The 107,193-nt window shown below is 68.8% G+C and carries 110 protein-coding genes (1 of these 110 cut by a window edge); 46 read left to right on the plus strand and 64 right to left on the minus strand.

Annotation, left to right across the window (positions count from 1 at the left end):
- Positions 1-726, minus strand: partial view of an acetolactate synthase large subunit gene (locus ORI60_RS34810; protein ID WP_266042250.1) — the 5' portion only. The gene continues 1,107 nt to the left of window position 1, outside the view; the window shows 726 of its 1,833 coding nt (coding positions 1-726); the start codon lies at positions 724-726; the stop codon falls past the left edge of the window.
- A 232-nt stretch (positions 727-958) separates the two neighbouring features.
- On the opposite strand from ORI60_RS34810, the gene ORI60_RS34815 reads away from it, so the two are divergent.
- From ORI60_RS34815 to ilvD, 3 genes are all read left to right on the plus strand, one after another.
- Positions 959-1,396 (plus strand): PH domain-containing protein, encoded by a 438-nt coding sequence (locus ORI60_RS34815; RefSeq protein WP_266042251.1) that lies wholly within the window; start codon positions 959-961, stop codon positions 1,394-1,396.
- Positions 1,393-1,818 carry a vitamin K epoxide reductase family protein gene (locus tag ORI60_RS34820; protein ID WP_266042252.1) on the plus strand — a complete coding sequence of 142 codons (426 nt, stop codon included), beginning with the start codon at positions 1,393-1,395 and terminating at the stop codon, positions 1,816-1,818. Before ORI60_RS34815 ends, ORI60_RS34820 begins: the two co-directional genes overlap by 4 nt.
- 77 nt (positions 1,819-1,895) lie before the next feature.
- Positions 1,896-3,740, plus strand: coding sequence for a dihydroxy-acid dehydratase (gene ilvD, locus ORI60_RS34825; protein ID WP_266042253.1), 1,845 nt, complete (start codon positions 1,896-1,898; stop codon positions 3,738-3,740).
- On the opposite strand, the gene ORI60_RS34830 is transcribed toward ilvD, so the two are convergent.
- The 3 genes from ORI60_RS34830 to ORI60_RS34840 form a co-directional block, all read right to left on the minus strand.
- Complete coding sequence (locus ORI60_RS34830; protein WP_266042254.1) at positions 3,737-3,979, minus strand: hypothetical protein; 243 nt, start codon at positions 3,977-3,979, stop codon at positions 3,737-3,739. The genes ilvD and ORI60_RS34830 overlap by 4 nt on opposite strands.
- Before the next feature lie 10 nt (positions 3,980-3,989).
- Entirely contained in the window at positions 3,990-4,718 is a 729-nt protein-coding gene (locus ORI60_RS34835; RefSeq protein ID WP_266042255.1) for a DoxX family protein, read from the minus strand.
- A gap of 69 nt (positions 4,719-4,787) precedes the next feature.
- Positions 4,788-5,732 carry a 2-hydroxyacid dehydrogenase gene (locus ORI60_RS34840; protein ID WP_266042256.1) on the minus strand — a complete coding sequence of 315 codons (945 nt, stop codon included), beginning with the start codon at positions 5,730-5,732 and terminating at the stop codon, positions 4,788-4,790.
- Between ORI60_RS34840 and ORI60_RS34845 the strand changes: the two genes are divergently transcribed.
- Positions 5,731-6,633: an alpha/beta fold hydrolase gene (locus tag ORI60_RS34845; RefSeq protein ID WP_266042257.1), complete on the plus strand. Its 903-nt coding sequence runs from the start codon at positions 5,731-5,733 to the stop codon at positions 6,631-6,633. The genes ORI60_RS34840 and ORI60_RS34845 overlap by 2 nt on opposite strands.
- A 9-nt stretch (positions 6,634-6,642) precedes the next feature.
- Positions 6,643-7,803, plus strand: a complete 1,161-nt coding sequence (locus ORI60_RS34850; protein WP_266042258.1) for a PQQ-dependent sugar dehydrogenase — start codon at positions 6,643-6,645, stop codon at positions 7,801-7,803.
- Positions 7,804-7,807: 4 nt separating this feature from the next.
- On the opposite strand, the gene ORI60_RS34855 is transcribed toward ORI60_RS34850, so the two are convergent.
- Both ORI60_RS34855 and ORI60_RS34860 read right to left on the minus strand, forming a co-directional pair.
- Positions 7,808-7,972 (minus strand): hypothetical protein, encoded by a 165-nt coding sequence (locus tag ORI60_RS34855; RefSeq protein WP_266042259.1) that lies wholly within the window; start codon positions 7,970-7,972, stop codon positions 7,808-7,810.
- 66 nt (positions 7,973-8,038) lie between these two features.
- On the minus strand, positions 8,039-8,755 hold the full coding sequence (locus ORI60_RS34860; RefSeq protein WP_266042260.1) for a LysR family transcriptional regulator: 717 nt from the start codon (positions 8,753-8,755) through the stop codon (positions 8,039-8,041).
- Positions 8,756-8,901: 146 nt separating this feature from the next.
- On the opposite strand from ORI60_RS34860, the gene ORI60_RS34865 reads away from it, so the two are divergent.
- From ORI60_RS34865 to ORI60_RS34875, 3 genes are read left to right on the plus strand one after another with little or no spacing between them, the layout of a single operon-like run.
- Positions 8,902-9,426, plus strand: a complete 525-nt coding sequence (locus tag ORI60_RS34865) for a hypothetical protein (protein WP_266042261.1) — start codon at positions 8,902-8,904, stop codon at positions 9,424-9,426.
- Positions 9,423-9,791, plus strand: coding sequence for an SgcJ/EcaC family oxidoreductase (locus ORI60_RS34870; RefSeq protein ID WP_266042262.1), 369 nt, complete (start codon positions 9,423-9,425; stop codon positions 9,789-9,791). The genes ORI60_RS34865 and ORI60_RS34870 overlap by 4 nt, the downstream gene beginning before the upstream one ends.
- On the plus strand, positions 9,788-10,159 hold the full coding sequence (locus ORI60_RS34875; RefSeq protein WP_266042263.1) for a VOC family protein: 372 nt from the start codon (positions 9,788-9,790) through the stop codon (positions 10,157-10,159). Before ORI60_RS34870 ends, ORI60_RS34875 begins: the two co-directional genes overlap by 4 nt.
- 80 nt (positions 10,160-10,239) lie before the next feature.
- Here ORI60_RS34875 and ORI60_RS34880 read toward each other — a convergent pair whose 3' ends face one another.
- From ORI60_RS34880 to gatC, 7 genes are all read right to left on the minus strand, one after another.
- Positions 10,240-12,723: a M14 family zinc carboxypeptidase gene (locus tag ORI60_RS34880; protein WP_266042264.1), complete on the minus strand. Its 2,484-nt coding sequence runs from the start codon at positions 12,721-12,723 to the stop codon at positions 10,240-10,242.
- A 178-nt stretch (positions 12,724-12,901) separates the two neighbouring features.
- Entirely contained in the window at positions 12,902-15,361 is a 2,460-nt protein-coding gene (locus ORI60_RS34885; RefSeq protein WP_266042265.1) for a CHAT domain-containing protein, read from the minus strand.
- Positions 15,362-15,550: 189 nt separating this feature from the next.
- The gene (locus ORI60_RS34890; RefSeq protein WP_266042266.1) at positions 15,551-15,793 is read right to left on the minus strand and encodes a hypothetical protein; all 243 of its coding nucleotides are present in this window, start codon (positions 15,791-15,793) and stop codon (positions 15,551-15,553) included.
- Between the two features lie 185 nt (positions 15,794-15,978).
- Positions 15,979-17,481 carry an Asp-tRNA(Asn)/Glu-tRNA(Gln) amidotransferase subunit GatB gene (gene gatB, locus ORI60_RS34895; RefSeq protein WP_266042267.1) on the minus strand — a complete coding sequence of 501 codons (1,503 nt, stop codon included), beginning with the start codon at positions 17,479-17,481 and terminating at the stop codon, positions 15,979-15,981.
- The gene (locus tag ORI60_RS34900; protein WP_266042268.1) at positions 17,478-17,675 is read right to left on the minus strand and encodes a hypothetical protein; all 198 of its coding nucleotides are present in this window, start codon (positions 17,673-17,675) and stop codon (positions 17,478-17,480) included. Before ORI60_RS34900 ends, gatB begins: the two co-directional genes overlap by 4 nt.
- Positions 17,672-19,156, minus strand: a complete 1,485-nt coding sequence (gene gatA, locus ORI60_RS34905; RefSeq protein WP_266042269.1) for an Asp-tRNA(Asn)/Glu-tRNA(Gln) amidotransferase subunit GatA — start codon at positions 19,154-19,156, stop codon at positions 17,672-17,674. The genes ORI60_RS34900 and gatA overlap by 4 nt, the downstream gene beginning before the upstream one ends.
- Complete coding sequence (gene gatC / locus ORI60_RS34910) at positions 19,153-19,452, minus strand: Asp-tRNA(Asn)/Glu-tRNA(Gln) amidotransferase subunit GatC (RefSeq protein ID WP_030467875.1); 300 nt, start codon at positions 19,450-19,452, stop codon at positions 19,153-19,155. Before gatC ends, gatA begins: the two co-directional genes overlap by 4 nt.
- 230 nt (positions 19,453-19,682) lie before the next feature.
- Between gatC and ORI60_RS34915 the strand changes: the two genes are divergently transcribed.
- Entirely contained in the window at positions 19,683-20,336 is a 654-nt protein-coding gene (locus ORI60_RS34915) for an ACT domain-containing protein (RefSeq protein WP_030479787.1), read from the plus strand.
- Positions 20,337-20,349: 13 nt separating this feature from the next.
- Here the strand turns inward: ORI60_RS34915 and ORI60_RS34920 are convergent, their stop codons facing one another.
- Complete coding sequence (locus ORI60_RS34920; RefSeq protein WP_266042270.1) at positions 20,350-21,033, minus strand: 3-keto-5-aminohexanoate cleavage protein; 684 nt, start codon at positions 21,031-21,033, stop codon at positions 20,350-20,352.
- A gap of 60 nt (positions 21,034-21,093) precedes the next feature.
- Between ORI60_RS34920 and ORI60_RS34925 the strand changes: the two genes are divergently transcribed.
- Positions 21,094-21,219 (plus strand): hypothetical protein, encoded by a 126-nt coding sequence (locus ORI60_RS34925; RefSeq protein WP_266042271.1) that lies wholly within the window; start codon positions 21,094-21,096, stop codon positions 21,217-21,219.
- On the opposite strand, the gene ORI60_RS34930 is transcribed toward ORI60_RS34925, so the two are convergent.
- Complete coding sequence (locus ORI60_RS34930; RefSeq protein ID WP_266042272.1) at positions 21,220-22,875, minus strand: DUF262 domain-containing protein; 1,656 nt, start codon at positions 22,873-22,875, stop codon at positions 21,220-21,222. It lies immediately after the preceding gene.
- Positions 22,876-22,981: 106 nt separating this feature from the next.
- Here ORI60_RS34930 and ORI60_RS34935 point away from each other — a divergent pair, with 106 nt between their 5' ends.
- Entirely contained in the window at positions 22,982-23,206 is a 225-nt protein-coding gene (locus ORI60_RS34935; RefSeq protein ID WP_266042273.1) for a hypothetical protein, read from the plus strand.
- Here the strand turns inward: ORI60_RS34935 and ORI60_RS34940 are convergent.
- Complete coding sequence (locus tag ORI60_RS34940) at positions 23,203-23,637, minus strand: GNAT family N-acetyltransferase (RefSeq protein ID WP_266042274.1); 435 nt, start codon at positions 23,635-23,637, stop codon at positions 23,203-23,205. The genes ORI60_RS34935 and ORI60_RS34940 overlap by 4 nt on opposite strands.
- 38 nt (positions 23,638-23,675) lie before the next feature.
- Between ORI60_RS34940 and ORI60_RS34945 the strand changes: the two genes are divergently transcribed.
- Entirely contained in the window at positions 23,676-24,092 is a 417-nt protein-coding gene (locus ORI60_RS34945; protein ID WP_266042275.1) for an SWIM zinc finger family protein, read from the plus strand.
- Here ORI60_RS34945 and ORI60_RS34950 read toward each other — a convergent pair.
- From ORI60_RS34950 to ORI60_RS34975, 6 genes are read right to left on the minus strand one after another with little or no spacing between them, the layout of a single operon-like run.
- Positions 24,081-24,605, minus strand: coding sequence for a hypothetical protein (locus ORI60_RS34950; RefSeq protein WP_266042276.1), 525 nt, complete (start codon positions 24,603-24,605; stop codon positions 24,081-24,083). The two genes, ORI60_RS34945 and ORI60_RS34950, sit on opposite strands and share 12 nt — an antisense overlap.
- A 58-nt stretch (positions 24,606-24,663) precedes the next feature.
- A complete protein-coding gene (locus tag ORI60_RS34955) occupies positions 24,664-25,164 on the minus strand; it encodes a GNAT family N-acetyltransferase (RefSeq protein WP_266042277.1) in 501 nt (166 codons plus the stop codon).
- Positions 25,157-27,280, minus strand: a complete 2,124-nt coding sequence (gene ligA / locus ORI60_RS34960; protein ID WP_266042278.1) for an NAD-dependent DNA ligase LigA — start codon at positions 27,278-27,280, stop codon at positions 25,157-25,159. The genes ORI60_RS34955 and ligA overlap by 8 nt, the downstream gene beginning before the upstream one ends.
- A gap of 33 nt (positions 27,281-27,313) precedes the next feature.
- Positions 27,314-27,967 (minus strand): hypothetical protein, encoded by a 654-nt coding sequence (locus ORI60_RS34965; protein ID WP_266042279.1) that lies wholly within the window; start codon positions 27,965-27,967, stop codon positions 27,314-27,316.
- 5 nt (positions 27,968-27,972) lie between these two features.
- Positions 27,973-28,530 carry a YdeI/OmpD-associated family protein gene (locus ORI60_RS34970; RefSeq protein WP_266042280.1) on the minus strand — a complete coding sequence of 186 codons (558 nt, stop codon included), beginning with the start codon at positions 28,528-28,530 and terminating at the stop codon, positions 27,973-27,975.
- Entirely contained in the window at positions 28,527-29,048 is a 522-nt protein-coding gene (locus ORI60_RS34975) for a hypothetical protein (RefSeq protein ID WP_266042281.1), read from the minus strand. Before ORI60_RS34975 ends, ORI60_RS34970 begins: the two co-directional genes overlap by 4 nt.
- 64 nt (positions 29,049-29,112) lie before the next feature.
- On the opposite strand from ORI60_RS34975, the gene ORI60_RS34980 reads away from it, so the two are divergent.
- Positions 29,113-29,592 (plus strand): GNAT family N-acetyltransferase, encoded by a 480-nt coding sequence (locus tag ORI60_RS34980; RefSeq protein ID WP_266042356.1) that lies wholly within the window; start codon positions 29,113-29,115, stop codon positions 29,590-29,592.
- Here ORI60_RS34980 and ORI60_RS34985 read toward each other — a convergent pair.
- From ORI60_RS34985 to ORI60_RS34995, 3 genes are all read right to left on the minus strand, one after another.
- On the minus strand, positions 29,579-30,586 hold the full coding sequence (locus tag ORI60_RS34985) for a hypothetical protein (RefSeq protein ID WP_266042282.1): 1,008 nt from the start codon (positions 30,584-30,586) through the stop codon (positions 29,579-29,581). The two genes, ORI60_RS34980 and ORI60_RS34985, sit on opposite strands and share 14 nt — an antisense overlap.
- Positions 30,587-30,827: 241 nt before the next feature.
- Entirely contained in the window at positions 30,828-32,681 is a 1,854-nt protein-coding gene (locus ORI60_RS34990) for a glycoside hydrolase family 9 protein (RefSeq protein WP_266042283.1), read from the minus strand.
- Positions 32,682-32,773: 92 nt separating this feature from the next.
- Entirely contained in the window at positions 32,774-33,823 is a 1,050-nt protein-coding gene (locus tag ORI60_RS34995) for a methionine synthase (RefSeq protein ID WP_266042284.1), read from the minus strand.
- A gap of 140 nt (positions 33,824-33,963) precedes the next feature.
- Between ORI60_RS34995 and ORI60_RS35000 the strand changes: the two genes are divergently transcribed.
- Positions 33,964-35,292 carry a cellulose binding domain-containing protein gene (locus tag ORI60_RS35000; protein ID WP_266042285.1) on the plus strand — a complete coding sequence of 443 codons (1,329 nt, stop codon included), beginning with the start codon at positions 33,964-33,966 and terminating at the stop codon, positions 35,290-35,292.
- A 39-nt stretch (positions 35,293-35,331) separates the two neighbouring features.
- On the opposite strand, the gene ORI60_RS35005 is transcribed toward ORI60_RS35000, so the two are convergent.
- The 8 genes from ORI60_RS35005 to ORI60_RS35040 all read right to left on the minus strand — a co-directional run bounded on the left by ORI60_RS35005 (position 35,332) and on the right by ORI60_RS35040 (position 41,739).
- Positions 35,332-36,633: a tyrosine-type recombinase/integrase gene (locus ORI60_RS35005; protein WP_266042286.1), complete on the minus strand. Its 1,302-nt coding sequence runs from the start codon at positions 36,631-36,633 to the stop codon at positions 35,332-35,334.
- A 23-nt stretch (positions 36,634-36,656) separates the two neighbouring features.
- Complete coding sequence (locus ORI60_RS35010) at positions 36,657-36,854, minus strand: helix-turn-helix transcriptional regulator (RefSeq protein WP_266042287.1); 198 nt, start codon at positions 36,852-36,854, stop codon at positions 36,657-36,659.
- A 23-nt stretch (positions 36,855-36,877) separates the two neighbouring features.
- Positions 36,878-38,506 (minus strand): replication initiator, encoded by a 1,629-nt coding sequence (locus ORI60_RS35015; protein WP_266042288.1) that lies wholly within the window; start codon positions 38,504-38,506, stop codon positions 36,878-36,880.
- An 86-nt stretch (positions 38,507-38,592) separates the two neighbouring features.
- Positions 38,593-40,074, minus strand: coding sequence for an FtsK/SpoIIIE domain-containing protein (locus tag ORI60_RS35020; protein WP_266042289.1), 1,482 nt, complete (start codon positions 40,072-40,074; stop codon positions 38,593-38,595).
- Between the two features lie 410 nt (positions 40,075-40,484).
- Positions 40,485-40,748, minus strand: a complete 264-nt coding sequence (locus tag ORI60_RS35025) for a hypothetical protein (protein WP_266042290.1) — start codon at positions 40,746-40,748, stop codon at positions 40,485-40,487.
- Complete coding sequence (locus tag ORI60_RS35030) at positions 40,745-41,011, minus strand: AMED_5909 family protein (protein ID WP_266042291.1); 267 nt, start codon at positions 41,009-41,011, stop codon at positions 40,745-40,747. Before ORI60_RS35030 ends, ORI60_RS35025 begins: the two co-directional genes overlap by 4 nt.
- Positions 41,008-41,313 carry a hypothetical protein gene (locus ORI60_RS35035; protein WP_266042292.1) on the minus strand — a complete coding sequence of 102 codons (306 nt, stop codon included), beginning with the start codon at positions 41,311-41,313 and terminating at the stop codon, positions 41,008-41,010. Before ORI60_RS35035 ends, ORI60_RS35030 begins: the two co-directional genes overlap by 4 nt.
- A gap of 3 nt (positions 41,314-41,316) precedes the next feature.
- Positions 41,317-41,739 carry a hypothetical protein gene (locus tag ORI60_RS35040; RefSeq protein ID WP_266042293.1) on the minus strand — a complete coding sequence of 141 codons (423 nt, stop codon included), beginning with the start codon at positions 41,737-41,739 and terminating at the stop codon, positions 41,317-41,319.
- Positions 41,740-41,933: 194 nt separating this feature from the next.
- Between ORI60_RS35040 and ORI60_RS35045 the strand changes: the two genes are divergently transcribed.
- A complete protein-coding gene (locus ORI60_RS35045; protein ID WP_266042294.1) occupies positions 41,934-42,818 on the plus strand; it encodes a DUF5919 domain-containing protein in 885 nt (294 codons plus the stop codon).
- A complete protein-coding gene (locus ORI60_RS35050; protein ID WP_266042295.1) occupies positions 42,818-43,612 on the plus strand; it encodes an inositol monophosphatase family protein in 795 nt (264 codons plus the stop codon). The genes ORI60_RS35045 and ORI60_RS35050 overlap by 1 nt, the downstream gene beginning before the upstream one ends.
- Before the next feature lie 175 nt (positions 43,613-43,787).
- On the opposite strand, the gene ORI60_RS35055 is transcribed toward ORI60_RS35050, so the two are convergent.
- Together ORI60_RS35055 and ORI60_RS35060 are read right to left on the minus strand one after the other, a co-directional pair.
- Positions 43,788-44,276: a hypothetical protein gene (locus tag ORI60_RS35055; RefSeq protein WP_266042296.1), complete on the minus strand. Its 489-nt coding sequence runs from the start codon at positions 44,274-44,276 to the stop codon at positions 43,788-43,790.
- Positions 44,263-44,985: a hypothetical protein gene (locus ORI60_RS35060; RefSeq protein ID WP_266042297.1), complete on the minus strand. Its 723-nt coding sequence runs from the start codon at positions 44,983-44,985 to the stop codon at positions 44,263-44,265. Before ORI60_RS35060 ends, ORI60_RS35055 begins: the two co-directional genes overlap by 14 nt.
- A gap of 1,285 nt (positions 44,986-46,270) precedes the next feature.
- Between ORI60_RS35060 and paaI the strand changes: the two genes are divergently transcribed.
- Complete coding sequence (gene paaI, locus ORI60_RS35065; RefSeq protein WP_266042298.1) at positions 46,271-46,657, plus strand: hydroxyphenylacetyl-CoA thioesterase PaaI; 387 nt, start codon at positions 46,271-46,273, stop codon at positions 46,655-46,657.
- On the opposite strand, the gene ORI60_RS35070 is transcribed toward paaI, so the two are convergent.
- Both ORI60_RS35070 and ORI60_RS35075 read right to left on the minus strand, forming a co-directional pair.
- Positions 46,596-47,036, minus strand: a complete 441-nt coding sequence (locus ORI60_RS35070) for a hypothetical protein (RefSeq protein WP_266042299.1) — start codon at positions 47,034-47,036, stop codon at positions 46,596-46,598. The two genes, paaI and ORI60_RS35070, sit on opposite strands and share 62 nt — an antisense overlap.
- On the minus strand, positions 47,033-48,175 hold the full coding sequence (locus tag ORI60_RS35075) for a hypothetical protein (RefSeq protein WP_266042300.1): 1,143 nt from the start codon (positions 48,173-48,175) through the stop codon (positions 47,033-47,035). The genes ORI60_RS35070 and ORI60_RS35075 overlap by 4 nt, the downstream gene beginning before the upstream one ends.
- Positions 48,176-48,211: 36 nt before the next feature.
- On the opposite strand from ORI60_RS35075, the gene ORI60_RS35080 reads away from it, so the two are divergent.
- On the plus strand, positions 48,212-48,715 hold the full coding sequence (locus tag ORI60_RS35080) for a DUF6584 family protein (RefSeq protein ID WP_266042301.1): 504 nt from the start codon (positions 48,212-48,214) through the stop codon (positions 48,713-48,715).
- The gene (locus ORI60_RS35085; protein WP_266042302.1) at positions 48,712-49,563 is read left to right on the plus strand and encodes a serine/threonine dehydratase; all 852 of its coding nucleotides are present in this window, start codon (positions 48,712-48,714) and stop codon (positions 49,561-49,563) included. The genes ORI60_RS35080 and ORI60_RS35085 overlap by 4 nt, the downstream gene beginning before the upstream one ends.
- Before the next feature lie 212 nt (positions 49,564-49,775).
- Here ORI60_RS35085 and mnmA read toward each other — a convergent pair whose 3' ends face one another.
- The 9 genes from mnmA to ORI60_RS35130 all read right to left on the minus strand — a co-directional run bounded on the left by mnmA (position 49,776) and on the right by ORI60_RS35130 (position 57,855).
- Positions 49,776-50,858: a tRNA 2-thiouridine(34) synthase MnmA gene (mnmA, locus tag ORI60_RS35090; protein WP_266042303.1), complete on the minus strand. Its 1,083-nt coding sequence runs from the start codon at positions 50,856-50,858 to the stop codon at positions 49,776-49,778.
- Positions 50,855-52,030, minus strand: coding sequence for a cysteine desulfurase family protein (locus ORI60_RS35095; protein WP_266042304.1), 1,176 nt, complete (start codon positions 52,028-52,030; stop codon positions 50,855-50,857). The genes mnmA and ORI60_RS35095 overlap by 4 nt, the downstream gene beginning before the upstream one ends.
- Positions 52,030-53,373, minus strand: coding sequence for an MFS transporter (locus tag ORI60_RS35100; protein ID WP_266042305.1), 1,344 nt, complete (start codon positions 53,371-53,373; stop codon positions 52,030-52,032). Before ORI60_RS35100 ends, ORI60_RS35095 begins: the two co-directional genes overlap by 1 nt.
- On the minus strand, positions 53,330-54,202 hold the full coding sequence (locus ORI60_RS35105; RefSeq protein WP_266042306.1) for a lysophospholipid acyltransferase family protein: 873 nt from the start codon (positions 54,200-54,202) through the stop codon (positions 53,330-53,332). The genes ORI60_RS35100 and ORI60_RS35105 overlap by 44 nt, the downstream gene beginning before the upstream one ends.
- Entirely contained in the window at positions 54,199-54,972 is a 774-nt protein-coding gene (locus ORI60_RS35110) for a GNAT family N-acetyltransferase (RefSeq protein ID WP_266042307.1), read from the minus strand. Before ORI60_RS35110 ends, ORI60_RS35105 begins: the two co-directional genes overlap by 4 nt.
- Positions 54,973-55,101: 129 nt before the next feature.
- On the minus strand, positions 55,102-55,431 hold the full coding sequence (locus ORI60_RS35115; RefSeq protein ID WP_236216306.1) for a hypothetical protein: 330 nt from the start codon (positions 55,429-55,431) through the stop codon (positions 55,102-55,104).
- A gap of 111 nt (positions 55,432-55,542) precedes the next feature.
- Positions 55,543-55,959, minus strand: coding sequence for an Imm10 family immunity protein (locus ORI60_RS35120; protein WP_266042308.1), 417 nt, complete (start codon positions 55,957-55,959; stop codon positions 55,543-55,545).
- 147 nt (positions 55,960-56,106) lie between these two features.
- Entirely contained in the window at positions 56,107-57,060 is a 954-nt protein-coding gene (locus ORI60_RS35125) for an electron transfer flavoprotein subunit alpha/FixB family protein (protein ID WP_266042309.1), read from the minus strand.
- A 12-nt stretch (positions 57,061-57,072) separates the two neighbouring features.
- The gene (locus ORI60_RS35130; protein WP_266042310.1) at positions 57,073-57,855 is read right to left on the minus strand and encodes an electron transfer flavoprotein subunit beta/FixA family protein; all 783 of its coding nucleotides are present in this window, start codon (positions 57,853-57,855) and stop codon (positions 57,073-57,075) included.
- A gap of 215 nt (positions 57,856-58,070) precedes the next feature.
- Between ORI60_RS35130 and ORI60_RS35135 the strand changes: the two genes are divergently transcribed.
- Both ORI60_RS35135 and ORI60_RS35140 read left to right on the plus strand, forming a co-directional pair.
- Positions 58,071-58,913: a DegV family protein gene (locus tag ORI60_RS35135; protein ID WP_266042311.1), complete on the plus strand. Its 843-nt coding sequence runs from the start codon at positions 58,071-58,073 to the stop codon at positions 58,911-58,913.
- A gap of 64 nt (positions 58,914-58,977) precedes the next feature.
- The gene (locus ORI60_RS35140; protein ID WP_177230128.1) at positions 58,978-59,127 is read left to right on the plus strand and encodes a hypothetical protein; all 150 of its coding nucleotides are present in this window, start codon (positions 58,978-58,980) and stop codon (positions 59,125-59,127) included.
- Here ORI60_RS35140 and ORI60_RS35145 read toward each other — a convergent pair.
- From ORI60_RS35145 to ORI60_RS35160, 4 genes are all read right to left on the minus strand, one after another.
- Positions 59,124-59,930: an isocitrate lyase/PEP mutase family protein gene (locus ORI60_RS35145; RefSeq protein ID WP_266042312.1), complete on the minus strand. Its 807-nt coding sequence runs from the start codon at positions 59,928-59,930 to the stop codon at positions 59,124-59,126. The genes ORI60_RS35140 and ORI60_RS35145 overlap by 4 nt on opposite strands.
- Positions 59,931-60,033: 103 nt before the next feature.
- Entirely contained in the window at positions 60,034-61,155 is a 1,122-nt protein-coding gene (locus ORI60_RS35150; RefSeq protein ID WP_266042313.1) for a hypothetical protein, read from the minus strand.
- An 11-nt stretch (positions 61,156-61,166) separates the two neighbouring features.
- Complete coding sequence (locus ORI60_RS35155; protein ID WP_266042314.1) at positions 61,167-61,721, minus strand: hypothetical protein; 555 nt, start codon at positions 61,719-61,721, stop codon at positions 61,167-61,169.
- Positions 61,718-62,668, minus strand: coding sequence for a hypothetical protein (locus tag ORI60_RS35160; protein ID WP_266042315.1), 951 nt, complete (start codon positions 62,666-62,668; stop codon positions 61,718-61,720). Before ORI60_RS35160 ends, ORI60_RS35155 begins: the two co-directional genes overlap by 4 nt.
- Before the next feature lie 315 nt (positions 62,669-62,983).
- Between ORI60_RS35160 and ORI60_RS35165 the strand changes: the two genes are divergently transcribed.
- The gene (locus ORI60_RS35165) at positions 62,984-63,826 is read left to right on the plus strand and encodes a DegV family protein (protein ID WP_266042316.1); all 843 of its coding nucleotides are present in this window, start codon (positions 62,984-62,986) and stop codon (positions 63,824-63,826) included.
- Here ORI60_RS35165 and ORI60_RS35170 read toward each other — a convergent pair whose 3' ends face one another.
- Positions 63,827-64,477 (minus strand): TetR/AcrR family transcriptional regulator, encoded by a 651-nt coding sequence (locus tag ORI60_RS35170; protein WP_266042317.1) that lies wholly within the window; start codon positions 64,475-64,477, stop codon positions 63,827-63,829.
- Positions 64,478-64,597: 120 nt separating this feature from the next.
- On the opposite strand from ORI60_RS35170, the gene ORI60_RS35175 reads away from it, so the two are divergent.
- Genes ORI60_RS35175 through ORI60_RS35195 form a run of 5 tightly spaced genes read left to right on the plus strand, consistent with a single transcriptional unit; the run spans position 64,598 to position 69,221 of the window.
- Complete coding sequence (locus ORI60_RS35175; RefSeq protein ID WP_266042318.1) at positions 64,598-64,945, plus strand: hypothetical protein; 348 nt, start codon at positions 64,598-64,600, stop codon at positions 64,943-64,945.
- Positions 64,946-64,955: 10 nt separating this feature from the next.
- Positions 64,956-65,684: a class I SAM-dependent methyltransferase gene (locus tag ORI60_RS35180; RefSeq protein WP_266042319.1), complete on the plus strand. Its 729-nt coding sequence runs from the start codon at positions 64,956-64,958 to the stop codon at positions 65,682-65,684.
- Positions 65,681-67,144, plus strand: a complete 1,464-nt coding sequence (locus ORI60_RS35185) for a glycoside hydrolase family 57 protein (protein ID WP_266042320.1) — start codon at positions 65,681-65,683, stop codon at positions 67,142-67,144. Before ORI60_RS35180 ends, ORI60_RS35185 begins: the two co-directional genes overlap by 4 nt.
- Positions 67,145-67,148: 4 nt before the next feature.
- Positions 67,149-68,396 carry a glycosyltransferase family 4 protein gene (locus ORI60_RS35190; RefSeq protein WP_266042321.1) on the plus strand — a complete coding sequence of 416 codons (1,248 nt, stop codon included), beginning with the start codon at positions 67,149-67,151 and terminating at the stop codon, positions 68,394-68,396.
- A 48-nt stretch (positions 68,397-68,444) separates the two neighbouring features.
- A complete protein-coding gene (locus ORI60_RS35195) occupies positions 68,445-69,221 on the plus strand; it encodes an SGNH/GDSL hydrolase family protein (RefSeq protein WP_266042322.1) in 777 nt (258 codons plus the stop codon).
- Positions 69,222-69,224: 3 nt separating this feature from the next.
- Here the strand turns inward: ORI60_RS35195 and ORI60_RS35200 are convergent, their stop codons facing one another.
- Positions 69,225-69,977, minus strand: coding sequence for an acyltransferase (locus ORI60_RS35200; protein ID WP_266042323.1), 753 nt, complete (start codon positions 69,975-69,977; stop codon positions 69,225-69,227).
- A gap of 78 nt (positions 69,978-70,055) precedes the next feature.
- On the opposite strand from ORI60_RS35200, the gene ORI60_RS35205 reads away from it, so the two are divergent.
- The 5 genes from ORI60_RS35205 (at position 70,056) to ORI60_RS35225 (ending at position 77,206) form a co-directional block, all read left to right on the plus strand.
- Positions 70,056-70,325: a hypothetical protein gene (locus ORI60_RS35205; RefSeq protein ID WP_266042324.1), complete on the plus strand. Its 270-nt coding sequence runs from the start codon at positions 70,056-70,058 to the stop codon at positions 70,323-70,325.
- A 69-nt stretch (positions 70,326-70,394) separates the two neighbouring features.
- Positions 70,395-71,249 (plus strand): nucleoside hydrolase, encoded by an 855-nt coding sequence (locus ORI60_RS35210; RefSeq protein ID WP_266042325.1) that lies wholly within the window; start codon positions 70,395-70,397, stop codon positions 71,247-71,249.
- Positions 71,250-71,307: 58 nt separating this feature from the next.
- Positions 71,308-74,565 carry a GH92 family glycosyl hydrolase gene (locus tag ORI60_RS35215; protein ID WP_266042326.1) on the plus strand — a complete coding sequence of 1,086 codons (3,258 nt, stop codon included), beginning with the start codon at positions 71,308-71,310 and terminating at the stop codon, positions 74,563-74,565.
- Positions 74,566-74,629: 64 nt separating this feature from the next.
- Entirely contained in the window at positions 74,630-76,474 is a 1,845-nt protein-coding gene (locus tag ORI60_RS35220) for a hypothetical protein (RefSeq protein WP_266042327.1), read from the plus strand.
- A gap of 24 nt (positions 76,475-76,498) precedes the next feature.
- Positions 76,499-77,206 (plus strand): nucleotidyltransferase domain-containing protein, encoded by a 708-nt coding sequence (locus tag ORI60_RS35225; protein WP_266042328.1) that lies wholly within the window; start codon positions 76,499-76,501, stop codon positions 77,204-77,206.
- Here the strand turns inward: ORI60_RS35225 and ORI60_RS35230 are convergent.
- Positions 77,160-77,549 (minus strand): DUF4267 domain-containing protein, encoded by a 390-nt coding sequence (locus tag ORI60_RS35230; protein WP_266042329.1) that lies wholly within the window; start codon positions 77,547-77,549, stop codon positions 77,160-77,162. The two genes, ORI60_RS35225 and ORI60_RS35230, sit on opposite strands and share 47 nt — an antisense overlap.
- A gap of 92 nt (positions 77,550-77,641) precedes the next feature.
- Here ORI60_RS35230 and ORI60_RS35235 point away from each other — a divergent pair, with 92 nt between their 5' ends.
- Positions 77,642-78,229 carry a TetR/AcrR family transcriptional regulator gene (locus ORI60_RS35235; RefSeq protein ID WP_266042330.1) on the plus strand — a complete coding sequence of 196 codons (588 nt, stop codon included), beginning with the start codon at positions 77,642-77,644 and terminating at the stop codon, positions 78,227-78,229.
- Here ORI60_RS35235 and ORI60_RS35240 read toward each other — a convergent pair.
- The 4 genes from ORI60_RS35240 to ORI60_RS35255 all read right to left on the minus strand — a co-directional run bounded on the left by ORI60_RS35240 (position 78,188) and on the right by ORI60_RS35255 (position 82,149).
- Entirely contained in the window at positions 78,188-79,348 is a 1,161-nt protein-coding gene (locus ORI60_RS35240) for a THUMP-like domain-containing protein (protein ID WP_266042331.1), read from the minus strand. The genes ORI60_RS35235 and ORI60_RS35240 overlap by 42 nt on opposite strands.
- 1 nt (position 79,349) lies before the next feature.
- Positions 79,350-80,306, minus strand: coding sequence for a class I SAM-dependent methyltransferase (locus ORI60_RS35245; protein WP_266042332.1), 957 nt, complete (start codon positions 80,304-80,306; stop codon positions 79,350-79,352).
- Positions 80,296-81,075: an enoyl-CoA hydratase/isomerase family protein gene (locus ORI60_RS35250; protein WP_266042333.1), complete on the minus strand. Its 780-nt coding sequence runs from the start codon at positions 81,073-81,075 to the stop codon at positions 80,296-80,298. The genes ORI60_RS35245 and ORI60_RS35250 overlap by 11 nt, the downstream gene beginning before the upstream one ends.
- A gap of 231 nt (positions 81,076-81,306) precedes the next feature.
- Positions 81,307-82,149 (minus strand): ABC transporter ATP-binding protein, encoded by an 843-nt coding sequence (locus ORI60_RS35255; RefSeq protein WP_416234539.1) that lies wholly within the window; start codon positions 82,147-82,149, stop codon positions 81,307-81,309.
- 89 nt (positions 82,150-82,238) lie between these two features.
- On the opposite strand from ORI60_RS35255, the gene glgX reads away from it, so the two are divergent.
- From glgX to ORI60_RS35275, 4 genes are all read left to right on the plus strand, one after another.
- Positions 82,239-84,353, plus strand: coding sequence for a glycogen debranching protein GlgX (gene glgX, locus ORI60_RS35260; RefSeq protein WP_266042334.1), 2,115 nt, complete (start codon positions 82,239-82,241; stop codon positions 84,351-84,353).
- Positions 84,354-84,594: 241 nt separating this feature from the next.
- A complete protein-coding gene (locus ORI60_RS35265) occupies positions 84,595-85,182 on the plus strand; it encodes a cysteine dioxygenase (protein WP_266042335.1) in 588 nt (195 codons plus the stop codon).
- Positions 85,179-85,568, plus strand: a complete 390-nt coding sequence (locus ORI60_RS35270) for a rhodanese-like domain-containing protein (protein WP_266042336.1) — start codon at positions 85,179-85,181, stop codon at positions 85,566-85,568. The genes ORI60_RS35265 and ORI60_RS35270 overlap by 4 nt, the downstream gene beginning before the upstream one ends.
- A gap of 38 nt (positions 85,569-85,606) precedes the next feature.
- Entirely contained in the window at positions 85,607-86,728 is a 1,122-nt protein-coding gene (locus ORI60_RS35275; RefSeq protein WP_266042337.1) for a hypothetical protein, read from the plus strand.
- 79 nt (positions 86,729-86,807) lie between these two features.
- Here the strand turns inward: ORI60_RS35275 and ORI60_RS35280 are convergent, their stop codons facing one another.
- The 3 genes from ORI60_RS35280 to ORI60_RS35290 all read right to left on the minus strand — a co-directional run bounded on the left by ORI60_RS35280 (position 86,808) and on the right by ORI60_RS35290 (position 91,936).
- A complete protein-coding gene (locus ORI60_RS35280) occupies positions 86,808-87,350 on the minus strand; it encodes a hypothetical protein (RefSeq protein WP_266042338.1) in 543 nt (180 codons plus the stop codon).
- 301 nt (positions 87,351-87,651) lie between these two features.
- A complete protein-coding gene (gene glgP / locus ORI60_RS35285; protein WP_266042339.1) occupies positions 87,652-90,240 on the minus strand; it encodes an alpha-glucan family phosphorylase in 2,589 nt (862 codons plus the stop codon).
- A gap of 121 nt (positions 90,241-90,361) precedes the next feature.
- Positions 90,362-91,936 (minus strand): serine/threonine-protein kinase, encoded by a 1,575-nt coding sequence (locus ORI60_RS35290; protein WP_266042340.1) that lies wholly within the window; start codon positions 91,934-91,936, stop codon positions 90,362-90,364.
- 242 nt (positions 91,937-92,178) lie between these two features.
- Here ORI60_RS35290 and ORI60_RS35295 point away from each other — a divergent pair, with 242 nt between their 5' ends.
- The 4 genes from ORI60_RS35295 to glgB are packed head-to-tail and all read left to right on the plus strand — an operon-like array spanning position 92,179 to position 99,491.
- Entirely contained in the window at positions 92,179-94,155 is a 1,977-nt protein-coding gene (locus ORI60_RS35295; RefSeq protein WP_266042341.1) for an alpha-1,4-glucan--maltose-1-phosphate maltosyltransferase, read from the plus strand.
- Positions 94,156-94,189: 34 nt separating this feature from the next.
- Positions 94,190-95,998: a maltose alpha-D-glucosyltransferase gene (gene treS / locus ORI60_RS35300; RefSeq protein ID WP_266042342.1), complete on the plus strand. Its 1,809-nt coding sequence runs from the start codon at positions 94,190-94,192 to the stop codon at positions 95,996-95,998.
- 7 nt (positions 95,999-96,005) lie between these two features.
- On the plus strand, positions 96,006-97,316 hold the full coding sequence (locus ORI60_RS35305; RefSeq protein WP_266042343.1) for an aminoglycoside phosphotransferase: 1,311 nt from the start codon (positions 96,006-96,008) through the stop codon (positions 97,314-97,316).
- A 3-nt stretch (positions 97,317-97,319) separates the two neighbouring features.
- A complete protein-coding gene (glgB, locus tag ORI60_RS35310; RefSeq protein ID WP_266042344.1) occupies positions 97,320-99,491 on the plus strand; it encodes a 1,4-alpha-glucan branching protein GlgB in 2,172 nt (723 codons plus the stop codon).
- Here glgB and ORI60_RS35315 read toward each other — a convergent pair.
- On the minus strand, positions 99,414-100,109 hold the full coding sequence (locus ORI60_RS35315; protein WP_266042345.1) for a hypothetical protein: 696 nt from the start codon (positions 100,107-100,109) through the stop codon (positions 99,414-99,416). The genes glgB and ORI60_RS35315 overlap by 78 nt on opposite strands.
- 133 nt (positions 100,110-100,242) lie before the next feature.
- Between ORI60_RS35315 and ORI60_RS35320 the strand changes: the two genes are divergently transcribed.
- The 3 genes from ORI60_RS35320 to ORI60_RS35330 are packed head-to-tail and all read left to right on the plus strand — an operon-like array spanning position 100,243 to position 102,789.
- Positions 100,243-101,613: a neutral zinc metallopeptidase gene (locus ORI60_RS35320; RefSeq protein ID WP_266042346.1), complete on the plus strand. Its 1,371-nt coding sequence runs from the start codon at positions 100,243-100,245 to the stop codon at positions 101,611-101,613.
- A 4-nt stretch (positions 101,614-101,617) separates the two neighbouring features.
- Entirely contained in the window at positions 101,618-102,331 is a 714-nt protein-coding gene (locus ORI60_RS35325) for a DddA-like double-stranded DNA deaminase toxin (RefSeq protein WP_266042347.1), read from the plus strand.
- The gene (locus tag ORI60_RS35330; RefSeq protein WP_266042348.1) at positions 102,328-102,789 is read left to right on the plus strand and encodes an Imm1 family immunity protein; all 462 of its coding nucleotides are present in this window, start codon (positions 102,328-102,330) and stop codon (positions 102,787-102,789) included. Before ORI60_RS35325 ends, ORI60_RS35330 begins: the two co-directional genes overlap by 4 nt.
- A gap of 43 nt (positions 102,790-102,832) precedes the next feature.
- Here ORI60_RS35330 and ORI60_RS35335 read toward each other — a convergent pair whose 3' ends face one another.
- Genes ORI60_RS35335 through ORI60_RS35345 form a run of 3 tightly spaced genes read right to left on the minus strand, consistent with a single transcriptional unit; the run spans position 102,833 to position 104,534 of the window.
- Positions 102,833-103,537 carry a hypothetical protein gene (locus tag ORI60_RS35335; protein ID WP_266042349.1) on the minus strand — a complete coding sequence of 235 codons (705 nt, stop codon included), beginning with the start codon at positions 103,535-103,537 and terminating at the stop codon, positions 102,833-102,835.
- Complete coding sequence (locus ORI60_RS35340; RefSeq protein WP_266042350.1) at positions 103,534-103,953, minus strand: DUF6114 domain-containing protein; 420 nt, start codon at positions 103,951-103,953, stop codon at positions 103,534-103,536. Before ORI60_RS35340 ends, ORI60_RS35335 begins: the two co-directional genes overlap by 4 nt.
- A complete protein-coding gene (locus ORI60_RS35345) occupies positions 103,944-104,534 on the minus strand; it encodes a DUF6230 family protein (protein ID WP_266042351.1) in 591 nt (196 codons plus the stop codon). The genes ORI60_RS35340 and ORI60_RS35345 overlap by 10 nt, the downstream gene beginning before the upstream one ends.
- A gap of 183 nt (positions 104,535-104,717) precedes the next feature.
- On the opposite strand from ORI60_RS35345, the gene ORI60_RS35350 reads away from it, so the two are divergent.
- Positions 104,718-106,160 (plus strand): neutral zinc metallopeptidase, encoded by a 1,443-nt coding sequence (locus ORI60_RS35350; RefSeq protein ID WP_266042352.1) that lies wholly within the window; start codon positions 104,718-104,720, stop codon positions 106,158-106,160.
- A gap of 32 nt (positions 106,161-106,192) precedes the next feature.
- Complete coding sequence (locus ORI60_RS35355) at positions 106,193-106,987, plus strand: helix-turn-helix domain-containing GNAT family N-acetyltransferase (protein ID WP_266042353.1); 795 nt, start codon at positions 106,193-106,195, stop codon at positions 106,985-106,987.
- Positions 106,988-107,193: the final 206 nt, after the last annotated feature.

The raw sequence follows: 107,193 nt of genomic DNA on the forward strand, positions 1-107,193 counted from the left end.
GCCGCCGACGTAGAGGACGGGCTTGCGGGCGGCCACGATCAGCTTGGCGGCCTCGCGCACCTGCTTGCCGTGCGGCCGGGTCGTCGGCCGGTAACCGGGCAGGCGCATCTCGGGCGGCCACGAGAAGCTGGTCTGCTCCTGCAGCACGTCCTTGGGGATGTCGACGAGGACCGGGCCGGGTCGGCCGGTCGACGCGATGTGGAACGCCTCCGCGATCGCCCGCGGGATGTCCGCCGGGTCGGTCACGAGCACGTTGTGCTTGGTGATCGGCATCGTGATGCCGCAGATGTCCGCCTCCTGGAAGGCGTCCGTGCCGATCAGCGGCCGCGACTGCTGGCCGGTGATCGCGACGATGGGCACGGAGTCCATGTTCGCGTCCGCGATCGGGGTGACGAGGTTGGTCGCACCCGGCCCCGAGGTCGCCATGCAGACACCGACCTTGCCGGTGGCCTGCGCGTAACCGGTCGCCGCGTGTCCCGCGCCCTGCTCGTGGCGGACGAGGATGTGCCGGACCTTCGTGGAGTCCAGCAGCGGGTCGTACGCGGGAAGGATCGTCCCGCCCGGAATGCCGAACACCACTTCACACCCGACCGCCTCAAGCGAGCGGACGAGGGACTGCGCCCCGGTCACTCGGATCGGCGCGCCAGTGGGCGGAGCCGGTTTGGGCCGCGGACCTGGACGTGGCGACGAGGGCTCGGAAGCCTGTCGCGATGGTGCGCTGGTCATTGGTTTGCCTCGTGGGTATCGGGGTCCGGACACGAAAAAACCCTCGACAACCCGAAGTTGGGTCGTGCGAGGGTCGCGCGTCGACGCAGGCTGTTCGGCTCAGGCGTCGACGCGCCTGAGAAGTACGAGAACGAGCGTGCGCTGCATGAAGCGGACGGTATCGCCTCGCGCAAGAGTGCGTCAACTCTGCGGGATGGAATTCCCGGATCGTGGACGTGGAACAATCCTCCGAGTGAAGAAGCTGGTCTTTCGCATCCCGGCAACGGCCCTGCTCGCAGCGGGTTTGATCGCCATCTGCGTCACCCCTGTGGCGTGGCTCGCTCCGGGACTGCAAGCGCTCTACGTCCTCCCGCTCGCGTACGCCTACTGGGTGATTCGCAACCGCACGACCGTCACCGAGGACGAGCTCGTCGCCCGCGGCGTGTTCGGCACGACCACGCTCAAGTGGTCCGAGGTGAAGTCGATCCGGCTGGCCCACAAGGGCTGGCTCAAGGCCGTGAAGGACGACGACTCCGAGGTCACGCTGCCCGCGGTGCGGTTCATGCACCTGCCGGCGCTGTCCCTCGTCAGCGGTGGCCGCGTGCCCGACCCGACGGCCACGGAAGAACCCGTCGCCGAAGAACCCGTCGCGGAGGAGCCCGAGAACGAGGTCGTAGAGTCGGAGAAGTGATCAAACGAGTTCCGCTGCTGAGCCTGCTGCTCTCCATCGCAGGCCTGCTGACCTCGGCATATCTGACGTACACGCACTTCGACGCGAACGCGCTGCTGTGTTCGGCTGACGCCGTCATCGACTGCGAGACCGTGACCACGAGCGAGCAGTCGGAGTTGCTGGGCATCCCCGTCGCGTTCCTCGGACTGGCCTTCTTCGCGTTCCTGACCGTGATCTGCCTCCCGTTCGCGTGGCGGATCGACGCCCTGAAGTGGGTGCGCCTCGCGGCCGTCGGAGTCGGCGTCCTGATGGTCGTTTACCTGGTGGCGGCCGAGTTCCTGCTCATCGGCAAGATCTGCCTGTGGTGCACCGTCGTGCACGTGATCACGCTCGCACTGGCCTGTCTGCTGGTCCGAGCGAGTCTGCGCACAAGTAACCTTTGAGTCACCGCTCCCAGACTGGTGGACGCCGCACCCCCGCGTCCCGCGCGCTTTTTTCTTGAACTGAATCTGGAGGAGCAGTGCCTCAGCTCCGCTCTCGCACCACCACTCACGGCCGCAACGCAGCGGGTGCCCGCGCCCTCTGGCGCGCGACCGGCATGACCGACAGCGACTTCGGCAAGCCCATCATCGCGATCGCCAACTCCTACACGCAGTTCGTGCCCGGCCACGTGCACCTGCGCGATCTCGGGGACATCGTGGCCGAGGCGGTGCGCGAGGCGGGCGGTGTCGCACGCGAGTTCCACACCATCGCCGTCGACGACGGCATCGCCATGGGCCACAGCGGGATGCTCTACTCGCTGCCCAGCCGCGAGATCATCGCCGACTCCGTCGAGTACATGGTCAACGCGCACCAGGCCGACGCGATCGTGTGCATCTCGAACTGCGACAAGATCACGCCCGGCATGCTGAACGCGGCGATGCGGCTCAACATCCCCGTCGTGTTCGTGTCCGGTGGCCCGATGGAGGCCGGCAAGGCCGTCGTCGTCGAGGGCGTCGCCGTCGCGCCGACCGACCTGATCACCGCGATCTCCGCCTCGGCCTCCCCCGCCGTGAGCGAGGACGGGCTCTCCGAGGTCGAGCGCTCCGCGTGCCCGACGTGCGGCTCCTGTTCCGGCATGTTCACCGCGAACTCCATGAACTGCCTCACCGAGGCCCTCGGGCTCTCGCTGCCGGGCAACGGCTCGACGCTGGCGACGCACGCCGCGCGCCGCGAGCTGTTCTCCGAGGCGGGCCGCGTGGTCGTGGAGCTGTGCAGGCGCTGGTACGGCGAGGACGACGAGTCGGTGCTGCCGCGGTCGATCGCGAACCGCAAGGCGTTCGAGAACGCGATGGCGCTCGACATGGCCATGGGCGGCTCGACGAACACCGTGCTGCACATCCTCGCCGCCGCGCAGGAGGGCGAGATCGACTTCACGCTGCAGGACATCGACGACCTGTCCCGCCGCGTGCCGTGCCTGTCCAAGGTGTCGCCGAACTCCGACTACCACATGGAGGACGTGCACCGGGCCGGTGGAATCCCCGCCCTGCTGGGCGAGCTCTACCGCGGCGGCCTGCTGAACGACGACGTCACGTCGGTGCACACGCCGACGCTGGCGGAGTGGCTCGGCAAGTGGGACATCCGCGCGGAGAACCCGTCGCCGGAGGCGGTCGAGCTGTTCCACGCCGCTCCCGGCGGTGTGCGGACGACCGAGGCGTTCTCGACGTCGAACCGCTGGTCCTCTTTGGACACCGACGCGGCCGGCGGCTGCATCCGCGACGTCGAGCACGCCTACACCAGGGACGGCGGCCTGGCCGTGCTGCGCGGCAACCTGGCCGAGCGCGGCGCGATCATCAAGGCCGCGGGCATCGACGAGGAGCTGTGGCACTTCGAGGGCCCGGCGCGCGTCGTCGAGTCCCAGGAGCAGGCCGTCTCGGCGATCCTGAACAAGGAGATCCAGGCGGGCGAGGTGCTGGTCGTGCGGTACGAGGGCCCGTCAGGCGGCCCCGGCATGCAGGAGATGCTGCACCCGACGGCGTTCCTCAAGGGCTCCGGCCTCGGCAAGAAGTGCGCGCTGATCACGGACGGCCGGTTCTCCGGCGGTTCGTCGGGCCTGTCGATCGGTCACATCTCGCCGGAGGCGGCGGGCGGCGGCACGATCGGCCTGGTCGAGAACGGCGACCGGATCCTGATCGACGTGCACGAGCGGCGGCTGGAGCTGCTGGTCGACGCCGACGTGCTGGCCGAGCGCCGCGCCAAGATGGAGGCGTCGGAACGGCCGTGGCAGCCGGTGGACCGGGTTCGCCCGGTGACGGCGGCGCTGCGGGCGTACGCGCGGATGGCGACGGACGCGTCCACGGGCGCGGTGCGCGACCCGAGCCGTTAGAGAACCAGGGCGAGCGCCACGGCGGCGCCGAACACGAGCCAGCCCGTCAGCGGTCCGCTGACGGGCTGCTCCGTCTTCTTGACCATGACGCCGGCGACGACGAGGCCCGCGAGCAGGCCGAGCGGCGGCAGCAGGGACTTCGCGGTGAGCCCGAACGGGAACGCCACCAGGTAGACGATCGGGAACCCGATCACCAGCAGGGCGAGCTGGAGCACCGCTCCCGTCAGGTTCTTCTTCATGCGGAGAGTCTTACCGGAAGACGAAGTAGGTCACCGCGGCGCCACCGGCACCGATCAGCAGCGCGATGAACCCGGCCGCCAGCGGGTGGCGGAACCAGCTGCGGTTGTAGTCGAGGGCGGCCCGGCCGGGCCCGGCGAACAGCGCCGCGAAGGCCATGCCCGCGAGCGCGAGTTCCAGCTCCACGCCGTTGGGGCCGAAGAAGCCGCCCTTGTACTGCAGCGCGATGACGTTGGCCATCACGGCGAGCAGGCCCGCCGCCGCGAGCGGCGTGAAGAGGCCCAGCACGAGCAGGGCGCCGCCGGCCAGCTCGGTGATGCCGGTGACCCACGCGAGGACGACCGACTCGCGGTAGCCCATCTTCTCGAGCGACTGCGCGAAGCCGTTGATGCCGGGGCCGCCGAAGAGCCCGAAGACCTTCTGCAGGCCGTGCAGCACGAAGATGCCGCCGAGCACGGCGCGCAGCCCGAGCAGGCCGATGTCCGGGCCGGCGGTCCAGCCGAACTTCCTGCGCTCGTCGTCGAACGGGTCGGCGTCCCGCGAGTCCTCTGTGGACTTGTCCAGCGGCGTGTAGGCCGTCGTGTCGAACGACTTCGTGGTGGAGTCGTACGGCGACAGGACGTCCGACCCGGCTCTGGTGGTGCCGTCGTCGAAGTGGTGCACTCCCCCTCCGCTGCTCGAGTAGAACGAGTCGTCGGAGAAAGCGCTCGAACTCGCCGAGCCTTTGTCGTGAGTAGCCACGCCCGCACGCTAGGGGGCCTCGCGCGGGCGCGCGAGAGCCGAACGGCAGCCCAGTTTCACCCGAACGGACTAGTAGGTGCCGCGCACGAGGTTGCGCGGTTCCTCCCCGGCCGCGAACCGGGCGACCTCCGCGGCGGCGATCGCGTAGGCGCGCTGCGTGTGTCCCGTGCAGGACCCGGCCACGTGCGGGGTGAGGAACAGGCCCGGCGCGGTCCACAGTGGATGATCGGCGGGCAGCGGTTCGGGATCGGTCACGTCGAGGGCCGCGCGCAGTCGCCCGGAATTCAGCTCGGCGAGCAACGCGTCCGTGTCCACGACGGGGCCGCGCGCGCCGTTGACCAGGATCGCGTTGTCCTTCATCGCGGCCAGGAACTTGGCGTCGACCAGGTGCCGGGTCTCCTCCGTCATCGGCGTGAAGATCACCACCGCGTCGAACTCCGGCAGCAGCTGCGGCAGCTCGTCCTGGCCGTGCACGCCCTCCCGGGCGGTGCGGCCGACCAGGGTCGCGGTCGCGTCGAACGGTTCGAGGCGGCGCTTCAGCTGCTCGCCCAGGTCGCCGGCGCCGACGATCAGGACCTTCTTGTCCTGCAGCGTGTCGGTGAGGTGGTAGTCCCAGCGGCCCTCGGCCCTGGCCCGCTCGAAGACGAGGAAGTCTCGGTATATCGCGATCAACGCGCCGATGGCCCACTCCGCGGTGCTGCCGCCGTGGGCGCCCCGGCAGGTGGAGAGCATCACGCCGTCCGGCACCTTGCCGACGAAGTTCTCCGCACCGGCGCTGAGCAACTGCACGAGCTTGAGGTCCGGCAGCTGCGCGAAGACCTCGCGCGGGTCGGTGCCCGCGAGGAACCGCGGGATCAGCACCTCGGCGTTCCGGGCGTCAGACGGCAGCGGCTCCCCCGGCACGTAGCGGACCGGCCGGACACCGTCCACCTGGGACAGCGCTTGAACCCCGAAATCATCTGGCACGAGCACGGTGAGCGTCACCAGGCCAAAGTACGTCAGAATGTCCGTCATGCGGGAGCACGACATCATCGCGTGGGACGGCACGAAGATCCGGACGTGGCAGGCGCCAGGTGAGGGCACACCTGTGCTGCTGTGCCCCGGCGTGGGTTCCGGCCCCGAGTCGTGGCCCTCGCTGACCGGTCGCGGCGGCCTGCTCAGCTGGTACATGCGCGGCACGATGGGCTCGGACCGCCCGGTCGACGAGCGCAACATCTCGCTGGAAGACCACGTGTCGGACGCCATCGCCGTGCTGGACGACGCGGGCGTCGAGCGGTGCGTCGTCATGGGCTGGTCGATGGGCGTGACGATCGCGGCCGAGCTGGCGTTGCGTCATCCGGAACGGGTGGCGGGCCTGCTGCTCGTCGCGGGCGCGCCGGGTGACTCGTTCGACGCCATGCTGCCGCTGGTGCCGAAGGGCGTGCGCCGGATCGTCGGGCTGACGGGCACGAGGCTGCTCCAGCAGGCCGGTCCGGTGCTGGACAAGGTGCTGCACCGCGTCCCGGTGACGGACGCGACGACGTTCCTGTTGCGGCACAGCGGCGTGATCAAACCTTCGAGCGACCCGGCGGCCGTCGGTCAGGCGGTGAGCCGGTTCCTGCAGCACGACTGGCGCTGGTACTTCACGCTGGCGCTCGCGCTGGGCGAGACGCCGCGCCAGGACCTCGGCTCGATCGTGTGCCCGGTCACACTGCTGGCGGGTCGTGACGACGTGCTGGCGACGACGGAGAGCATGTCCGGGCCCGTCGCCGCGCTGCCCCAGGCACGGCTGCGAGTGCTGCCGTGCAGCCACTACCTGCCGCTGGAGGCGCCCGAGGTGGTCAGCGCCGAGCTCGACCTGCTGCTCGGCCGCGTCCGCTCGGTCGACTTCGCCACTTCCGAGAAGTTGACTTCGGGTTCACGGTCCCGCACCTAACCTGGAGTCGTGGTTCGTTCCGTAGCGTTGCTGACCGCCGTCTGCCTGCTGGCAGGGGGCTGCGCCAGCTTTCCCGACGAGCCGGCGCCCACGCAGTGGAGCGCGCAACCACAGCTGACCCCGCAGGCGGGCCCGAAACCGGAGCTGCCGGGCGAGTACCGCCCGACGCCCGGTGATCCCGGCCGCAACCCGGCGCCGCAGAGCGTGCCGCCGCCGCAGGGCTGCAAGGACTACCACCCGGCCGTCGTGGCCACCTGCCTGAACACCGTCACGGGCGTCGCCCCGATCGGCGCGGACGCCCAGGGCGGCGTCGCGGCGTACGCGACCGAACGCGGCGGCCGGCTGCTCAAGGTCACCAAGGACGTCGACCCGGTCGTGGTCGCCCAGCTGCAGGTCGACGCGTCGACCGACGGCGGGCTGACCGGGCTCGCGCTGTCGGCGACATTCGCCGAGGACCAGCTCGCGTACGTCTACGTGACGACGGCGACGGACAACCGGGTGCTGCGCATCGCGCCCGGCGACTCGCCCAAGCCGATCCTCACCGGCATCCCGAAGGGCCCGTCGGGCAACCGGGGTGTGCTGGCGAGCGACCGCAAGGGAGCGATCCTGGTCGCGACCGGCGACGCCGGAAACCCCGCGCTGGCCGCCGACCCGAACTCCCTGGCCGGCAAGGTGCTGCGGATCGACGGCTCCGGTCAGCCCGCCCAGGGCAACCCGACGGCCGGCAGCGCGGTCGTCTCCTCCGGACTGCGGCTGCCCGGCGGCCTGTGCGTCTCGGCGGACACCACGAAGACCTGGGTGACGGACTGGGCCGCGAGCGGCGACGTCGTCTACCGCGTTACCCCGGGCAAGCTCGGCGAGGTCGCGTGGGCGTGGCCGGACCGGCCGGGCGTGATGGGGTGCTCGTCGTACTCCGACCAGCTGTCCGTGGCGACGTCCAAGACGCCCGGCTACCAGTCGCTGTCGATGAACTCCGCCGGTGCCTTCACGGGCAAGCCCGAGATCGCGATGGCGGAGGACGGCTTCGGCCTGCTCGGGCCGATGGAGATGCTGAACGAGTCGGCGTCCCTGGTCGGCACGGTCAACAAGGCGGGCGGCACGCCGGTGTCGTCGGACGACCGGGTCGTCATCATCGTGCGCCCGAACAACGGCGGCGGCACGAAGGACTGAGCGGTCAGGAGCCGAGCGCGAACCGCTCTCCTCCGTCGCGCCACCACCGCGCGTAGACCTCGCTCTCCTCGACCAGCTTCAGGTAGCCCGTGGCGACCTGCTCGCACAGGTCGTCGATCTCCTGCGCGACCGGCGCGTCCGTGTGCCACGCGAGGACGACCTCGCGCACCAGCGGGTTGCCGGTGATCGGCAGGCGCGCGACTCCGGACGGGGTGCCGCCGACCGGGTACAGCGGTCAGACCGCGCCGGACTCCCTGATCAACGTCAGCGCGACGTGCGCCTCGCTGCTGAAGTGCGCGATCCGCTGCTCGAAGCCCCTGGCTGCGCACTCGCGGGCGAAGTGGGCGTTCATGCCGCTGTCATCGGGCTCCGGCATGACCCACTTCTCGCCCGCCAGGGCCTCCAGCGGGATCTCGGGCCGGCGTGCGCACGGGTGCTGTTCCGGGACGCCGACGAACAGCGGTTCGCGGGTGAGCAGGCGATGCCCCACGTTCGGCGGAAGGGTCAGCGGAGTGCCGGGAAATCGGCGCAGAACGGCGATGTCGAGTTCGCCCGCGGTGAGCAACGCGGTGAGCGTGCCCGTCTCCTTGATGGTGCGGCTGGTGACGTTGTCCTTCAGCGCGGCTGCCAGTAGTCCGAAGTGGTATGCGGGAATTCCCGCGAGCCTGGTCGGAGCGCTGGCATATTGCGCGTTACGGCGCGTTACGCGTTCCAGCTCCACGAGCTGAATGAGCATCGACCGCGCCTCCTGGACGAAGTCCTGACCGGTCGGCGTGAGCTTGACGCCATCGGCCGCGCGCAGGAACAGCGTGCCGCCCAGGTGGTCCTCGATGCGCTTGAGCTGCGTCGTCACCGCGGGCTGGGTGAGGTGCAGACGAGCGGCGGCCTTGCGGAGGCTGCCGCAGTCGGCGATCGCCACGACCAGTTCCAGGTGCCGCACTTCCAGACGCATGAGCCCGATGTTATCGCTCAATGTAATAGGGCGAACACCCTTCGCTATCTCGCGTGAGACGACTTGGTCTCGATACGTTCGATCACGTGATGGAATTGGCCGAACGCCCGGCGCGCACCGACGCGGTGCTGTTTTCGGATCGTGCCGTGAAAACGTTTCTGGAGGCCGCGTCCGCCGAATACTCGTTCATCACCGAGGACGAGCCGAGACCGTGTTTCGCGGTGCTGCTCGGCCGGTCCGCCGGCGGCGAGGCCGTGGTGTCGGAGGTGGCGTTCGGCCGCAACGCGCGCCTGACGGATCCCTCGGCGCGTGAGGAGTTCTCGTCGACGATCGTGCCCCGGTTCGGCACGGCCTACGAGAACCCGGTGCGGGCGTGGTGGCTCGACCCCGCCGACCTGCTCACGATCACGCGGAAGGCCGACGCGTCCGGCCTGGACGTCCTCGGCTCGATCCACCTGCACCCGGACTGGCACCGGCTGGGGCCCGAGTGCGAGCGCGACCGGCCGTTGAGCGACAGCCCGACACCGATGGACGAGCACATGTTCCGCAACAGCGGATGGCCCGTGAACGTCGTCTGCTACCTCGAACGCCGCCACGGCGGCCTCTACTACTCGCTTGCCGCATGGGACGCCGAGTGCCTGCGCCTGCCGTTGAGGATGAACCACTCATGAGCGAACAGATCTACGCGCTGTGGCAGCGCATGGAGCAGGGCTGGGCCCTCGGGGACGGCGCCGCGTTCGCCTCCGTCTTCGCCGAGGACGTCGACTTCGTGACCGTGCGCGGCGAGGAGCTGTTCGGGCGGCACGCGGTGGCCGCCGGGCACTCCCAGCTCTTCGCGGGGCCGTACCGCGACACGAAGCTCACCGCCGAGATCAGTTTGATCAGGCCGCTGACCTCGGACATCTCGGTGGTGCACGTCACGTCGTCCATCGCCCCGGCGGGCATCTCCACCCACGCGCAGGCCGTCGTCGTGCGGCGGGAGAACGGGTGGGAGATCGCCGCGTTCCACAACATGATCCCGAAGGGAAAGCCATGAGCAGGCCCAGGTTGCGGCACATCGCGTTCGTCGTGCGGAACGCGGAGGAAATGGCCGGTTTCTACACGTCGCGGTTCGGGATGTCGTTGTTCCACACCGATCCCGACGGCAGCCACTTCGTCACCGACGGGTACGTCAACCTGGCGCTGATCCAGCAGCGGCTCGACGGTGACGTGCCGGCCGGGTTCAACCACTTCGGGTTCCAGGTGGACGACGTCGCGCCGTACCTGGAGACGCTGGAGCCGCGGCCCGCGTTGCGGGGCGGTGACCGGCCGTTCGCGGAGTACCGGGCGGTCGACCCCGAGGGCAACTGGTTCGACCTGTCGGCACACGGCTTCCTGCCGCCGGGGGCCGGGGAGGTTTCGTAGATCGGGAACCGGGAACCCTTGAGCGGGGTATTGCGAGGGGGCGGGCAAGGCTGTCGGGGCCTTCCCCGCCCCCTTGGTCCTTAGCTGGCGCTCCAGAACAGAGCGCGCGCGACCTGCGCGTACAGGCCCTTCGGGTGGTTGCGGAACATCGGCTCGGTGCCGAACAACACCACCTTCGCGCCATTCGCCGCCGTACCCGACACGACCGCGGCCTGACCCGCTGCCGCGTCCTGTCCGCCGGTGCCGTTGTCCCGTGCGTGCCAATGGCCCGCGGCGATCACCGTTGCGCCGTAGCGCTGTTCGACGGTCACGCCCGCGCCGAGGTTCGTGAACCACTGCGGTGCGTAGACGAACGAGTGCGGCAACGCGTTGGAGCCGACCGGACCGGTGCCGTTGACGACGTTCACCACACCGTTGGCGTCCTCCCAGCCGGCGACCGGGGTGACCTGCAGGAGTTTGGCGTCGGCGTTGAACCTGCTGCCCGTCGCTCCGCGCGTGACGACACCGCCGCGTTTGAGGAACTCGTCGAGCGCGGCCTTCGCGGTGGCGTTGAGCTGGCTGTAGTTCAGGCCCGCGCCCACGTACAGCGCGTCGATCCGCGACCAGTCGAAGCCCGCGTTCAGCACCGCCGTGGAGATCGTGCGGACGTCGAACCCGGACTCGCGCAGCACCTGCAGCTCGTCGGCGGAGACGGCGGCCGCGATCACCTTGCGCTGCAACGCCTCGCCGCCGGCCTTGGCGGTGGTGAAGCGCACGCCGTAGCGGTCGGCGACCTCCTGCGCGGCGGCCCTCTCCCTTGCCGGGACGACGATGGTGCCGTCGTCCTGGCGGCGCAGCTCGAGCCCGCGCGACAGCAGGTCGTTGGCCGCGCTGACGTCCTTCTGGTCGGTCAGGGTGAGCGCGAGGTCGGCGCCCGGCGCGGCGTCGACGGCGCCGGTCGGCGAGGCCGCGGTGACGGGCTTGCCGTCGAAGCGGAACTGGCCGCCGCGGTAGACGTCGACCGACGCGCCCCACAGCAGGCGGTGGCTCCAGCCGGAGATGTCGTACATGACCGGGGCCTTGTCGGAGATGTCGCTGCCCTGCTCCAGCATCACGTTCGCGAGGCCGCGCTTGGGCTGGTGCATGTCCACGACGTACGACCCTGCCGGGTAGCGCTTGCCGCCCAGCGTGAACGGCCTCTCGGCGCGTTCGACCCGGACGTCGTGCCGGACGAGCTGGTCGACGAGCCGCGCGGTGGCGGGTGCGGACCGGTCGTTCGTGATCACGTAGGCACGCGGGAACTCGGTGCTGAAGCGGTCCTCCGGCCCGAAGCCGGGCACGAAGCCGTCGGGGATGAACCGCTGCTTCTCGCCGGCCGCGCCGCGGCGGAACATCTCCGTCTGGTTCTCGATCAGGCTGCGCCGGTTGTCGTCCACGTAGTCGAGCGTGGTCTTGATGGTGGCCTCGACGACATCCGTGTTGATCTTCGAACGGCGCTGCAGCTCCGCCGCCGGCAGCGCGTCGTAGTCGCCGCGGTTGACGCGCATCGGGATCTCGATCGTGTACGAGACGGCGCCGTGGTACATCGAGTACTGGGCGGTGTAGATCGGCGCCCAGCCGTCCCACTCGCCAACGGGGTAGTCGCGGAACGGGATCTCCGGCTTCGCCGCCTCGGGGTGCCCGAGCGCCTGCACGGCCTTCTCCATCAGCAGGCCGTTGGCGTAGCCGTGCTTGATGTACAGGTCGAAGTCGTAGTTCTGGCCGTGCGGCGGCGTGGTCGGCTCGATCAGCGTGTTCGCCACGTAGCCGTGCTCGTCCAGCATCATCAACGGCTGGGTGCGCTCCACGACGTCCTGCATGGCCCGGTTCTCGGGCTGGGAGCTCGTCACGAAGTCGCGGTTGAGGTCGAAGCCGGCGCTGTTCGCGCGCGTGCCGGCGACACGGCCGTCCGGGTTCGCCGTGAGGTTGAAGTAGATCCTGCTGCGCTGCAACAACTTCTTGGTGTCCGCGTCGTTGCTCGTGGCAAGGTGCTCGATGACGCGCAACGCGCCGTCGGTGCCCTCCCACTCGTCGCCGTGGATGTTGTTGTTGATCCAGATCGGTGCCTTGTACAGGCCCGCCGGAACAGTGCGGCCTTCCTCGATGGTGGCGCGGAACCGTTCCTGGATCCGGGTCTCCGTCGCGCTCTCCGGCGCCGTCAGCGTCACCAGGTACAGGTCGCGCCCGAGCCCCGACTGCCCGACGACCTCGACGGAGATCCTGTTGCTCTTCTGCTGCAACGCGTTCAGCTTCGGCGCGAGCGAGTGGTACGGCGCGAGGCCGAGCTTGATGGACTTGTCGGCCGGGTTCTCCGGGTACGTCCGCAGCGTCGTCCGGCGCGGGTAACCCTGGTGTCTGTCGGCCTGGTTCTCCCCCTGGGCCAGCACGGACTGCGCCTGGAAAGCGTTGTCCAGCGTGGCGATCTCGTTGCGCTCGGGCCCGTTGCCCGGTTCTCGGTCTGGACTCGAAGGTTGCGCTGTTCCGGTCGCGGGTGCCGCTATCACCGCGGCGGCGGCCAGGAGAACAGCGAGCAGAGTTCTGCGCATGCGGTCGTTTCTCGCACAACGGCCCGCCCATCGACTAGAGCCGTTAGGCGGGCCGTTGCATCCCCTCGGTCCAGTCCAAGATGGCACAACGAGGAGAGAAGTTCACCAAGCACGTGCGCAGCCAGCGTGGAAGTCACCGCTGACCAGCGCCTTCCCACCCGACGACCACTCGATCGGCCTAGCCGGACCCCAGGCAGAGGAACGGCCGGCGGAACGGGTCCTTCGCCATCGCCTCGGCCAGCGCCACCGCCGGCGCGGCCCCGGCCACCAGCGCCCGGTGGTAGTCGGCCATCGCCGCGGCACTGGCCTCGTCCCCGACCTTGCTGGCCGCGGCGACCACCGTCCGCGTACCTCCGGCCAGCATCGCGCCGGCGAACCCCAACGCCTCGTCACCGGGCCTGATGCGGTTCAGTGCGAGGGAGCAGGCGGCCAGCACGACATGTGCGGGCGGTGTCCTGAGCCTGCCCAGCTCGTGGGCGAACAACGGCCCGTCGACAAGCTCGAGCCGCGAGAACAACGCGTTTTCAGTCTCGTGTTCGCCGTGCGCTGCCACGTGGACGAGGTCGGCTCCATCGAGGTGCGAGAGCACCTTTCCCGCAGTCGCGTCGTCACCAGAGAGGACGGTGGCCTTGGCGTGGTAGGCAGCGAGGCGGTCGAGCTCACCGTCCGCGAACTGCAGGCTGGGCCCCCTCACCAGCAGCACCTGGTCAGCTCCCGGCTTGGCTGCCTGAGTCGCGGCCAGCCATGCCGTAGCCGAAGGCGCCGTGACGACCGGTCGGCCGTGCAGGCGCGGGAGCACGCCCCATGGCACGGCGTAGAGCGAACCCGTCGGCACCACCACCAGTTCTCGATCACCGATGAGGTGTGTGAGCGGCTTGATCAAGAGCTCGTCGAGCCGATCAGCCTGCCTGCGTGCTGAACCGCCGATGACCGCAACCAACGGTGATGGCAGGTGGTCCGGGGCCAGCGCGTTGAGGTCGAAGTGCAGCTTCTGGGCACTCTCCAGCGCCTCGCTCGCGTCGCCGAGCCTGACCAGCCGGACATGACCACCCGCGACGACCACGGCGACGATCCCGTCTCCCGAGACCACAAAACTGACCATGGCCCGCTCACCCAACTCGGTGATGATCTCGCCAATGCCCGCCATCGGGCGCGGTCTGCCCCAGCGCTGCGCGTTCCAGCCGAGACGATTGGCTTCGCGCTGGGCTTTCGAGAGCTTGGCACGCAGGTCCGCAGTTGGTCTTCCGTCGAGACCAGCTCGCATCAGGTCGCGGCCGAGGCCTCGCACCTCGACGATCCGCTCAGCCAACTCCGGGTTCTCGACGTCCTCCAGCGGTTCGTAGCGATACGTCTGCGCCCGCGTGCGTTCCAGCCACACGAACAACTGTCGCGCGGCATTGTTCTCCAGCGCCAGATTGACAGCGAGTTCGCCCAGTTGACGTCCGTGCACGGCGGTTGCCGATACCAGTTCGAGTCCGCCGAGTTGATCGCGGACCTGGCCCAGTTCCTCCAGCCCTTTGCGCGCGTGCAGCAGTGCCGAACGGCGATTTCCCTTGGCCAGAGCGAGTTCGGCGAGCACCAGCCTGCGCTGCATGCGGTGATCGATCGGAGTGACGGCTCGCGGTCCTGGTAGCTGCCGCAGCAGCTCCTCTCCGTCGCCGAGCCTGCCCCTGCGGACCTCCAGGCGCGCCGCGAGCAGCTTCGCCAGCCTGGCCTCGTCGACGAGGTGGTTGGCTGCGAGGTACTCGGACAGCGTGAGAGCTTTCTGCGTCAAGGCGCTCGTCACGCGCTTGGCCTGCATGGCGTGCGCCCAGAGTTCGATCAGGGCGGCCATCATCCACCACGTGCTGCCGCGCTTCTCCAGCTTGCGCATCGAGGCCTTCGCCATCCGCCGAGCGAGGTCGAGCTCACCGTCCAGCAGGGCTGCCGAGGCCCGGAACATCTCGACCTCGGCTATCTCCTGCCCGAACTTGTGCGTACGCATCATGGGCAGCGCTTCGTCGAGGTGTTTACCGGCCTCGTCGGACAGACCGATCATGAGCATCGTTTCGGCCTGATCCAGCTGCAGCCGGGCGAGCCGCTCAGGCTGATCTTCGGCGCGGAAGATGCGCTCTGCTTCCTCGTAGCGGCGAAGGGCCTCCGCCAGATCGCCGCTCTGCTTGTGGACGTTGCCGAGCGCGTGGACCGCGAAGGGGTAGTACTGCGGCAGGTTGTGCTCGCTGCCGATCTTGATGACCCGTTCCAGATCCGCGATCGCGGGGTCGCGCTTGCGGACTGCCGCGTAGGCGAACCCGCGGTTGAGCAGACAGGAGACCAGCCCTTGGATCAGGCTGGGATCGTGCTCGCCCGGCTGGATCTCCTGCTCCGCGTAGGAGATGTACCGGCTGAACCACTCGACCGCCTGGTCCGGCTGTCCCAAACGCATGACCATGAGGCCCTGGTTGCCGTCGACGCTGCCGTGCAGCCGCGCCCGCAAGGCCACGTCGGGGATGGTGTCGATCTCCCTGCGTGCCTGGTCGAACGCCTCGACCGCGACACCCATGCCGCTGATCTCACCCTGGCAGAGGCCGAGGGTGTACATGATGCGTGCACGCAGTTCCGCACGTTCAGCGGTGGCGTCCGCACGTTCGGTGTGCACGAGAGCACGCTTGAGAAGCCGGATGGCCGACGGAAAGCGGAACTTCGCTTGCTCGGCCCACCCTCTCTGATACGACTCACGTGCCCGGTCCAGAGCACGAGCAGGCATGTGATGATCACACCACACCCTGGTGCACGCCGCTGTCCGCCAACCAGGGGCACGCCGAGTTGACGGACAGAACACGCACGGTTACACAACCTCGAACTTCGGACAACCCGGCTGGTGCGGCATCTTCAGGAGAGGCATACCGGGGCCGCCGCCGCAGCACATCGGCGTGACTTCGGGGTCTTCCTTCTTGTCCGGCGTCGGCACCTCCGTCGGAGGCGCCGGGATCGGGTCCGGCTCGACCACCGGCGTGCCCTCGAGCACGGACTCGGCTTCCTGAACGACCTCGGTCACGGCCACGTCGAAGTTCTCGCGCTGAACAGTCATGAGGATTCCCCCCTCGTTTGGACTACTTACTTCTCATCCCCCCAGATGAGTTGCACGGAGAGACTCGCACACACGGCTACGCACATACGTCTCATTTAGCTAACAGCCACTCGGACGGCCTAAGATCACAAAGGGCCACCTGCACGAACAGGTGACCCTTTGTGATTTTTCTGGCGAATGTGTATCTAGGAGCAGCGTGCGAGCACGATCTCGCGCACGCGCGCGGCGTCCGCCTGGCCCTTGGTGGCCTTCATGACCGCGCCGACGATGGCGCCGGCCGCCTGCACCTTGCCGTCGCGGATCTTCTGCGCGACGTCGGGCTGGGCCGCGAGGGCCTCGTCGACGGCCTTCTCCAGGGCCGAGTCGTCCGAGACGACCTTGAGGCCGCGCTTCTCGATGACGTCGTCCGGGGAGCCTTCGCCCTCCAGGACGCCGTTGACGACCTCGCGGGCGAGCTTGTTCGTCAGCGTGCCCGCGTTCACCAGCTCGATCACCCTGGCCACCTGGGCCGCGGTGATGGCGAGGTCGGTGAGCTCGATGCCCTTCGAGTTGGCCTGCTGCGCGAGGTAGGACACCCACCAGGAGCGGGCCTCGTCCGGCTTCGCGCCCGCCTCGACGGTGGCGATGATGACGTCCAGCGCGTTGGCGTTGACCAGGTCGCGCAGGACCTCGTCGGTGAGGTTCCAGTCCTTCTGGATGCGCGCGCGGCGTTCCCAGGGGAGCTCGGGCAGCGTGAGGCGCAGCTCCTCGACCCACTCGCGCGACGGCGCGATCGGGACCAGGTCGGGCTCCGGGAAGTAGCGGTAGTCCTCCGCCGTCTCCTTCTTGCGGCCCGGCGACGTCGTGCCCGACGACTCGTCGAAGTGACGGGTCTCCTGGATCACCTCGCCGCCGGACTCGAGCACCGCGGCCTGGCGCGTCATCTCGAAGCGGACGGCGCGTTCGACGCTGCGCAGCGAGTTGACGTTCTTGGTCTCGGTGCGGGTGCCCAGGGCGCCGGTGGTCTTCGGCGACAGGGAGACGTTCGCGTCGCAGCGCAGCGAGCCCTGGTCCATGCGGACGTCGGACACGTCGAGCGCCTTGAGCAGGTCGCGCAGCGCCGTGACGTACGCACGGGCGACCTCGGGCGCGCGCTCCTTGGTGCCCGGGATCATCTTCGTGACGATCTCGATCAGCGGCACACCGGCGCGGTTGTAGTCGAGCAGCGAGTGCTCGGCGCCGTGGATGCGACCGGTGGCGCCGCCGACGTGCAGCGACTTGCCCGTGTCCTCCTCCATGTGCGCGCGCTCGATCTCGACCCGGATGACCTCGCCGTCGTCCAGCGTCACGTCGAGCCAGCCGTTGAACGCGATCGGCTCGTCGTACTGCGACGTCTGGAAGTTCTTCGGCATGTCCGGGTAGAAGTAGTTCTTCCGCGCGAACCGGCACCACTCGGCGATCTCGCAGTTCAGCGCGAGGCCGATGCGCATCGCCGACTCGACGGCCTTGCCGTTCACCACCGGCAGCGAACCCGGGAGGCCCAGGCACGTGGGGCAGGTGTTCGTGTTCGGCTCACCGCCGAAGGCGTTGGCACAGCCGCAGAACATCTTGGTGTTGGTGTGCAGCTCGACGTGCACTTCCAGGCCCAGGACGGGGTCGTACTTCTCGATGACCTCGTCGTAGTCCATCAGCTCAACCAGGGAGGTCATGCCAACTCGTCCTTCCGCAGAGCACGCGCGGCCAGCGCCGCACCGGTGATCGCCACGGCGATGCTGGCGATCGCGTTCGCCAGCATCAGCTTGTCGTTCTTCGCACGGGCGTTCCGGAAGCCGGAGAACGCTCCCACGGCTCCCGCGACGGCACCGGCGAGACCGAGGAGACCCCGTGCCTTCTTGATGTTCACAGCGACGGACCTCCGAACGCGCCACGCGCCGCCTCGTAGGCCGCGGCCACCCGGTACATGCGGTGGTCCTGCAGCGCCGGAGCCATGATCTGCAGGCCGACCGGCATACCGTCCTCATCGGACAGACCGCTCGGCACGCTCATCGCCGGCGTGCCCGCGAGGTTCGCGGGAATGGTGCAGAGGTCGGCCTTGTACATGGCCATCGGGTCGTTCGCGCGCTCACCGATCTTGAACGCCGTGGTCGGCGTGGTCGGCGAGATGAGCACGTCGAAGTTCTCGAACGCCTTCGCGAAGTCCTGCGTGATCAGCGTGCGGACCTTCTGCGCCGAGCCGTAGTACGCGTCGTAGTAACCGGACGACAGCGCGTACGTGCCGATCATGATGCGGCGCTTGACCTCCGGGCCGAAACCGGCCTCGCGGGTCAGCGACATGACCTCCTCGGTGCTGCGCGTGCCGTCGTCGCCGACGCGCAGGCCGTAGCGCATGGCGTCGAACCGGGCGAGGTTCGACGAGCACTCGCTCGGCGCGATGAGGTAGTACGCCGGCAACGCGTAGTCGAAGCTCGGGCACGACACGTCCGCGATCTCCGCGCCGAGCTCCTTCAGCTGCGACACGGCGGCCTCGAAGCTGCGCGCCACGCCCTGCTGGTAGCCCTCACCGCTGAACTGCGTGACGACACCGATGCGCAGGCCGGACAGGTCACCGCTCAGACCCTCGCGGGCAGCGGCGACGACCGGCGGCACGGGTGCGTTGATGGACGTGGAGTCCATGTGGTCGTAGCCCGCGATGACCTCGTGCAGCAACGCGGCGTCGAGCACCGTGCGCGCACACGGACCGGCCTGGTCCAAAGAGCTGGAGAACGCGACGAGGCCGTAGCGGGAGACACCGCCGTAGGTGGGCTTCACGCCGACGGTGCCGGTGACGGCGCCGGGCTGGCGGATCGAGCCACCGGTGTCGGTGCCGATCGCGAGGGGCGCCTGCAGGGCGGCCAGCGCGGCGGACGAGCCACCGCCGGAGCCACCGGGGATGCGCTCGAGGTCCCACGGGTTGTGCGTGGGGCCGTAGGCCGAGTTCTCGGTGGACGAACCCATGGCGAACTCGTCCATGTTCGTCTTGCCGAGGATGACGACGCCGGCTTCCTTGAGCTTGCGCGTCACCGTGGCGTCGTAGGGCGGGATCCAGCCTTCGAGGATCTTGGAACCGACCGTGGTCGGCACGCCCTCGGTCGTCATGACGTCCTTGAGCGCCAACGGCACGCCGGCGAGCGGCGAGACCTGCTCACCCGCCTTGACGGCCTCGTCGACCCTGCGGGCCTGCGCGAGCGCGCCCTCGGTGTCGACGTGCAGGAAGGCGTGGACCTTCCCGTCGGTCTCGGCGATGCGGTCCAGGTGGGCCTGGGTGACCTCGACGCTGGAGACCTCGCCGCTGTGGATCTTCGCGGCCAGCTCGGCCGCGGTCGCGTGGATCAGGTCGTTGGTCATGCTTCCTCACCCAGGATGCGGGGCACGCGGAACCGGCCGTCCTCGGCCTCAGGAGCGCCGGAGAGCGCCTGCTGCTGACCGAGGCTCGGACGGACCACGTCCTCGCGGAAGACGTTGGTCAGCGGAACGGCGTGCGACGTCGGCGGGATGTCGGCAGTGGCGATGTCGCCAACCGAGGCCACCGACTGGAGGATCACGTCGAGCTGTCCGGCGAACAAGTCGAGCTCGTCCTCGGTAACAGCCAGCCTGGCGAGCTTCGCCAGGTGCGCGACCTCGTCGCGGGAGATGCTGGGCACTCCTGTCAACCCCCGTAGGGTCGGGATACGAATCGGGAACCCCGTGAGTCTATGGGCTGGTCAGGCGCGCCTTCGAACGGGTTACCGCCTCCGTGGTTGACCGGCACGTCAACTTAACCGATCCGCAACGCGGACAGCAGGTCATGCGCCGACGATGCGTCTGCGAGAATCACCGACCGGCAACGGCGCGAGGCGCGGGGTCTCTCGCACGAGCTATGGAGGCGTTCACCTTGTCGTTCCTGATCCGGGTCCAGCTCCCGGACCGTCCCGGCACCCTCGGCGCGGTCGCAACGGCATTGGGCGAGATCGGGGCGGACATACTCAGCGTCGACGTGGTGGAACGCGGTTCCGGCATCGCCATCGACGACCTCGTGGTGGAGCTCCCGTCCGGCCGCCTGCCGGACACCCTCATCACCGCCGCCGAGTCCATCGAGGGCGTCGAGGTCGACGCGGTGCGCCCCTACGCGGGCATCCTGGACACCCATCGCGAGCTGGAGCTCGTGGAGGAGATCGCCGAGGAGCCCAAGAAGGGCCTCGAGATCTTCACCGAGGGCGTCCCGAAGATCATCCGCGCCGGCTGGGCCGTCGTCGTCGGGCCCGAGGGCACCGGCATCAACCGCCTGACCGCGTCGTCGGCCGCCCCGGAGACGCGGATGGCGGACGTGCCGTGGTTCCCGCTGGAGCGCGCGACCGTGCTCGACGGCGAGGAGGAGTGGGTACCGGAGACCTGGCGCGAGCTGGGCACCGAACTCGCCGCGACGCCGCTGGGCAAGCCGGACCGCGTCCTCGTGGTCGGCCGCCCCGGCGGCCCGATGTTCCGCGCGGCCGAGGTGGCGCGCCTGGCGCACCTGGCCGGCATCGTCGCCGTGGTGCTCCCCGACTAGCGGTGCTCCCCGGCTAGCTGGGAGCCCTGGACCGCTGACGTCTGCGCGCCAGCGCGACCAGCTCGGCGTTGTTCTTCGCCCGGCGGCCGTCGGGCAGGTGCAGCGTGTCCTCCAGACCCATGCGCACGTGGTGTTCGAGCAGCGCGGCGTAGTCGAGGACGGACCAGGCCTCGGCATCCCTGCCGTGCAACAGAACCGGCAGACCGAGCGGTTCCACCTCGCCTAGAAGGCTTTCCGCCGCCGCGCGCGTCGCGGTCACCGTGATCCGGCTGATGCCGTCCGGCAACTCCGTCAGCAGGCCGGGCGAGGCCACGACGAGCTCGACCTCGACGTTGACCCGGCGCAGGGCGTCAACGAGGTCGCGCCAGCCGGGCCGGCCCACGTGCACGGCGGCGATGTCCGGCCGCCCCGCCGCGAGCGGCGCCCAGCTGCCGATGAGCACGCCTGCGTTGCCGGGCACGTCGGTGGACACGCTGATCTCGATGCCGGGCACGGCGGCGCGGACCGTGGCGATCGTCGTGGCCACCTCGGACCCGACGAGCGTGAGCGCGCCGATGACGTCCCGCGGGTGGATGTGCACCGACGTGACGCCGAGCGCGGCGACGTCAGCCGCGTCCTCGGCGAGGCGTTCCGCGGACAACGGCAGGGCCGGGTGCTCCTCGGCTGTGCGGGAGCCGTTCAGACAGGCTTGCAGCACACCTCATACGGTCCCACACAATCCTCGTCACGGCGTTGCTCCAAGGGCTACGTTGACCTCATGCGACTGGCCCTCGTGTTCGCCCAGGAGAACGGCTTGGCGATCGGTGATCTGGCGCTGGGCGTCGCGGGCGTGCTCGCGGTGGCGGCGGTGATCGTCCTCGCGCTCAGACGCCGGAAGCCCTGATCACAGCTCCCAGCCCTCGGCGAGCGTGCGCAGCAGCTCCTTCTGCCTGGTCTCCAGCACCGCGGGCGTCCACTCGGGCTGTGCGACCACCTGGCTGGTCAGCGCGAACGCGGCCACGCCGTTGCCGCTCAGGAAGTACTTGACCTTCTTGGTGGCGAAGTCCTTGTTGCCGGCCTGGGCGTTCTTCCACCTGTTGAGCAGCACGAGGTTCGCGAGCCGGTGGGTCCAGGTGGCGCGTTCCTCCGCGGAGAAGTCGCTCAGCCACACCGAGCCCTCCTTCGGGTTCTGCGGCAGGACGTGCTCCACCGTGATGACCGGGAACTTGTAGACGGCTCCGGAGTCCCCTGCCAGCATCTCGTCGAGCCTGAGCAGCACGTACCTCCGCGTCTTCTGGACGAGGTAGAGCGCGCCGTCGAGCTGTCGCACGGTTTCGGCGCGTTCGCCGGCGTCGAGGACGAACGCCGGGGAGTCCAGCCCGCGCCCGGCCGCGAGGTCCCGCAGCAGGTTGGAGTACCTGATCACCCGGGGCGTGGTGTAGATGCGACGGATGAACATGCTGGCGGCGAGCCGCTCCAGTTTGCCGAGGAACCCGTCCAGCCAAACCGGGTCGTCACCGTGGTGGCGTACGGCCCACAGCGCGGGCGGCAACCAGTCGCTGTTGTCGATCTGAGCGAGGCGCCGGAACCACGAGTTGATCTGTTCGGCCTTGACCGCCGACTCGTACCCGAAGTCGCGGATCTGTTCGTACGCCTCGGCGTAGGGCACCAGCACGTCGTCGACGAACTCGGCCTGCCGTCCCGACAGGTACTGGTTCAGCACCTGCTTCGGGAACTCGGTCATGAGGTCCTGCTTGGCGCGTTCCTTGGCGAAGATCATCCGGATGTACAGGAACAGGTCGGCGAAGTCGTTCCGGCCGAGCCTCACCTCGGCCTCGTCCCACTTCCTGGCGTACTCGTCGTCGAGCTCGCCGATGACCTTGGACTTGAAGATGTCCGCCGGCGAGAGGTCGAGCCCTCTGGCGTTCATCACGCTGAAGATCCGGTGCGCACTGGCCAGGTTCGGCGTGCTGACGACCACGAGGAACGTCTGCGCGCTGATCATCTTGACCAGCTGGAGCCTCGCCTGCTCGCCCAGTTCGACGAGAGCGGCCCGCAACGCCTTGGCGTTGTCGCGGATCGCCTTCTGCGCGTCGGTCTTCAGCACTCCGTCACCGAGCGCGACCAGCTCTTCGATGTGACCGGGCTCCTGCACGTACGAACGGAAGAAGGCCTGGTCCCGGTCCCTGAGCGCAAGCCGCGGCTTCGCCTTGAGCCCGAGCAGCTCGTCGCCCTGCTCGACGATCATCTTGCCGAGCGAGTCGCGGATGCCTCCCGGTGCGGCGAGATCGCGGACGATCGCGAGGAGGATCGTGAGAGTCGTGAGCCTCTGCTGGCCGTCGATCACCTCCGAGTCGGCTTTGCCGTCGGTCTTGACGAGGACCATCGACCCGAGGAAGTACGGCTCGTCGCTGCCGACCGCTTCGACGAGGTCTTCGAGCAACTGGTGCGCCTGCTCCACCTCCCACGCGTAGGGCCGCTGGTAGTCGGGGATCCGGAAGTCGTAGTCACTGCCGAACACCTTGTGCAGCGGCACCTCGTGGGCTTCGAGCTTGTGCATGATCGCCTCATCGGAGAGGCGTCGGCCGTCGTTACGATCTGCGGGATCGTCTGACTGACACCAGAATCGGCCGTGATCGCCCCCACTTCCCGGAGGTATGAAGATCATGGCCATCACCGTGAACCTCGACATGCTGCTCGACAAGGCTTACGAGAACCTCCCGCTCACCGAGATCCTGGACGCCCCCGTCGACGCGCTGCAGGGCGTGAGCGCCGGTGACGCCGAGAAGCTGAAGGCCGCGTTCAACATCAAGACCGTGCGTGACCTGGGCACCAACAAGTACTTCCGCGCGGCCGTGACGTTGCTCGACCTGGAGACGACGGCTCGTTAGAGCACGATTCGGTAGTGGACGAACGGCGTCTTCTCCGCGATCTGGTCGTAGAGCCTGCGGGCGGTCTCGTTGCTCTCGCTGGTGTGCCAGTAGACGCGGCAGCAGTCCTGCCGCTTCGCCCATTCCGCCACCGCCTCGACGAGCGCGCGGCCGACACCTCGGCCGCGCGCCTCGGGGGTGGTGAAGAGGTCCTGCAGGTAGCAGACGTCCGGGCCGGACGTGCTGGGGTGCTTGAAGAAGTGCGTGATGCCGGCCAAGGTGCCGTCGACGCGGGCGCATAGGGCGTGGATGTTGTTGTTCGCCTGGAACGCTTCCCACTTCTCGTCGTAGATCTCCGCTGGCAGCGTGCGTTCGTAGAAGGTGTTGTAGCCCTCGAAGAGCTCCTGCCACCTGGCTCGGTCCGCGGGTTCGAGTGGGCCGATCGCGATCATGTTGATCCTTTCTGTGGTCACCCGGTTGGATGACCCCCGTGTCGACGACCCTCACCACCGAGCTGCTGCTGCACCGCGCGGGTACCAAGTCGTACTGGCGCGGTCTGACCTACCGCGAAGCGGTGCTGTCCCTGCGGGTGCACAGCCGTCACGTGGCGGCGCGGGTGCGGGGTGGTGACGAGGACGCGTACGCGGTGGAACTGTCGTGGTCGGGGACTCATCTGATGGGGGCGTGCAGCTGTCCGCACGGGTCGGAGGGGTTCTTCTGCAAGCATTGCGTGGCTGTCGGGCTGGTGTTGCTCGACCGGGGCGAGACGGTGCCGCCGCCGGACGCCGAGGACGTCGAGCTCAAGGACGTGCTGAGAACGCTCCCGCCCGAGGTGCTGCGGGAACTGCTGTACGAGCAGGCCGCGGGTGACCCCGAGCTGCGGGCGCGGATCATGTCATCGCTCTGAGTGGATGCCGCAGAACTGCGTTTCCGGCGGAATCTTGCACACGGAGCCCGGTGGGTGCATCGCGGCCGCCAGCGCCCAACCGGCGGGCGTGCGGTCGAAGATCAGGACGTGACCCGTGGCGAAGGTGCTGTGCGTGACGCCGGCGGGCTTGCCGAAGTGGAGTTCGGTCACCTCCCGGACGTGGACGACGGCGCTGCCGTCCTGGGCCACCACGATCCGGTCCGGCTCGGTGCGGACCTTCGCGTGCGAGTAGCCGCCGAGCGCGGACGCGCTGTACCGCGCACGACGGTCGGCCAGCTTGGTCTCGTCGACCCGCAACCGGGTGGCGAACGCCTCGGTCGTGGGCACGCCGAAGCCCGGCGCCTGCGGACGGGTGGTGATCTTGTCGGCCCGGCGTTCGAGGTAGAGCTGGGTCAGGTCGGCCAGCTGCCGGTGATCGTCGGCCGGCAGGTGTGCCGGTGCCGCCGAGGCGGCCGCCACCAGCACCGGCGCGAGCAGGACGGCCGATCTCATTCGCGAACCCCCATCCGCGCCGACTGTCCTGTGGACGCACGGCCTCCGGCGGGGTTGCTCAGAGGGGTGTTCCGCACGCGTACGCCACCAGGTTCACGCCCGGCACCGGCGTCCAGTCGCGCTCCGGTAAGCGCGTGAACCCCAGCCGCTCGTACAACCGGTGCGCCGCCACCATCTTCTCCGACGACGACAGGACGACGTGGGTCGCGCCCGCCGCCTGCGCCTTGGCGAACACGGCCCGCACCAGGGCCTCGCCGACGCCGCGGCCGCGGGCCGCCGCCGACACCGCCAGCATGCGGAACTCCAGCTCGCCCGGCCGGGAGATCTCCGCGTAGGGCGTGCCGGGGCGCACCACCGTCACTGATCCCAGGACCGTGCCCGACTCGTCCTGGGCGACGAGCAGCTCGGCGTCGCGGAAGCGCGACTCGGCGTCCGAGAGGACGCTCGCGTAGTTGTCGTGGGCGTCCACGAAGCCGTCGGCGACGTAGGCCTCGACCGTGATGGAGCCGACCGCCGGCAGGTCGGCCTCCGTCGCCGGGCGGATGATCAGGTCAGCCATCTGCGCCTTCTTCCACTGAGCCGTCTTCGACCGGGAGGGCCACCTCCCGCGCCGCGTCGGGGCCCTGCTCCAGCAGAACGCGGAAGCCTGCCTCGTCGAGGACCGGCACCTTCAGCGAGACGGCCTTGTCGTACTTGGATCCTGGCGAGTCGCCGACCACCACGAAAGCGGTTTTCTTGGAGACCGAGCCCGCCGCCTTGCCGCCGCGGGCGAGGATCGACTCCTTGGCCGAGTCGCGCGAGTACTCCGCCAGCGAGCCGGTGACCACGATGGACAGGCCTTCGAGGTTGCGTTCGATGGACGCGTCGCGCTCGTCCTCCATCCGCACGCCGGCGGCCCGCCAGCGCTCGACGACGTGCTGGCGCCACTCCGTCTCCCGCCACTCGACCACGGCCGTGGCGATGGTCTGGCCCACGCCCTCGGCACCGGCCAGCGCCTCCTCGGGAGCCTCGATGATCGCGTCCATCGAGCCGAACTGCTGGGCCAGCGCGCGGGCGGCCGTCGGCCCGACGTGACGGATCGACAGCGCGACCAGCACCCTCCACAGAGGACGCTGCTTCGCGGCCTCCAGGTTGTCGATCAGCTTCAGCGCGTTCGCGGACAGTTCGCCGTTCTTCGTCGTGAAGCGCTCGACCTGCCGCAACGCCTCCGCGTCGAGGTCGAACAGGTCGGCCTCGTTGGTGTAGATCGTGGACTCGGTGATCGCCGCGGCCGCCTCGTAGCCGAGCACCTCGATGTCGAGCGCGGCGCGGGAGGCGAGGTACGCCAGGCGTTCGCGCAGCTGACCGGGGCACGTCTCCGCGTTGGGGCAGCGGATGTCGACGTCGCCCTCCTTCATCGGGCGCAGGACGGAGTTGCACTCGGGACACCTCGCCGGCATCTCGAACTCGCGCGCGTCGGCCGGGCGCGCGGCCAGCACCGGGCCGAGCACCTCGGGGATCACGTCGCCCGCCTTGCGGATGACGATGCGGTCGCCGATCAGCACGCCCTTGCGCTTGACCTCCGACCCGTTGTGCAGGGTGGCCCGCGCGACCGTGGAACCGGCCACCTTCACCGGTTCCATCACCGCGAACGGCGTCACCCGGCCGGTGCGGCCCACCTGGACCTGGATGTCGAGCAGGGTGGTGGTGGCCTCCTCCGGCGGGTACTTGTACGCGATGGCCCACCTCGGGGCGCGCGACGTCGTGCCCAGGCGCCGTTGCAGCGACACCTCGTCGACCTTGACCACCAGCCCGTCGATCTCGTGGACCGCGTCGTGCCGGTGCTCGCCCCAGTACTCGACCTTCTTGCGGACGTCCGCCGGGTCGGTGAGCACCTCGGTGTGAGAGGAGACCGGCAGGCCCCACGCCTTGAGCGCCTCGTAGGCGAGCGACTGGCGGGCGACCTCGAAGCCCTGGGACCTGCCGATGCCGTGGCAGATCATCCGCAGCTTGCGCGAGGCGGTGACTTTCGGGTCCTTCTGCCGCAACGACCCGGCGGCGGTGTTGCGCGGGTTCGCGAACGGCGGCTTGCCCTGCTCGACCAGCGAGGCGTTGAGCGCCAGGAAGTCCTCGACCGCGAAGAAGACCTCGCCGCGCACCTCGACCAGGTCGGGCACCGGGTACTCGGCGGACCCCTTCAGCACCACGGGGACGTCCGCGATCGTGCGGACGTTCAGCGTCACGTCCTCGCCCGTGCGGCCGTCGCCACGCGTGAGCGCCCGCGTCAGCCGGCCCTTCTCGTAGAGGAGGTTGATCGCGAGGCCGTCGATCTTCAGCTCGCACAGGAAGTGCGTGCCGGAGCCGATCTCCTTCTGGACCCGCTCGAACCAGGCCGTCAGCTCGTCCTGGGCGAAGACGTTGTCGAGGCTGAGCATGCGCTCCAGGTGGTCGACCGCCTTGAACTCCGTCGAGAACGTGCCGCCGACGAGCTGCGTCGGCGACTCGGGCGTGGCGAGGCCGGGGTGCTCGGCCTCGAGCGCCTCCAGCTGCTTGAGCATCGCGTCGAACTCACCATCGGTGACGATCGGGTCGTCCAGCACGTAGTAGCGGAACTGGTGCGAGCGCACCTCTTCCGCGAGCACGGCATGCCGCTCGCGCACCTCTGCGGGGACGTCTTCAAGGCTCTCGCTGGTCACGTGCCACAGCTTAGTGACCAGGTCCGACAGTTTTCAGCGCTCCGCCTGCCCGGCGAGTTCGCGCACCAGGGAACGCAGCTCCAGCAGGCTGATCGTGCCCTGCGGTTCCAGCTCCGCGGTCTCCACGCGCCGCAGCCGCTCCCCTGCCAGCCGCTCGCCCAGAGTGACGTCCAGGGGCAGGAACGTCATGGTCTGGCGGTGCTGGTCGCTCAGGCCGGCCAGCGCCGGGTGGTAGACCGCGACGTCCACGACGTCACCGTCCACCTGGGCCACCACGCGGTAGTCGCCCAGCCGCATCCTGACCTGGCCGAGGTTCACGACCACCTCGGTCGGGTCGGGCACCGGCGGCACGGAGTCGTGGAACTCCCACACCATGTCCGACGGCGGCGCGGCGTTGATCCACGCGTCGGTGTACGGGCGCAGCCTCGGGTCCTCCTGACCGGTGATCACCAGCGCGTACATGGCCATGTGGCCCTGTTCGAGCGAGAACACCAGGTCCGGGTGCAACGCGCTCACCAGGTCCTCGAGCTCGTCCTCGACGCGGTGCGGCTCGCCGTCGCCGAGCGCCGCGCTGACCACGGGGACCAGCTCGAACCACCGTTCCCAGAAGCGTTGTGCCGCTTCCTCGGCGTTCGGCAGGTGGGCCGGGGCGACGTCCTCGGCTTTGCGGCGGCGGAACCACTTCATGATTCTCAAGGGTAGAGCTTTCGTCCGTCCGCCAGCATTTCCACGAACTGGGCGATGCGCCGCTGCCGCGTCTCCGGCCTCTTCGCGTCGTGGATCCGCACCAGCACGGCGTACCTGTTCTGGCTGTTGAGCGTCTTGAAGAACTCGGCGGCCTTCGGGTTGGCCTCCAGCGCCTCGGTGAGGTCGTCCGGCACCTCGATCGTCGCCGGTCCCGCGTAGGCGGCCTCCCAGCGGCCGTCCGCTTTGGCCTTCTCGACCTCGGCCATGCCCGCCGGCAGCATCTTGCCCGCGGCGATCAGTTCCTCGACCTTGCCGCAGTTGCGCTTGGACCACTTGCTGCGCGCCGTGCGCGGCGTCCAGCGCTGCGAGTAGTAGGTCTCGTCGATGGACCGCACGAGCCCATCGATCCACCCGTGGCACAGGGCGACGTCCAGCGCCTCGCCGTAGGTGATCGTCCTGATCCCCGACCCCTTCTTGGCGTACTTGATCCACAGCTCGGTCTCGCTCGCGCCGTTCTCGTGCAGCCAGGCGTCGAACTCGGCCGGACCCTCGAAGACGATCAACGCACCCTCCTCAGGCAGAGCGTCATCTCCTCATAGGGAACACCGAGTTCGGCCTCTTCGGGGCAACTTCCGGCAGCAACGTCGACGACCTGCACGTTCACCCGCGGCGCCGCGCAGTCGAACTTGGACACGACGGACCTCTGCAGGTCGTCGGTGTCGAGCTCGAAGCAGTCGCCGGGCTCGGCGTTGGGCAGCAGGCACAGCGCCGCGTTGTGCCTGGTGTCGCGCAACACCTTGTAGTCGCCGCGCGGGCACTTGCCGCTCGTCTCGGTCAGGACGGTCCCGACCTTCAGCGCGGCGCGGCCGCCTCGGCAGTCGACGACCGTGAGGCCCTGGTCGTTCTCACCGGGACCGCTGAACTTCACGCAGATGCCCTTTTCCGCCTTGGAGTAGTCGGTGAGGAACATCGACTCCGGCGCCGACTGCGCGGGTTCGTCGGTTCCGCTGAACGCCCACCACACGCCGAGATAGGCCAGCACGGCAAGTACGCACACCATCACGGTCCGTCTCACGACCACGCTGCGGATTATGGAGGCGAAAATCGAGTGGCGCGCGATGGCGCAGTTGGCCACAGTGCGGCTCATGCTGATCCGGCGGGAGACACCCGCAGACATCGACGCCATCCGCACCGTCACGAACCTCGCGTTCAAGAACGGGCCGGAGGCTCCGCTGATCGACTGGTTGCGCGCGGACGAGGGCTGGATCCCGGAGTTCTCACTGGTGGAGGACGAGGTTCGCGGCCACGTCGTGTGCACGCGCGGGTACGTCGGCGAGGTGCCCGCTCTCGGACTCGGGCCGATCGCCGTGCATCCCTCGCACCAACGCGCCGGCATCGGGTCGGCGTTGATGCACGCGGTTCTCGGCGCGGCCGAGGCGCGCGGCGAGCGCGCGGTCATCCTGTTGGGTGACCCGAACTACTACTCGCGGTTCGGCTTCAGGCTCGCTTCGGAGTTCGGGATCACGCCGCCGGACCCCGAGTGGGGGCCGTACTTCCAGGCCCGGCTCTTCGCGGAGGTGCCCGCAGGCCCGTTCCGGTACGCGGAGCCGTTCAACCGGCTTTGAGCACGTCGCCTTCGGCCGTGCGCGCGTAGACGGTGCCGTCGGGCTGTGCGGACACGGTGTCGATGAAACGGGCTTCGCCCCACGGTTCCCATGCGGTGGTGAGGCGGTGCGGGCGTCCGCCGATCAGGGTGTGGACGCCGACCGTCCCGTCTGGACGGAGAACCGCTTCGGGTGAGGCTTCGAGGAACCGGGCGATCTCACGCCACGCCCCGGCGGCGCCGGCCATCAACCTGTCGCCGGACCTGACGTACACGGTCACGGACCCGTCCGGAAGAACCACGGCGGACGGCTTGCCCGCCGCGAATCCGGCCGGGCTCACCGCCTGCCAGCTCGGAATCGATCCGGACTGGCGGGCCCCCTGGGGGGATCCGGCCCCCATCCCAATCGTCCCAGGCAGGTCTGACAGTTTCGCGACGCTGCCGTCGGCCAGCACCGCGTACAGGTCCACCGTTCCGTCGGGACGAGCCACCGCTTCAGGATCACCTGCCACACCCGAGGCCACCGTGCGCACGGCACCGCCCGTCAGCGCCCTGACCTCGCCGCGAGCCGTGCGTGCGTACACGGAACGCCCGGCCACCGACGGCCGTCCGACGAAGTCGCCCGAGGTGCTCAGCCGCGAGCGGTCGGCCCAGACGTCGCCGTCCGCCACCACGTGGACGACGCCGCCGACGACCTCGGGACCGCCCTGCCACGCCTGCCGCAGCATCGACGCGGCACGCGCCTCCGCCTGGTCGTACCGCTCCGGGCAGCACGACCGCTGCACCGCGTCGGCGAGCAGCCCCGCGGAGAGCTCCGGCCGGTCCACGCGCATCGCGTACTCGAAGAACCGCCGCGACGCGTAGGACACGTCCATGATCTTCTCGGGCGTCCCCCACCCCATCGAAGGCCGCTGCTGGAACACGCCCAGCGAGTCGCGGTCACCGCACGCCAGGTTGTTCATGTGCGACTCGACCCACCCGGCCTCGAATCCGGCGAGCATCACCTTGTCGCTCACGCGCAGAGAAAGACCAACGGCGTGGGGGGGGGGGGGGGGGGGGGGGGGGGGGGGGCCGCGCGCCCCCCCCCCCCCCCCCCCGCGCCCCCCCGCCCCCCCCCCCCCCCCCCCCCCACGCCGGGAACTCGGCACCTCACGTCCGACGGCAAGGCATGTGCCGTGCCGGACATGAGCAACACGAAGACCAGCGCGAGCCTGAGCACAAGTCCGAATTGGACACCCGGGCCCGCACCGGCGCCACTCAGGAGTGGGCGATCAGCGAGAAGCCGAGCACACCCGTCGCCGTGAAGTCGATGGCCGGCTCCGAGCTCGGCCACGAGCGCAGGTCGTCGGCGAACACGGACTTCGCGGAGTTGAACTCGACGGTGTACGGCTTGGTGCAGTCGACGGAACCCGGCGGCATCTCACCGAGGTCACCGAACAGCGAGGCGTCGTTCGGACCGTTGATCACGGCGCCGACCAGCACCTTCGAGCCACCGTTCGTCGAGCCGGAGAGGTTCGCCGCCTGGTGGTGCGGGCACTCGGGGAACTTGGTGCCGACGCCGACGATCAGCGAGGTGCCCCAGGCGTTGGTGCCGAGGGCGAAGCCGCGCTGCTGCGTGCCGAAGGTCTCGTAGGTCCTGTCACCGGTGAGCTTCTGGTACAGCGCGGCGGTGGTGATGTAGCCGAACGTGCGCGAGCCGACGTCCCAGGTCTCGACGTTGGCGGCGGTGCGGAACGGCGACGTCCTGGCCGCGTCCGCGCCCTTCTGCAGCTGGCGCTGGATGTCGCCGATGACCTGCTTCTCGGTCACCTCGGCGCCCGGGATGCCCTTCTTCAGCAGCTTCGCGAGGTCGGCGTGGCCGAGCGCGGAGATGTTGTAGACGTTGAGCGTGTCCGGGTCCTGCGTCGCGAGGAACTCCTTGGCCCAGTGCGCGGCCGCGCGGGCGAACTGGCCGTAACGCTTGTCGTGCAACGCCTTGGCGGCCAGCGCGAGCTGCGTCGCGCCGAACTCCATGTCGTCGGTCCACGACTCCTCGGGGTAGTACGCGTGCGGGAACGCCGTCACGAGCTCGCCGACGTTCTCGGTCTTGGCCAGCGCGAAGAGCTGCGCGGCCTTGTCCAGGTACGCGCGGGCCGCGCGCGGGTTGCGGTCGGCCTCGATCTGCGCGGCCAGCGCGAACGACCCGGCCACGCGGCCGACCAGGTTGGGGCTGATCTTCTCGCCGGCGGCGTTCGCGCGGAAGACGGGGCGGTACTTGATGAAGTACTCGCTGTCGCCCGGCTTGACGTTCAGCTTGTCGTCCGCCTCGGGCAGGCGCCACACGTCGTGGTCGCCGACGAAGGCGAACTCCTCGGAGCCGGTGCCGATGCCGACCTGCGCGTAGAGCGTGCCGGTCTTCTCGTCGAACGCCTTGTCGAGCCACTTGAGGCCGAACTTCGCCTCGTCGTAGAGCGCGGCGTCGTGCTTGTTGCGCAACGCCAGCAGCATCGACGCGGTCGAGTACGACGAGGCGTGCGTGAACTTCACGAAGTCGCCGGCGTCGAACCAGCCGCCTTCGAGGTCGACCTTGTCGCCCGTGGGCTTGAGCGGCGCCGCGATCTGGTCGCCGCCCTCGCCCGCGAACACCGGCGCCTCGTAGACGAGCGCCTCGCGGTCGGTGAGGTGCGCGGGCTTGCGGTTCAGCCTGCCCGGGATCACGTCGGCGCCGTCGCGCTGCGCCTGGAAGAACTCGACGGTGTTGTGCGCGACCGGCGCGAACAGCCTCTTCAGCGAGTCGACCTTGAACGCCGGAGAGGTCGTGGTGCCGACCTTGATCCGGTACGTCCCGGACCTCCTCAGCGAGGAGAAGTCGATCGGGTGCACCGCGGGGAACGTGTCGCTCCACGAGCCCGTCGACGCACCCGTCCTGCCGGTCAGCACGGTCCGGCCGCGGCTGTCCACGACGGAGAACCTGGTGTTCGCGGCGCCTCCGAGCACGTAGGCGTGCTTCTGCTCGGAGGTACCGAATCCGACCTGGTCCAGCCGGATCTGACCGGTGGGAGCGGCCTGTGCAGGCGCCACGACCACACCTGTGAGCACTGCGGCGACGAGGGCCGCACGTCTGATGCGCATGAGAGGAACTCCCGGTCCAGGCCTCGGCGTTCGGCCTTCGGTTAAGAAAGTTTCCTAATAGTTCGCAGCAGACTAGCCCCACAAACCGGACATCACCAGCCCTCGGGCGGCTCCGAAAACGACAGGGAGAGGTCCCGCGTCAGCGAGAGCGCGCGCTTGACCCAAGTGGACGACGCACCGGCTAGTCCGCAGGTCGGAGTCGGCAGCGCCTGCTCGGCGAGGATCGACCGCGGGAAGCCGAGGCGGTCGACCAGGGTGAACGCCCGCTGCCCGACGTCCTTGAGGGCGACCGGCGCGCCGGGGTCCGTGCTCGGCACCAGCCCGAGCGCCAGCGTCGTGCCCGCCTCCCACGTCTCGCCGATCTCGTCGAGCGCCTCTGCCCCCTTGATCAAGGTCGCGTCGAACGAGATCGCCGTCGCGCCCGCTTCGCGGAGCAACGTCAGCGGCGGGTGCGGCGCGCAGCAGTGCACCACCACCTCGTGGTCCTTCAACGCGTCGATGACGGTGGCGAGCACCGCACGGGCGTCCGGGCCCGGAACGGCGGCCACGGTGCCGAGCTGGGACGGCGTCGGCAGCAGGCCCTGCAGAACGGCGGGCAGACCCGGTTCGTCGAGCTGCACCACGACCTTCGCCTTGGTGCGCTTGGCGACCTCCGCCGCGTGCTGCTTGAGGCCCTCGGCAAGGGACGCGGCGAACTCCTTCACGGCACCAGGGTCAGTCAGCACCCGATGGCCGCGCATCAGTTCGATGTTCGACATCAGCGTCCACGGCCCGGCGGCCTGCACCTTGACCGTCTCCGGCCGCGCTCCCGCCCGTTCCAGAGCCTCGTCGAACGCGTCCAGGTCGCCCCGCAGCAGGTCGACGGCGCGGCGGTGGTCACGGCCGGCGCGCGGGGTGACGCGGTAGCCGGACGTGATGACCTCGATCGCGAGGTCGACCAGCAGGCCGGCGGTGCGGCCGATCATGTCCGCGCCGACTCCCCGGCCAGGCAGCTCCGGGACGTGCGGCAGCTCAGGCAGCTCTCCTACGACGACACGCGCCGCCTCGTCGATGTCGGTTCCGGGCAGCGATCCGATTCCAGTTGCTCCACGCACCCCCGGAATTGTTCCACTGTCCGACAGACAGAAGAGGTCTAGACCCATTGACGCTATGGTCTAGGCCACTTACCGTGATCGAGCAGGCGCTGAACGTACGGGCGCCTCCCTGCACGTGGTGCAGGACCGCGACGCGCCCCGTGGTCCTGCACCGCTCCCTTCCTCCCCTGCCGGAAGGACCACACCCGATGGCCCGCTTCGCCGTTCTCGCCGCCGGGGCCGCCACCGCACTGGTGGCCGGACTCGTCGCCATAGCCCCCACCGCCTCGGCCGCCGGCGAGTCCGCCGCGTTCAGCCAGGACTCGTCCTGGGGCTCCGGCTACCAGGGCAAGTTCACGGTCAGCGCCGGCTCCACCGCGTTGTCCGGGTGGAAACTGGAGTTCGACCTCGCCGGCGCGTCCGTCGGCTCCTACTGGGACGCCACGCTGACCAGCAGCGGCAACCACCACACGTTCACCAACCGCGAGTACAACGGCACCGTCGCGGCAGGTGCGTCGACCAGCTTCGGCTTCCTGGTGAACGGCTCCGCGCTGCCGACGAACTGCAAGCTCAACGGCGTTCCGTGCGGCGGTGGCGGTGGCACGACGACCACCACGACGACCACGACCGGGCCGACCACCACCACGACGTCCGATGTGCCGCCGACGCCCGGCAGCGCGCGCGTCGCCCCGTACATCGACATCACGATGCCGACGCCATCGCTCATGGACGTGGCCAACGCGACCGGCCAGAAGCACTTCACGCTCGCGTTCGCCCTCGGTTCCTCAAGCGGCTGTGCACCGGCGTGGGGCGGCACGGTCCCGTTGAACGACAGCCGCATCGTGAACGACGCCAGGGCCCTGAAGGCCCAGGGCGGCAGCGTCATCGTCGCGACCGGCGGCGCCATGGGCCCGTACCTGGAGCACGTCTGCTCGACCGCGGACTCCCTGTACAACGCCTACGTGGCCGTGCTGGACGCCGTGGGCTCGAACAGCATCGACGTGGACGTGGAAGCCACCATCCCGCAGGCCGTCGTGAACACGGCGCTGAAGAGGCTGCAGGACACCCGCGGCACCACCGTCAGCTACACGATGCGCATCCAGGGCCAGGACTACGGCATGGACCCGTACTCGGTGGACGTCCTGAAGGACGCGGCCGCGAAGGGCGTCAACGTCCTCGTGAACCCGATGCTGATGAACTTCGGCTACACGGGCAACTGGGGCGACGCGATGGTCAACGCAGCGAACGCCACCCTCGGGCAGATGCGCGCCATCTGGCCGTCGAAGTCCGACGCGCAGTTGAAGGCACTGCTGGGCCTCACGCCGATGATCGGACGCAACGACACAGGCCCGACGACGACCCAGGACGACGCGCGCAAGGTCCTCGACTACGCGAAGGCCAACCACGTCGGGCGGGTCGCGTTCTGGTCGGCGGGCCGCGACAAGGGCTGCCCCGGCGGCGGGGTTTCGCCCACGTGCAGTGGAATCTCGCAGGCCAACTGGGAGTTCACGAACATCTTCAAGGCTTACACAGGCTGACCAGGCAAAACGGTGATCGTTGATCACACCAGGCCGTCATCAGGCCGTCCGGGGTTCTTCTGCCCGCTGCGGGCGGAACACCGAGTCGACAGCCGCCCGAGCCCGCTTGTGGCTCGACGGCATGAGATGGGTGTACGTCCGCAGCGTGAACCCCGGATCGGCGTGACCGAGGTAATCGGCCAGTTCCTTGATCGACACGCCGAGCGCGAGCAGAAGAGACGCGTACAGGTGGCGAAGCGCGTGCGAGCCGTCGACCTTCGCCGTGTAGACCAGGCCCGCCCGCTTGAAGGCCGGTTTCCACACGACCTCGTGAAACGCCTGCCCGGAGTAGAGCCTGCCAGTCGAGTTCACCGCGATGAGCAGACGAACCGTGACCGGCCGCCCGCCAGGCTCCTTCCACGGCAGCGTGACCGAGATCGGCTCGAACTGCTCCTGGTAGGCGTCTACCGCGTCGAGCACTCCTTGCCCCAGCGGGACTACCCGCTCCTTTCCACCCTTCGGTGGCGCGAAGACGAGCTGCTTGCCGATCAACCGGATCTGTCGAACGACGTTCACAACCAGCTCTTCACGGTTGATGTCGTCGGGCGAAAATCCGAGGACCTCTCCCTGCCTCATGCCGACTCCCGCCCCGAGCGTTGCCGCGATCTCGAACCGGGGCGGCAGGGCGAGCTGAATGGCGCGCAACCGCCCCTCTGACCAGGGAACGATCTTCTTTGCGATCCGTTTGGGCTTCTTGACGCTCTGCGCCTTGCACGGGTTGGAGCGAATCTTCTTGTCATCGACGGCCGCACTCATGATCGACGACAGGGTGTCGAAGGAGACAGCTTGAGTCGAGGCTTCGAGGTTCTTCTCGCGCAGCCACTCAAGCCAGTCCCGGACCACTTCCGCGTTGATCGCAGCCAGTGACTTGTGCCCGAAGAACGGGTTCAGCTGATTCCGCAGTCGACCGTTCAAGGTCTGCCGCGTCTTCGCATCCTGTGACTGCCCCTTCAACCAGTTCTCCGCGTAGTCGCGGAACTTGACCTTCCCCGCATCCGCGTCGATGAACACGCCGGCCAGGACGTCGTGCTGCATCTTGGTGAGGAAGTCCTGCGCCTTACCGAGCTGCTTGTCCGGGAAGCTCTTGTTCCGCTCGACGCCGTCAGGGTCGTAGTACCGAACCTTGTAGCGCAGCCCGATCCCATAGAGGTCCGTCTTCTCGCGGACCGGCCTGCCCTTCGCGTTGAGAACGACCTCCCCGGTATCCGGGTCCTTCTTGTCCCGCCACCAACGGTCTTGAATGTGTCCAGCCACGGCAGTTGTGCCTTTCTGATTGAATTGCTGAAAGACCCAGCCGAGCACTTGGTCCCGGCTGGGCGGGTCGATCAGGCTGCTTGTCCGTCCAACCAGTCGCGGACGTCATCCGGGCGGTAGCGAACGTGCTTGCCCATGCGGACAAAGGACGGCCCGGTCCCCTTGTGCCGCCACTGACGGAGCGTGGTCTCCGGAATCCCCAAGAACTCGGCCAGCACCGCAGGAGTCCAGAGGCATTCCATGGTGATGAAGCGTGGTCGATCACTCATGCTGTCCCCCTCCCCGTTGCTGGTCAGGCCGCCTCCCGATGAGTTGCTGAAAGACTCAGCCCCTCATCGGGCGCAGGTCGGGGCAACGCGGCCAGCACCGCTTGGGCCTGGTCGTACTGGGCGCGCCACTTGAGCCGTTGGGCGATCATCTGCATCAGCAGCTCGGTCCGGCTGGGAGCGTGCGGATCACCAAACCGGACCGGAGCCCACATCAGCCGGGTCCGGTCCGTCCCTTCCGGCTTGGCGATCCCGGCAGCCGCCAGAGCCTCACGGACGAACGCGGCCCGGTCGGACTTGTGCTCGGCGAGGGTCTTCCCCGACCAGCGCCGCGACACCAGCACCCGCCGCCCCGGCAACCCGAGCGTTTCGCGGCGGTGTGCCTTGGAGCGGCACCGGCCCGGAGTCATCCGGGAGTGCGTGCCTTTGGGCGCGACCCCGTAGAGCAGCCAGACCGCGCACCGCTCCGAGCACGGCGTGATTGCGAGCTCGGCCGCCAGGCGGTCCGCGTGCTCACTCACCCGCTGCGAGTCGTCCACCGCGACGACCTCAGAGATCGACTTGACCAGGTACTTGGTCAGGTAGCCGATGTGCCGCCCAGCTTCCTCGGTGCCGCCGAGGATGCCCTTGGAGTGCACCTGTGAGCCGAACTCGACCACGTGCGCCGGAGTGTCCAGATCGGTCACCGCGTCCGCCCACGGCATGAGTGAGACGTTGGTGTCGGGGTCCACGAAACCCTTGGCGCGCATGTCCCACACCGGCATCCGGTCACCGCTGTACTTGATCTCGTCGTGGTTGGGCCACCACACCTGGAGGTAGGTCGCCGCCGTCACCTGGCGCACCACCGCGTGCGGGATCGAGCCGCGTACGGCGAAGTGGGCGTGCGGGGTGATGCGCTTCTGGGGCTCGACCGTGCCGAAGTACTGCACGTCCCAGCCCACGACCCGACGCAGGTTCTGCCACCACCGGTCGATCAGCGACGCGAAGTGCACCGCGTCCCGAGCAGCACGGCGGTAGTCGTACGTGCCCAGATCCACGGGCGTGCCGTCCGAGCGCACCTTGCCGTAGGAGTCGAGCGTGAGCGTGACGAACGTCGAGGGCCGGTACTTGCCCGCGAACTCGCGCCCGACCGTCGTCTTGGCGACCTTGCGACGAGGCAGGTTCGGCGAGTCCTGACGCCGCCGAGTCGAGCGGACCGGGGCAGGCGCGGCCGGCCGATCCACGTTGGGGAGGTTGCCGCGGACTCCCTCCCTGCGCAGATCCGCGTCTGCCTCCCGGATCGCTTCTCGCAGGTCCTCGACGTGCTCAAGCGCAGCCTCAGCCTGTGCTCGGCGGTACTCGGCAGTCAGATCCGAGCGGTAGGTGACCAGCTCGACCTGATCACTCGTGGCGGTCTCCCGCTCCGCCACGGGCTCCTGGTCGAGGTGCCAGCCCTCCCTGCACTGAGCCATGCGCGCACGCCGGTTGCGGTCCGCACACGCCGGGCACTTGCTCGCCACGGTCGAGTTGCACCGGACACCGACCATGCGGACCTCACCGGTGTCGAGGTCCACGACCTCCCGCAGCACCGGTCGCACACAGACCCCGTGCTGTTCCGCCGCAGCCTTGACCACGTCGAGGGAGAGCGGCATCCGGGCGCGCTCGGCCGAGGTCATGCCAGCCACGTCCTGAGTGACAGCCGGAACAACAGCCACCCCTACGGCTTCCGCATCGTTCGACATGGTCTCCCTTCGGTTGTCGGTCACGCCGCCTCACCTCCCATCACATCGCCGCCGTCCGGGCGGTTCGGGAACTCGTGCACCGTGGCTTCGGTGATCCCGAAGAACATGGCCAGCTCGACCAGGTCCGCGTCCGTCACGTGGAAGGCACGCGCTCGTTCGGGCATCCCGCGTCCATCGGTCTTCACCCACGCGACACCGGGCGTGTTCTCGCTGATCTCGTGAGCCGCAGCGCCCCGAGCCCGCGCACCCTCACCCAGGACCATGTCCACCTGAGGGGCCTCATCGAGCCGCAGCGCGATCTTGGTCCCGAACAGGTGCCGAAACGCCACGACCTCCTTACGCGGGTCCTGCACCAGTCCCAGGACCGCGTAACCGGGCGCGCGACCCTGTGACGTGATCGTGGAAACAGCCCGGACCGCACGTTCCCTCAGGTTGCGATCTGGTTGGTACGCAACGAGATCCGCCAACTCATCGATGATCAGCAGGGTGAACGGTTCACCCGTGCGACGCGCCCAGATCCGGCGAACGCCCCGGTACTTCGCAGCCCGTTCCTTGACCTCCGCCGCGATCTCTTCCAGCAGCTCGACCGCAGCCGCGCCGTTGTCGAACACGAGCCGCGAGAATGCTTCCTCGCACTGCCCGAGTTCCATCCCGCCTTTGGGGTCGATCCCCACCAGACGGACAGCTCCCGCACGGATGGCCGGGGCGAGGTGCCACACGATCGACCACAGCACCGAGGCCTTGCCCGCGCCCTGGACGCCGACCCCGAGGACCTGGTTACCGAGCAGCTTCAGCCGCCAGGCCCTCCCGGTCTCCAGGATGCCGACGACCACACGCTTGAGGTCGACCGCGTCCGCGTCATTGCACAGCGGAGGCACCGGCACCGGACGGGCCAGCGGATCGGCGTGCACGAAGTCGAGTTCCAGCATCCGAGGCTTGAGCACCCGAACCCGGCACGACCGCGCCCCGAACGAGTGCGCGAGCCCAGCGCGACGAAGCTCCCATTCCTCGTGCGACTGGGCCGGGACCATCCGGACCCGAACACGGTCCCGCCAGCCATCCGAACGAACGCGCCGCAGCTTCGGCAGGTACTCGCGACCCCGCCACTCCTTGGCCAGCTCGGCAAGGCGCACGGTGGTCTTCCAGCGCGGCACGTACACCGAGGCACGACGCCACTCCGTCACGAGCCTCAGCCACACCTGATCACGGAACGAGCCTCGCGACAGACCCCACCAGATCACCAGGCCGGCCGCGACCGCCAGGAGCACCAGGACCAGCGGCCCCCAGCCCAGACGCCACCAGCACACCAGCACCAACGCCGGAGTCAGCGTCACCACCGGATACCGCGCAACCAGAAGCACTAGGCGCACGACGCCTACCAGCAGCAGCCACACCAGCGCCGCGACGGCGGCAATCCATTTCAGCTTTCCCGGAACGAGCGCCCACCACGGCACACGCGGACGCACACCCTCGAACGGGGCCGGATCAACCCACCTACCCATCAGGCCTCACCCCCACACTGCGGGGAGAGTGAGGACATCCACACCAGTGGGGTAGCGGCTCGGCTTGACGCCGCACCCATACAGACAGATACCATTGACACGACTGGAATTCCTTTGCGTAGCAACGAAGACGACAAGAAAGACCAGTCGGCGCGTCGCCATGGAAGCAGACCCAGAACCGCCAAGAACTCGGCTGTTTCCATCGGCGACCACCAACCGGCCGCACACCCGTATTCAGTTGTGCGCCAAGGGCATGCGTCATCAGCACGCGACATGCAGCCACGCGCCGACGACGCAAACCCCTATCTCACAAGGTTTTCCTCAAGTGCCAACCAGATTGCGGGACCTCATGTCTCACGTTCGACGCAGCGCGGCGTCTCGTGGAGGGCGACGACGAGTCTCGATGACCCTCACTCCAGGCTTTCTGACTCTGGTGACCCTGTTGCTCCGAGAAGCATCTCCGACTCGGACAGGTAGAGACGTCCAAGGTCAATGAGCAGCACGCCAAGTTCCTGGAAGTGCCTCGCCCGCTCCGGGTCCGGGACCAGGCTGCACGTGCGCATCGTGTGCTGGGTAAGCAGCTCGCTGAACTGGGGATGCGTCTTCGCGACCTCCCGCGACAACCGCGTCAGCGACGTGCGCAGCAGCTCCTCGGTCAGAATTTCTGCGGTCACGACGAAGTCCCCTCCCGGTGCCCGTCCAACTCGCGCGCGAGCCGATCCTCACGATCCGCCCAGTACAGGGCCTCGTGGTGGTGACCACGGTCCAGGTCAGCCACCCGCCGGTACACCGCCGCGCTCTTCTCGTGGAACCGCCGCAGTCCGGCCAGATCCTTCCTGTCCGGCATCAGCCGGGGCAGTACCTCGTGTGCCTCGCTGAGCGAGACGATCCGCTCAACCTGAGCCCATGTAGCCCCACGACGCTCAACCACGGTCACGTCAACCTCCCTGCGCCGGTTTCGCCGTAGGCGTCGGTGTCGCGGTGCAACAGCCGCTCACGCGTCTCCGCTTGGTGGTCGAACATCTCAGCGGCGTGCAGTGCAGCCGCCTTGGCCCACCAAGGCGTCTCCGCATGACCGGCCAGTTGCCGCCAGGCCCACGCCACCTGCCGATAGGCGGGCGCGATCCGGGCGGCAGCCTCCGGGTCATCAGCACTCGCGTAGCGGTTCGCCTCATCGGCAGCCGTGAACCGCTGGTAAGCCTTCTGCCACTGCTCACCCAACGACTGAAGATCAGCCACGGCTTACGCTGCCTTGGAGGCGTCAGGCGCGGCGTTGCCCTGCGGCTTCACGCCACGGTTCGCCGACTGCGGAGCCAACATCTCATCGGCCCACACCGTGTAGCTCACCCAGCCGTCCCGCACGTACGGCGTGACCTTGAGGCCACGGAACACCGCCGGACGGAACGGGGTGCCGGGCAGCACCTCCGGCGGGACAGGCTGGTACTCCGACGCGATCTTGACGACCTGTCCCGTGTTCTTGCCCTTCGCGGACGGGTCCGTGCCCTGGACCGTCCAGACCGGAAGGCCCGTCAGCTTGTCCACAGCCGGACGCGGCTGCTTGCCCTCCGAGTACTCCGTCGCCCGCTCCACGCTCAACACGAAGAACCCCTGAGGGAACAACTCGTCGAACGTGATCGGGAACCGATGGCCAGCGGGGATACCCACGTGGTTCTCCTTCTGCAGGGCCGCTCAATCGCGGCTCGGTGCCACTTCTCGAACTTGCCTACCTAGATTCGGCACCGATTCGTCCCGTCCGCGTTCCGTCCCTGTCTCGTCTGACGCGCCGAGTACTCAAATAGTCTCGTCTTGGTCTCATGAGGGTGCTACGTTGAGTCGAACGCGCACCACGGGGAGAGGTCATGCCGGCCGAATCGACGCTGTTGAGAGTGCTGCTACGGCAGCGGCACATGCAGGGGTACATGTCATTCCGCAAGGAATACGACCGCGTCGCGAAGCAGCTCGACGGCGACCTCGTAGGCCAGTGGCCGAGCAAAGCGCAGTTCTACCGGTGGATGTCCGGCGACCTGTTGGGCCTGCCGTACGCGGACCACTGCCGCGTTCTGGAGAAGATGTTTCCGGGGTGGACCGCGCACCAGCTCCTGGCACCCCACGAGGGCGACGGCGAAAGCCTCGTGACTCCGCCACAGCGCGCTACCAGCAACGCCCCCGCCCCGCGTCCGGTGCAGTTGCCCCAGCAGGCCCGGCTTGCCGACGTCACCGCTGTGTACGCAACGCGGACCGAGTTCCTGCACAACGTCACTCCGCGGACCTTGTTCGACGGCGCGAAGCAGATCGACATGGCCGGCCTGTCGCTCAACATGCTGTGCCAGCAGTACTCGGACAAGAGCCTGATGGACGCGCTTGAGGACGGCACGACCATCCGTGCGTTATTCCTCGACCCGAACGGCACCTACAGCACGGCCCGAGAGCAGGAGGAGGGCTTGCCCGAGGGGCACCTCAGCACGCTCACGCGCCTGAACATCGAGGCCCTTCGTCGGGTGGGCTCGAAGGCTTCACCGAACGCCAAGGGGTCGCTTGGCATCCGTGTCTATGACGAGCCGATCCGCTACAACATCACGATCGTCGACCAGATCAAGTGTGTGGTGCAACCGTATCTGCCGGACGCACGAGGCGTTGAGTCGCCGACGCTGGTGATCGAAAAGGACCAGACCATGCCCGGTCTCTACACGACGTTCGCCCAAGTTTTCGAGTCCATGTGGGACCGCGCGCGGGAGGTTGCTTGATGTACCAGCTCGACCACTTGGCAGACGTAGCCCGGAAGGCTGTCCGCATCGGTCATGAGCTGATCAAGACGGCCCGCCCGGAGACTGTCACAGAGAAGGCCGACCGCGACACGTTCACCGACGTAGACGTGAGGATCGAACACAAGATCCGCGCGTATCTTGCCCAGGCGACACCCGACATCGGTTTCGTTGGCGAGGAAGAAGGGCGCAGCGCCGCCGCCATTGATAGCGCATATGTGTGGGGCCTCGACCCCATCGACGGCACCGCCAATTTCGTCCATGGCGTGCCGCTGTGTGGCGTTTCGCTGGCACTGATGCAGGGTGACCGTACGATCGCCGCCGCAATTTCGTTGCCGTACTTGGAACTTCACTACTCCGCCGTTGTTGGCGGAGGGGCGTTCGTGAACGGGACGAAGCTCTCAGCTAGCAGAACCAGCGAGCTATCCAAGTCCATTGTGGCGATTGGCGATTACGCGCTTGGAGAAGGTGCGGCAGCGAAGAATAATCAGCGGATCGCGCTCACTGCCGAACTTGCCGCACATGTCGAGCGCATTCGGATGTTCGGGTCTGCCGCTCATGATCTTGTCTGGTTGGCTGAGGGTCGTATTGACGGTGCAATCGTCCTTTCAAACAAGCCGCTTGATATGGCAGCTGGAATTCTTATTGCTCGTGAGTCGGGTGCTGTCGTAATGGACAGCACAGGGGCTCCGCATACAGCTACATCCGCACATACAATTGCCGCCGCTCCAGGTATTGCCGAACCGATTTTGGCGCTTGTGGCGTCGGTGTTATGAAAGCGCTTAGCTGGCTGATGCTTTGTCTGGATATGCAGGATCGACAAGAAGGTCGTACGGGCAATCCCACTACGGCGATGAGTAAATCTAATTAGAGCTGGGGCGCGGAAGCAATCCGATTCTGGATGGACATCTGCGAGGAGATTAGTCCGGTGAGAACAGCGGTTTGGTTCAACTACTCCCGCTCAGCTTCGTTCTTGTCGATAGAGTCAGAGGAGCTTTCTTCTTCGTTCGCGAATTCAATTTCATCGGCGTCGTCGTCATTACCCGTGCGCTCCTTGATCAAGATATCTACGATTTCTCCAACCTGTACGTCGATGATCTTCTTATTATCGTCAGGAATGTTTGAGGCGCGCAACTGGGTTCGCGGAGCTGACGTGTTACTAAAGATTGACTTCACGCTTACTGCTGCCATCAGCGGGTTGAAGTAGTCTGGTTCCGGCGTGGCGGCAAGGGAAAACCTTTCCTGAACGTCAGTAATTTCCATGACACCTTTGCTTACCCTTACTGATCCCAGGTTCTCCTTAGATTCGGGATCCTTCACGCTGATAACTTTCCACAGGTGGACTTTCTGTCCGAGTTCAACGCCGTGAACACTGCCCTTGTTCAAGGCGATCTCGTATCGAGATATAACAGTGGCAATCTTTGCTTCAATCTTCGACATCTTCAGTGCTCTTTTCCGTTACCTTAGGAATTCGGTACCTTGCTGGATCGATTGATCCCCATTCAACGTCGAGAGTGAAGGGTCTCAGCTCGACGGCGCGAGGCGGTTGAAAGTCATGAGTTGCGCGGTTTCGGATGGCGTTCCAGAAGGCGAAGTCGGACGGATCGACACACAGCATATCTGCATGCAGAGTATCTTCGTGCAAGCTTACAACTTGGACGACTCCGATGGATTTATGATCACCGGTTCGCACCATGCAAAGCCTGGTTCCGATGACAGGCTTCCTTGTATGCCACTTTCCGGATAGGAAGATGATGTCATCATCTGACTTCACGCTTACAATTTTAAGATCTGTGGGATAGGCGGCAGCAAGAAGCTGACCCATGGCCTGGAATCTTCCTTCGATGGCGGCGTAGGAAGAGTAATCAGCACTGTTATCAATAACGGATTGATTCAGGCTGACTATCTCTTTCTCTAGCTCTGCGTTGCGCTTCACTAGTTCCGGGTGTTCCCGATAACGATTTGCTGCGTCTAGCGAGCGTGGAAATACCCATTTCACAAGAGTGAATGCAACCGCTGCACCGAGTGTGATCCAGAACCACTTTAGGAGCTGTACGTCCAGCGCGCCAAAGTAGAGGCCCACAACTGCTGCGATCGACAGAAATATTTTTAGGAAATCGGTACTAAAATCACTTAGAAACTTCTTCACATTGCGATCCCTCTCAGGTTGGCACTAGTGGCGGGAGACTGTACCTGATGTCCACGGTGCACTGAGTGATGAGTCCTGTATTCCTCGGCCTAACCAGCATGCAGGCTTGATCGACACATAGTGTGGCGATGTTACTGCTGAATTTAGCTTTATGGGATCAAGGCGCGCCGCCCGCTGGCGGCGCGCGGGCGGACGTCTCGCGCTGACACCGCCTACCGTTGCGCCCGCTCCCCGCATCGGGACACGCCGGGCTCCCGCTTCGCTCCACCCGTCGGCCCCGCGCAGGAGCGCGCGCACGTGGCCGAGTCCGCGCGCCGCCACCAGCGGCCGGAAGACTGGCTGATCCTTGCCTGAAGCTGCTCAGACCTCACCGCGCGGAATTGCCCGCGAACGCGCAGCTCGGACGGTGACTAGTCCCGCCGAGGCCCAGGGATCGTTTAACACCGAGCCGCTGACATCAAGGGCGCCTACGGCGTCGCTACGCGATGGGCCAAGGCCCACCCTTGACCTCAACGTCTCGGCGCTAATTACGGCAAGGGCCGGGGAACCGGGGGCGACAAGCCACCGAGGTTCACCGGAACCGATGTCGACAGGCGGATGGGAGACGGCCATGAAGGCCAGGCGGACGACCAACCCGAACCAGCTAGCCCTGTGGGGCCGCTACGAGCTGGAGGAGTGGGCGATGAAGGGATCGGGCCACTCGACCACCGAGGCCGCCGTGTCGTCCGTTCCAGACGTCAGCATGACCATCGCCGAGCCCATTCGACTCGCGCCCGAGTTCCGCCCCGCCGCCAATCTTGTCCCGAGCTTCAGCGCGGCCGGCCGCTCAACGCACGACGGCCCCTCCGCCCGTCAGCAGGCAGGAGGAGCCACCGTGATCAAGTTTCAGGCCGTCTACAGGCCGTCGGACGTCGAGAAGGGTCGAAACGCAACGGAACGCATCGGAACCTATCCGCGCAGGTCAGAGGCCTCGTGGAGGCATCCCTTCGCAGGTCCCGTTTCCGCAGGTTGGAGTTCACGAACCTGTTCAAGACCTACACGGGCTGATCCGCCCCTGCGGAGCGAAGGCCGTTGCGGGAACTTCCGTTCCTGCAACGGCCTTCATTCATTCGTCCGTGGCTTCTAACAGCCGCTGCAGCACCCGCAGCCCGGACCCGTGCACGAGCCGCAGCAAGAGCATCCAGCCATGATGACCACCTCCGATGTTGAGCGATCAAGCCTGTCGGACAGTAGGGCGGCTCGAACGCTGCGTGACACCACCGCCAGGGTGATTAGGCTGCCACGAATGAATGGTCCTGCCGAGATGCTCGCCGCCGACAAGGCCTCCACCGCACTGGGCATCGAGCCCGTCGAACTGCGCGACGGGTACGCGGCGCTGCGGATGACGGTCACCGAGAACATGATCAACGGCCACGGCATCGCGCACGGCGGCTACGTGTTCCTGCTCGCGGACAGCACGTTCGCCTACGCCTGCAACAGGGCCGGGTCCGTCACCGTCGCCGCCACCGGCGAGATCGACTTCATCCGGCCCGTGCACGAGGGCGACGAGCTGGTGGCGGAGGCGGTGGAACGGACCCGGTTCGGCCGCAGCGGGATCTACGACGTCACGGTCAGGCGAGGGACCGAGATCGTGGCTGAGTTCCGCGGTCGCTCGCGGACCCTTCGCGCCTGAGGCCGAGGAACTGCAGGACCGCGAAGCCCAGCACCGCGAGGCCCTGGACCAGCACCAGCGCGACGCCGATGCCGGTGAGCGGGAACCACCCCAGTTCCGCGGTCAGAATGCTGTCGGCGGCCCAGACCAGGTTGCCGATGATGACCATCAGGACGATTCGGCGGTCAGGGGTGGCGCGCGTTCCCAAGAAGAACACGCCCATTCCGTAGACGACGCAGAAAGAACCGAGCCCGATCTGCCAGCCCACCGGCATTCCGACTTCCGGGCGGATCAGGACGGTCAGCAGCCCCAGCGTGAACGAAGCGACACCGTCGAGTTTCAAGGCGAATTTCAACATGGCCCGACGATCGCCCGGTCGACGCTGCCAAAGCCACGTCAAGTGCTGCCAACTCCTGCCATCAGGTCGGCCGCGACCAGGCGCGCGGCGGCGTTCTGCCAGTTGTGCAGCGTCCGCTCCGGCACCTGTGTCACGAACCACTGCAGGGCGCGGCGGTCCTCCGCGTCGAGGTCCTCGCGCTTGGTCCGGACCGAATACGGCCGGATTCCCTTGACGTAGTAGAAGTACACGGCGTTGTAGTAACGCCATTCATCGCTCGTGCCGAAATCGCCGTCCGAAGGCTTGAGCCGCTGAATGCTCGCGAGCAGCATGCTTTTCAACTGGGCGGCCCGGTCGAGTGGCGGTCCGTCTTCGGTCAGCGCGATCAACGGACTCGCGACGAGCTTTCCGAGGTCGCCGTAGTAGCTGAGCGCCTTGCGGGTCAGGCGGGCGAACTCCGCGGCGTCCTCGGTCACGAGCGGCCGGCGTTTGGGCAACGCCTCGGCGGCGTCGCGGAGCTCGGCGCGTTCCGCCGCCACGGACGGCACGGCGAGACGGTCCACCGCGGACGCGAGCGGGTTCGCGAGCACCTGGACCGCGACCGCCGCCGCCACGGTCGTGAAGACGAGCAGGTCCGGCCCGCCGAAGAAGATCACCTGCGACCCGAACAGGACCGCGGTGAAGGCCGAGATGACCAGCGACCGCAGCATGTCCGCGCGGATCGCCTCGCCCTCCTCGACCGCGTCCGTGGCGGCGACGAGGACCCCGAAGGCCACCACGTCGACCCCGAGCGCCGGCACCGTGATCGCGTCGGGCAGCAGTCCCAGCAGGAACGCACCTGCCGAAATCCCGAACATCACTCCAACGAGTGAAAAGTAAGCACGTTTTCTTATGGCTAGGACCGCGGCCGCGGCCAGCGGGAGCAATACGACCCACGGTACGAAGAACGACGCGGCGAGGAACGGCAGCAGCGCGAGGAGCCACCACCTGATCAACTCGGGACGGGCGAGCAACAGGACCGCACCCGTCCAGGCCAGGGCCGGCACCGCCAGGAGCACGGGATTCGGCGCGACGACTGCGGCCGAACAGCCGATCATGCCGACGCCGGCCCACCACAACAGCGGCTTGCGGGGGTCGCGGGCGAGCAGGTAGAGACCCAGCCACCAGGCGAGGCCGGAGACCAGCAGCGATAGGCCGAACACGGGTCAAAGCTAGCCCCACCTGCAAAACTAATCTTCATGCCGGTAGAGCTGACGCTCCGCAAAGCGGCCGAGGAGTTGCAGAGAGGCGACCTCGCCAGTGTGCTTCGCGCACGTCAGCGCGTCGCCGGGCTCGTGGGCACCTACCCGCAGCGCCTGGACCTGCGGGAACGTCTCGCCGAGGTCTACCGCACACTCGGACAGCCGGCTCAGGCTGGTCGCTGGACCTACCTCTCCGAAGATCGGGATCCCGACGAGCTCCTGGCCTTCGAACGCGCCTACCGCCGCGCGGACGCCCGCTTGGTCGCGCTCTCATGGCAGGGCCGCGTCGACGAGGCGCCGACCGAGACGGCCCGCACGCGCCTCGCGTCGCTCTACCAGGAAGCGCGGGTGGAGCTCCAGCAGGACCTGGACGGCACGCCGAACGAGGAGACGTCCTGGGGCGCCTGCCTGATCGTCATGGCCGGTGGCACGTTCGTCCTGGTGTGTTTCCTGCTGGGCATCGTGACTCTGGTGCAGTTCTTGTGGAAGCTGGTCTCATGAGAACGTTGTCGCAGTACGTCCGCCGCACCCCGATCATGCGCGTGTCAGCCGACGGGCGACCGCTCGTGTTCAAGCTGGAGCACCTGCAGCTCACCGGCTCGTTCAAGCTCCGCGGCGCGGTCAACACCCTGCTTTCGCTGAACGTCTCCGAGGTCGTCACCGCGTCGGGCGGCAACCACGGCATCGCCGTCGCCCAGGCCGCGCAGCTGCTCGGCTCGCACGCCACCGTGTTCGTCCCGGTGACCGCGCCCGAGACCAAGACTCGGCGCATCGAAGCGTTGGGCGCCAAGCTGATCCGCCACGGCACCACCTACGCCGAAGCCGCCGCGGCCGCTCGCGAGCTCGATCTGCCCTACATCGAGGCCTACAACTCGCTGCCCGTCATCGAAGGCCAGTCCACGGTCACGCAGGAGATCGTCGAGGACGCCCCGGACGTCGACACGATCTTCGTCGCGGTCGGCGGCGGCGGACTCGTCGCGGGCGCCGCCCTGGCCTCGGGCGGACGGCACATCGTCGCCGTGGAACCCGAGAACTGCTGCGCCATGCACAACGCGCTGGCCGCCGGCGAACCCGTCGACTCGGTGGTGGACTCCGTCGCCGCGGACGCGCTCGGTGCCACGCGCGCCGGCTCGCTGTCGCTGGAGATCCTGCGGCAGCACCACGTTTCCTCGGCCCTGGTCACCGACGCGGAGATCCTCGCGGCACGGGACCGGCTGTGGGAGGAGTTCCGGATCGCGGTCGAACCGGCGGGCGCGGCGGCGTTCGCGGCGTTCCTCAGGGGCGATGTGTCGAGTGAGCTGCCCTGTGTGCTCCTGTGCGGAGCGAACTCGGAGTGGCGTCCCAGCTAGACCGCCGGAACCGGCGCGCCCCCAGCCGGCGCAACGGCGACACGACCCACACCGGCATGTCGTCGCGACGGGCCTGAGCGCTCAGCTTCCGCCGGTCCGCAGGACTGACGAAGCACCGAAACGCGCTCCGAGCCCGCGCGGCGAGGTCGAACTCCGTGTCAATGAACGTCACACAGCGACGCTAGAGCCGCTTTCCCGGCCCTACAAGCGATTTAGCTGGTCGAGTCGATGGTCGCGCTGGCCAGGACGATGTCGCCCGCCGCGTCCTCGCGGTAGATCGCGACGGCCTGGCCGGGCGCGACGCCCTTCAGCGGTTCGCGCAGCTGCACCCGCAGCACGCCGTCGACCAGTTCGGCGACGGCCGGAGCCGTGCCGCCGTGCGCCCGCACCTGGGCGACGCACTCGACCGGGCCGTCCAGCTCGACGTGCGCAACCGGCGAGGAAGCCGAAATGCCCGTCACCGCGAGCTTCTCCACCGCTCCGACCCGCACGTTCCCGGACACCGGCTCCAGCGCCAGCACGTACCGCGGGCGGCCGTCGGGTGCGGGGCCGTCGATGCCCAGTCCCTTGCGCTGGCCGACCGTGAACTCGTGCACGCCCGCGTGGCGGCCCAGCACCGCGCCGGTCGCGTCGTCGATCAGCAGGCCCGGCTTGGTCTCCATGCGGCCGGCCAGGAACTTCTGCGTGTCGCCGTCCGGGATGAAGCAGATGTCGTGGCTGTCCGGCTTCTTCGCGACGGACAGCCCGCGCGACGCCGCCTCGACGCGCACGTCGTCCTTCGTCGTGTCGCCGAGCGGGAACATCGCGTGCGAGAGCTGGTCCGCGGTCAGCGACGCCAGCACGTACGACTGGTCCTTGCCCAGGTCGGCGGAACGGCGCAGCTCGGGACGGCCGCCGACCACCTCCAGGCGCGCGTAGTGGCCGGTGCAGACGGCGTCGAAGCCGAGGGCGATCGCCTTGTCCAGCAACGCCTCGAACTTGATCCGCTCGTTGCAGCGCAGGCACGGGTTCGGGGTGCGGCCGGCCGCGTACTCCGCGACGAAGTCCTCGACGACCTCTTCGGTGAAGCGCTCGGCGAAGTCCCAGACGTAGAACGGGATGCCCATCAGGTCCGCGGCACGGCGGGCGTCGTGGGCGTCCTCGATCGTGCAGCAGCCACGGGCGCCGGTGCGCAGGGTGCCGGGCTTCGCCGACAACGCCAGGTGCACGCCCGTCACGTCGTGTCCCGCTTCGACGGCGCGTGCCGCCGCCACCGCGGAATCGACACCACCGCTCATCGCCGCGAGGACCTTCACTGCTTGACCACCTTCCGGGACCGCCTCATGCCTGCCAGGCCCGCCGTGCGGGCCCTCTCCACCACCGGTCCGATGACCGACACCAGCTTCTCAACGTCCGCACGCGTCGACGTGTGCCCGAGCGAGAACCTCAACGAACCGCGCGCCAGCGCCGGTTCGACGCCCATCGCGAGCAGCACGTGACTCGGTTGCGCGACGCCGGCCGTGCACGCGGAGCCCGTCGAGCACTCGACACCGCGGGCGTCGAGCAGCATCAGCAGGCTGTCGCCCTCGCAGCCGGGGAACGTCAGGTGCGCGTTGCCGGGCAGGCGGTCGACCGGGTCGCCGTTCACGATCACGTCCGGCACCACCGCGCGCACCGACTCGATCAGCTCGTCGCGCAGCGCCGCGATCTCGACGGCTCTGGAAGCCTGTTCCTCCACCGAGATCCGCACCGCGCGCGCCAGGCCGACGATCGACGGCACGTCGAGGGTGCCGGACCGCACGTCGCGTTCCTGACCGCCGCCGTGCATCAACGGCGTGCATTTCACGTCGCGCGCCAGCAGCAGCGCGCCCACGCCGTACGGACCGCCGACCTTGTGGCCGGTGAGGGTCAGCGCGGAGGCGCCGGAGGCGGCGAAATCGACCGGGACCGCGCCCACGGCCTGCACCGCGTCCGTGTGGAACGGCACACCGCGCTCAGCGCACACGCGAGCGATGTCGTGCACGGGATTGATGGTGCCGACCTCGTTGTTCGCCCACATCGTGGTGACGAGCGCGACGTCGCCGGAAGCGTCGAGAGCCTCGGCCACCGACTCCGGCGACACGCGCCCGAAGCGGTTGGTGGGCAGCCAGGTGACCTCGGCGCCCTGCCGCTCCAGCCACTCGACGGCGTCCAGCACGGCGTGGTGCTCCACGGCCGAGGCCAGCACGCGCCGGCGGCCGCCGGCCCAGTAGATGCCCTTGACGGCGAGGTTGTCGCTCTCCGTGCCGCCGCCGGTGAACAGCACCTCGGACGGCCGGGCGCCCAGGGCGTCGGCGATGTTCTCGCGGGCCTCCTCGACCGCCCGCCGCGCCCGCCTGCCGGAGGTGTGCAGCGACGAGGCGTTGCCCGTGGTGGACAACGCCTCGGTCATGGCCGCGACCGCCTGCGGGTGCATGGGGGTCGTGGCCGCGTGGTCGAGATAAGCCATCAGGCCTTCAGGGTAGCCCGCATGCGGGGCCCGGTCAGAATCGCTCCCACCACCGCCAACGCCGCCATCGACAGGTTGAGCACCACCACACCCGAGGTCGGCGCCGTCGCGACGACGAGCACGCCACCGAGTCCGATCATGGTCGCCGAGAAGAGCATGTCCGAGATCTGCAGCGCGGCCGAGTTGAAACCCCGGTCGGCCTCGGGTGATGCGGCCATCATCAGCACGCCGACGCTGGACGTCGCCACGCCCATGCCCGCACCCGCGACGGCCCAGAAGACCAGCGTGAGGTGAGCAGGCCCCCAAGTGGGTGCGATGAGCGTCACGGCCGCGATGCCGGTCGCGGAGAGCAGGAACCCGATGCGGACGAGCGTGTAGCGCTCGATCTCGGGATGCCGCGACGCCCACATCGACGCGCTCGCCCAGCCGAGCGCGCTCAGCGTGAGCGGGATGCCCGCCTCCAGGGGCGAGTAGCCGTGCACGACGGTCAGCGTCAGCGGGATGAAGCCCTCCACCGCGAAGAACGTGCCCGCGAGCAGGCCGCGCGCCAGGATCGTGACCGGGAGGCCGCGCCGGGCGAGGAGCGTGCCCTTGGGGAGCAGGATGCGCAGTGCGGGCGCGAGCAGGAGCAACGCGGCCACGAGCATCCACCAGGTTCGATGCTGCAGCGACCAGCTCAGACCGGCCACGCCCAGACCGACCGCCACGGCCGCGATGGGCAGGTACTTGCGTTGCGGCGGCGCCTCGGCGTGCGGCGGAAGCTTCTTGAGCACGGGAACGAGCAGCACGCTGCCGATGAGCACCAACGGCACGATGCCGACGAACACCAGCCGCCACGTGAGGTGCTCGGTCGCCCAGCCCGCGACCGCCGGCCCCACCATCGACGGCACCACCCAGGCCGCGGACAGCGCGCCGAACACGGCGGGCCGGTCGGCTTCGGGGTAGACGAGCGCGATCAGGACGTAGATCGCGACGATCAGGAAGCCCACGCCGAAGCCCTGCAGCACCCGGCCGGCGAGCAGCACCGCCATGTTCTCGGCGATGCCCGCGACCACGAGCCCGGCGAGGAACAGGACCACGCCGATCAGGATCGCGGGCTTGGGTCCCCTGCGGTCCGAGAGCCGTCCGGAGAAGACGGTGGCCATCACGCTCGCCGCGAGGTTCGCGAGGAACGGCCACGCGTACAACGCCTCGCCCTTCAGCTCGCGGACCATGGTGGGCATCGCGGTGCCGACGCCCATCACCTCGAAGGCGACGAGCGTGACCAGCAGCAGGATGCCCGTCGTGGGCCAGCGGCGTTCAGGCGACCAGAGGCGAGACGGGACGGGCGCGGTGAGAGTCACCTGTAGATGGTGCAATCTCCAGCTCGGTCGAGGTCAAGCGGTTTGATTGCTCTTCGGCAAGTTTCGCTAGTTCGCGGCGGGTCGCGGCGCGTCCGGGGGCGATCTCGTCCAGCACGTGGACCTCGACGACCAGATCGCGGACTCGGAGCACCCGGCGGATCGAGCCGATCAGGGTGTCGCTGCCGACGAACGCGGGCTGCGTCGTCAGGTGGTCGCCGATCCGGTAGCGGAGGACGATCGGCCGCACCGGCACGCCGGCGTCGAGCGCGGCCTGGAACAGCGCCGGCTTGTAGTGCCCGGACGCGAGCCCGCACCACGTAGTGCCCTCGGCGTGGATGGCGACGGCGCTGCCGTTGCGCAGGGTCGTGGCGAGCTCGTTCACGGTCCGCGGCAGCTCGCGCAGGTTTTCGCGGTCGAGGTAGACGGTGCCCACCGCGGTGATGATCGGGCCGAGCACGGGCCAGCTCTTGATGTCCTTCTTGGCGACGATCTTGACGGGCTGCACCGAGTCGATCGCGAGCTCGTCGAGCCACGAGACGTGGTTGCTCGCGACGAGCACACCGCGCTTCGGGATCTCCTGGAACCTCCTGGCGCCGTGCACCTCCAGCCTCACGCCGAACGCGCGGAGGATGGCGTGGAACCACAGGCGGACAACGCTTTCCCGCTGCCTGCCGGGCAGCAGCAACGCCAGGGCGATCCACGCGCCGCAGAGGATCGCGGTGATCGCCGTGACCGCCCGCCAGGTCTGCCGGAGCCTGCCGACCTCACCGGGCGCGCTGCCGACGCACCCGTCGCCGCAGGGCGACGTGGGCATCCAGGCGTGGCTCATGACGTCTCCCCCAGGAAGAACTTCAGGTAGCGCTGATCCACGTGGTCCATGCCGAGCAGGATGAAGAGGTCGGCGACGCCGAAGTCCGCGTCGAGCGCGGGCCGTCCGCAGATCTTGGCGCCGAGCCGCAGGTAGCCCTTGAGCAGCGGCGGCAGCACGGTCTTGTCCGGCCGTGCGATCGCGTCGACGTCCCACGGGTTGTGCGGCGTGACCCGGTACTCCTCGGGCGCGTAGTGCTTGGCGTGCACCGCGTCCCAGACGCCGGCCGCGAAGCTGCCACCGTCCTGCAGCGGGATCGACGCGCACCCGACGAGCCACTTGTGGCCGCTGAGCAGCATGTACCGCGCGATACCGGCCCACACGAGGCTCACGACGGCGCCGTTGCGGTGGTCGGGGTGCACGCACGAGCGGCCGGTCTCGACGGTGGAGCTTCGGATGTCGTCGAGGTTGCTCAGGTCGAACTCGCCGTCGCCGTAGAGCCGCCCGGCTTCCTTGGCGCGCTCCGGCGGCAGCATCCGGTAGCCGCCGACGATCTCGCCGGTGCGGTCGTCGCGCACCACGAGGTGGTCGCAGTACTCGTCGAACTCGTCGACGTCGTGGCCGGGCACGCTGGTGTGCAGCGTCGCCCCCATCTCACCGGCGAACACCTCGTAGCGCAGTCTCTGCGCGGCGACGACTTCTTCACTGTCACGGGCGACGAGGAGGGAGTAGCGGGGTGCGTCCCCGTCCTGCTGGACGGGGGTGCTGACAAGCAGTTCCGGCTGCGTCATGCGAACCAGGGTGAAGCCGGGTTGGCGAATGACAGCAGGTCAGAACGATGACCGGTCAGTGGCAGTCGGGTTAACCCCCGGAGATGCCCAAGCCCCCTCCCGCGGGAGGGGGCTTTCACGCGTGCCGGGTCAGCACCACTTCGGCTTGTTGTACTCCGCGATGCCCTTGAGCCGGTTGTACTCGAACGAGCGCGTCTCCCCGAACGGGATGTTCTTGCAGTCCGGGTCGAAGCCGCGCGAGACGTCGATGCTCGCCTTGCGCTTCGTCGCGTGGCAGTTGAGCAGCGTCACGATGCCGCTGCCGCCGAAGTTCGCGTCCTTCTCGCCCATGAAGTAGAGCTTCTGCTGACGTCCGGTGCACGGGCGGTCAGCGCTCGCCGGCGCGGCGGCGAGAGTCATGAAACCGGCGGCCATCGTCAGGCCGAGCACCACGGACGCCACACGCTTGATCTGTCGCATTTGGACCCCTTCAGTCGGATCTGATGCGGACAGACTTCGCGAATGCCCTGACAAGTCGCTGACGACACTTAGCATCCCGAAACGGACAACGTGCGCGTCCGATCGGGAGGGTCAGGCGAGGTCGCCGCCGAGCACCGGCCGGAAGCTCTCGCGCCCGAACGCGAACACGCGCCGGTACCCGCCTGCGAGCTCCGCCACGACGTCCGGGGCGAGGTCCAGCTGGATCGCCAGGACGGGCTCGGCCAGTTCGAGCTCCGCGACCGCCTTCTCGGTGAACTCCAGCACGAGCACGCCGCCGGACAGGCTCGCCCCGCGCACACCGCCGTACGTGCAGCGGTGTTCGTCGTCGACGACGCAGTACGAGTCCATGTCGAAGTCGGCGTCCTCGAGGTCGTCCTCGCTCGCGGTGATCATCAACTGCCGCCCGCCGCCATCGGGCTGCTCGGCGACGCCGACCGTGAACATGGTCCGCTCTTCGTCCTCGAAGCCCATGCCGTGGCCGCGCACGACGAAGCTGGTCTCGCTCAACGCCATCTCCTCGGAAACCTGTTGCAGCTCACCGCGCCGCGGAGCCTATCGGTCAGGTGGAGTTCGGGTCATCAGGACAACTCCCCCGGAAACGCGAATGGCCGCCGCACCACGGGGATGCGGCGGCCATCGTGCCGAACGGAGTGCTCAGCCCTTGCGCTTCTTGACGTCCTCGGTCAGCTGCGGCGCGACGTTGAACAGGTCGCCCACGACACCGAAGTCGGCGATCTCGAAGATCGGCGCCTCGGGGTCCTTGTTGACCGCGACGATCGTCTTCGAGGTCTGCATGCCCGCGCGGTGCTGGATCGCACCGGAGATGCCGAGCGCCACGTACAGCTGCGGCGAGACCGTCTTACCGGTCTGGCCCACCTGGAACTGGTGCGGGTAGTAGCCCGAGTCGACGGCGGCGCGCGAGGCACCGACGGCGGCACCGAGCGAGTCGGCGAGCTCCTCGACGACGGAGAACTTGTCGGCCGAGCCGACACCGCGGCCACCGGAGACGACGACCGAGGCCTCGGTCAGCTCCGGGCGGTCGCCGCCGACGACGGCTTCACGCGAGGTGATGCGGGCGGACTTGGCGGTGTCCACGGAGATGGAGACCGACTCGTCCAGCACGGCGTCCGCCGCGGACTCCTCGGCCTCGACGCCGCCGGGGCGGACGGTGATGACCGGGGTGCCCTTGCTGACCTTCGCCTTGACGACGAACGCGCCACCGAAGATGGACTGCACGCCGGTGCCGTCGGCCTCGACGTCCACGACGTCGACCAGCCAGCCGGCGTCGATGCGCGCGGCGAGACGGCCCGCGACCTCCTTGCCCTCGATCGTCGCGGAGACGAGCACCGCGGACGCGTTCGGGACGAGCGCGGCCAGCGCGTCGACCTTCGGGGTCGTGAGGAAGCCGGCGGCGTCGTCGGACTCGACGGCGTAGACCTTCGCGGCGCCGTACTTGCCCAGCGACTCGCGGATCTTCGACGCGGTGCCGGGAGCGCCCACGACCACCGCGGCCGGGGTGCCCAGGCGGCGCGCGGCCGTCAGCAGCTCGTAGCTGACCTTCTTGACCTCGCCGTCGACGTGGTCGACCAGAACCAGAACTTCAGACATGACTTCCCTCCCTCAGATGAGCTTCTGGCCGACGAGGAACTCGGCGATCTTGGATCCGCCGTCGCCGCCGTCCTCGATGCGCTGACCCGCGCTGCGCGGCGGCTTCGGGGAAGCCTCCTGCACCTGGGTGTACGCGCCGGACAGGCCGACCTCGGACGCGTCGATGCCCAGGTCCGCCACGGTGAGCGTGGAGACGGGCTTCTTCTTCGCGGCCATGATGCCCTTGAAGGACGGGTAACGCGGCTCGTTGATCTTCTCGGTCACGGAGACCACGGCGGGGAGCGAGGCCTCGAGGAACGCGACGCCCTCGTCGGTCTCCCGCTCACCCTTGATCGTGGTGCCCTCGACGGTGACCTTGCGCAGCTGGGTGACCTGCGGCAGGCCGAGCAGCTCGGCGAGGATGGCCGGCACGGCGCCCGCGCGGCCGTCGGTGGCCTCGTTGCCCGCGATGACCAGGTCGACGTTCTCGACCGTGCCGATCGCCTTCGCGAGGACCTTCGCCGTCGCCATCACGTCCGAGCCGTGCAGCGCCTCGTCGCTCACGTGGATCGCCTTGTCCGCACCCATCGACAGCGCCTTGCGAATGGCGTCGGTGGCGCGGTCGGGACCCATCGCGATCACGGTCACCTCGCCGCCGTGGGCTTCCTGCAGCTGCAGGGCCTCTTCGACGGCGCGCTCGTTGATCTCGTCGAGCACGGCATCCGCGGATTCGCGGTCAAGGGTGTGGTCGGCGTCGGTGAGCTTGCGCTCGGACCAGGTGTCAGGCACCTGCTTGACCAGGACAACAATGTTCATAGGTCCTCTTCGACCTCCTGCGGACGGGCGGCGACGCTTGCGCGGAGGACTTTAGAACTGCGCCGCCGGGTGTTCACGACCCTGCCATCACCCGGATGTTACCCGCCAGTAGCAGCCCCGCAAACAGCAGCAAGCACCCCGCTAGCGTGACAGTTGTCACCCGTTGACGCCACCAACTGAGACCTAACCCATTCAGGGGACTAGGCTGCGCGGACATGTACCGGCGAGTAGCGATCGTGACAGACTCCACCGCTTGTCTCCCGGAGCAGCTGACTGATCAACTCGGCATCGAAGTGGTGCAGATCCAGGTGCGGATCGGCGACCACACCGACGACGAGTCCCGCATCCCCGTTCCCGACCTGGTCTCGGCCATGCGTTCGAACGTGCCCGTCGCGACGATCCCGCCGGACCCCGGCGCGTTCTTCTGGACGTACAACGAACTGGCCGCGCAGGGCGTTCGCTCGATCGTGTCGGTGCACGTGTCGAGCCGCCAGTCCGCGACCGTCGAGGCCGCCCGGGAAGCCGCGGGCAAGGTCCGCGTGCCCGTGCACGTCGTGGACACGCACACCTGCGGGATGAGCATCGGCTACGCCGTCCAGGCCGCCGCGAAGGTCGCCGAGGCGGGTGGCAGCGTGGAGAAGGTGCTCGCGACCGCGCAGCGCCGTTTCGACAGGTCCACCGAGCTGATCTACGTCGACACCCTGGAGTACCTGCGCCGCGGTGGCCGCATCGGTGCCGCGGCCGCACTGGTCGGCGGCGTGCTGTCGATGAAGCCGCTGCTGACCATGGCCGACGGCCAGATCACGCCGCTGGACAAGGTGATCGGCGCCGACCGCGCGCTCAACCGGATGCTGGACATCGCGGTCAAGCGCGCGGGCACCGACACCGTGGACGTCGCCGTGGAGCACTTCGACGCCGAGGAGAAGGCGTCGCGGTTGTTGCGCAAGCTCCGGCGCAGCGTTCCCAACGTCCGCCAGTTCATGCTGACGCAGGTCAGCTCGGCCATCGGAGCCCACGTGGGCCCAGGTGCGCTGGGGATCACCGTTTCGCCGGTCTGACCACCGGGAACTCCGGGAGCGGTTTCGTCCGTTGAAATGGACGTAACGGACACCTGGAGGACCGATGGCCGGCTTCATGGACAAGATCACCAGGTTCCTGCGCAGTCCGCAGGGCCACAAGCTGCAAGCGAAGGCACGGCAGATGGCGCAGGACCCGCGCAAGCGCGCCCAGGCCGAACAGCTGCTGCGCAAGTTCCGCGGCAGGAAGCACTAACTCTTGAAGAGCGCGTTGAGATCGCCGTAGGCAAGGCCGTTCTCAACGCTGCCGTACGTGCCCTTGGTCAGCATCTCCTCCGCTGCCCGCCTGGCAACGGCGTAGGCGGCCTCGGCCACAGCAGAGCCGAGGCTGACCCGCGCCACGCCCGCCTTCGCCAACTCGGCGACGGCGGGCGCGCCGGGCCCCACGAGAACGTTGAGCGGCGCGGCGATCCCCTTCGCCAGCTCCGCGACCGTCTCCAGATCGGTCACCCCCGGCACGAAGATGCCGCTCGCCCCGGCCTCGATGAACTTCGAGGCACGCTCCAGCGTCCGCTCGAGCCTCGTCGCCGGGTCACCCACTCCGCGCAGGAACGTGTCGATCCGCGCGTTGATGTACAACTCCGGCGCGGCCTCGTGCGCCGCGGCGAACCGCTCGGCCTGCTCCGCGACGTCGCGCTGCCCCGCACCGAGCCCGTCCTCGATGTTGACGCCGGACGCCCCCGCCTGCGCGACCGCGCGCATCGTCTCCGCCACCTCGCCGGCCGTGTCACCGAACCCGGTCTCGATGTCCGCGCTCACCGGAATCCCCACGGCGGCAACGATCCTGGCCACGAGGTCGACCGCACGGTCCCGCGCGATGTGGTCGCCGTCGGCAGCACCGAGGCTCCACGCCACACCCGCACTCGTGGTGGCGACAGCGGTCGCACCGGCGGCCTCGACGACGAGCGCGGAGGCGACGTCCCAGGCGTTGGGCAGGGCGAGCGGACCGGGCTTGTGCAGCGCGTGGAAGAGCGTCGTTCGATCAGAGGCGGAAGTCATGATCGATTGATATCAGCAGGCACCGGTCCAGGTCCGGCGAAAATCGGACAGGTACCGACGACTTTCCGACATTCTCGCCGGATGCCCTCGCCTGGTCGCATCGCTAGTTGCTGCCCGCCTTGCGGCGCACCTCTTCGAACGACCGCAGGTAACGCCGGCGGAAGTCCTCCCGCTCGACCCACGTGGTGTGCTCGGCGGGCTGGGGTGAGGCGGGTGGGGGCAGCTCGGTCTGCGCTGCGGGCCGCGGGGCCGGGTCGGTTTCCTCGGCGGTTGCCTCGAAGGGAGCCTCTAGGGGTGCTTCGGCAAGCGCTTCGGTTTCCGGGTCCGCGGTTCCGGCGTGCACCGCGGGTTCGGTGCGCTCCGCGGGTTCGGCGCGCTTCTCAAGCCCGGCGTAGTTCATGGGCGCGGCGTGCTCGGCGACGGTCTCAAAACTGTCGGTGCTCGGCGCTACGGTTGATTCGGGGGCTTCGAAATCCCCCATGGGGGGAGCGAGGTCCCCATCCCGATCATATCGAGCAGCACCGACAGTTTCGGGCTCCGCGAGTTCTGCGGGCTCCGCCGCCCGCCTGGGCTCGGTCATCGGCGCAAGATCGGCCGCGCACTCGGGTTCGGCGGCCAGCGCGCGCTTCAACACCGACGCTCTCTTCGCCATCCGCTCGGGCTTCGCCACCGACGCGCGCTTCGTCGCCGAGTCAGGCATCGCCACCGACTCAACCTTCGACACCAGGTCAGGCTTCGCCACCGGCTCCAGCGCTGCCACTGAGTCAGGCAGCACGACCGGCTCAAGCGTTGCCACCAGGTCAGGCTTCATCACCGACTCAAGCGTCGGCACCAGGTCGAGCTTCGCCGCCGGTTCAAGCGTCGACAGCGGGTCAGCCTCCAACACCGGCTCGAGCTTCGACACTCGCCCGGACCCAGCGATCAGCCCAGGCATCGCCACCGGCTCGGCCAGCGCCACCGGCTCGGCCAGCGCCGCCAGCGCCGGTTCCCTGTGTGACAACCCCACCACGGGGTTGCGGTGGATCGGCCGCGAGTCGTACTCGTCGTCCACCGGCTCGACGGCGACGGGCCTGTCCACCCACGTCCGCTCGTCCGGCGCCTCCGCAGGGGCAGGCACTTGGGAGTCGGCGTCCTCGCGACGCCGCACCAGCACGTACATGAGGGCCGCCCCCAACGTGAAGGACAGCACGCACAGCCCGAAGACGATCCCGACTGCCCCTGCCATTGCGAAGGCTCCTAGCTGACGAGGACGTCGATCTGAGGACCGAAATCCGTGGGCGGGCCCCACACGGGGTCCACGATCACGCGAGTGGCGACGACCTTGTCCACGCCCTGCTCGGCCAGGTACTGCCGCAGCAGGGCTGCCCGTTCCATCGCGAGCACGTCGCAGCGGTGCGACGCCGTCTCGCCGTTCCACGCGTGCGCCACCAGCGTCACCGAGCCGGTGGCGTTGCGCAGGACGCCGGCCAACGAGCGCCGCACGTCCTCACCGCGGCCTGCCAGCGACGCGGTGCCCGGCGCGAACGTGATGCCCTTGACGGCGTGCGCGGAGAACAGGTCTCGCACCGCCTGCTGCGCCACCGCGGCGGACAGCAGGACCGGCGCTGGGGGCTCCATTCGCAGCGGTGCCACGAAGTCGGTGACCGGTACCGGGCCCGCGAGGACTGCGGGCACCGCGGGCGACGACGACAGCGCCGTCTCCAGCTCGTCGCCGTACACGGAGAACCCGAACGCCGTCACCGACGCGGGCACCATCAGTGCACCGACCACGAGCGGGACCCAGCGCTTCACGACGCGGCGACCTGTTCCGGGATGTGCATCGGGGCGACTCGGTCGGCGGCCACGGACAGGGCCGCGCGGGCCGCGGAGAGTTGCGAGTGGACGACGCGCTTGAGCTCGTGCAGTTCGTTGGTGCGGTCAGCCACTTCGGCCAGGCGGCGCTGCGCCTCACGGCACGCCATCTTCACCATGAACTCCGAGCGCGCCCTGGCCAGCGCCTCCTGCTCCTGCAGGTGTTGCGCGGCCTCGTTGCGGCGCCGGGTCATCGTGAGTTCGAAGAACTGCTGGGCCTTCTCGCGCTTGCGCTCGGAGTCGGCCTCCAGCGAGTTGCACTGGAGAGCGGTCTCGCGCAGCAGCATGTCCGCGTCGGTCTGAGCCTGGGCGACCGCCTCCGCGCATTCGCGCTCGACCTCGTCGGCGCGCTGGCGGTGCTGGGCTTCGAGGTCGGCGCAGCGGCGTTCCATCTCCAGCTCGCGCCGTTCCATGGCGGCGGCGCGGGTGGCGCAGTCCTGGCGAGAGGCGTAGAGCTCGGACTCCGCCTCCGCGCGCATGGCGGCGGACTCGCGCTCGGCCTCGGCGCGCAGTGCGGCCACCTCGACGTCGGTGCGCGCACGGAGATCGGCGCACTCGCGTTCGGTCTGCAGGTGCATCTCCGCCGTCTCGTCCTCGGCGAGGCGGAGCATGCGGTGCATCCGTTCGGTGGCGCTCGCATGCGTGCCCGAGGTCGATTCGAGGCGTTCGATCCTGGCGCGCGCGTCCTCCAGGTCCTGGCGCGTCATTTCCAGCAGCTTGCGCAGATCCGCCGCCTGCGCCAGTGCCTCGGCCCTGTCGAGGCTCGTGAAGCGCAGCTGCTCCTCGAGATTCTCGATGTGCTCGATGACCTGACGTCGGTGAAAACCTCGGTAGACAACGTCAAAACCGGCGTGCAGCGGAACTAGTTCCTGCTCTTTTGCACCCATGGTCACCTACTCACTCAACCGGGCTGAAGATTGTGCGAGCTTACCCACGGCAGATGGGGCCAACCAGCGTCGAAAGTGGACGGACGGCCATGATGTAACACTTGGAATAATGGCTCTTTCCAGCGGAAACGAGTCATTACTAGATCAACACCAAACACCGGCCAGTCACCCGATTGTGTCAAGTAGGGCGCCTTTCCAGGGTGTTCACTCCGTGCGTTCGGCGTGCACGGAAAGCAACCGTCCGGGCCGAAGTCACACGAATTGCCTTCGATCGGTCGTGGCTACTTCGATCACGCTTCGTTAACCTCCTCGTTCGTGTCCTCACGAGTAGCCGTCGTCACCGACTCGACCGCGTCACTCCCGGCCCGGTTGGCGGACCGGTTCAACATCATCACCGTCCCGATGCAGCTCAAGATCGGGTCGGAGCTGATCGACGAGGCGTACGTGCCGACCGACCGGTTGCTGCGGGCGATGGAGGCGCAGATCCCGATCACGACGCAGCCACCGGCGCCGGACGCGTTCTTCTGGGCCTACCAGGACGCGTGGGCGAAGGGCGCGGAGACGATCGTCTCGGTGCACGTGACGCCGAAGCTCTCCCCCGCGACCGACGCGGCGAAGGTGGCCGCGGCCAAGTCGCGCGTGCCGGTGTTCATCGTGGACTCGCACTCGTCTGGGATGACGCTCGGGTTCGCGGCGCTCGCGGCCGCACGGATCGTGCAGAGCGGCGGGAACGTCCAGAACGCGCGCAACGTCGCCGAGCAGCGCGGGCGCGACGCGAACGTGCTGATCTACGTCGACACCCTGCACTACCTGCGCCAGGCCGGCCGGGTCAGCGCGGCGGCGAAGCTCTTCGGCGACGCGCTCTCGGTGAAGCCGCTGCTCACGGTCGTGAACGGCGAGGTGGAGCCGTTCGACAAGGTCGTCGGCCGCGATCGGGCGCTGGCGAAGCTCGTGGACAAGGCCGTGGCGCTCGCCTACGGGCGCAACGTCGACCTCGCGGTCGAGCACTTCGCGGCCGAGAAGGAGGGCCACGAGCTGCTCCAGATGCTGCAGAAGCGGATCCCGCACGCCCGCGACATCGTCCTGACGCAGGTCAGCGCGGCGATCGGTGCGAACGTGGGGCCGGGAGCGCTGGCCGTCACGGTCTCGCCGTTCTGATCAGAGGTCCGCGACTTCCTCCGCGAGGAGCAGGCCGGGGTCGAACCCCAGGGGCGTGAGGTGCCCGGCGAGCTCGAGCGAGAGCACGCCCTGCAGGCGGGTCCAGAAGGACAGGGCGCGGTGCACGGTCGGCGACGACGCCGGCAGCGCGCCCGCCCACCCGCGGTTCAGGCCCAGCACGACGTCGAACGGGGACCGCGGCTGCTCGTCCGGCGAGCCGCCGCAGACCTCCAGCAGCACCGCCAGGATCTCGTCCGAGATCGCGGTGATGTCGTCGGGCGCGTGGTAGCCGGGCACGGGCGTGCCGTAGATGAGCAGGTACCGCTGCGGGTCGCTCAGCGCCCACTCCCTGATGACCGCGGCGAGCGCCACGACCGTGGTGCCCGCCTCGTGGGCGGCGCGGACGGTGTCGGCGAGGCTGCGGTAGGCGTCCCGGATGAGCGCGGTGATCAGCTCGTCGCGGCCGGCGAAGTACCGGTAGAGCGCGGGCCCGCTCATGCCCATCTCCTTGGCGATGGCGTTGAGCGACAGCGCTGACACCCCGGCCGTGGCGATCTGCTCCCACGCGTGCCGCTTGACCTCGTCGCGCACCTGGGCCCGGTAGCGCTCGCGAGGGTTCCGCCCCGCGTCGGTCACAGACTCCGTCGCCATGGTTAGACCCTCTCACACTTGTTATTGACAGTCACGCATGCGACAGCCTAGCTTGAGCATGTCATCGCAGTTAGAGGCTCTAACTACAGCTACTTCCACTAACGAACGAGGGAGACCGTCATGACGACGACCACCGCAAAGACCGCTAACCCGTCGACGTCAGCCCTGGTCGCGGCTTGGGCCGCGCCGGTCATGGTCATCGGCCAGTTCGGCCTGCTGTCCGGGATCCCGATCGCCGTCGCACTCGTCGCGAGCCTGCGCGACCGCCGGTCACGGGTGCTCCGCTGGTGGACGGGAGCGCTCACGCTCGCCTACGCCGTCCCGTTGACGATGTGGCTCGCCGGCCCGAGCGAGGCCCCCAGCCTGTCGAAGTACATGAGCCCCGCGATGACCGCGGCCCTCGCCGCGACCGGTGTCGCGACCGCCATCGCGCACCAGGTAGTTCGCAGGCGGTCTACTCACAAGTAACCTGGCGGGCGTGACCCTCCCCCTGACCGGCGAACGCACCGTGCCCGGTATCGCGGAAGAGAACTACTGGTTCCGTCGGCACGAGGCGGCGTACCTGCACCTCATCGGCCACTGCGCGGACGCCGTCGTGCTGGAGGCGGGCTGCGGCGAGGGCTACGGCGCGCAGCTGATCCGCACGGTCGCGCGCCGGGTGATAGCCCTCGACTACGACGAGCTGACCTCCCAGCACGTGTCGCAGGTGTACCCGCAGCTCGACGTGTTGCGCGGCAACCTCGCGACGCTCCCGTTGCGCGACGGCAGCGTCGATGTCGTGGCGAACCTGCAGGTCATCGAGCACCTGTGGGACCAGGAGGGCTTCCTGGCCGAGTGCCGGCGGGTGCTGCGCCCCGGCGGGAAGCTCATCGTGACGACGCCGAACAGGCTGACGTTCTCACCCGGCCAGGACACGCCGCTCAACCCGTTCCACACCAGGGAACTCGCACCGTCCGAACTGGACGAGATGCTGCGCGACGCAGGTTTCCGCGTTGACGAACTGACGGGGCTGCGTCACGGACGCAGGCTTGACACGCTCCTGAACGGACAGATCATCGACGCACAGGTCGAAGTCGCCCTGTCCGGTGCGCCGTGGCCGGCCGAGCTCAAGGAGGCTGTGGAGTCGGTGACGGTGCGGGACTTCGACATCACCCCGGACGACATGGACGGCTGCCTCGACCTCGTGGCCGTGGCGGTGCGCGCGTGACCACAGGAGCTTCGGAAGGCACGTTCTGCCTCGTCCTGCACAGCCACCTGCCCTGGCTCGCGCACCACGGCGCGTGGCCGGTCGGTGAGGAGTGGCTCTACCAGGCGTGGGCGCACTCGTACCTGCCCGTCGTGGACATGCTGCGGCGCTTCGCCGACGAGGGCCGTTCCGACGTGCTGACGCTCGGCGTCACCCCGGTCCTGGCCGCGCAGCTGGACGACCCGTACTGCTTGCGGGGCATGCACGACTGGCTCGGGAACTGGCACCTGCGCTCGCACCTCGCCGGGGAACGGCTGCGCGAGCTGTCGGCGTACGAGCACCGCGCGTCCTCGTGGGCGCTCGAGAAGTTCGAAAGCCAGTGGCGGCACGGGTTCTCGCCCGTGCTGAGGTCCCTTGTGGACTCCTCGACGATCGAGCTGCTCGGCGGACCGGCCACGCACCCCTTCCAGCCGTTGCTGGACCCGCGGGTGCGGGCCTTCGCGCTGCGGACCGGCCTGGACGACACCGCGCTGCGCGTCGGCCGTGCGCCGGAGGGGATCTGGGCGCCGGAGTGCGGTTACTCGCCCGGCATGGAGGCGGGCTACGCGGCAGCGGGCGTGCGGCGGTTCCTGGTCGACGGGCCCGCGCTGCACGGCGACACCTCGGCCGCGCATCCCGTCGGCTCGTCGGACGTGCTGGCGTTCGGGCGCGATCTCGAGGTCTCGTACCGCGTCTGGTCGCCGAAGGTCGGCTATCCGGGCGATGCCGCGTACCGGGATTTTCACACCTACGACCACCCGACGGGCCTCAAGCCGTCGCGCGTGACCGGCAAGAACGTGGCGCCGGAGGACAAGCGGCCCTACGACCCGGCACTGGCGCGCGAGGCCGTTGACCGGCACGTGGCCGATTTCGTGGAGACGGTCGTGCGGCGGCTGCGCGCGATCGACGGCGGGCTCGTCGTGGCGGCCTACGACACCGAGCTGTACGGGCACTGGTGGCACGAAGGTCCCTTGTGGCTGGAGGGCGTGTTGCGCGCGTTGCCGGAGGCGGGCGTGCGCGTGACGACGTTGCGGGGCGCTGTCGAGGCCGGGCACGTGGGTGCGCCGGTCGAGTTGCCGGCGTCGTCGTGGGGCAGCGGCAAGGACTGGCGCGTGTGGGACGGCGCGCAGGTGTCGGACATCGTGTCGTTGAACGAGTCCGTGCAGAAGGAACTGCTGGGGCTGGACTTCTCCGCCGGCGTGCGGAACCCGGTGCTGGACCAGGCGGTGCGCGAGGCGCTGCTGGCGTTGTCGAGCGACTGGGCCTTCATGGTGACGAAGGACTCGGCCGCCGACTACGCCCGCTACCGCGCGAAGATTCACAGCGACCGCTTCAGCGAGCTCGCGTCGTTGGCGCGAAGCGGTCGCGGACTGGGCAGAGCAACGGAGCTCCGCGCGGCGGACGGCCCGTTCGGGCATCTGGACGCGCGAGGAATGGGGTAACGGGATGCGCGTGCTGATGTTGTCGTGGGAGTACCCGCCGGTGGTCGTCGGCGGGCTGGGCAGGCACGTCCACGCGCTCGCGACACAGCTGGCCGCGCAGGGGCACGACGTCGTCGTGCTGTGCCGCCAGCCCTCCGGCACCGACGCGATCACGCACCCCACGTCCGACCTGGTGAGCGAGGGCGTGCGGCTGATCCGCGTCGCCGAGGACCCCGCGCACTTCGTGTTCGAGAAGGACCTGCTGGCCTGGACGCTCGCGATGGGGCACGCGATGACGCGCGCCGGGCTGGCGCTGGGCTCGTGGCGCCCGGACGTCGTGCATGCGCACGACTGGCTCGTCACGCACCCGGCCGTCGCGCTGGCGGAGGCGTTCGGCGTGCCGCTGGTCGCGACGATCCACGCGACCGAGGCCGGCCGGCACTCGGGCTGGCTGTCGCACCCGCTGAACCAGCAGGTGCACTCGGTGGAGTGGTGGCTGGCGAACCGCGCCGACTCGCTGATCACCTGCTCGTCGGCGATGCGCGCCGAGGTCGGGCACCTGTTCGAGGTGGACACCGCCGAGGTCTCCGTGCTGCACAACGGCATCGAGCCGGGCGGCTGGAAGGTGCGCGCGAAGGACGTCGGCGCCGCCCGCCGCACGTACTCGCCGCACGGTGACCCGCTGCTGCTGTTCTTCGGCCGGATCGAGTGGGAGAAGGGCATCCAGGACCTGATCGCCGCGCTCCCCCGGATCCGCCGCTTCCACCGCGGCACGCGCGTGGTCGTGGCCGGCGGCGGGTCGCAGACCGAGTGGCTGCGGGACCAGGCGCGCAAGCACCGCGTGCTGCGGGCCGTGGAGTTCGTCGGCCACCTCTCCGACAGGTCTCTGGCGGCGTTGCTCACCGCGGCCGACGCCGTCGTGCTCCCGTCCCGCTACGAACCCTTCGGCATCGTGGCCCTCGAGGCGGCGGCCGCCGGAACGCCCCTGGTCGCATCGACCGCCGGCGGGCTCGGCGAGGTCGTGCTGGACGGGGTCACCGGACTGTCGTTCGCCCCCGGTGACGTGGACGGGCTCACCCGCGCCGTGCGCGACGTGCTGTCCGACCCGGCGTCGGCCGCCGTTCGTGCGCGCGCCGCCAAGGCACGCCTGGTCTCCGACTTCAACTGGGCCAAGATCGCCGCCGGCACGGCGTCGGTCTACGAGTCGGCCGTCGTGCGCGAGCCGCGCGTCCTCGGCCGCCCCAAGATCGCGACGGGAAATCTGTTCACCTAGGTCCGCTACAGTCGCCGGTCCCGTTAACAGAAGGTGACCGAGGACTGAATGAACTACCAACGCTTCGTGGCGCTCGGGGACAGCTGCGCCGAGGGCCTGGACGACCTGCTCCCCGACGGCCAGTACCGCGGCTGGGCGGACCGCGTCGCGTCCGCACTGGACGCGCCGGGCTTCCGCTACGCCAACCTCGCCGTGCGCGGCCGTCGCCTCGACCAGATGCTGGTGGAGCAGGTCCCGTCCGCCAAGGCGTTGGAGCCCGACCTGGTGGTGCTCTTCGGCGGCGGCAACGACGTGATGTCCAACGCGACCCAGCAGCAGATCGCGCAACGGGCAGACGCGATGGTGCGCGCCGTGACGTCGTTCGCGCCGACCGTCGCCGTGTTCACGTTGAGCGACATCTCGCACCGCATGCCGTTCGGCCGGCGCATGCGCCCGCGCATCGAGACCTTGAACGCCGCCATGCGCACCGCGGCGTCCCGCTACGGCGCGATCCTGGTCGACGTGGAGGCCGACGAGTGCGTGCACGACTCGCGCTACTTCGGCCCGGACCGCCTGCACCTGTCGTCGCTGGGGCACAGGCGGTTGGCCGGCCACGTGCTGTCGACGCTCGGCATCCCGTTCGACGAGTCCTGGCTCGCGCCGCTGGAGGGCAAAGCCGCGTCCGCGTCGGTGCTGGACCACTGGCGGTGGCTGCGCGACCAGGTGCTGCCGGTCGCGTACTCGCGGACGCGCAACAAGCTCATCGGGCGGCAGCCGGGCGACGGTTTCACGCCCAAGCGCCCGCAGCTCGCGCCGCTGACCTGGCCGCAGCGCGCAACTCGCTGACCGTCAGGCCGACGCGTCCTCCGCTCGCTTGGCCAAGGCGTCCTTGGCCTTCCGGGCCATGTCCGCGATGTCCGCCCGCCGCTGCGCGTCGGCCTCGTAGTCGGCCCGCCGGTCCCGCACCACCCGGGCCGGCATCCCGACCGCGATCTTGAAGTCCGGCACGTCCCCGCGCACCACTGCGTGCGCGCCCAGCACGCACCCGCGCCCGACGCGCGTGCCGCGCAACACCGTCACCTTGGCGCCGAGCCAGCAGTCCGGCCCGATCCGCACGGGCGACTTCACGATGCCCTGGTCCTTGATCGGCAGCGTGATGTCCTCGACCTTGTGGTCGAAGTCGCAGATGTAGACCCAGTCCGCGACGAGCGACGACGCGCCGATCTCGATGTCGAGGTAGCAGTTGACCGTGTTGTCCTTGCCGAACACGACCTTGTCGCCGATGCGCAGCGACCCCTCGTGGCAGCGGATGGCGTTGCCGTCGCCGATGTGCACCCAGCGGCCGATCTCCAGGCGGCCGAAGCCCGGACGGGCCATGACCTCGACGCGCTTGCCGAAGAACACCATGCCGCGCAGCACGACGTGCGGGTTGAGCAGGCGGAACTTCAGCAGCCGCCAGTACCGCACCAGGTACCAGGGGGTGTAGGCGCGGTGGCGCAGGACCCAGCGCAGGGAGGCCATCGTGAGGAACCGCGCCTGCATCGGGTCACGGCGCGACCTGCGCCAGCGAGTCCAGACCGGGGCGCCCCACATCGAAGTCATGGACGAAGACTCTAACTTCGGGGCTCCGGCGGCCGGGCAACGGTTCTACAGTGGCCTCGACGAACGCGAGGTGCGGACATGTGGGCGGTCATCGGCGTCTGGGACATCGACCCCGAAGCTCTCGAGGCGTTGCGGGCGCAGGTGCCGCTGATGGCGTCGAGCAAGGTCGGGTTGCCGGGGTTCGTGCACGGCACGTGGACGCTCGACGGCCACATGATCCAGGTGTACGACAACGAGGCGGACGCGCGCCGCTACCACCAGGACATGCTCGACCAGGGTGCTACCGAGCCGCCCGGTGTGCGGTGTGTCGTGTGGGACGTGGCCGAAGTCGGCGCCGAGGCCCCCTAGCGCGACGGCCGGGAGGTGCGTGACCAGCTCGACAGGGTGCTGGACGCGTTCCGCTGACAAGCTGGGCACATGGCGATTCCTCTCATCATCGACACCGACCCCGGCGTCGACGACGCGTTCGCGATCGCGCTCGCGGCCCGCAGTCCCGAGGTCGAGCTCCTGGGGCTGACCACGGTCTTCGGCAACGTCGGGCTCGACCTCACGACGGCCAACGCGTTGCGGTTGCTCGCTCACCTCGGCCGCACCGACGTGCCCGTGGTGCGGGGGTTCGAAGGGCCGGGCGGCGCGGCGGACGTGCACGGTGAGGACGGGCTCGGCGGGCAGGCGCTCACGTTGCCGGAGAACCCGAAGGGTCTGCACGGGGAGGATCCCGTGCGGTTCTTCGCCGACAACCTCACGCCGGACACCGTGGTCGCCGCGATCGGGCCGCTGACCAACATCGCCGCTGCTCTCGACGCCGGCATCGAGTTCCCTCGGCTGATCGTCATGGGTGGCGGGCTCGGCATCGGCAACATGACGCTGCGCGCCGAGTTCAACTTCTGGGCCGACGCCGAGGCGGCGCGGACGGTCATCCGCCGGGGCAACCCGATCGTGGTGCCGCTCAACCTGACGCAGCGGTGCATCGCGGACACCGAGTTCCTCGCGAACGTCGACCCGGTGCTCAGCAACCTCACCGGCACCTACCGGGAGTACCTCGCGCGGCACTCCGAGCAGAACATGTCCGGGCGCGAGGAGGGCATCCTCGTCCACGACGCCGTCGCGGTGGCCGAGGCGATCGTGCCCGGCTCGCTGAGTCTCACCGCGCACGGGCTCGACATCGACGACGAGGGCGCGCTCGTCGAGGGAAAGCACCAGGTAGAGGTCGCGGAGGACTGCGATTGGCCCGCGCTGAGGGCCTTCATGGAGCAGCGCTTGTCCGTTTGACGACAACTTCGCGTCGCTCTCTGGGGTTGAGCGGGCACGGTAAGTAGGGTCCGCGACCATGCAGCGAAGAGTCCTCACGACAGCTGCGGTGGCGGTGGCCATGACGTTCGGAGTGGTCCCTGCCTCCGCTCAGCCCCAGATTCAGGTGGTGCCGGATCCGGCGGCACACGTGAACCCGTTCATCGGCACGACCAACCTCGGGAACACCTTCCCCGGCGCGGTCGTGCCGTTCGGCATGTTCTCCTTCAGCCCGGAAGCCAGCCGCGGCAACACCCTGCGCGCCGCGGCCCCCGGCGGATACCGGTACGACGCCACGAAGATCCGCGGCTTCAGCCTCACCCACATGTCGGGAACGGGCTGCGCGGGCGGCAGCGGTGACATCCCGATCTTCCCCCACGTCGGGACCGTCACCACCTCGCCGACCACGGACGCGACCGACGCGATCTACGCCAGCGAGTTCGCGCACGCCGACGAGGTGGCCAAGCCCGGCCGCTACGACGTGACGCTCAAGTCCGGCGCCAAGGCCGAGCTGTCCGCCACCGAACGCACCGGTGCCGCGCGGTTCAGCTTCCCCGCCGACAAACCGGCGACGGTGCTGATCAACACGTCCAAGTCGCAGGTCGGCAGCAGTGACGCGCAGACCGTGGTCGACAAGGACAAGCGGACCATCACCGGCTCCGTGACCAGCGGGAACTTCTGCGGCTACATCAACCAGGTCGGCCGTCGCAGCTACTACACACTGCACTTCGTGGCGGAGTTCGACCAGGAGTTCACCGAGGTCGGCACGTACCAGGACAACGTTGTCACACCCGGGAGCACGACTTCCAGGGGCGGCACGACGTACGGGACGAACGGCTGGCCGGTGCTGGGCAAGGGCTCCGGCGCGTACCTCGGGTTCGCGCCCGGCAGCCAGGTGGGCGTCAAGGTCGGCATCTCCTACGTCAGCCTGGACAACGCACGGGAGAACCTGAAGGCCGAGAACAAGGGCCAGTCCATTGAGGACATGAGGGACAACGCGTACATCGCGTGGCAGAAGCAGCTCAGGCGCATCGAGGTCGGCGGCGGCTCCGATGACGAGCGGACCAAGTTCTACACCGCGCTGTACCACTCGCTGTTGCACCCCAACCTGTTCAGCGACGTCAACGGCGAGTACGCCGGGTTCGACGGAAAGACGCACAAGATCGACAAGCGGCGGCAGAAGGCCCAGTACGGCACCTTCTCCGGCTGGGACGTCTACCGCTCGCAGTTGCAGCTGCTCACCCTGCTCGAACCGCAGATCGGCTCGGACATCGCGCAGTCGCTGCTCAACCAGGCCGAGCAGAACAACGGCGTGTGGGACCGCTGGACGCACAACGGCGGCGGCACCCACGTCATGAACGGCGACCCGGCGCCGATCGCGCTGGCGGCCATCTCGGCGTTCGGCGGCGACAGGTACGACCTCAGGTCGTCGCTGCGAAGCCTGGTGAAGGCCGCGACCGTGCCCACGGCGCTGGACCTGAGCAAGGACGGCTGGGCAGTCATGTCCGTCGGGCAGCGGCCGTCGCTCGACAAGTACCTGCGGCACAAGTACATGCCGGCCGTGTCCAACGCCTGGGGTGGCGCGGCGGAGACCCTGGAGATCTCCGCGGCGGACTTCGCGATCAGCCAGCTGGCCGAGCGCGCGGGCGACGAGAAGACCGCGAAGACGTTCGCCGAACGCTCGCAGTGGTGGCAGAACAACTTCGACCCGGTCGCGGACAGGACGGGCGGTTACATCCGCAACCGCAACGCCGACGGCACGTGGGTCAAGGACTTCACGCCCGACACCGGCAACGGGTTCGTCGAGGGCAGCAGCGCCCAGTACACGTGGATGGTCACCCACAACGTCGCCGGGCTCGTCGACTCGCTGGGCGGCCGTGAGCGCGCCAACAAGCGGCTGGACGACTTCTTCCACAACGCCGACGGCTCGTGGGCGTTGACGGGCCGCGGTGGTGCGAAGTCCGAACTGGACAACGAGCCGTCGGTGAACGTGCCGTGGCTCTACAACTACACCGGCCAGCCCGCCAAGGCGCAGGAGACGCTGCGCGAGACCGTCAACACGCTGTGGAAGAACACCCCCGGCGGCATTCCCGGCAACGACGACCTCGGCGCGATGTCGTCGTGGTTCGTGTTCACCGCGATGGGCGTGTACCCGCAGGTGCCCTCCCGTGCCGAACTGGTGCTGAGCGCCCCGCTGTTCACCTCGGTGAAGATCAACCGCGGCGGCGGCAAGGACATCACGATCACCGCGCCCGCCGCGAACACCGCCACCAAGTACGTGCAGTCGCTGAAGGTCAACGGCAGGGCCAGCACGAAGACCTGGCTGCCCGAGTCGTTCGTGGAGCGCGGCGGCAAGCTGGACTTCGTGCTGGGCAAGGCTCCCTCCGCGTGGGGCACGGGTGCCTCGGACGCCCCGCCGTCGTTCCGCGACGGCGAGAAGCCGATCAAGCACGACCAGCCGTACTTCCTCACGGTCGAGCCGCGGCAGCTCGTGGTGGAGCCGGGCGGGTCGGTCAAGGCGAAGGTCGACTCCGTCAAGCTCTACGACGGCGACCCGAAGGCGACCTACGCGATCACCGGTTCGGACTCGCTCACGTTCACTCCGGCCACGGGAACCGTGCCGTCGGAGTTCACGGTCACGGCCAAACCCGATACACCTCAGGGCTTCTACGACATCACCGTGACGGTGACCGTCGAGGGCGCCGCCAAGCCGGTCGTGCTCCCCCAGACGGTCAAGGTGGCCCCGGCGGGCAGCATGCTCGCCGCGGTGAACAACGTCGGTGCGTCGGCCGACGCCGACGGCGAGGGCGACTTCGACGGCGGCGGCTACAGCTACTCGCGGGAGGCGCTGGCCAAGGCCGGCCTCACGCCGGGCGGCACGAGCACCGTCGACGGCCTCACGTTCACCTGGCCGTCGTCACCTCCCGGCCGTCCCGACAACGCGACCGCGGCAAAGCAAACGCTTGCCCTGTCCGGAACCAAGCTCGCTCTCGTCGGCTCCGCGGCCAACGGGGCCCGGACGAAGGCGGCCACCGTGACGTTCACCGACGGCACGACGGCGTCGGTGGACATCGGCTTCAGCGACTGGACGCTGGGCGGCGGCGGGGCGACGCCGAGCTTCGGCAACGTGGTCCTCGCGACCACGCCGTACCGCAACACGCTGGGCGGCGGCAACGAGAAGGTCGCCACGCACATCTTCGCGACGAAGACGTACGTGGCGCCGGAGGGCAAGACGCTGGCGAGCGTCGTGCTGCCTGACGACGTGAACATGCACGTCTTCGCTGTGGCGCTGGGTTAGTCCATATCGGTGGGGCGGTTCGGTTCGCCGGCTGAGCCGCCCCTGCCGACTGGATGATCCCGGGGTGACCGACATCGAGCAGCGGCTCATCGAGGCGGCCCGTGACGGCGAGTGGCTGGAGTGCGCCGAGCCCGACACCGTGGTGCGGGCGGGGTTGATCAGGGAGTTGCTGCTCGGCCGCCACGGTGAGCTGGACCCGCGCGGGGTGAGGCTGAGCGGCGCGCGAGTCGAGGGCACCCTCAACCTCAACCGCATCAAGGCCTCGGTCGGCCTGGCTTTCCACCACTGCACGATCGACGAGCCGATCGAAGCGCGCTCCGCGAGTCTGCCGGATCTGGTCTTCCACGGGGGAAGTTGCGCAGGGATCCACGCGGACGGTGTTCACGTCGACGGAGACCTGTACCTGCGCCAAGGCGTCCGCATCTCCGGATCCGACACGCGCAGCACGGTCAGACTCGTCGGAGCCCACATCTCCGGCGACTTCGAACTCAGCGGCACGAGGATCACCAACACCGCCGGTGCAGCCCTGGACTGTCAAGGCCTCAGAGTCGACGGCCAGTTGTGCTTGCGAGACGGCGCCCAGGTCATCGGCCACGGCGACCGCGGCGCGATCATCCTCCAAGAAGCTCGCATGGGGTCGGTCTTCGAAATGTCGGAGGTCGAGATCACCAGCACGACCGGGCCTGCCGTGATCATCGATGGTGTCAGCATCAGCGGCTACCTGGCACTGCGGGGAGGCAGTCGGATCGCCGGGCACTGCGCCAAGGGCGCGTTCAGTCTCGTCAACGCCCACATCTCGGGGCATGCCGAACTGACTGACACCGAGATCACCAACACCGCCGGGATCGCGCTGGACGCCAACGGCGCCCAGATCGACGGGCACCTGTTTCTGCGAAACCGGCTTCTCGTCACCGGGCACAGCGAGTACGCCGCGGTCGATCTGATCAACGCCCGCGTCGGAAACATCCTCGAACTCGCCGACATCACGATCACGAACGCCAAGGGTGCGGCGCTCTCCGCCAATCGCGCCCGCATCGGCGGTGCCTTCGCCCTCCTCGGGCGGACACGGCTTTCCGCATGTGGCGATCACCCCGCGCTCAATCTGGTCGGCACGCGCATCGGTGGCAGATTCGGCTGTGCGGACGAGGTCGAATTCGAAGTGGAAGCGGAATCGACCCCGGTCCTGAACTTCCTGGACACAGCGGTGGACGTGTCGGTGAGGTTGCCGCATCCTGCGTTGTGCCCAGACCGTGGACGCGGCACGGCTTGCGGCCACAAGACACTGGTGCGTCTGGAAAACCTCGGCTATTCGTCTCTGGCATCAACGTGGGATTGGCAGGAATGGCTGCACGTGATCCGCTGCCACACCCCCGCCTACCACGCTTCGGCCTACCAACGTCTGGCCGCGGTCGAGCGAGCCGCCGGGCACGACGGCACCGTGCGCCAGATCCTGATGGCACAACAGACCGACCTGCGCCGCCGCAGTCCGCAGTCACTGGGCGGGCCGTTGACGCGGTGGTTCCACTGGCTGTGGGGAGCACTGGCCGGGTACGGATATCGGGCGCGACGGACGGCAGCGGCGTTGCTGCTCGTCCTCGTCGTCGCCGGAGCGATCGGCTGGTCTGCGGGACAGGTTTCTACGCGGCCCGGACATCTGGTCGCGGAAAGGGTTGTCACGGCACCGGTCGGGGCCGGGACGCCTTGTTCCACGGTCGAGCTGATCGGGCTCGGGCTGGATCGGGGGTTGCCGTTGGCGATGACCGGGATGCGGGCGCGGTGCGACCTCGACAGCGCGTCGAAGAAGGGGCAGGCGTTCACGGCGGCGATCTGGCTGGTGCAGCTGGCCGTGTGGGGGCTGGCGACGCTGGCGCTGGCCGGGTACACGAACCTGGTTCGCAAGCCCGGCTGAAGCCGGGGCCAATAGGGTGGGAGCGTGTTCTCGGTTTCCGAACGCGACCAGTTGCGTCGTGATCTCGTCAACGCGGCCGACGTCGATCCGCGCGTGGTCGGTGCCGCGCTGACCGGGTCCGCGGCGGTGGGCCGGGAGGACCGCTGGTCGGACATCGACTTCGCGTTGTCGGTCGAGCGGGACGTCGACGCGGTGGTGGTCGACTGGACCGCCTTGATGTACGCGTGCGGGGCGGTCGGTCATCTGGACGTGCGGCACGGGAAGACCTTGTTCCGCGTGTTCCTGATGCGGTCCACGTTGCAGGTGGACATCGCGTTCTGGCCCTCGGACGAGTTCGGGGCGACCGGGCCGACGTTCAAGCTGTTGTTCGGCGAGGCGAACGCCGTGCCCCCGGCCCGGCAGCCCGATCGGGACGAGGTGATCGGGCTCGCCTGGTTGTACGCCCTGCACGCGCGGTCGTCCATCGCGCGCGGGCGCGGGTGGCAGGCGCTCTACATGCTCAACGGCATGAGGGACCACGTCATGTCGTTGTGGTGCCTGCGCGAAGGTGTGAACGCGGTGCAGGGGCGGGGGCTGGACGACCTGCGGGACGCGGGCGCGTTCGCCGGGACGTTGGTGCTGTCCACCCATCCCGACGAGTTGCGGCGTGCGTTCCAGGTGCTGACCGGGCTGTTGGTCGAGGAGATCACTGAGCCGGAACTGCGTGAGGCCGTGCGGGCGCTGTCTCCCTGAGCAGCAACGCCGCTGTGAACAGGACGAGCACCGCCGCCGAACCGTGCACCGCGAGCGCGTAGCCCACTGTGCCGCCGTGCGTGATCACGGCCAGGCAGTCGCCGATGGGGATGATCGAGTCCGCGAGGACCACCCAGCCCAGGGCACGGCGCTGGCCCATCAGCAGCAGGATCAGGGCAGTCAGCGCGTAGGCGAGGTCGCGCACGCCCTTCACGACGTAGTAGCCGGCCGGGTCGGTGATGCCGAAGCCCGCAGCCGATCCGTCGCCGTTGAGCAGGTAGCTCAGGCCGAAGTAGAAGCCCGCCGCTACGACGAGCCAGCCCATGATCGTGGCCAAACGCATTGCATCCTCCGAGAAGTTCTAGCAGTGCTAGCGACAAGAGCGACGCTAACACTAGAGGCGCTCGGATGTCTAGCAGTGCTAGATTCAGCGGCGTGACGATCCAGAACCGGCGTGAGCGCGAGCGCGCCGAACGCCATCAGCTGATCATCGACGCCGCCCGGGACCTGGCCGAGGCGGAGGGCTGGGACGCGGTCACCACGCGCAGGCTCGCCGAGAAGGTCGAGTACAGCCAGCCGGTGCTCTACAGCCACTTCAAGGGCAAGGACGCGATCGTGCGCGCCGTCGCGATCCAGGGGTGCGGCGAGCTGGCCCGGCTGCTGCGCAAGGCCCGTCCGTCACGAGGCGAGTCACGGCTGCGAGCGGCGGCGGAGGCGTACCTGGAGTTCGCGCGACGAAGGCCCGCGCTCTACGACGCGATGTTCGTGCAGCAGTCCGACATCCCGTGGGGCACGGACGAGGTGCCGCAGGAACTGCTCGACGCGTTCGGAGAACTGGTCGCCGCGGTCGAACCCGTCCGAGGCGACCGGCACCTGGAGGCGTTGACGGAGGTCTTCTGGAGCTCGCTGCACGGCATCGCGACGCTCACGCAGGGCGGGAGACTGCGGCCGGAGTACGACGAGACCCGTCTCGACCTGCTGCTAGGTGCGCTCAGCCTCGCACAGCACGAAGACGGGCTTTGAGCCGATCCTGGTCAGCACGACCGTGGCCGATGCGGAACCGGAGAGCTTCAGGCGCTTGCGCATCGTGTTCGGGTCGACGTCGAGGCCGCGCACCAAGATCTCCAGCCGGCCGACCGACCGCGTCTTCAGCAACGACTTGAGCGACTTGTCCGTGTAGTGCCCGTGTTCGAGCACGCGGAACGCCCGGATGCCCGCGGGAGGCTTGGGCCCGCTCAGGTACGCGATGCGTTCGTCGAGCTGCCACAACCCGTGCCGGGCCGCGTAATGACGCACCAGACCGGCGCGCACGACCGCGCCGTCCGGGTCGACGAGCCACTCGCCGGGCGCGGCGACCGGGCAGTCGTCCGGTTCGGCGTCCGTCAGGGTCCACGAGCCGGCTCCGTGCAGCACGGTGGCGCGGCGCGAAACCCCCGGCGTGGCAAGGCCTCGCGTCCACAGGCAGGCCTCGCGGACCGCGCCGTCGAGGGACACGATCTCGATCTCGGCCGCCCACGGCGCGACGGCGAAATCGATGCCGGGCGCGCACTTCACCGCGAGGTCCACGCCCGCGTACACCTCGGACAGCTCGTCCAGCGGCGGCACGAAGTCCGAGGGGTTCCACTTGCGGCGGCCGGACGAGTCGCGGCGAGCGGGGTCCGCGGTGACGGCCGAAGCCCGCGACACCGGACGCAGTGCATCGGCGACGGCGACGAGCTGGCCCGGAACGTTGTTGCGCGCCATGGCGACCCGCACGGGGTCGAGGTCAGAGCCGACGCAGACGGAGGCCACCTCGCTCAGCGCGAAGAGGTCCGCGCCGACCGAACAGGTGACGTCGTGCACCGAGCGACCGGCGAACCGCAGCGCGCGGTGCCGGGCGACGGCGGAGGCCGTGGCCTGTTGCAACGCGTCGTCGGTGAAGAGCCAGGACGCGGCGGAGTCCAGTTTGGACACCGCGCGACGCCGCAGCAGCACGGTCTCCACGACAGGGGCGAACCCGGGACCCAGCCGCTTTCGGGCCGTCTCGACGTCGCGCAACCGGGAGGCGTCGGAGAAGGGCAGCGCGTCCACCTCGGCCAGCGCGGCGGTTCCGGCGGCGGAGCGCAGGAACGCCACGTCGGCGGAGGTGAACGCGTACCCCAACTCAGGAGATCTTCTGGCCGGTGATCGACACGTTGTAGAACACCTCGCGCGGCAGCACCTTCGCGAGCACGTTCTGGTCGACCCACGAGAGGTTCTGCCAGGTGCGGTAGGCGAACATCGCCCACCCGAAGCCCAGCTTCTCGCGCGGCACGGCGGCCTCGAACGTGCGCACCGGCCAGCCGAACAGAGCCGCGGACAGCTCGTCGGTCACCGCGCGGACGCCGACGGCACCGGCGCGACGAGCCGTGGCCTCCAGCTGGTCCGGGTCGAACGTGTGCAGGTCGACCACGGCCTCCAGCGCGGCCGCGCGGGAGGACTCGTCGAGCTCCTCCTGCGGACGGCGCCAGTCGCCCAGCACCGGCACGGCCTTGGTGATGTTGGTGGTCAGCCACCACGTCGCCTGGCCGAGCTTGCGGGCGTAGAAGTTGCCGATGTTCGTCGGGTCGCCCGCGAACACGAACCTGCCGCCGGGCTTGAGCACCCGCAGCACCTCGCGCATCGCCGCCTCCACGTCGGGGATGTGGTGCAGCACCGCGTGGCCGACGACGAGGTCGAACGTGTTGTCGTCGTACGGGATCCGCTCGGCGTCGGCGACCCGGCCGTCCACGTCGAGACCGAGGTGCTCGGCGTTGCGCAGCGCCACCTCGACCATGCCGGGCGACAGGTCGGTGACCGAACCCTTCTTGATCACCTCGCCCTGCATGAGGTTCAGCAGGAAGAAGCCCGTGCCGCAGCCCAGCTCCAGCGCGTGCTCGTACGGGCCGACGTCACCCGCGGCGGCGCGGAAGCGGTCCGTCGCGTAGGTGATGCAGCGGTCGTCGTACGAGATCGACCACTTCTCGTCGTACGTGCCCGCTTCCCAGTCGTGGTAGAGCACCTGCGCGAGCTTGGTGTCCTTGTACGCCGCCTCGACCTCTTCAGCCGTCGCGTGCGGGTTGGGTGCCGGGTCAGTTGCCACTGAACTTCGCCTTTCCGGGCCCGTTCTCGATGAACGACTCCACGCCCGTCTTCTTGTCCTCCGTCGCGAACAGCGCAGCGAAGAGGTGGCTTTCGAGCTTCAGACCCGACTCCAGGTCCGTGTCGAGGCCGCCGTCGACGGCGGCCTTCGTCGCGGCCAGCGCGAGCACCGGCCCGTTGACGAACTGCTTGGCCCACCGCACGGCCGCGGCGTACACGTCGTCGGGCGCGACGACCTCGTCGACCATGCCGATCTCGAGCGCCTCCTGGGCGCCGACGAACCGGCCGGTGTAGAGCAGGTCCTTGGTCTTCGACGGACCGATCAGGCGGGCGAGGCGCTGCGTGCCGCCACCGCCGGGGATCAGGCCGAGCAGGATCTCGGGCTGGCCGACCTTCGCGTTGTCGCCGGCGATGCGGCGGTCGCAGCCGAGAGCGACCTCGAAGCCGCCGCCCAGCGCGTACCCGGTGATCGCGGCGACCGTCGGCTTCGGCACCGAGGCGAGCGCGCCGAGAGCGTCGGACAGGCCCTTGGCCCGCAGCGTCATCTCGGCGTGGGAGATCTGCGCGAACTCCTTGACGTCCGCGCCGGCCGCGAAGACCTTCTCGCCGCCGTAGACGATGACCGCGTAGACGTCCGAACGCTCCGAGGCCTCCTTCGCGGCGGCCTGGAGCTCGGTCTGCACCTGCCGGTTCAGGGCGTTCATCGGCGGCCGCTCCAGGCGGATCGTGCCGATCCCGTCCTCGACCTCAAGCCTCACGAACTCAGCCACTATGCTCCTTTGCCGCTGCTTCGCAGACGGCGGCGAGTTCGCCGGGAAGTGGGGGGGGGGGGGGGGCGCGGGCGCCCGGCACGCCGCGGGCGGGGGGGGATCTGCGGGGGGGGCGGGCCCTCTTGGCGGGCCCCCCGGCGCGGGGGGGGGCGCCCCCCCCGCCCCCCCCCCCCCCCCGACGCGAACTCGCGATGCCGTCCGACTGCCGTCACGTTACCTAGCGGTAGCTTCTCAAACTTTCCTGCGGGCGAAGAAGCGGTCCCCGGACTTCTGCAATTCGAGATCCTGGCCGAACGTCTTCGAGAGGTTCTCCTCGGTCAGGGTGTCCTCCAGGAGGCCCTGGGCCACGATCGAGCCCTCGCGCAGCAGCAACGCGTGGGTGAAGCCGGGCGGGATCTCCTCGACGTGGTGCGTGACCAGCACCATCGCGGGCGCGTCCGGGTCCATCGCCAGCTCCGACAGCTTCGCGACCAGGTCCTCGCGGCCGCCGAGGTCGAGGCCCGCGGCGGGCTCGTCGAGCAGCAGCATCTCGGGGTCGGTCATCAACGCGCGGGCGATCAGCGTGCGCTTGCGCTCGCCCTCGCTCAGCGTGCCGTAGAGGCGGTCGGCGAGGTGCGCCATGCCGAGGGTGCCGAGCAGCTCGCGGGCGCGGTCCGTGTCCTGCTTGCCGTACTCCTCGCGCCAGCGGCCGAGCACCGCGTACCCGGCGGAGACGACCAGGTCGACGACCGTCTCGTCCGGCGGGATGCGGCCGCCCAGGGCCGCGGAGCACAGGCCGATCCGGGGCTTGAGCTCCTGGACGTCCGTCTTGCCCAGACGTTCACCCAGGAGGTGGACCTTGCCCTTGGTCGGGTGCAGGTCGGCGCTGGAGAGCCTCAGCAGGGTGGTCTTGCCGGCGCCGTTCGGGCCCAGCACCACCCAGCGCTCGTCCAGTTCCACGCTCCAGTCGATGTTTCCGACCAGCGTGTTCTTGCCTCGGCGGACCGATACGCCCGCCATGTGCACGACCAGATCTGTCACGTCGACGTCCGCCACGCCCCCATTCTTCCGAACGGCCTCGCACCGACCACCCATCGGGGTGTCCCTCGCGCCGGGTGAGCCCGCTGCGCCGCCTGTGTGAACTCTCAAGTTTTTTGTCGGTATCGGATGCCAAGATCGGAGGCATGGCTACGCGACCCGAGTCCGAGGTGCTGGCAGGCCGACCGTTCCCACTGGGGGCACACGCCGAGGCAGGCGGTGTCCGGTTCGCGGTGACGTCGCACGTCGCCGACGCGGTCGAGGTCTGCCTGGTCGACGACGACGGCACCGAGAAACGGGTCGAGCTGACCGAACGGACGTTCGGCGTCTGGCACGGTCTCGTGCCGGGCGTCACCCCCGGCCAGCGGTACGGGTTCCGGGTGCACGGGCCGTACGACGCGGGGCGCGGGCTGCGCTGCAACCCGGCGAAGCTGCTGGTCGACCCGTACGCGCGGCAGATCGAGGGCGGGATCACGAACCTGGAGGCCTCGCTCGGCTACGTCGGCGACCCGATGCACGGGCCGCCGTCCGCGGTCGACTCGCTCGGCAGCGTCCCCCTGTCGGTCGTCAGCTCACCGGGCGGCGCGGACACGGGGATGAAGCCCGACGTGCCGTTCGAAGAGGCGGTCATCTACGAGATGCACGTCAAGGGCTTCACGAAGAACCACCCGGAGATCCCGGAGAAGCTGCGCGGCACGTACCTCGGGCTCGCGCACCCGGCGGCGATCGAGCACCTCACCCGGCTCGGCGTCACGACCGTCGAACTGCTGCCGGTCCAGGCTTTCCAGGACGAGCCGTCGCTGCTGAGCAGGGGCGCGACCAACTACTGGGGCTACTCGCCGCTGGGCTACTGCGCGCCGCACGCCGCGTACGCGAGCGAGCCCGGCAACGAGGTCCAGGAGTTCCGCACGATGGTCGCGGCGATGCACGCGGCGAACATCGAGGTGCTGATCGACGTCGTCTACAACCACACCTGCGAGGGCGGTCCCGGCGGGCCGACGATCTGCTTCCGCGGCTACGACGCGCCGGGGTACTACCTGCACGCCGGCGGCGGCAGCACGGTCGACATCACCGGCTGCGGCAACACGCTGGACGCCGGGTCGCCGCAGGTCGTGCGGCTGGTCACCGACTCGCTGCGGTACTGGGCCGAGGAGATGGGCGTCGACGGGTTCCGGTTCGACCTCGCCTCGACGATGGGCCGGCCGGGCGGCGGGTTCTTCGACCGCGACTCGGCGCTGCTCACGGCCATCACGACGGACCCGGTGCTGTGCCGGTCCAAGCTGATCGCCGAGCCGTGGGACGCGACGGGCGACGGCTACCGGGTCGGAGACTTCGGCATGCAGTGGGCCGAGTGGAACGGCCGTTACCGCGACACGGTCAGGGACTTCTGGCGCGGCCACACGTCCGTGCGCGACCTCGCGTACCGGCTCTCCGGGTCGAGCGACCTCTACGCGGACGACCTGCGCCGGCCGTGGCAGTCGATCAACTTCATCACCGCGCACGACGGGTTCACGCTGCGGGACCTGGTGTCGTACAACGACAAGCACAACGAGGAGAACGGCGAGGACAACCGCGACGGCACGAACGACAACCGTTCGTGGAACTGCGGTGCCGAGGGTGAGACGTCCGATCCCGAGATCCTCGCGCTGCGGGCGCAGCAGGCGCGGAACCTGCTCTCGACGCTGCTGCTGTCGACCGGCACGCCCATGATGACGGCGGGCGACGAGATGTGGCGCACCCAAGGCGGCAACAACAACGCGTACTGCCTCGACAACCGCGTCTCGTGGGTCGACTGGACGAGGAGCGACGCGAGCGAGGCGCTGCTGGGGTTCACGCAGCGGCTGATCGACCTGCGCGCGTCGTCACCGGCGTTGCGGCAGCCCGAGTTCTTCGAGGGCCGCACGACGCCCAGCGGCAACCCCGACCTGGTGTGGTTCCGGCCGGACGGGCAGGAGATGGCCGAGACGGACTGGTTCGACGAGGGCCGCCGCACGCTCGGCATGTTCATCGACGGCTCGAACTGCCTCTCCCGCACACGGGACGGCGAGCTCGTGTCCGACGACTCGTGGCTGATGCTGATGCACGCCGGTGCGGACGCCATCAGCGTGACGCTGCCGCACGAGCGCTACGGGCCGGCGTACGAGCCGTTCCTCGACACGACGACGCCGGACGGCTCCCCCGCGAATCCCGGTTCTTTCGCGCCGCGGGAGAAGCTCACCGTGCCCGCGCGCTCGTTGCTGCTGCTCCGCATACCGCGCTGAACTCCTTGCGGTCACTTGACTCTGTGTCCGAGGTTCTTCCGGCAAATGGACGCTCTAGCCACATTCAGAGCGCGTCTGGCACCATCACGCCCGTGGTCGTCTATTGCTGGACGGACCGCACGATCGACCTCGTTCTCGTGGCGTCGTGCGGGTGTAGCTCGACGCGACGCACGCGCTGACAGCGCCCTGCGTCGCGTCTTGATCGCTACCCGTACCCGACGCGGCCTTCAGGAGCGAGTGCGTGACCTCGACGTATGCCGACCATGATCAATTCGACCTCCACCCGGTGCTGGACAGCCGGCTGCTGCGTGACGTGATCCACCCGTCGCGCGACCTGTGGACGCCGCGCGAGCTGCGCGACCTCACCTCGTTCGTGGCGAGCGAGCTGACCACCGGGCTGCTCCAGATCCTCGACTACTCGACCGAACGCCGCTGGTGGGCGCGGCTGGGGCTGACCGAGGGCGTCGAGCTGTGGCTGCTGTCGTGGCTGCCGGGCCAGGGCACCGAACCGCACGACCACGGCGGCTCGGCCGGGTCGTTCACCGTGCTGACCGGCAGGCTGCGGGAGGACTACCGCTACCCCGCCGGGCCGATCCGGTCCGCGGTGCGCGACACCGGCGACGCGCTGGGCTTCGGGTCCGGACGCGCGCACCAGGTGCTGAACCCGTTCGAGGCGCCGGCCGCGACCGTGCACGCCTACTCGCCGCCGCTCGTGCCGACCCGCGAGTACGCCTCGCTGCACGACATCCCCGACTCGATCCCACCCCTGCCCGCGCAGCGCCTGCCGCTGGCCGAACTGCGTCAGCTGGCCGACCTGGAGGGCCCGTGAGCAACCTCGACACCATCCTCGAAGACGCCCGGTCGCACCTCAAGCGGCTGGAACCGCACGAGGTGCTCGCGCTGGACGACGTGCTCGTCGTCGACATCCGGCCCGCGCACAACCGCCTGGCCGAGGGCGAGATCGAGAACTCCGTCGTGGTCGAGCGGATCGTGCTGGAGTGGCGGCTCGACCCGGCCGGCGAGTGGCGGCTGCCGGGCTTCACCGCCGACACGACCGTCGTCGTCGTGTGCAACGAGGGCTGGGCGTCGTCGCTCGCGGCCCGGGACCTGCAACGGGTCGGGCTGCCCAACGCGACGGACCTCGTCGGCGGATACCGGGGCTGGCGCGCGGCCGGCCTGCCGATCCGCGAGGGCGGCACACAGCCCGTGGTCTGACCGTGGAACCGCTGCCACGCCGGTAACGTCTGGTGATCGTGACAGTTGCGCGCTGGGTCGTGACGGCACTCGTGGTGGCCGGAACGATCGCCTGGACCCTCCCGGAGTTCCACCTCGGCCTGGCGGGAGCGCTGGTCGGCCTGATCGTGGAGCTGACCGCGGCCCAGGCCGGCCTGGCACTCGGCGCCGTCCTGTTCGGACTCCGGATCACGCACGTGATCATCGGCATCGGCGGTGAGCTCAAGTCGTGGACGTGGGCGCACCAGCGGCTCGTCCTGCGCCGGATCCCCGCGCTCGCGACCATCGGGATCACCGGGCTGAAGCCGGGGGTGCGCCGGCGGACCGTCCTCACCGGAGCGTTCGCGATCGTCTTCTGCGCGGTGGTCGCGGCGGTGACGTGGCTCGCCACCGGCAGCGCGTTCGGCAAGGGCATGGCGCTCGCCGCCACCACCTGCTTGTTCTGGCAACTCGTGCCGGTCCAGCGGCCGGGCAACACGAGCTTGGGCTGGTTCGTGTTCTCGCTGCCGAAGCTCTCCGGACGGCCGCTCGGCGAGCTGGAGGCAGGGCCCGGCGTGCTCGCCGGCATGGACGCCTACCAGCGCGGTGACCTCGACGAGGCCGAGCGCGTCTGCGCCGAGCTGGCGCGCGAGCACCCCGACCTGATCACCGTCGTCGGACTCGAGGTGGTGACGTCCTGCGCCCGCGAGCGGTACCTCGAAGCGCTGCGGACGGTGACCGGGCTGACCGGTCGCGAGGACCTGAGCACGCGCGACCTGGCGTTCGTCATGGCCACCACCGCGGGGGTCGCCGTGCTGGCGGTCGAGGCGGGACAGTTCCCCGCGGAGGTGGGGCTGGAGACCGCGCGCAGCATGTTCGGCACCGCCTACGAGGCCGGATATCCGAAACACCGCGCGAACGGGACGCTGGCGATCATGGCGTTGATCGAGGGCGACACCGCGAAGGCCAGGCGGCTCGCGGGCTGCTCGGCCGAGTCGAGCGAGAACGCGCAGGGCCGTGCCGACGACCTGATCACCATCGCGCGGGCGTGGATGGCGGACGGCGACAACGCGAAGGCCCGCCAACTCGTGGCCGAGGCGCACGAGCTCGCGGGCTGGAGTCCGCGGGTGGCGGCGACCCGCGCCCGCCTGCAGATCAGCTGACCTTCGAACGGAACAGCACGCACGGCAAAGGGCCCGTCACCGGGAACGGTGACGGGCCCTTTCCCACCCCGCGATCAGATCAGCCCTTCTCCACCGGCAGCGGCACGCCGGGCAGCGTCGGCAGGCCACCGGGAGGCGCCGGCAGGCCGCACTTGCTCAGCAGTTCTTTGACGGTGTCGAGCACCGCGGTCAGCATCGTGGTGATCTTGCCGACGTCAGGGGGCCCGCCCGCGGCGCCGAGGACCGTGCCGCCCAGCCCTGCGATGGCCGAGATCAGGTTCAACACGACGGGCAGGCACTGGTCGGCCGGACCCGTGTACTCGGCGGCCCTCGCCGGCAGGGGTACGCCCGGCGCGCTGACAGGTGGTGTCGGTAGGCATCCGGCGTTCTGCATCGCTGTCACGAGGCCGAGGAGGTCACCGATCAACGGTTTCACGGCTTCCACGTTGGGCACGGGCACGAGACCGCCGACGGCTTTCTTGAGCTTCGCGACGAAGTCCGTCACGAGACCGGCGCAGGCGGCTGGGAGTTCTGGCGCGGCGGGCGACGCACTGGCAGCCGGGATGGTCGAGGCGGTGAACAGAGCGGCGACGAGCGAGAGTGCGGTAATCGTCTTCTTCACGGCTACCTTCTTCCTCAAAGCGCAATTCATTTGGAGCCGCTCCGAGAAAGCTTTCGGCGAATTCCCGTGCGGTTCATTCCACGTCCAGGAGCGTAAGTCCGCATCCAGGCTCCTACCAGCGGAGATCGTGAATTCACCCGCTCGAAAAAGGGCTCATTCGTTTGAGCGAAGGAGTTCGAGGGGTACAGGCCTGCCCCAGATCACGACCAGTGAACAGGCAACAAGGAAGACGAACACATCAGGGCATCCAGCCCGCCGTTTTCAGGCGGGCCGGATGCCCTGAGTCAGTGCCGTGGAGCGATCAGCCGGCCAGAACGACCCTGCCGAGTTCCGCGGAGGTCGCCAGCAGGCCGTGGCGCGGCAGCACGCGCACGGTGTAGCCGAGCGCTCCGGCGTGCGGCAGCGGCACCTCGGCCTCGTAGTTGCCGTTGCCCGCGTAGTTCATGGGCGCGGACACGATGTCCTTGAGCTCGTCGGAGTCGTGCGACACCTTGCCCAGCACGACCTGGACGTCCACTTCGGACGGCTCCAGCCCGGCCAGTTCGACCCGTGCCCGCACGATGACGGGCGCTCCGAGCACCGGCACCGAGGAGCCGCTGATCACCAGGTCGCTGTCGAGCACCCGCACCCGCGTCCACGACGCGCGCAGCCGGTGCCGGTATGCGGAGAGCTCCTTGGCGCCCCGGTAGCCCTCACCGACGACGTTCTGCGCGGACGCGGCGGCCGGCGCGTAGTAGGTCTCGACGTACTCGCGGACCATGCGCGAGGCCTGCACCACCGGGCCGAGCGAGGCCAGCGTGTGCCGGACCATCGACATCCAGCGGGTCGGCACGCCGTCCTCGCCCCGGTCGTAGAACAGCGGCGCGACCTGCGAACCGAGCAGGTCGTACAGCGCGTTGGCCTCCAGGTCGTCCCGGCGGACCGGGTCGTTGACCCCGTCCGCGGTCGGGATGGCCCAGCCGTTCGAGCCGTCGTACAGCTCGTCCCACCAGCCGTCGCGGATGGAGAGGTTGAGGCCGCCGTTCAGCGCCGCCTTCATGCCGGACGTACCGCACGCTTCGAGAGGGCGCATCGGGTTGTTCAGCCACACGTCGCAGCCCCAGTACAGGTACCGGGCCATGGACATGTCGTAGTCCGGCAGGAACACGATCCGGTGCCGCACGCCCGCCTCGTCGGCGTAACGCACGATCTGCTGGATCAGCGCCTTGCCGCCGTCGTCGGCCGGGTGCGACTTACCCGCCACGACGAGCTGCACGGGCCGTTCGGGGTGCAGCAGCAGCGAACGCAGCCGCTCCGGGTCGCGCAGCATCAGCGTGAGGCGCTTGTACGTCGGCACGCGCCGTGCGAAGCCCACGGTCAGCACGTCGGGGTCGAAGACCGAGTCGGTCCAGCCCAGCTCCAGCGCCGACGCGCCGCGCTGCAGCCACGACTCGCGCACGCGGCGGCGCACCTCGTCGACGAGCCGGCCGCGCAGCGTCGACCGCAGCTCCCACAGCCCGGCGTCGGTGACCGGCTCGAACGCGCCGATGCCGAGGCCGTTGCTCGTGTGGCTGTCTGCCTCGGACGCTCCGAGCAGCTTGCTCATCTCGGTCGCGGCCCACGTCGGCCCGTGCACGCCGTTGGTGACCGAACCGATCGGCACCTCGGTGGCGTCGAAGCCCGGCCAGAGGCCGCGGAACATGTCCCGGCTGACCTCACCGTGCAGTTTGGACACGCCGTTCGCGCGCTGGGCGAGCCGCAGGCCCATGTGAGCCATGTTGAACATGCCCGGGTTGTCCTCGGCACCCAGCGCGAGGATGCGCTGGGTGTTCACGCCGGGGACCAGGTTCTCGGCGCCGAAGTAGTGCTGGACCAGGTCGACCGGGAAGCGGTCGATGCCGGCGGGCACCGGCGTGTGCGTCGTGAACACCGCGCCCGCGCGCGAGGCCGTCAACGCCTGGTCGAAGTCGAGACCGTCGTTGGTGATGTACTCGCGGATCCGCTCCAGGCCGAGGAACCCGGCGTGGCCCTCGTTGGTGTGGAAGACCTCGGGCTGCGGGTGGCCGGTGAGCTCGCAGAACGTGCGCACGGCGCGCACGCCGCCGATGCCGGCGAGGATCTCCTGGCGGATCCGGTGGTTCTGGTCGCCGCCGTAGAGCCGGTCGGTGACGCCGCGCAGGTCCTCGTCGTTCTGCTCCACGTCCGAGTCGAGCAGGAGCAGCGGGATGCGTCCGACCTGCGCCTTCCAGATCTTGGCGCGCAGCATCCGGTCGCCCGGCATGGCCACGTGGACCAGCAGCGGCAGCCCGGACGGCTCGGTCAGCAGCTCCAGCGGCAGCCCGCGCGGGTCGAGCGCCGGGTAGTGCTCGATCTGCCAGCCGTCGAGCGACAGCGACTGCCGGAAGTACCCGGAGCGGTAGAGCAGGCCGACGGCGATCAGCGGAACGCCCAGGTCGGAGGCTGCCTTGAGGTGGTCGCCCGCGAGGATGCCGAGGCCGCCCGAGTAGTTGGGCAATGCCTCGTGCACGCCGAACTCCATGGAGAAGTACGCGACGCTCGTGGGCAGCGGTGTGTCTGGTGCCCCGTGCTCGCGGCGCTGGGCGATCTCGTCCTGCCTGCGCTGGTACCAGCGCGGGCCCTGGACGTACCGCTCCAGGTCGCTCGCGAGCGCGTGGAGCTTGAGCAGGAACTGCTCATCTCGCGCCAGCGACTCCAGCTTTCCCGCGTCGACGACGGAGAGCAGGCGCAACGGGTCGCCACCGACCTCGGACCAGACACGGGGGTCGATCGAGGCGAAGAGGTCCTGCGTGGGCGGGTGCCACGTCCAGCGCAGGTTGGTGGCGAGCGTGCTCAGCGCGGACAAGGGCTCCGGCAGGCTGGCTCGGACGGTGAACCGGCGAAGTGCTCGCATGACGAGCGAACTTACCTGCCACCCCTGAGTGCCTGACAACGTTCCCGGCCACACCTGCAACGACTTGCAGAACCGGTCAAGACGGGGACCGGCCGTGAGCAGCGGATACTTCGGACCCCGATCAACCCCGCTGCTCGTCCGTGATCAGCGGCTTGTCGCCCTTGCCGGAGATCTTGAGCGTGTGCTCCTCGGTCGTCGCCTTGTTCGTTTCCTTCTCGGTCAGCTCCAGCAGCGTCGTGACGGTGAACGTGCCGTCCTCGTTCGCGTTCACCAGCGGCCCCTCCTTGATCGCGATCTTGGAGTACTGCCCCCAGAACTCCTTCTCCTCGGCCGCGCCCGGCGCCTGGGCCGGGTCCCAGTCGCCGCGGGCGGCGTCGACGTTCGACGGCAGCTTCGCGTAGTGCTGCTTCACGAAGGTGGTGATCTGGGCGACCGAGAACTTGGTGGCGGGCGGCTTCGACGACGGCGGCTGGCTCGGCTTGGTCTGCGACGGCGTCTGCTTCTCGGTCGTCTTGGCCGGGGGGTTGGTGGTCGGCTTGCCGTAGGTGGGCTCCGGGGTCTCCGACGTGGTCACCGGCGTCGAACTGGGGCCACCCGCGGTCGAGTCGCCCCCGTAGTTCGAGATGATCGCGTAGGCGACGCCGGAGATCAGGAGCACGCCGAGGACGGCGGCCGCGACCGCGAGACCCCGGTTGCTCTTCTTCGGTTCGGGCTCGGGCTCGTAGTCGTCGTAGGTCGCGGGCAGCGGCGCGGGCGGCCGGGTGCGCGGCGCCTGCGGCGGCATCGTGCGCGGCGGGCCCTGCACGGTGCCCGGCCCCGCGGCGCCCATCACGGCGGTGCCGGTCGGCGGCGTCATCGGGCGCGGCGGGATCACACGGGTGACGGGGACCGGGGCGCCGGACGCGATCGCCTTCAGCTCCTCGGCGGCCTGGGCGGCGGTGGGGCGCTGCGACGGCTCGTTCGCGAGGAGCCGGGTCAGCAGGCCGGTGAGCGGGCCCGAGCGCGTCGGCGGGCGGGTCTCACCCCGCGCCACCTTGTAGAGCAGGCCCAGGTCGTTCGTGCTCTTGCCGAACGGCGGCTCGCCCTCGGTCATCGCGTAGATCGTCGCGCCGAGCGAGAACACGTCCGAGGGCGGCGCGGGCTCGGCACCGCGGGCCAGTTCCGGCGCCAGGTACGCGGGGGTGCCCGCGAGCATGCCGGTCTTCGTCACGGCCACATCGCCCAAAGCGCGCGAAATGCCGAAGTCGGTGATCTTCACCGTGCCGTCGCGTCCAATGAGGACGTTGCCGGGCTTGATGTCGCGGTGCACGATGCCCGCGCTGTGGGCTGCGGCCAGCGCGCCGGCGGCCAGCGAACCGATCCGCGCCGCCTCCTGAGGAGGCATCGGGCCGCGTTCCAGGACCGAGGAGAGGTTGCGGGACGGCAAATACTCCATGACAAGACAGGGCTTGCCGTCCTCGACCACGACGTCGTACACGGCGATCGCGTTCGGGTGCTGCAGCCGGGCGGCGATGCGGCCCTCGCGCATGGCGCGCTGCACGGCCTCGTGGAACTCGTTCGACTCGACGTCGTTCAGAAGCAGCTGCTTGACCGCCACGTCACGGTGCAGGAACTCGTCGCGTGCTCGCCACACGACACCCATGGCACCGGCGCCGAGCTGATCGAGCAGGACGTAGCGACCTCCAAGCTTGTTCACGCGCGCACGGTACCTGTAGCGCGCCCTTAACACGGTGAGTTGTACGGGAAGAGTCCAATGGAGAGGACGCCACATGCCGGGAACGTGGCCGAGAGACCCTGGACACGATCAACGCTTGAGGTGTGCGATCGACAGTGGTGGGGTACGGATCTAGATGGGGCAACCCGCTGTCACACGGCTTGATCGAGCAAGGCAGGATTTGACGCATCAACGCGAAGCGACACGGCGGAAGGGCGCTGCCGATGAGCGGACGGCTCGGTATCGACGACGTATCCCCGGTGGTGTCGGCTGGCAGGTATCCAGCCAAAGCCGTTGTGGGAGAACAGATTCCGGTTGCGGCCACGGTGTGGCGCGAGGGACACGACAAACTCGCGGCCACAGTCAGCTGGCGCGGACCGAACGACCGAGTCGCTCGTCAGACGCGCATGCACGAGGTCGGGATCGGCCTCGACCGGTGGGGCGCGACCGTGGTTCCGGACGCCGAAGGCGCCTGGACGTTCCGGATCGATGCGTGGAGTGACCCCTGGGGCACCTGGAACCACGCCGTTGAGGTGAAGATCGCGGCGGGACAGGGTCCCGGTGATCTCGCAAACGATCTTGAAATCGGAGCAGGACTACTCGATCGGGTGGCAAGGCGACCCGATAGGCGACAAGAGCGAGCACTGCTCACGTCCGCGGCGGCGGCGTTGCGGGACGAGAACCGGCCGCTCGCCGAACGCGTCGCGCCGGCCTTCGCCGCCGACGTGCAGAAGGTGATGTTCGAGCACCCCGTGCGCGAGCTGATCACCAAGGGCAGGACGTACAAGATCTGGTGCGACCGGAAGAAGGCCGCCTACGGCTCCTGGTACGAGTTCTTCCCGCGCAGCACCGGCGGGATCGACGAGACCGGCCAGGCGGTGCACGGCACGTTCGCCACGGCGACCAAGGAGCTCGACCGGGTTGCGGCGATGGGCTTCGACGTCGTCTACTTCCCGCCGATCCACCCGATCGGCCGAGTCAACCGCAAGGGCCCCAACAACACGCTCGTGGCGACCCCCGAGGACACGGGATCACCGTGGGCGATCGGCGCGGACGAGGGCGGGCACGACGCGATCCACCCGCAGCTCGGCACGATCGAGGACTTCGACGCGCTCGTCGAACGCGCCAAGGAGCTGGGCCTCGAGGTGGCGCTCGACTTCGCGCTGCAGTGCGCGCCCGACCACCCGTGGGTGCTCAAGCACCCGGAGTGGTTCACGACGCAGCCCGACGGCACGATCGCGTACGCCGAGAACCCGCCCAAGAAGTACCAGGACATCTACCCGATCAACTTCGACCTCGACCCGCAGGGCCTCTACCACGAGGTGCTGCGCGTGGTCCTGTACTGGGCCGAGCACGGGGTGCGGATCTTCCGGGTCGACAACCCCCACACCAAGCCGCCGGACTTCTGGCAGTGGCTGATCTGGAAGGTGAAGGAGGTCTACCCGGACACGCTGTTCCTGGCGGAGGCCTTCACCCGCCCGGCCCGCCTGTACGGCCTGGCCAAGCTCGGCTTCACGCAGTCCTACACGTACTTCACGTGGCGGACGAGCAAGCAGGAGCTGATCGAGTTCGGCGAGGACGTCCGCGACCACTGGGACGAGGCCCGGCCGAACCTCTTCGTGAACACGCCGGACATCCTGCACGAGTCGCTGCAGCACGGTGGCCCGGCGATGTTCGGGCTGCGCGCGGCTCTCGCTGCCACCCTCTCCCCCACGTGGGGCGTGTACAGCGGCTACGAGCTCTTCGAGCACGAGGCCGTGAAGCCCGGAAGCGAGGAGTACCTCAACTCCGAGAAGTACCAGTTGCGGCCTCGCGACTACGCCCGTGCACTGGCGGACGGACGTAGTCTCGAACCGTGGCTGCGCAAGCTCAACCACATCCGCAAGGCGCATCCCGCGCTCCAGCAGATGCGCACGCTGAAGTTCCAGAGCATCGAGAACGACGCGCTGGTCGCCTACTCCAAGCGTGACCCGGAAACGGGCGACACGGTCGTCGTCGTGGTCAGCCTCGACCCGCACAACGCGCAGGAGGGGACGTTGTACCTCGACCTGCCCGACCTCGGGTTCGACTGGCACGAGCGGGTGATCGCGCACGACGAGGTCACCGGCGAGACGTGGGACTGGGGACAGGCCAACTACGTCCGCCTCGAGCCGTGGCGCGCCACCGCGCACGTCGTGAGCTTGCAGCGCCGTTTCAGCTGATCAACCCGCACAACCCCCGACGAGGTGGGAACCCATGGCCGACGACTCCCGTCCCGACGCTGCGCTCGGGCTGGAAGGAACACCGCACACCGGAGAAGCCATCGACGACGACGGCTTCCTGGTCGAACCTCAGGCTGAGGACTTCAAGTCGGCGAAACCGGCATCCGCCAACCCGGACTGGTTCAAGGGCGCTGTCTTCTACGAGGTGCTGGTCCGCGCCTTCAGCGACTCCAACGGCGACGGCACGGGCGACCTCCGCGGTCTCGCCTCGCGCCTCGACTACCTGGAGTGGCTCGGCGTCGACTGCCTCTGGCTGCCGCCGTTCTACGCCTCGCCGCTGCGCGACGGCGGGTACGACATCAGCGACTTCCGCGCGGTGCTGCCCGAGTTCGGCACCGTCGAGGACTTCGTGTACCTGCTGGAGGAGGCGCACCGGCGCGGGATCCGCGTGATCACCGACCTGGTGCTCAACCACACCTCCGACGCGCACCCGTGGTTCCAGGAGTCGCGGCAGAACCCGGACGGCCCGTACGGCGACTACTACGTGTGGAGCGACGACGACTCGCGCTACAGCGACGCGCGGATCATCTTCGTCGACACGGAGACGTCGAACTGGACCTACGACCCGGTGCGCGGGCAGTTCTTCTGGCACCGCTTCTTCAGCCACCAGCCGGACCTCAACTACGAGAACCCGGAAGTGCAGGAGGCGATGCTCGACATCCTGCGGTTCTGGCTCGACCTCGGCATCGACGGGTTCCGCCTCGACGCCGTGCCGTACCTCTTCGAAGAGGAGGGCACGATCTGCGAGAACCTGCCGCGCACCCACGAGTTCCTGAAGAAGTGCCGCAAGGTCGTCGACGACGAGTTCCCCGGCCGGGTGCTGCTGGCCGAAGCGAACCAGTGGCCGTCGGACGTGGTCGAGTACTTCGGCGACCCCGCGGTCGGCGGCGACGAGTGCCACATGGCGTTCCACTTCCCGCTGATGCCGCGGATCTTCATGGCGGTGCGGCGCGAGTCGCGGTTCCCGATCTCGGAGATCCTCGCGCAGACGCCGTCGATCCCCGAGAACGCCCAGTGGGGCATCTTCCTGCGCAACCACGACGAGCTCACGCTCGAGATGGTCAGCGACGAAGAACGCGACTACATGTACTCGGAGTACGCCAAGGACCCGCGGATGAAGGCGAACATCGGCATCCGCCGCCGCCTCGCACCGCTGCTGGAGAACGACCGCAACCAGCACGAGCTGTTCACCGCGCTGCTGCTGTCGCTGCCCGGATCGCCCGTTCTGTACTACGGCGACGAGATCGGTATGGGCGACAACATCTGGCTGCAGGACCGCGACGCCGTGCGCACGCCGATGCAGTGGACCCCGGACCGCAACGCGGGCTTCTCCTCCTGCGACCCCGGCCGGATCTACCTGCCGGTGATCATGGACCCGGTCTACGGCTACCAGGGCCTGAACGTCGAGGCCCAGCTCAACAGCTCGACATCGCTGCTCAACTGGACCCGGCACATGATCGAGGTGCGCAAGCAGCACCACGCGTTCGCCGAGGGCGACTTCACCGAGCTCGGCGGCTCGAACCCGAGCGTGCTCGCCTACAAGCGGCAGTGGAAGCGCCCGGACGGCCGCGAGGACATCGTGCTCTGCGTGAACAACCTGTCGCGCTTCCCGCAACCCGTCGAGCTGGACCTCTCCGAGCACCGCGACTACGCGCCGATGGAGCTCACCGGAGGTGTCAAATTCCCCGCGATCGGGGAACTCCCCTACCTGTTGACCCTCCCGGGTCACGGTTTCTACTGGTTCCAGCTGGTAGAGGCGGGCGACGACAGCGAGATGAGGTGAACCGCGCGTGACCGATCCCCACGAACTGGTCGAGAAGCTGGCCGCCTCGCTACCCGATCTGCTCCCGGCCGCCAGGTGGTTCGGCGGTAAGGACAAGCCGATCACGGCCGTCCGTCCACTGAGGACGACGCTCGTGGACGGCGACCTGGTGCACGTGATCTTCGAGGTCGAACAGCCCGGACGCACCGAGAGCTACCAGGGCGCGTTGAGCCTGAGCACCGGCGCCTGGGACGTCCTGCTCGACCCCGAGCACAACGGCGTGCTGCTCGACCGGATCGCGTCCGGGTACACCGTCGACGGCATCACGTTCGCGCACGAGCCCGGCACCGAGCTGCGGTCGGGCCTGCGCGGGCGGCCGATCGGCGTCGAGCAGTCCAACACGTCGCTGATCTACGGCCAGCAGTACATCCTGAAGATCTTCCGCAAGCTCGCGAACGGCGAGAACCGGGACCTGACGATGCACCGCGCGTTGCGGTCGGTCGGCTGCGAGCACATCGCGCAGCCGCTGGGCTCGATCTCCACCACCCTGAACGACCAGCAGATCACGCTCGCGATGCTGCAGGAGTTCCTGCCGGACGCGGTCGAGGGCTGGGACATGGCCAAGACCTCGGTGCGCGACCTGATGGCCGAGGCCGACCTGCACGCGTTCGAGGTCGGCGGCGACTTCGCGGGCGAGGCGCAACGCCTCGGCCACGCCGTCGCGAAGGTGCACGCCGACCTCGCCGAGGCGATGGGCACGCGGATCGCGGACGAGGACGCGATCGAGCGCGCCATCGAGGGCATGCAGCGGCGCTTGGGCGTCGTGCTGGAGGCGGTGCCGGAGCTGGGCCGCCACGAGGTGCCGTTGCGCGCCGCGTTCGAGGAGGCCCGCCACCACATCGGTGCTATCCCGATCCAGCACATCCACGGCGACCTGCACCTCGGTCAGGTGCTGCGGACCGTGCACGGCTGGTTGCTGATCGACTTCGAGGGCGAGCCGGCGGCGACGGTCGAGGACCGCCTCGCGCTGCGGTCGCCGTTGCGCGACGTGGCGGGGATGCTGAGGTCGTTCGACTACGCGGCCAGGCAGCTGCTCATCGGGCAGCCCGACGACGACCAGCTCGCCTACCGCGCGATGGAGTGGACGAAGCGGAACCGGGCGGCGTTCTGCGACGGCTACGCCGAGGTGGCGGGCGACCCGCGCGACCACGCGCACCTGCTGCGCGCGTTCGAGCTGGACAAGGCCGTCTACGAGGTCGCATACGAGCACGCCAACAGGCCGGAGTGGTTGACGGTTCCGCTGTCGTCGATCGCCCGGATGACTAGCGGAGGAGAGTAAGCCGTGAAGGCCGACCTGGACCGGCTCCTGTCAGGTGCGCACCACGACCCGCACTCGGTGCTGGGTGTGCACACCGTCGGCGACCAGGTGATCGCGCGGGCGTTGCGCCCAGGCGCGACGTCGGTCGCCATCTCATGGGGTGACAAGCAGGTCGAGCTGCCACGGATCGCCGACGCGCTGTTCGAGGGCGAGCTGCCCGAAGCGCCCGGCGACTACCGGCTGCTGGTGTCCTACGGCGACCACACGGTCGAGGTCGACGACCCGTACCGGTGGCTGCCGACCGTCGGCGAGCTCGACCTGCACCTCATCGGCGAGGGCCGGCACGAACGGCTCTGGGACGTGCTCGGCGCACACGTCCGCTGCTACGAGACGATCGCCGGTGACGTCACCGGCGTCTCGTTCGCGGTGTGGGCGCCGAACGCGCGCGGCGTGCGCGTGACCGGCGACTTCGACGGCTGGGACGGACGCGCGAACCCGTTGCGCTCCATGGGTTCCAGCGGCGTGTGGGAGGTCTTCCTGCCGAACGTCGTGGTGGGCTCGCGGTACAAGTTCCGCATCCTCGGCCAGGACGGCGTCTGGCACGAGAAGGCCGACCCGATGGCGTTCGCGACGGAGGTCCCGCCGCAGACGGCCTCGGTCGTCACGCGGTCCGAGTACCAGTGGCAGGACGCGGAGTGGGAAGCGCGCCGCGAGGCCACGAACTGGACGAACGCGCCGATGTCGATCTACGAGGTGCACCTCGGCTCGTGGAAGCCGGGTCTCGGCTACCGGGAGCTGGCCGCCGAGCTCGCGGACTACTGCGAGGACATGGGCTTCACGCACGTCGAGATGCTGCCGGTCTCCGAGCACCCGTTCGGCGGCTCGTGGGGTTACCAGGTCACCTCGTACTACGCGCCGACCTCGCGGTTCGGCTCGCCCGACGACTTCCGGTACTTCGTCGACGCGCTGCACCAGCGCGGCATCGGCGTGCTGGTCGACTGGGTGCCGGCGCACTTCCCGAAGGACGCCTGGGCGCTCGCGAAGTTCGACGGCACGCCGTTGTACGAGCACGCCGACCCGCGCCGCGGTGAGCAGCTCGACTGGGGCACGTACGTCTTCGACTTCGGGCGCAACGAGGTCCGGAACTTCCTGGTCGCGAACGCGCTGTACTGGATCGAGGAGTTCCACCTCGACGGCCTGCGCGTGGACGCCGTCGCGTCGATGCTCTACCTCGACTACTCGCGTCCGGCGGACCAGTGGCTGCCCAACGAGTTCGGCGGCCGGGAGAACCTCGACGCGGTGCGGTTCCTGCAGGAGCTGAACGCGACGGTCTACAAGCGGCACCCCGGCGTGGTCATGATCGCCGAGGAGTCGACGGCGTGGCCGGGCGTCACGCGGCCGACCCACCTGGGCGGGCTCGGGTTCGGCTTCAAGTGGAACATGGGGTGGATGCACGACACGCTGCACTACCTCTCGCGTGAGCCGGTGCACCGCTCGTTCCACCACAACGAGATGACGTTCTCGCTGGTGTACGCGTGGAGCGAGAACTTCGTGCTGCCGCTCTCGCACGACGAGGTGGTGCACGGCAAGGGCTCGCTGTGGACCCGGATGCCGGGCGACGACTGGAACAAGGCCGCCGGCGTGCGGTCGCTGCTGGCGTTCATGTGGGCGCATCCGGGCAAGCAGCTGCTGTTCATGGGCGGCGAGTTCGGGCAGCGGCAGGAGTGGTCGGAGTCGCGGTCGCTCGACTGGCACCTCGTCGAGCAGGAGCCGCTGCACCAGGGCATCCAGGCGCTGACGCGCGACCTGAACTCGGTGTACAAGACGGCCGCGGCGTTGTTCTCGCACGACGTCACGCCCGAGGGGTTCCAGTGGATCGACGCGAACGACTCGGGCGGCAACGTCCTGTCGTTCCTGCGGATCGGTGAGGACGGCTCGACGCTCGCCTGCGTGGCGAACTTCTCCGGGTCGCCGCACCACGACTACCGCGTCGGCCTGCCGTCCCCCGGACGCTGGAAGGAACTCGTGAACACCGACGCCACGCACTACGGCGGTTCGGGCGTGGGCAACCTCGGTGGCGTCGAGGCCGAGACCAGGCCGTGGCACGGGCGGCCGTTCTCAGCGATCCTGCAGCTGCCGCCCTCCGGGGTGCTGTGGCTGGTCCCCGACCCCGTGACCGAGGTCGAGACTCTCTGAGGAGTCCGGTAGCGCACCGTTCCAGTAGAGCGCTCCGGTCACCGTCGCGGTGGCCGGGGCGCTGCCTGGACAGGTGCGGACCACCTGGTCCTCCAGGTCGAACGGCGGCGAGTCGCCGCAGCCGGTGAGCTTCAGGCCGGTGAGCGGTTCGCTCCCGGTGTTGGTGACGGTGATCTTCAGGGTGCCCTGCCCGGCCTCGAGCGTGAGGTCGTAGGCGGACACCCTGAGGAACACGCAGTCCCAGTGGATCTCCGTGGTCGCGGTGGCGAAGAACTCGACGGTCGCGGCGTCACGCGGTGCGACCATGCCGTAACTGTTCTGGCGCCTGGTTTCACGCGAGGCCCGCAGCGCGTAGGTCCGCCCGGTCTGGACGCCGGCGGGGTCGAGGAACCGCAGCCCGGTCGCCGTCGCGGGTCCGGGTGCCCGGCTGCCCGCCCAGACCGACAGGTCGTAGACGCCTCCCGGGACCGCGGCCAGCACGGATCGGGTGGTGCCGGGTCCGGCGATCGCACCGGCCCGCGGATCCGGTGCGATGCCACCGAGGCAACCGGGCATGGTCGGATCGGCCCCCGGCGGAGGGCCCAGAAGGAGCAACAGGGCGCACAACACTTCGCGCACGAATGGAAATGTAGGTCGATCGGGCGACTCCGGCCCGGTGAACCTGATCAGTCCGCCGCACGTTGCCCCTTGTATGCGCCTGACTTGGACGACTAGGACGCCCCGGGAGCCGGCCGGCAGGCACAATGGTTCCATGCGGCACCGGAGCATCGCGCTGATCGTCGTCACCGCCCTGCTTGCCGCAGGGTGCACCGCCCAGATCCCGGGGACGCCCCGTGCCGCCAAGGTGGTGAAGAAGGAGGCGTCCACCACCACCGTTCAGGTGCGAGGCTCGGACAACGGCCCGATCGACAAGCTGGCCGCCACCGCGCTCACGGACATCGAGGAGTTCTGGACCGAGTCGTTCCGGACGACCTTCAACAAGCCGTGGAAGCCGCTGGGTGGCGGTTACTTCTCGGTCGACACGGCCGACGCCACCGCGAAGCCGCCACCGTGCACGCAGAAGGCCGCGGACGTGGAGGGCAACGCGTTCTACTGCCCGGCCGCCGACGCGATCGCCTGGGACCGCGCGTCCCTGCTGCCCGTGCTGCAGGACCGCTTCGGCGAGGCGGCCGTGGTCGTCGTGCTCGCGCACGAGATGGGCCACGCCGTGCAGAACCGCATGGGCATCACGCCCGAGGCCGAGCGCCGTGAACCGGAGAAGTACCCGACGATCCTCACCGAGGCCCAGGCCGACTGCTTCGCGGGCGCGTTCGTGCGCAACGTGGCGGACGGCAAGTCGCAGCGCCTGGACATCAACGCGGACGCCCTGGACAAGGCCCTGGGCGCGCTGATCACGTTCCGCGACCCGGTCGGCACCTCCCCGGAGGACGAGCAGGCGCACGGCAGCGCGTTCGACCGCGTGGCGGCCTTCCAGGACGGCTACGAGCAGGGCACGAAGTTCTGCGGGGCGATGACGGTCCAGAACCGGCAGTTCACGCAGCGCGCGTTCACCAGCGTCAAGGACCGCGCGAACGGCGGCAACCTGCCGTTCGACGACATGCTCGAAGCCGTCACGCCCGACCTCGACGGCTTCTTCAAGAACCTCGCCACGACCGCCGGCAAGACCTGGCCCTCGCCCCGCGCGGAGGCCTCGCAGACCGAGCCGACCTGCTCCGGCGACCAGGGCCCCGTCGCGTACTGCCCGTCGGACAAGACCATCAAGATCGACACCAAGGACGAGCTGCCGGCGCTGCACAGGGAGCTCGGCGACTACGCGACGGGCACGCTGATCGCGACCAGGTACGCGATGGCCGAACTGGCCGTGCTGGGCAAGCCGACCGAGGGCGAGGACGCCTCCGCCGCGGCGTTGTGCCTGGCCGGCGCGTACACGGGCGAGGTGTTCAAGCGGCAGGACGGGTTCGGGCTCTCGCCGGGTGACTTCGACGAGGCCGTGACGGTGCTGCTGCAGTTCGACTACGCGGCTCGTGACACCTTGGGCAAGGATCCGGTGGACCCCGGGTTCGAGCGGGTGGCCAAGTTCCGCGAGGGCGTGTTCGAGGGCGCGAAGAAGTGCGGCGTCTGACGACTTGACCACGTTCGCGGACGTTGCCGCCGTCCTGGATCAGGTCGTTCGGAAGGTCGAAGACTCGATCGCCAGCTTGATGCAGGCGTCCGTGCTCGCTGACGAGTGCCGATCCCACTTCGCGGAGACGATGTCCGGAACCGTGGAGGAGGCTGAGACCGATGCCGTCGTTGCATCGTTCAACGCAGCCGGGCATGGCGCGCAGGCACTGATCAGCGAGGCCAAGACCGCACTGGAGGGTGTTGCCCGGGTCCGCGCGACGTTCGAGTCCGAGACGAAGTTGGGGTCCACAGCCCTTGTGTCGCCTCCAGCAGAGCCGGTGACGCCGCGTGAACATCCGTGGGTCATGTGGTCGCGAGCGCAACTGCCCGCTTATCAGACCAGCGGCATGTATCGGGACCCTGACGGACACAGCGACATCGTCCAAAGTGGGCGCGAACCCGATGGCGAGCATGACCGCATCAATGATCACCTGGTTCGCCTGGGCGTCGGCCGCCCAGGAGCGAGCCTCGAAGCGTCGAAACACGTCGAGATCAAAGTCGCCTGGCGCATGCGGCTGAGTGGTGTGAAGCACGTGGAGTTGGTGGTCAACAACGAACTTTGCAACGGAGCGCTGTCCTGCGCTCAGTTGCTCCCTTTCGTGCTTGGCCCTGGCCAGACGCTGACCGTGCACGATCCGGTACGTTCGCGGGTGTTCCGCGGAAAGGATGTGCGGTGAGTTACACGCTGGACGTTTGGTACTACCACGGTGAAAACCGCGCCGACGAGCCTGAGGCCGTCCGTACCGCGTCAGAGCTCGATCAGGTGCTGGCTTACCTGGCGGACCACGCGCAACCTCATCCTGCTCAGATCGCCGCACGGGAATTGCCGAGGTTCGGTGTCCTGGAGATCCCTGACCGAATGTTCAAGATGGACGTCGACAAGGGGTTCGCGGCCCTGCACTACGTGGGGCCAGACCCCGACGGAGGAACCGACCAGTTCGGCTTCTGGGTGACGCAAGCCGTCGAGCCGGCTTATGACGCGCCGACGCTGTACGTCGACAAGGACAACAAGACGGAGTTCCCGCGTGACTCGGTGATCCTGTTGGAACAGGCGCGAGACGCGTTGCTGGAGTTCCAGCGGACCGGATCCCGCCCCACGTGCGTACGGTGGCAGGTCACGGACGCGACCTACTGAGGACAAGCGGAAGCCCGCACCGGCTCGAGGCCTGGTGCGGGCTTCAGCGTCTGGCGGCCGGAGCCTGGTCGGACACCACGGAGATCCGCGCGCCCGGGATCTTCAGCGTTCCGCCGACCAGGTCCGTGTTGCGCACCGTGACCTCGGTGAAGGTCACGAACGGCACGTTCAGCGGCGGTGGGTGCGCCGCCGTGTAGTCCACCGGGACCTTGATCCCGAGGATGTCCAGGTTGCCCTTGAGCTGCACCGTGTACAGCTCGATGCGGCCCGGCGAGACCGTGGACGTGCTGCCCGGCCGTGCCGCCGTCACCAGCCTGACGCCCGGTGAGATCTCGGCGGACTGCACCAGGTCCTTGATCTTCATGTCCGACGCGGTGAACTTCAGGACCTTGACGACCTGCCCGTTCAGCAGCGCGTCGACGATCCCGACGAAGTTGAGACCGCCCAGGTCGAGCCTGGACGCCGTCAGGGTCCACTCCCGTCCTCCCGCCGCCACCGGTGCAGGGGCCGGTGGCGGGGGCGGCGGCGTCGAGGGCTGCGTGCTGGGCGGTGGCGCGGTGGACGACGCCGGTGGTGGGGTGGTGGCACTGGTGCTCGACACGGGCGGTGGTTCCGACGTCGTGGTGCTGGTCGGGGCCGGGGAACTGCTGCCGGGTTCCGACGACGGTGGTGGCTCGGTGCTCGATGGCGGTTGCAGCGCCAGCACCGCGACCATCGTGACGGCGGCGAGCGACTGCGCCCGCATCATGTGGGCTGAACCCCCTGGGTCGTCTCCGGTTCCTTCGCCTTCTTCGGTTTCTTCGGCTCGTCCGTCCACGCCAGGGCGAGCGCACCGCCGAGCAGGCTCGAGAGGGTGCCGATGATGAAGCCGCCGAAGTTGGTCACGACGACGGCGACCAGCGACAGCAGCACCGTGACGATGCCCGACGCCAGCCGGAACCTCGGCTGCGCCCACAGCGCAACCGCGCAGATCCCCAGCAACGTCCCGATCAGCAGCGCGGACACGCCACCGAGCGTCTGCATCGAGATCATCAGGTCGCCGAACTTCAGCCCGGCGAACGGCGGGAACAGGATGAGGAGCGCGCCCACGGCCACGAAGAGACCGGCCCAGAAGGGCCGGCCGCGTCGCCACGCCGTGAAACGGTGCCAGGTCGTCAGAAGCACTCTTGCTTCCCCTGGCGGATGGTCAGGTTCATGCCCTTGAACCTGATGGTCTGGGCGGTGGTGGCCCAGGCGGTCTGCTGCAACGACGTGATGTTGGCCGAGTCGGCCTGCAGGCCGAACGAGCCCGGCAAGCCGCGGAGGTTCTGCGGTCCCTTGGTCACCTTGTTGGCGTCGATGCCGATCTCGGGGTTGCCGAGGACGAGGTCGCCGTTGAGGTCGGTGAGGTTGACGACGAGGTTCTCCGCCGACATGCCGCCCACGCCGTCCGCGGTGATGCGCATCGTGACGTCCCCGACGATCGGCATGTTGGCGACGAACACCGACTGGCAGAACTTGTCCAGCCTCGCCGTCTTGAAGCCGCTGACCGCGACCACGTGGGTCTTGCCCGCTCCCGCGTCCACGCCGCCGAACTGGACGAATCCCTGGCCCGTCAAGTTGTCGGCGGAGACCTTGAAATTGGTGCCGGACACCGCGAACGAGGCGGCCAGCGCTCCCTGGGACATGCCGAACAGGAGGGCACCGGCACCGACCACGCCGATGCCGAGCACCCCGACGAACCGTGCCCAGCGCGTTCTACCCATACCCCCGGACTCCTTCCACACTGAAGGCTTGCGTGAGGGGGACTGTGCTCGCGAAAACGCAGGCAGGACAACGAAAACGAGCCCGCGCAGTCTTGAAATCACCCCCGAGGGTGAGAGAGTTTCACGTTTGGCCGAAGGTCCTTGCCGCAGGACGTCGCAACGCGCTTAGTAGGGTCTGACCTCATGGGATTCGGACGAATCGCCGTCGCGCTGGCCGTGACCGCAACCTTGACCGCGTGCGCTTCCGTGGTCGACGGCGAACCGAAGGGCGAGCGCCCCGACCCCACGAAGGTCGCGGGCCTGGAGATCTCCAACGGCCCGTCCGGCCCCAGGAAGGGCGTGCCGGACGCGGACCTGAGCGTGGAGAACGGCGACGGCGGCGACATGGACCGCCTGGCCATCAACACCCTCGCCGACGTGCAGGAGTTCTGGAAGGCCGAGTTCCCGGCGTCGTTCGCGGGCAAGGCGTTCGAACCGGTGAAGCGCTTCATCTCCTACGACTCCAACGGCAAGGGCGTCGAGGTCTGCAAGCTCAACACCACCGGCATCGCGAACGCGTTCTACTGCGCCCTCGACGACAGCATCACCTGGGACCGCGGTGAGCTCCTGCCGATGCTCAAGGACTCCTTCGGCCCGATGGCCGTCGTCACCGTCCTGGCCCACGAGATGGGCCACGCCGTCCAGTACAAGCTCGGCCCGGCCTCCAACATCGGCGCCAACACGCCGTCGATCGTCAAGGAGCAGCAGGCCGACTGCTACACCGGCGTCTTCATGCGCTGGATCGCCGAGAACAAGTCGAAGCACTTCGAGCTCTCCACCGGCGAGGGCCTGAACCAGGTCCTGCAGACGATGTTCTTCATCCGCGACAGCGCCGGCACGTCGTTCGAGAAGCAGGGCGCCCACGGCAGCGCGTTCGACCGCGTCTCCGCCTTCCAGTTCGGCTTCACCCGAGGCGCCGCCCGCTGCGCCGAGATCAACGAGGCCGAGATCTCGAAGCGCATCACCGAGCGCCCGTTCGACCTCTCCGACACCGACCAGGGCCAAGGCCGCGGCAACGCCCAGGTGAACGAGGACAAGTACCTCAGGGCGCTGGAGGAGTCGCTGCGCGACGCGTACAAGTCGAGCGGCGCGGCCTTCCCCGCGTTCGACAAGGCGGGCATCAAGCCCTGCGCCAACGCCCAGACCACCTCCCCCGCCTCCTACTGCCCGGCGCTCAACCAGCTCCAGCTCGACCTCCCGCAGCTGGTGAAGATCGGCACACCCCCGAAGAAGGGCGCGAAGGGCGGCATCGGCGACTTCGCCGCGTTCGCCGTCATCGCCTCCCGCTTCTCCCTCTCCATCCAGCACGCGACGGGCTTCAAACTGGACGACGACGCAGCCGGCCAGCGCACCGCCTGCCTGACGGGAGCCTGGGCAGGCCTCACCAACCGCCCCAACGCCGCGGCGGGCCTGCGCCTGTCCCCAGGCGACCTGGACGAGGCGGTGGCAGAACTCCTGGCCGACGACAGCCTCATCGCGGCGGACGTCAACGGCAAAGCCGTCCCCTCGGGCTTCGCCAGGGTCGAAGCGTTCGGCGACGGCTTCTTCCGAGGCCTCTCGTTCTGCGTGAAGAAGTACTCGGTTTGACCCTTTAATCGACCAACGTCGATACTTACCGAGTGCTAACCGACGAAGCCACGACCTACGCCTCCTGGTTCGCGAGCCTCTCCGACCCGACCCGAGTCCGCCTGCTCCACCACGTGGCCTCGTCCCCGACCCCGGTCACCGTCGGCGAACTGACCACCCTGCTGGGCGTGAGCCAGTCCACCTGCTCGCACCACGTCCGCAAACTGGCGGAAGTCGGCTTCCTCCACATCCAGCGCGAGGGCACAACAACCCTCGTCACCGTCAACCCGGCGTGCTGCACAGGCCTCCCCCACGCGGCAGACGCGGTGATGGGCGCCCTCTCCTCAGGCACGGTGACCCCGGTAGCAGGCGTCACGATCCGCACCATGACAGCAGCGGACTGGCCAGAAGTCCGCCGCATCTACGGCGAAGGCATAGCCTCGGGCAACGCCACGTTCGAGACCGAGGTCCCGTCCCGCAGAACGCTGGAATCCAAGTGGCTGCCGGACCACCGCTGGATAGCTGTGGTGGACGGCGAGATCGCAGGCTGGGCAGCAGCCACCCCGGTCTCCGCCCGGGAGTGCTACGCCGGAGTGGTGGAGACCTCGATCTACGTGGCCGACGCCTCCCAGGGCAGGGGCGTGGGCAAAACCCTGCTGCACCACCAGGTCTCAGCCGCGGACGCGGACGACCTGTGGACCCTGCAGGCAGTCATCTTCCCGGAGAACCGAGCCAGCATCGCCCTGCACCACAAAGCGGGCTTCCGCACGGTGGGCCTGCGAGAACGAATCGCAAAGCACCACGGCGAATGGCGAGACACAGTCCTTTTGGAACGCAGACGCCCATAGCCAAGCGATGCCGAAGGTGAGCCGCCCTCCCAAGCGATGCCGAAGGCGAGCCGTCTTTCCATAAGGCAAGGGCGGTGGGGTCCCATCACGAGTCGCGCCATAGCTCTTGCTGCATGCGTGGAGGGGTGTCAACTCGACACGCTTTTCGTCGAGTTGACACCCCTTCACGCATGTGGCCCGCTCTTGGTGCGGCTTGTGATGGGACC

It is taken from the genome of Lentzea sp. NEAU-D7 (assembly GCF_026242055.1).
Lineage (GTDB): Bacteria > Actinomycetota > Actinomycetes > Mycobacteriales > Pseudonocardiaceae > Lentzea.

Excerpts from the sequence above, each read along its gene's own strand:
- ORI60_RS35110 (WP_266042307.1), bottom strand. The coding sequence starts at position 54,972 with ATGACGCAGCCGGAACTGCTTGTCAGCACCCCCGTCCAGCAGGACGGG.
- ORI60_RS34930 (WP_266042272.1), bottom strand. The coding sequence starts at position 22,875 with ATGCACAAGCTCGAAGCCCACGAGGTGCCGCTGCACAAGGTGTTCGGC.
- ORI60_RS34830 (WP_266042254.1), bottom strand. The coding sequence starts at position 3,979 with ATGAAGAAGAACCTGACGGGAGCGGTGCTCCAGCTCGCCCTGCTGGTG.
- ORI60_RS35050 (WP_266042295.1), top strand. The coding sequence starts at position 42,818 with ATGTACCAGCTCGACCACTTGGCAGACGTAGCCCGGAAGGCTGTCCGC.
- ORI60_RS35125 (WP_266042309.1), bottom strand. The coding sequence starts at position 57,060 with ATGTCTGAAGTTCTGGTTCTGGTCGACCACGTCGACGGCGAGGTCAAG.
- ORI60_RS35045 (WP_266042294.1), top strand. The coding sequence starts at position 41,934 with ATGCCGGCCGAATCGACGCTGTTGAGAGTGCTGCTACGGCAGCGGCAC.
- ORI60_RS35115 (WP_236216306.1), bottom strand. The coding sequence starts at position 55,431 with ATGCGACAGATCAAGCGTGTGGCGTCCGTGGTGCTCGGCCTGACGATG.
- ORI60_RS34990 (WP_266042283.1), bottom strand. The coding sequence starts at position 32,681 with ATGCGCATCAGACGTGCGGCCCTCGTCGCCGCAGTGCTCACAGGTGTG.
- ORI60_RS34940 (WP_266042274.1), bottom strand. The coding sequence starts at position 23,637 with ATGATCGCGATCGGCCCACTCGAACCCGCGGACCGAGCCAGGTGGCAG.
- ORI60_RS35350 (WP_266042352.1), top strand. The coding sequence starts at position 104,718 with ATGGGATTCGGACGAATCGCCGTCGCGCTGGCCGTGACCGCAACCTTG.
- glgX (WP_266042334.1), top strand. The coding sequence starts at position 82,239 with ATGGCTACGCGACCCGAGTCCGAGGTGCTGGCAGGCCGACCGTTCCCA.
- ORI60_RS35160 (WP_266042315.1), bottom strand. The coding sequence starts at position 62,668 with ATGGGTGCAAAAGAGCAGGAACTAGTTCCGCTGCACGCCGGTTTTGAC.
- ORI60_RS34880 (WP_266042264.1), bottom strand. The coding sequence starts at position 12,723 with ATGCGCAGAACTCTGCTCGCTGTTCTCCTGGCCGCCGCCGCGGTGATA.
- ORI60_RS35150 (WP_266042313.1), bottom strand. The coding sequence starts at position 61,155 with ATGGCAGGGGCAGTCGGGATCGTCTTCGGGCTGTGCGTGCTGTCCTTC.
- ORI60_RS34845 (WP_266042257.1), top strand. The coding sequence starts at position 5,731 with ATGCGGGAGCACGACATCATCGCGTGGGACGGCACGAAGATCCGGACG.
- ORI60_RS34950 (WP_266042276.1), bottom strand. The coding sequence starts at position 24,605 with ATGAGATCGGCCGTCCTGCTCGCGCCGGTGCTGGTGGCGGCCGCCTCG.
- glgP (WP_266042339.1), bottom strand. The coding sequence starts at position 90,240 with ATGCGAGCACTTCGCCGGTTCACCGTCCGAGCCAGCCTGCCGGAGCCC.
- ORI60_RS35055 (WP_266042296.1), bottom strand. The coding sequence starts at position 44,276 with ATGTCGAAGATTGAAGCAAAGATTGCCACTGTTATATCTCGATACGAG.
- ORI60_RS35295 (WP_266042341.1), top strand. The coding sequence starts at position 92,179 with ATGAGCGGACGGCTCGGTATCGACGACGTATCCCCGGTGGTGTCGGCT.
- ORI60_RS35205 (WP_266042324.1), top strand. The coding sequence starts at position 70,056 with ATGTGGGCGGTCATCGGCGTCTGGGACATCGACCCCGAAGCTCTCGAG.
- ORI60_RS34840 (WP_266042256.1), bottom strand. The coding sequence starts at position 5,732 with ATGACGGACATTCTGACGTACTTTGGCCTGGTGACGCTCACCGTGCTC.
- ORI60_RS35345 (WP_266042351.1), bottom strand. The coding sequence starts at position 104,534 with ATGGGTAGAACGCGCTGGGCACGGTTCGTCGGGGTGCTCGGCATCGGC.
- ORI60_RS34875 (WP_266042263.1), top strand. The coding sequence starts at position 9,788 with ATGAGCAGGCCCAGGTTGCGGCACATCGCGTTCGTCGTGCGGAACGCG.
- gatB (WP_266042267.1), bottom strand. The coding sequence starts at position 17,481 with ATGACCTCCCTGGTTGAGCTGATGGACTACGACGAGGTCATCGAGAAG.
- ORI60_RS35200 (WP_266042323.1), bottom strand. The coding sequence starts at position 69,977 with ATGACTTCGATGTGGGGCGCCCCGGTCTGGACTCGCTGGCGCAGGTCG.
- ORI60_RS35175 (WP_266042318.1), top strand. The coding sequence starts at position 64,598 with ATGACGACGACCACCGCAAAGACCGCTAACCCGTCGACGTCAGCCCTG.
- ORI60_RS34925 (WP_266042271.1), top strand. The coding sequence starts at position 21,094 with ATGCGACTGGCCCTCGTGTTCGCCCAGGAGAACGGCTTGGCGATCGGT.
- ORI60_RS35000 (WP_266042285.1), top strand. The coding sequence starts at position 33,964 with ATGGCCCGCTTCGCCGTTCTCGCCGCCGGGGCCGCCACCGCACTGGTG.
- ORI60_RS34870 (WP_266042262.1), top strand. The coding sequence starts at position 9,423 with ATGAGCGAACAGATCTACGCGCTGTGGCAGCGCATGGAGCAGGGCTGG.
- ORI60_RS35015 (WP_266042288.1), bottom strand. The coding sequence starts at position 38,506 with ATGACCTCGGCCGAGCGCGCCCGGATGCCGCTCTCCCTCGACGTGGTC.
- ORI60_RS35010 (WP_266042287.1), bottom strand. The coding sequence starts at position 36,854 with ATGAGTGATCGACCACGCTTCATCACCATGGAATGCCTCTGGACTCCT.
- ORI60_RS34980 (WP_266042356.1), top strand. The coding sequence starts at position 29,113 with ATGCTGATCCGGCGGGAGACACCCGCAGACATCGACGCCATCCGCACC.
- ORI60_RS35095 (WP_266042304.1), bottom strand. The coding sequence starts at position 52,030 with ATGGCTTATCTCGACCACGCGGCCACGACCCCCATGCACCCGCAGGCG.
- ORI60_RS34860 (WP_266042260.1), bottom strand. The coding sequence starts at position 8,755 with ATGCGTCTGGAAGTGCGGCACCTGGAACTGGTCGTGGCGATCGCCGAC.
- ORI60_RS35195 (WP_266042322.1), top strand. The coding sequence starts at position 68,445 with ATGAACTACCAACGCTTCGTGGCGCTCGGGGACAGCTGCGCCGAGGGC.
- paaI (WP_266042298.1), top strand. The coding sequence starts at position 46,271 with ATGAATGGTCCTGCCGAGATGCTCGCCGCCGACAAGGCCTCCACCGCA.
- treS (WP_266042342.1), top strand. The coding sequence starts at position 94,190 with ATGGCCGACGACTCCCGTCCCGACGCTGCGCTCGGGCTGGAAGGAACA.
- ORI60_RS35210 (WP_266042325.1), top strand. The coding sequence starts at position 70,395 with ATGGCGATTCCTCTCATCATCGACACCGACCCCGGCGTCGACGACGCG.
- ORI60_RS35130 (WP_266042310.1), bottom strand. The coding sequence starts at position 57,855 with ATGAACATTGTTGTCCTGGTCAAGCAGGTGCCTGACACCTGGTCCGAG.
- ORI60_RS35020 (WP_266042289.1), bottom strand. The coding sequence starts at position 40,074 with ATGGGTAGGTGGGTTGATCCGGCCCCGTTCGAGGGTGTGCGTCCGCGT.
- gatA (WP_266042269.1), bottom strand. The coding sequence starts at position 19,156 with ATGACCAACGACCTGATCCACGCGACCGCGGCCGAGCTGGCCGCGAAG.
- ORI60_RS34995 (WP_266042284.1), bottom strand. The coding sequence starts at position 33,823 with ATGGGTCTAGACCTCTTCTGTCTGTCGGACAGTGGAACAATTCCGGGG.
- ORI60_RS35105 (WP_266042306.1), bottom strand. The coding sequence starts at position 54,202 with ATGAGCCACGCCTGGATGCCCACGTCGCCCTGCGGCGACGGGTGCGTC.
- ORI60_RS34955 (WP_266042277.1), bottom strand. The coding sequence starts at position 25,164 with ATGGCTGACCTGATCATCCGCCCGGCGACGGAGGCCGACCTGCCGGCG.
- ORI60_RS35190 (WP_266042321.1), top strand. The coding sequence starts at position 67,149 with ATGCGCGTGCTGATGTTGTCGTGGGAGTACCCGCCGGTGGTCGTCGGC.
- ORI60_RS35140 (WP_177230128.1), top strand. The coding sequence starts at position 58,978 with ATGGCCGGCTTCATGGACAAGATCACCAGGTTCCTGCGCAGTCCGCAG.
- ORI60_RS35335 (WP_266042349.1), bottom strand. The coding sequence starts at position 103,537 with ATGATGCGGGCGCAGTCGCTCGCCGCCGTCACGATGGTCGCGGTGCTG.
- ORI60_RS35145 (WP_266042312.1), bottom strand. The coding sequence starts at position 59,930 with ATGACTTCCGCCTCTGATCGAACGACGCTCTTCCACGCGCTGCACAAG.
- ORI60_RS34965 (WP_266042279.1), bottom strand. The coding sequence starts at position 27,967 with ATGAAGTGGTTCCGCCGCCGCAAAGCCGAGGACGTCGCCCCGGCCCAC.
- ORI60_RS35080 (WP_266042301.1), top strand. The coding sequence starts at position 48,212 with ATGCCGGTAGAGCTGACGCTCCGCAAAGCGGCCGAGGAGTTGCAGAGA.
- ORI60_RS35255 (WP_416234539.1), bottom strand. The coding sequence starts at position 82,149 with ATGGGTGGTCGGTGCGAGGCCGTTCGGAAGAATGGGGGCGTGGCGGAC.
- ORI60_RS35170 (WP_266042317.1), bottom strand. The coding sequence starts at position 64,477 with ATGGCGACGGAGTCTGTGACCGACGCGGGGCGGAACCCTCGCGAGCGC.
- ORI60_RS35085 (WP_266042302.1), top strand. The coding sequence starts at position 48,712 with ATGAGAACGTTGTCGCAGTACGTCCGCCGCACCCCGATCATGCGCGTG.
- ORI60_RS35215 (WP_266042326.1), top strand. The coding sequence starts at position 71,308 with ATGCAGCGAAGAGTCCTCACGACAGCTGCGGTGGCGGTGGCCATGACG.
- ORI60_RS35230 (WP_266042329.1), bottom strand. The coding sequence starts at position 77,549 with ATGCGTTTGGCCACGATCATGGGCTGGCTCGTCGTAGCGGCGGGCTTC.
- ORI60_RS34935 (WP_266042273.1), top strand. The coding sequence starts at position 22,982 with ATGGCCATCACCGTGAACCTCGACATGCTGCTCGACAAGGCTTACGAG.
- ORI60_RS35135 (WP_266042311.1), top strand. The coding sequence starts at position 58,071 with ATGTACCGGCGAGTAGCGATCGTGACAGACTCCACCGCTTGTCTCCCG.
- ORI60_RS35320 (WP_266042346.1), top strand. The coding sequence starts at position 100,243 with ATGCGGCACCGGAGCATCGCGCTGATCGTCGTCACCGCCCTGCTTGCC.
- ORI60_RS34890 (WP_266042266.1), bottom strand. The coding sequence starts at position 15,793 with ATGACTGTTCAGCGCGAGAACTTCGACGTGGCCGTGACCGAGGTCGTT.